General features: G+C 63.2%; 103 protein-coding genes and 2 tRNA genes (2 of these 105 cut by a window edge). 60 read left to right on the forward strand and 45 right to left on the reverse strand.

All coding sequences use genetic code 11. The annotated features are described in order from the left end of the window. Positions 1 to 862: the 5' portion of a multiple monosaccharide ABC transporter ATP-binding protein gene (gene mmsA, locus BLU39_RS11950; protein WP_092713214.1), read on the reverse strand. The gene continues 680 nt to the left of window position 1, outside the view; only the first 862 of its 1,542 coding nucleotides appear in the window; its start codon is at positions 860 to 862; its stop codon lies off the left edge, out of view. Between the two features lie 113 nt (positions 863 to 975). After that, complete coding sequence (gene chvE, locus BLU39_RS11955) at positions 976 to 2,052, reverse strand: multiple monosaccharide ABC transporter substrate-binding protein (protein ID WP_034783821.1); 1,077 nt, start codon at positions 2,050 to 2,052, stop codon at positions 976 to 978. Positions 2,053 to 2,427: 375 nt separating this feature from the next. Between chvE and BLU39_RS11960 the strand changes: the two genes are divergently transcribed. The 15 genes from BLU39_RS11960 (at position 2,428) to gabD (ending at position 19,696) form a co-directional block, all read left to right on the forward strand. Further along, complete coding sequence (locus BLU39_RS11960) at positions 2,428 to 3,588, forward strand: fumarylacetoacetate hydrolase family protein (RefSeq protein ID WP_092713216.1); 1,161 nt, start codon at positions 2,428 to 2,430, stop codon at positions 3,586 to 3,588. A 154-nt stretch (positions 3,589 to 3,742) separates the two neighbouring features. Beyond that, positions 3,743 to 4,510 carry a D-xylose 1-dehydrogenase gene (locus BLU39_RS11965; RefSeq protein WP_092713218.1) on the forward strand — a complete coding sequence of 256 codons (768 nt, stop codon included), beginning with the start codon at positions 3,743 to 3,745 and terminating at the stop codon, positions 4,508 to 4,510. After that, positions 4,507 to 6,294 (forward strand): IlvD/Edd family dehydratase, encoded by a 1,788-nt coding sequence (locus BLU39_RS11970; protein ID WP_092713220.1) that lies wholly within the window; start codon positions 4,507 to 4,509, stop codon positions 6,292 to 6,294. Before BLU39_RS11965 ends, BLU39_RS11970 begins: the two co-directional genes overlap by 4 nt. A gap of 124 nt (positions 6,295 to 6,418) precedes the next feature. Next, on the forward strand, positions 6,419 to 7,420 hold the full coding sequence (xylF, locus tag BLU39_RS11975) for a D-xylose ABC transporter substrate-binding protein (RefSeq protein WP_198511239.1): 1,002 nt from the start codon (positions 6,419 to 6,421) through the stop codon (positions 7,418 to 7,420). A gap of 197 nt (positions 7,421 to 7,617) precedes the next feature. Continuing rightward, positions 7,618 to 9,189 carry a D-xylose ABC transporter ATP-binding protein gene (gene xylG / locus BLU39_RS11980; protein ID WP_092713222.1) on the forward strand — a complete coding sequence of 524 codons (1,572 nt, stop codon included), beginning with the start codon at positions 7,618 to 7,620 and terminating at the stop codon, positions 9,187 to 9,189. Next, positions 9,186 to 10,328, forward strand: a complete 1,143-nt coding sequence (locus tag BLU39_RS11985; RefSeq protein WP_086137310.1) for a sugar ABC transporter permease — start codon at positions 9,186 to 9,188, stop codon at positions 10,326 to 10,328. The genes xylG and BLU39_RS11985 overlap by 4 nt, the downstream gene beginning before the upstream one ends. A 32-nt stretch (positions 10,329 to 10,360) precedes the next feature. After that, positions 10,361 to 11,560, forward strand: a complete 1,200-nt coding sequence (locus BLU39_RS11990) for a XylR family transcriptional regulator (protein WP_046681867.1) — start codon at positions 10,361 to 10,363, stop codon at positions 11,558 to 11,560. Further along, the gene (locus BLU39_RS11995) at positions 11,557 to 12,324 is read left to right on the forward strand and encodes an aldose epimerase family protein (protein WP_092713224.1); all 768 of its coding nucleotides are present in this window, start codon (positions 11,557 to 11,559) and stop codon (positions 12,322 to 12,324) included. Before BLU39_RS11990 ends, BLU39_RS11995 begins: the two co-directional genes overlap by 4 nt. Positions 12,325 to 12,408: 84 nt before the next feature. Next, positions 12,409 to 13,422 (forward strand): 2-dehydro-3-deoxygalactonokinase, encoded by a 1,014-nt coding sequence (locus tag BLU39_RS12000; RefSeq protein ID WP_092713226.1) that lies wholly within the window; start codon positions 12,409 to 12,411, stop codon positions 13,420 to 13,422. After that, positions 13,419 to 15,149 (forward strand): L-arabinonate dehydratase, encoded by a 1,731-nt coding sequence (gene araD / locus BLU39_RS12005; RefSeq protein WP_092713228.1) that lies wholly within the window; start codon positions 13,419 to 13,421, stop codon positions 15,147 to 15,149. The genes BLU39_RS12000 and araD overlap by 4 nt, the downstream gene beginning before the upstream one ends. Before the next feature lie 17 nt (positions 15,150 to 15,166). Beyond that, the gene (locus tag BLU39_RS12010; protein ID WP_092713634.1) at positions 15,167 to 16,060 is read left to right on the forward strand and encodes an SMP-30/gluconolactonase/LRE family protein; all 894 of its coding nucleotides are present in this window, start codon (positions 15,167 to 15,169) and stop codon (positions 16,058 to 16,060) included. Between the two features lie 13 nt (positions 16,061 to 16,073). After that, on the forward strand, positions 16,074 to 16,715 hold the full coding sequence (locus tag BLU39_RS12015) for a bifunctional 2-keto-4-hydroxyglutarate aldolase/2-keto-3-deoxy-6-phosphogluconate aldolase (RefSeq protein ID WP_092713230.1): 642 nt from the start codon (positions 16,074 to 16,076) through the stop codon (positions 16,713 to 16,715). Positions 16,716 to 16,887: 172 nt separating this feature from the next. Next, entirely contained in the window at positions 16,888 to 17,310 is a 423-nt protein-coding gene (locus BLU39_RS12020; RefSeq protein ID WP_092713232.1) for a CoA-binding protein, read from the forward strand. After that, positions 17,307 to 18,149: a PPK2 family polyphosphate kinase gene (locus BLU39_RS12025; RefSeq protein WP_092713234.1), complete on the forward strand. Its 843-nt coding sequence runs from the start codon at positions 17,307 to 17,309 to the stop codon at positions 18,147 to 18,149. The genes BLU39_RS12020 and BLU39_RS12025 overlap by 4 nt, the downstream gene beginning before the upstream one ends. Positions 18,150 to 18,241: 92 nt before the next feature. Then, the gene (gene gabD / locus BLU39_RS12030; protein ID WP_092713236.1) at positions 18,242 to 19,696 is read left to right on the forward strand and encodes an NADP-dependent succinate-semialdehyde dehydrogenase; all 1,455 of its coding nucleotides are present in this window, start codon (positions 18,242 to 18,244) and stop codon (positions 19,694 to 19,696) included. Between the two features lie 144 nt (positions 19,697 to 19,840). On the opposite strand, the gene BLU39_RS12035 is transcribed toward gabD, so the two are convergent. Next, positions 19,841 to 20,980 (reverse strand): extracellular catalytic domain type 2 short-chain-length polyhydroxyalkanoate depolymerase, encoded by a 1,140-nt coding sequence (locus BLU39_RS12035; RefSeq protein ID WP_092713238.1) that lies wholly within the window; start codon positions 20,978 to 20,980, stop codon positions 19,841 to 19,843. A 175-nt stretch (positions 20,981 to 21,155) separates the two neighbouring features. Here BLU39_RS12035 and BLU39_RS12040 point away from each other — a divergent pair, with 175 nt between their 5' ends. Next, entirely contained in the window at positions 21,156 to 21,752 is a 597-nt protein-coding gene (locus tag BLU39_RS12040) for a glutathione peroxidase (RefSeq protein ID WP_092713636.1), read from the forward strand. Positions 21,753 to 21,869: 117 nt separating this feature from the next. Further along, positions 21,870 to 22,229 (forward strand): DUF1428 domain-containing protein, encoded by a 360-nt coding sequence (locus tag BLU39_RS12045; protein ID WP_092713240.1) that lies wholly within the window; start codon positions 21,870 to 21,872, stop codon positions 22,227 to 22,229. An 84-nt stretch (positions 22,230 to 22,313) separates the two neighbouring features. Here the strand turns inward: BLU39_RS12045 and pabB are convergent, their stop codons facing one another. From pabB to BLU39_RS12060, 3 genes are all read right to left on the reverse strand, one after another. Continuing rightward, positions 22,314 to 24,152, reverse strand: a complete 1,839-nt coding sequence (gene pabB / locus BLU39_RS12050) for an aminodeoxychorismate synthase component I (RefSeq protein WP_092713242.1) — start codon at positions 24,150 to 24,152, stop codon at positions 22,314 to 22,316. Positions 24,153 to 24,173: 21 nt separating this feature from the next. Beyond that, positions 24,174 to 24,749 (reverse strand): nucleoid occlusion factor SlmA, encoded by a 576-nt coding sequence (gene slmA / locus BLU39_RS12055; protein ID WP_034752791.1) that lies wholly within the window; start codon positions 24,747 to 24,749, stop codon positions 24,174 to 24,176. 102 nt (positions 24,750 to 24,851) lie between these two features. Then, positions 24,852 to 25,586 (reverse strand): pyrimidine 5'-nucleotidase, encoded by a 735-nt coding sequence (locus BLU39_RS12060; RefSeq protein WP_092713244.1) that lies wholly within the window; start codon positions 25,584 to 25,586, stop codon positions 24,852 to 24,854. A 90-nt stretch (positions 25,587 to 25,676) separates the two neighbouring features. On the opposite strand from BLU39_RS12060, the gene BLU39_RS12065 reads away from it, so the two are divergent. After that, complete coding sequence (locus BLU39_RS12065; RefSeq protein ID WP_254788957.1) at positions 25,677 to 26,546, forward strand: TraB/GumN family protein; 870 nt, start codon at positions 25,677 to 25,679, stop codon at positions 26,544 to 26,546. 171 nt (positions 26,547 to 26,717) lie between these two features. Here BLU39_RS12065 and BLU39_RS12070 read toward each other — a convergent pair. Together BLU39_RS12070 and argB are read right to left on the reverse strand one after the other, a co-directional pair. After that, positions 26,718 to 26,792 (reverse strand) — tRNA-Thr (locus BLU39_RS12070). Between the two features lie 40 nt (positions 26,793 to 26,832). Next, positions 26,833 to 27,726, reverse strand: coding sequence for an acetylglutamate kinase (gene argB / locus BLU39_RS12075; protein ID WP_010393729.1), 894 nt, complete (start codon positions 27,724 to 27,726; stop codon positions 26,833 to 26,835). 231 nt (positions 27,727 to 27,957) lie between these two features. On the opposite strand from argB, the gene BLU39_RS12080 reads away from it, so the two are divergent. The 3 genes from BLU39_RS12080 (at position 27,958) to BLU39_RS12090 (ending at position 32,487) form a co-directional block, all read left to right on the forward strand. Continuing rightward, a complete protein-coding gene (locus BLU39_RS12080) occupies positions 27,958 to 28,161 on the forward strand; it encodes a cysteine-rich CWC family protein (protein WP_092713248.1) in 204 nt (67 codons plus the stop codon). Positions 28,162 to 28,256: 95 nt separating this feature from the next. Continuing rightward, entirely contained in the window at positions 28,257 to 31,304 is a 3,048-nt protein-coding gene (locus BLU39_RS12085; RefSeq protein ID WP_092713250.1) for a response regulator, read from the forward strand. A gap of 31 nt (positions 31,305 to 31,335) precedes the next feature. After that, positions 31,336 to 32,487, forward strand: coding sequence for a response regulator (locus BLU39_RS12090; RefSeq protein WP_092713252.1), 1,152 nt, complete (start codon positions 31,336 to 31,338; stop codon positions 32,485 to 32,487). Here the strand turns inward: BLU39_RS12090 and BLU39_RS12095 are convergent. Continuing rightward, positions 32,480 to 33,739 carry an extracellular catalytic domain type 1 short-chain-length polyhydroxyalkanoate depolymerase gene (locus tag BLU39_RS12095; protein WP_254788958.1) on the reverse strand — a complete coding sequence of 420 codons (1,260 nt, stop codon included), beginning with the start codon at positions 33,737 to 33,739 and terminating at the stop codon, positions 32,480 to 32,482. The genes BLU39_RS12090 and BLU39_RS12095 overlap by 8 nt on opposite strands. Positions 33,740 to 33,793: 54 nt before the next feature. Continuing rightward, on the reverse strand, positions 33,794 to 34,207 hold the full coding sequence (locus BLU39_RS12100; protein ID WP_034752801.1) for a CopG family transcriptional regulator: 414 nt from the start codon (positions 34,205 to 34,207) through the stop codon (positions 33,794 to 33,796). 362 nt (positions 34,208 to 34,569) lie between these two features. Between BLU39_RS12100 and BLU39_RS28930 the strand changes: the two genes are divergently transcribed. The 3 genes from BLU39_RS28930 (at position 34,570) to BLU39_RS12115 (ending at position 36,703) form a co-directional block, all read left to right on the forward strand. Continuing rightward, entirely contained in the window at positions 34,570 to 34,719 is a 150-nt protein-coding gene (locus BLU39_RS28930) for a DUF1289 domain-containing protein (protein WP_230504287.1), read from the forward strand. An 8-nt stretch (positions 34,720 to 34,727) separates the two neighbouring features. Further along, complete coding sequence (locus BLU39_RS12110; protein WP_092713256.1) at positions 34,728 to 35,651, forward strand: MBL fold metallo-hydrolase; 924 nt, start codon at positions 34,728 to 34,730, stop codon at positions 35,649 to 35,651. A gap of 98 nt (positions 35,652 to 35,749) precedes the next feature. After that, on the forward strand, positions 35,750 to 36,703 hold the full coding sequence (locus BLU39_RS12115; RefSeq protein WP_092713259.1) for an NAD(P)H-dependent flavin oxidoreductase: 954 nt from the start codon (positions 35,750 to 35,752) through the stop codon (positions 36,701 to 36,703). 144 nt (positions 36,704 to 36,847) lie between these two features. On the opposite strand, the gene BLU39_RS12120 is transcribed toward BLU39_RS12115, so the two are convergent. The 9 genes from BLU39_RS12120 to BLU39_RS12160 all read right to left on the reverse strand — a co-directional run bounded on the left by BLU39_RS12120 (position 36,848) and on the right by BLU39_RS12160 (position 46,271). Next, on the reverse strand, positions 36,848 to 37,429 hold the full coding sequence (locus BLU39_RS12120; RefSeq protein ID WP_058049341.1) for a hypoxanthine-guanine phosphoribosyltransferase: 582 nt from the start codon (positions 37,427 to 37,429) through the stop codon (positions 36,848 to 36,850). 63 nt (positions 37,430 to 37,492) lie between these two features. Next, entirely contained in the window at positions 37,493 to 38,749 is a 1,257-nt protein-coding gene (locus BLU39_RS12125; RefSeq protein WP_092713261.1) for a phenylacetate--CoA ligase family protein, read from the reverse strand. Continuing rightward, entirely contained in the window at positions 38,746 to 39,105 is a 360-nt protein-coding gene (locus BLU39_RS12130) for an MmcQ/YjbR family DNA-binding protein (protein WP_092713263.1), read from the reverse strand. Before BLU39_RS12130 ends, BLU39_RS12125 begins: the two co-directional genes overlap by 4 nt. 13 nt (positions 39,106 to 39,118) lie before the next feature. Continuing rightward, positions 39,119 to 39,955 carry an ABC transporter ATP-binding protein gene (locus BLU39_RS12135; RefSeq protein ID WP_092713265.1) on the reverse strand — a complete coding sequence of 279 codons (837 nt, stop codon included), beginning with the start codon at positions 39,953 to 39,955 and terminating at the stop codon, positions 39,119 to 39,121. Positions 39,956 to 40,078: 123 nt separating this feature from the next. Next, positions 40,079 to 41,398, reverse strand: a complete 1,320-nt coding sequence (locus tag BLU39_RS12140; protein WP_092713267.1) for an ABC transporter substrate-binding protein — start codon at positions 41,396 to 41,398, stop codon at positions 40,079 to 40,081. Positions 41,399 to 41,456: 58 nt separating this feature from the next. After that, a complete protein-coding gene (locus tag BLU39_RS12145) occupies positions 41,457 to 42,515 on the reverse strand; it encodes a branched-chain amino acid ABC transporter permease (RefSeq protein WP_092713269.1) in 1,059 nt (352 codons plus the stop codon). Between the two features lie 78 nt (positions 42,516 to 42,593). Continuing rightward, the gene (locus tag BLU39_RS12150) at positions 42,594 to 43,490 is read right to left on the reverse strand and encodes a branched-chain amino acid ABC transporter permease (protein WP_198521486.1); all 897 of its coding nucleotides are present in this window, start codon (positions 43,488 to 43,490) and stop codon (positions 42,594 to 42,596) included. A 19-nt stretch (positions 43,491 to 43,509) separates the two neighbouring features. After that, positions 43,510 to 44,325: an ABC transporter ATP-binding protein gene (locus BLU39_RS12155; protein ID WP_029496076.1), complete on the reverse strand. Its 816-nt coding sequence runs from the start codon at positions 44,323 to 44,325 to the stop codon at positions 43,510 to 43,512. Between the two features lie 14 nt (positions 44,326 to 44,339). Continuing rightward, positions 44,340 to 46,271, reverse strand: a complete 1,932-nt coding sequence (locus BLU39_RS12160) for an AMP-binding protein (protein WP_092713271.1) — start codon at positions 46,269 to 46,271, stop codon at positions 44,340 to 44,342. A gap of 180 nt (positions 46,272 to 46,451) precedes the next feature. Here BLU39_RS12160 and BLU39_RS12165 point away from each other — a divergent pair, with 180 nt between their 5' ends. From BLU39_RS12165 to BLU39_RS12190, 6 genes are all read left to right on the forward strand, one after another. After that, positions 46,452 to 47,150, forward strand: coding sequence for a Crp/Fnr family transcriptional regulator (locus BLU39_RS12165; RefSeq protein ID WP_092713273.1), 699 nt, complete (start codon positions 46,452 to 46,454; stop codon positions 47,148 to 47,150). 83 nt (positions 47,151 to 47,233) lie between these two features. Next, entirely contained in the window at positions 47,234 to 49,045 is a 1,812-nt protein-coding gene (locus BLU39_RS12170) for an aminopeptidase P family protein (protein WP_092713275.1), read from the forward strand. Continuing rightward, complete coding sequence (locus tag BLU39_RS12175; protein WP_092713277.1) at positions 49,045 to 49,293, forward strand: hypothetical protein; 249 nt, start codon at positions 49,045 to 49,047, stop codon at positions 49,291 to 49,293. Before BLU39_RS12170 ends, BLU39_RS12175 begins: the two co-directional genes overlap by 1 nt. After that, positions 49,294 to 50,034: an MgtC/SapB family protein gene (locus BLU39_RS12180; protein WP_092713279.1), complete on the forward strand. Its 741-nt coding sequence runs from the start codon at positions 49,294 to 49,296 to the stop codon at positions 50,032 to 50,034. It abuts the gene before it with no gap. Then, entirely contained in the window at positions 50,021 to 50,638 is a 618-nt protein-coding gene (locus BLU39_RS12185) for a DUF924 family protein (RefSeq protein ID WP_254788959.1), read from the forward strand. The genes BLU39_RS12180 and BLU39_RS12185 overlap by 14 nt, the downstream gene beginning before the upstream one ends. Before the next feature lie 9 nt (positions 50,639 to 50,647). Then, entirely contained in the window at positions 50,648 to 51,490 is an 843-nt protein-coding gene (locus BLU39_RS12190; RefSeq protein WP_092713283.1) for a Rossmann-like and DUF2520 domain-containing protein, read from the forward strand. Position 51,491: 1 nt separating this feature from the next. On the opposite strand, the gene BLU39_RS12195 is transcribed toward BLU39_RS12190, so the two are convergent. After that, positions 51,492 to 52,946: a sensor domain-containing diguanylate cyclase gene (locus BLU39_RS12195; protein ID WP_092713285.1), complete on the reverse strand. Its 1,455-nt coding sequence runs from the start codon at positions 52,944 to 52,946 to the stop codon at positions 51,492 to 51,494. A 265-nt stretch (positions 52,947 to 53,211) separates the two neighbouring features. On the opposite strand from BLU39_RS12195, the gene BLU39_RS12200 reads away from it, so the two are divergent. Continuing rightward, positions 53,212 to 53,574, forward strand: coding sequence for a hypothetical protein (locus BLU39_RS12200; protein ID WP_092713287.1), 363 nt, complete (start codon positions 53,212 to 53,214; stop codon positions 53,572 to 53,574). A 15-nt stretch (positions 53,575 to 53,589) separates the two neighbouring features. Here the strand turns inward: BLU39_RS12200 and BLU39_RS12205 are convergent, their stop codons facing one another. Further along, complete coding sequence (locus BLU39_RS12205) at positions 53,590 to 54,171, reverse strand: putative pterin-binding protein (RefSeq protein WP_092713289.1); 582 nt, start codon at positions 54,169 to 54,171, stop codon at positions 53,590 to 53,592. 225 nt (positions 54,172 to 54,396) lie between these two features. On the opposite strand from BLU39_RS12205, the gene BLU39_RS12210 reads away from it, so the two are divergent. Next, positions 54,397 to 54,978: a porin family protein gene (locus BLU39_RS12210; protein WP_092713291.1), complete on the forward strand. Its 582-nt coding sequence runs from the start codon at positions 54,397 to 54,399 to the stop codon at positions 54,976 to 54,978. 72 nt (positions 54,979 to 55,050) lie between these two features. On the opposite strand, the gene ettA is transcribed toward BLU39_RS12210, so the two are convergent. Both ettA and rarD read right to left on the reverse strand, forming a co-directional pair. Then, entirely contained in the window at positions 55,051 to 56,718 is a 1,668-nt protein-coding gene (ettA, locus tag BLU39_RS12215) for an energy-dependent translational throttle protein EttA (protein WP_034752850.1), read from the reverse strand. Between the two features lie 87 nt (positions 56,719 to 56,805). After that, a complete protein-coding gene (rarD, locus tag BLU39_RS12220; protein ID WP_092713293.1) occupies positions 56,806 to 57,690 on the reverse strand; it encodes an EamA family transporter RarD in 885 nt (294 codons plus the stop codon). Between the two features lie 236 nt (positions 57,691 to 57,926). Between rarD and BLU39_RS12225 the strand changes: the two genes are divergently transcribed. Together BLU39_RS12225 and BLU39_RS12230 are read left to right on the forward strand one after the other, a co-directional pair. Next, entirely contained in the window at positions 57,927 to 59,804 is a 1,878-nt protein-coding gene (locus tag BLU39_RS12225; protein ID WP_092713295.1) for a potassium transporter Kup, read from the forward strand. A gap of 168 nt (positions 59,805 to 59,972) precedes the next feature. Beyond that, on the forward strand, positions 59,973 to 60,434 hold the full coding sequence (locus BLU39_RS12230) for an FKBP-type peptidyl-prolyl cis-trans isomerase (protein WP_092713297.1): 462 nt from the start codon (positions 59,973 to 59,975) through the stop codon (positions 60,432 to 60,434). Positions 60,435 to 60,499: 65 nt separating this feature from the next. On the opposite strand, the gene BLU39_RS12235 is transcribed toward BLU39_RS12230, so the two are convergent. The 3 genes from BLU39_RS12235 to BLU39_RS12245 are packed head-to-tail and all read right to left on the reverse strand — an operon-like array spanning position 60,500 to position 62,598. Beyond that, positions 60,500 to 61,177, reverse strand: coding sequence for a Dph6-related ATP pyrophosphatase (locus tag BLU39_RS12235; RefSeq protein WP_092713299.1), 678 nt, complete (start codon positions 61,175 to 61,177; stop codon positions 60,500 to 60,502). Beyond that, a complete protein-coding gene (locus tag BLU39_RS12240; protein ID WP_092713301.1) occupies positions 61,174 to 61,650 on the reverse strand; it encodes a GNAT family N-acetyltransferase in 477 nt (158 codons plus the stop codon). Before BLU39_RS12240 ends, BLU39_RS12235 begins: the two co-directional genes overlap by 4 nt. Positions 61,651 to 61,689: 39 nt before the next feature. Then, on the reverse strand, positions 61,690 to 62,598 hold the full coding sequence (locus BLU39_RS12245) for a LysR family transcriptional regulator (RefSeq protein ID WP_092713303.1): 909 nt from the start codon (positions 62,596 to 62,598) through the stop codon (positions 61,690 to 61,692). A gap of 120 nt (positions 62,599 to 62,718) precedes the next feature. Between BLU39_RS12245 and BLU39_RS12250 the strand changes: the two genes are divergently transcribed. Continuing rightward, positions 62,719 to 63,552: a type 1 glutamine amidotransferase domain-containing protein gene (locus BLU39_RS12250; protein ID WP_092713305.1), complete on the forward strand. Its 834-nt coding sequence runs from the start codon at positions 62,719 to 62,721 to the stop codon at positions 63,550 to 63,552. A gap of 60 nt (positions 63,553 to 63,612) precedes the next feature. Here the strand turns inward: BLU39_RS12250 and BLU39_RS12255 are convergent, their stop codons facing one another. After that, positions 63,613 to 64,038, reverse strand: coding sequence for an organic hydroperoxide resistance protein (locus BLU39_RS12255; protein ID WP_034783746.1), 426 nt, complete (start codon positions 64,036 to 64,038; stop codon positions 63,613 to 63,615). A gap of 283 nt (positions 64,039 to 64,321) precedes the next feature. Here BLU39_RS12255 and BLU39_RS12260 point away from each other — a divergent pair, with 283 nt between their 5' ends. Together BLU39_RS12260 and BLU39_RS12265 are read left to right on the forward strand one after the other, a co-directional pair. Further along, entirely contained in the window at positions 64,322 to 65,587 is a 1,266-nt protein-coding gene (locus tag BLU39_RS12260) for a histidine kinase (protein ID WP_092713307.1), read from the forward strand. Continuing rightward, positions 65,574 to 66,356 (forward strand): LytR/AlgR family response regulator transcription factor, encoded by a 783-nt coding sequence (locus tag BLU39_RS12265; protein ID WP_092713309.1) that lies wholly within the window; start codon positions 65,574 to 65,576, stop codon positions 66,354 to 66,356. The genes BLU39_RS12260 and BLU39_RS12265 overlap by 14 nt, the downstream gene beginning before the upstream one ends. 81 nt (positions 66,357 to 66,437) lie before the next feature. Here the strand turns inward: BLU39_RS12265 and BLU39_RS12270 are convergent, their stop codons facing one another. From BLU39_RS12270 to BLU39_RS12300, 7 genes are all read right to left on the reverse strand, one after another. Further along, a complete protein-coding gene (locus tag BLU39_RS12270) occupies positions 66,438 to 67,481 on the reverse strand; it encodes a histone deacetylase family protein (RefSeq protein WP_058049326.1) in 1,044 nt (347 codons plus the stop codon). Positions 67,482 to 67,509: 28 nt separating this feature from the next. Next, a complete protein-coding gene (gshA, locus tag BLU39_RS12275) occupies positions 67,510 to 69,111 on the reverse strand; it encodes a glutamate--cysteine ligase (protein ID WP_092713312.1) in 1,602 nt (533 codons plus the stop codon). Positions 69,112 to 69,324: 213 nt separating this feature from the next. Further along, entirely contained in the window at positions 69,325 to 70,155 is an 831-nt protein-coding gene (gene prmC, locus BLU39_RS12280; protein ID WP_092713314.1) for a peptide chain release factor N(5)-glutamine methyltransferase, read from the reverse strand. Positions 70,156 to 70,166: 11 nt separating this feature from the next. Further along, complete coding sequence (locus BLU39_RS12285; RefSeq protein WP_092713638.1) at positions 70,167 to 70,637, reverse strand: disulfide bond formation protein B; 471 nt, start codon at positions 70,635 to 70,637, stop codon at positions 70,167 to 70,169. Positions 70,638 to 70,819: 182 nt separating this feature from the next. Then, entirely contained in the window at positions 70,820 to 71,896 is a 1,077-nt protein-coding gene (gene prfA / locus BLU39_RS12290) for a peptide chain release factor 1 (RefSeq protein WP_092713316.1), read from the reverse strand. 86 nt (positions 71,897 to 71,982) lie between these two features. Beyond that, the gene (gene hemA / locus BLU39_RS12295) at positions 71,983 to 73,257 is read right to left on the reverse strand and encodes a glutamyl-tRNA reductase (RefSeq protein WP_092713318.1); all 1,275 of its coding nucleotides are present in this window, start codon (positions 73,255 to 73,257) and stop codon (positions 71,983 to 71,985) included. An 82-nt stretch (positions 73,258 to 73,339) separates the two neighbouring features. Beyond that, positions 73,340 to 74,029 carry a response regulator transcription factor gene (locus tag BLU39_RS12300; protein ID WP_046681910.1) on the reverse strand — a complete coding sequence of 230 codons (690 nt, stop codon included), beginning with the start codon at positions 74,027 to 74,029 and terminating at the stop codon, positions 73,340 to 73,342. A 169-nt stretch (positions 74,030 to 74,198) separates the two neighbouring features. Here BLU39_RS12300 and BLU39_RS12305 point away from each other — a divergent pair, with 169 nt between their 5' ends. After that, the gene (locus tag BLU39_RS12305) at positions 74,199 to 74,702 is read left to right on the forward strand and encodes a hypothetical protein (protein ID WP_092713320.1); all 504 of its coding nucleotides are present in this window, start codon (positions 74,199 to 74,201) and stop codon (positions 74,700 to 74,702) included. 3 nt (positions 74,703 to 74,705) lie between these two features. Here BLU39_RS12305 and minE read toward each other — a convergent pair whose 3' ends face one another. From minE to metE, 4 genes are all read right to left on the reverse strand, one after another. Then, the gene (gene minE / locus BLU39_RS12310) at positions 74,706 to 74,957 is read right to left on the reverse strand and encodes a cell division topological specificity factor MinE (protein WP_034752886.1); all 252 of its coding nucleotides are present in this window, start codon (positions 74,955 to 74,957) and stop codon (positions 74,706 to 74,708) included. 1 nt (position 74,958) lies between these two features. Further along, the gene (gene minD / locus BLU39_RS12315) at positions 74,959 to 75,774 is read right to left on the reverse strand and encodes a septum site-determining protein MinD (protein WP_034752889.1); all 816 of its coding nucleotides are present in this window, start codon (positions 75,772 to 75,774) and stop codon (positions 74,959 to 74,961) included. 37 nt (positions 75,775 to 75,811) lie between these two features. Next, on the reverse strand, positions 75,812 to 76,561 hold the full coding sequence (minC, locus tag BLU39_RS12320) for a septum site-determining protein MinC (protein ID WP_092713322.1): 750 nt from the start codon (positions 76,559 to 76,561) through the stop codon (positions 75,812 to 75,814). Positions 76,562 to 76,784: 223 nt separating this feature from the next. Beyond that, the gene (metE, locus tag BLU39_RS12325) at positions 76,785 to 79,109 is read right to left on the reverse strand and encodes a 5-methyltetrahydropteroyltriglutamate--homocysteine S-methyltransferase (RefSeq protein WP_092713324.1); all 2,325 of its coding nucleotides are present in this window, start codon (positions 79,107 to 79,109) and stop codon (positions 76,785 to 76,787) included. A 118-nt stretch (positions 79,110 to 79,227) separates the two neighbouring features. On the opposite strand from metE, the gene BLU39_RS12330 reads away from it, so the two are divergent. The 5 genes from BLU39_RS12330 to BLU39_RS12350 all read left to right on the forward strand — a co-directional run bounded on the left by BLU39_RS12330 (position 79,228) and on the right by BLU39_RS12350 (position 84,638). After that, positions 79,228 to 80,136, forward strand: coding sequence for a LysR family transcriptional regulator (locus BLU39_RS12330; RefSeq protein WP_092713326.1), 909 nt, complete (start codon positions 79,228 to 79,230; stop codon positions 80,134 to 80,136). A 129-nt stretch (positions 80,137 to 80,265) separates the two neighbouring features. Then, the gene (locus BLU39_RS12335) at positions 80,266 to 80,751 is read left to right on the forward strand and encodes a phasin family protein (protein ID WP_092713328.1); all 486 of its coding nucleotides are present in this window, start codon (positions 80,266 to 80,268) and stop codon (positions 80,749 to 80,751) included. A gap of 213 nt (positions 80,752 to 80,964) precedes the next feature. Beyond that, positions 80,965 to 82,143 carry an acetyl-CoA C-acetyltransferase gene (locus BLU39_RS12340; protein ID WP_035823614.1) on the forward strand — a complete coding sequence of 393 codons (1,179 nt, stop codon included), beginning with the start codon at positions 80,965 to 80,967 and terminating at the stop codon, positions 82,141 to 82,143. Between the two features lie 211 nt (positions 82,144 to 82,354). Further along, positions 82,355 to 83,095, forward strand: a complete 741-nt coding sequence (phbB, locus tag BLU39_RS12345; RefSeq protein ID WP_092713330.1) for an acetoacetyl-CoA reductase — start codon at positions 82,355 to 82,357, stop codon at positions 83,093 to 83,095. Positions 83,096 to 83,213: 118 nt separating this feature from the next. Continuing rightward, entirely contained in the window at positions 83,214 to 84,638 is a 1,425-nt protein-coding gene (locus BLU39_RS12350; RefSeq protein WP_092713332.1) for a tetratricopeptide repeat protein, read from the forward strand. On the opposite strand, the gene BLU39_RS12355 is transcribed toward BLU39_RS12350, so the two are convergent. Next, complete coding sequence (locus BLU39_RS12355) at positions 84,575 to 85,195, reverse strand: LysE family translocator (protein ID WP_254788960.1); 621 nt, start codon at positions 85,193 to 85,195, stop codon at positions 84,575 to 84,577. The genes BLU39_RS12350 and BLU39_RS12355 overlap by 64 nt on opposite strands. Before the next feature lie 153 nt (positions 85,196 to 85,348). Between BLU39_RS12355 and BLU39_RS12360 the strand changes: the two genes are divergently transcribed. The 4 genes from BLU39_RS12360 to BLU39_RS12375 all read left to right on the forward strand — a co-directional run bounded on the left by BLU39_RS12360 (position 85,349) and on the right by BLU39_RS12375 (position 87,917). Then, on the forward strand, positions 85,349 to 85,831 hold the full coding sequence (locus BLU39_RS12360) for an Lrp/AsnC family transcriptional regulator (RefSeq protein ID WP_076564899.1): 483 nt from the start codon (positions 85,349 to 85,351) through the stop codon (positions 85,829 to 85,831). 78 nt (positions 85,832 to 85,909) lie between these two features. After that, positions 85,910 to 86,866, forward strand: coding sequence for a prolyl aminopeptidase (gene pip, locus BLU39_RS12365; RefSeq protein ID WP_092713334.1), 957 nt, complete (start codon positions 85,910 to 85,912; stop codon positions 86,864 to 86,866). 112 nt (positions 86,867 to 86,978) lie between these two features. Next, positions 86,979 to 87,419, forward strand: coding sequence for a DUF2721 domain-containing protein (locus BLU39_RS12370; protein ID WP_092713338.1), 441 nt, complete (start codon positions 86,979 to 86,981; stop codon positions 87,417 to 87,419). A 42-nt stretch (positions 87,420 to 87,461) separates the two neighbouring features. Beyond that, positions 87,462 to 87,917 carry a hypothetical protein gene (locus BLU39_RS12375; protein ID WP_092713340.1) on the forward strand — a complete coding sequence of 152 codons (456 nt, stop codon included), beginning with the start codon at positions 87,462 to 87,464 and terminating at the stop codon, positions 87,915 to 87,917. A gap of 1 nt (position 87,918) precedes the next feature. Here BLU39_RS12375 and BLU39_RS12380 read toward each other — a convergent pair whose 3' ends face one another. Beyond that, a complete protein-coding gene (locus tag BLU39_RS12380; protein ID WP_232731264.1) occupies positions 87,919 to 88,500 on the reverse strand; it encodes an SRPBCC family protein in 582 nt (193 codons plus the stop codon). 159 nt (positions 88,501 to 88,659) lie between these two features. Here BLU39_RS12380 and BLU39_RS12385 point away from each other — a divergent pair, with 159 nt between their 5' ends. Continuing rightward, entirely contained in the window at positions 88,660 to 90,705 is a 2,046-nt protein-coding gene (locus BLU39_RS12385) for an NADPH-dependent 2,4-dienoyl-CoA reductase (protein ID WP_092713342.1), read from the forward strand. An 80-nt stretch (positions 90,706 to 90,785) separates the two neighbouring features. Here the strand turns inward: BLU39_RS12385 and ybaL are convergent, their stop codons facing one another. From ybaL to BLU39_RS12400, 3 genes are all read right to left on the reverse strand, one after another. Next, the gene (gene ybaL / locus BLU39_RS12390; RefSeq protein ID WP_092713344.1) at positions 90,786 to 92,495 is read right to left on the reverse strand and encodes a cation:proton antiporter domain-containing protein; all 1,710 of its coding nucleotides are present in this window, start codon (positions 92,493 to 92,495) and stop codon (positions 90,786 to 90,788) included. Between the two features lie 211 nt (positions 92,496 to 92,706). After that, entirely contained in the window at positions 92,707 to 93,828 is a 1,122-nt protein-coding gene (locus BLU39_RS12395; protein ID WP_092713346.1) for a beta-ketoacyl-ACP synthase III, read from the reverse strand. Positions 93,829 to 94,004: 176 nt separating this feature from the next. Further along, complete coding sequence (locus tag BLU39_RS12400; protein ID WP_092713348.1) at positions 94,005 to 95,444, reverse strand: S41 family peptidase; 1,440 nt, start codon at positions 95,442 to 95,444, stop codon at positions 94,005 to 94,007. 326 nt (positions 95,445 to 95,770) lie between these two features. Here BLU39_RS12400 and BLU39_RS12405 point away from each other — a divergent pair, with 326 nt between their 5' ends. The 3 genes from BLU39_RS12405 (at position 95,771) to BLU39_RS12415 (ending at position 100,895) form a co-directional block, all read left to right on the forward strand. Beyond that, complete coding sequence (locus BLU39_RS12405) at positions 95,771 to 96,349, forward strand: hypothetical protein (RefSeq protein WP_092713350.1); 579 nt, start codon at positions 95,771 to 95,773, stop codon at positions 96,347 to 96,349. A gap of 143 nt (positions 96,350 to 96,492) precedes the next feature. Further along, positions 96,493 to 98,577 carry a M13 family metallopeptidase gene (locus tag BLU39_RS12410; protein ID WP_092713352.1) on the forward strand — a complete coding sequence of 695 codons (2,085 nt, stop codon included), beginning with the start codon at positions 96,493 to 96,495 and terminating at the stop codon, positions 98,575 to 98,577. A 242-nt stretch (positions 98,578 to 98,819) separates the two neighbouring features. Then, on the forward strand, positions 98,820 to 100,895 hold the full coding sequence (locus tag BLU39_RS12415) for a M13 family metallopeptidase (protein WP_092713354.1): 2,076 nt from the start codon (positions 98,820 to 98,822) through the stop codon (positions 100,893 to 100,895). A gap of 183 nt (positions 100,896 to 101,078) precedes the next feature. Here the strand turns inward: BLU39_RS12415 and BLU39_RS12420 are convergent, their stop codons facing one another. Next, positions 101,079 to 101,639 (reverse strand): c-type cytochrome, encoded by a 561-nt coding sequence (locus BLU39_RS12420; protein ID WP_092713356.1) that lies wholly within the window; start codon positions 101,637 to 101,639, stop codon positions 101,079 to 101,081. Positions 101,640 to 101,838: 199 nt separating this feature from the next. On the opposite strand from BLU39_RS12420, the gene BLU39_RS12425 reads away from it, so the two are divergent. After that, a tRNA-Arg gene (locus BLU39_RS12425) sits at positions 101,839 to 101,914 on the forward strand. A gap of 198 nt (positions 101,915 to 102,112) precedes the next feature. Here BLU39_RS12425 and BLU39_RS12430 read toward each other — a convergent pair. Then, positions 102,113 to 102,697: a hypothetical protein gene (locus BLU39_RS12430; protein ID WP_139178241.1), complete on the reverse strand. Its 585-nt coding sequence runs from the start codon at positions 102,695 to 102,697 to the stop codon at positions 102,113 to 102,115. A 614-nt stretch (positions 102,698 to 103,311) separates the two neighbouring features. Here BLU39_RS12430 and BLU39_RS12435 point away from each other — a divergent pair. The 8 genes from BLU39_RS12435 to BLU39_RS12470 all read left to right on the forward strand — a co-directional run. Continuing rightward, a complete protein-coding gene (locus BLU39_RS12435) occupies positions 103,312 to 105,969 on the forward strand; it encodes a TonB-dependent receptor (RefSeq protein ID WP_092713360.1) in 2,658 nt (885 codons plus the stop codon). 109 nt (positions 105,970 to 106,078) lie between these two features. Further along, the gene (locus BLU39_RS12440; protein WP_092713362.1) at positions 106,079 to 107,431 is read left to right on the forward strand and encodes an MFS transporter; all 1,353 of its coding nucleotides are present in this window, start codon (positions 106,079 to 106,081) and stop codon (positions 107,429 to 107,431) included. A gap of 24 nt (positions 107,432 to 107,455) precedes the next feature. After that, entirely contained in the window at positions 107,456 to 108,403 is a 948-nt protein-coding gene (locus tag BLU39_RS12445; RefSeq protein WP_092713364.1) for a glycoside hydrolase family 43 protein, read from the forward strand. Positions 108,404 to 108,420: 17 nt separating this feature from the next. Then, on the forward strand, positions 108,421 to 109,491 hold the full coding sequence (locus BLU39_RS12450; RefSeq protein WP_092713366.1) for an aldose epimerase family protein: 1,071 nt from the start codon (positions 108,421 to 108,423) through the stop codon (positions 109,489 to 109,491). Between the two features lie 196 nt (positions 109,492 to 109,687). Continuing rightward, positions 109,688 to 111,430 (forward strand): IlvD/Edd family dehydratase, encoded by a 1,743-nt coding sequence (locus tag BLU39_RS12455; protein WP_092713368.1) that lies wholly within the window; start codon positions 109,688 to 109,690, stop codon positions 111,428 to 111,430. 12 nt (positions 111,431 to 111,442) lie between these two features. Then, positions 111,443 to 112,435, forward strand: a complete 993-nt coding sequence (araD1, locus tag BLU39_RS12460) for an AraD1 family protein (protein WP_092713370.1) — start codon at positions 111,443 to 111,445, stop codon at positions 112,433 to 112,435. Continuing rightward, positions 112,432 to 114,009 carry an aldehyde dehydrogenase (NADP(+)) gene (locus tag BLU39_RS12465; RefSeq protein WP_092713372.1) on the forward strand — a complete coding sequence of 526 codons (1,578 nt, stop codon included), beginning with the start codon at positions 112,432 to 112,434 and terminating at the stop codon, positions 114,007 to 114,009. The genes araD1 and BLU39_RS12465 overlap by 4 nt, the downstream gene beginning before the upstream one ends. 34 nt (positions 114,010 to 114,043) lie before the next feature. Beyond that, a protein-coding gene (locus tag BLU39_RS12470; RefSeq protein WP_092713374.1) for an SDR family NAD(P)-dependent oxidoreductase crosses the window boundary here: on the forward strand, positions 114,044 to 114,304 show its beginning. The gene runs 507 nt beyond the window's last position; 261 of the gene's 768 nt are visible here — the first part of the coding sequence; the start codon lies at positions 114,044 to 114,046; the stop codon falls past the right edge of the window.

A 114,304-nucleotide genomic window follows, 5' to 3' on the forward strand; every position in this document is an offset into this window, starting at 1 on the left:
TGGCATGCATGTTGATGCCCTTGATGACGGGGCGGTCGGCATGCTCGGGATGGAAGACGCGCCAGTCGCGCACTTCGAAAATGGTCTCGCCGATGGTGGGCGTGCGCGGCGGATAGCGGTCGGCCATTTCGCGTCCGACCATTTTTTCGATGATGCGGTCTTCGCTGACGGGTTCCACGCGGCAGTCGAAACTGTCGACCGTGTTCCCGTCGCGCAGCACCGTGATGGCATCGGCGACTCTTGAAATTTCATTGAGCTTGTGCGAAATCAGGATCGAAGCGATGCCCTGCGCTTTCAGGCCCAGCAGCAGGTCGAGCAGGGCCGCGCTGTCGCTTTCGTTCAAGCTGGCCGTCGGCTCGTCGAGGATCAGCAGCTTGACGTCCTTGCACAGCGCCTTGGCGATCTCGATCAGCTGCTGCTTGCCCACGCCCAGGTTGGTGATCAGGGTGTCCGGGGACTCTTTCAGGCCGACTTTGTGCAGCAGTTCGCGCGTCTTGCTTTGCGCGTATTCCCAGTCGATGACGCCCATGCTGGACGGTTCGTTGCCGAGGAAGATATTCTCGGCGATCGACAGCTGGGGCACCAGCGCCAGTTCCTGGTGGATGATGATGATGCCGATTTCTTCGCTGTCCTTGATGCCGCGGAAGTGCCGCGTCTGGCCCAGGTAATCGATGTCGCCCGTATAGCTGCCATGGCCGTAGACGCCACTGAGCACTTTCATCAGGGTCGATTTGCCGGCGCCGTTTTCGCCGACGATGGCGTGGATCTCGCCGCTGCGTACCCGCAGGTTGACATTGTCGAGCGCAACGACGCCCGGGAATGTTTTGCGTATCCCGCGCATTTCCAGGATAGTGTTCGTCATATAACCTCTCTGGCACGGCCGCGCTGGTCGGCATCGGTCGTGCGGCAGTCTTGTTCTTGATCGTGCGTGAAGCGAAAGGCCCGGCAGCGCCGGGCCTTCAGTACCGTGGATGCTTATTTCACTTGCGCTTCCGTGTAGTAGCCGCTGCCGGTGACGAGCACCTGCTTCCAGTTCGCCTTGTCGACGGTGACCGGTTTCAACAGGTAGGACGGCACGACTTTCACGCCGTTGTTATAGGTCTTCGTATCGTTGACGGTCGGCGTCTTGCCGCTCATCATCGCGTCGACCATGTTGGCCGTGACCTTGGCCAGCTCGCGCGTGTCCTTGAACACGGTCGATGCCTGTTCGCCGCGGATGATCGATTTTACCGACGGGATTTCCGCATCCTGGCCCGTCACGACGGGGAACGGCTGCTTCGGCGTGCCGTAGCCGACGCCCTTGAGCGAGGACAGGATGCCGATGCTCAAGCCGTCATATGGCGACAGCACCGCGTCGACGCGCGCATTGCCGTAGTAGGCGCTGAGCAGGTTGTCCATGCGGGCTTGCGCCACGGCGCCATCCCAGCGCAGGGTGGCGACCTTTTCCATGCCCATCTGCTTCGAGCGCACCACCAGCTTGCCGCTGTCGATGTAGGGTTTCAGCACCGACAGCGCGCCGTTGTAGAAGAAGTGCGCATTGTTGTCGTCGGCCGAGCCGCCGAACAGTTCGATATTGAACGGGCCTTTGCCTTCTTTCAGCTTCAGCGCCGATTCGATATAGCCCGCCTGCAGCACGCCGACCTGGAAGTTGTCGAAGGTGGCGTAGTAATCGATATTTTTCGTGCCGCGGATCAAACGGTCATACGAGATGACCTTGATGCCCTTGTCGGCCGCCTTTTGCAGCACGTTCGACAAGGTGGTGCCGTCGATGGCGGCGATCACCAGCACCTTGGCGCCCTTGGTGATCATGTTTTCCACCTGCGCCAGCTGGTTCGGGATATCGTCGTCGGCAAACTGCAAGTCCGTCTTGTAGCCGCGCTCCTTGAATACCTTGACCATGTTGTCGCCGTCGGCGATCCAGCGCATGGACGATTTGGTTGGCATCGAGATGCCGATCGCGCCCTTGTCCGCAGCGCTTGCCACGGGCATTACCGCCATGCCGGAGATGGCCAGCGCCAGGCTCGCGGTCAGCATTTTCATTGTTGTTTTCATTTCAGGTCTCCACCGTCTTCGATAGTTGAATGTGCCAGGGCCGTCGTCCAGTGGGCGGGCTCCGTGCGAATGGCCGATTGCAGGCCACGGCTGATACTAGTTTGTCCATCCATCCCTCACCAATCACTTTTTTCGCATTGGTGATATCCAAAACGATATCAATGGGTCAATTGATGCAATGCGCCATGGCGCGCCTTGCCGCCTGCGCACAGAGCGGAAACGGGGGCCCGGCGGCGGCTTTTTTTGGTGCGCTGCAATACCAATAATCATCATTCAATTTGGTGATTTTCGTAATTGCGGCGATACATGGCGGCGCGCAGAATCGGTCCGAACTTGAAGACCCGCCATCCCGTCACGATCTTTTGAAAGCTTGCCATGCAGCCGATTTCCCCCGCCTCCCTGTTGCCCGCCGACCTGGCGCAGGCCCTTCTTGTCGGCCGCATCTGGCGTGACGGCCCCTGCGTCGTCGCCGTGCGCGGCGGCGAAGTGGTCGACATCACGCAGACGGTGGCGACGGTGGCCGAGCTGTTCGAACGCAGCGATGCGCTCGAGATCGTCCGCCATGCGCCCGGCATTGCGCTCGGCCCCGTGCAAACGCTGCTGGAGCAGGCGCTGGCAGCGCCGGCCGGCGAGCCGCTGCTGCTGGCGCCGTGCGACCTGCAGGCCGTCAAGGCATGCGGCGTGACCTTCGCCGTCAGCCTGCTCGAACGGGTGATCGAGGAGCAGGCGGGCGGCGACGCGGCGCGCGCGGCGAGCCTGCGCACCGCCCTGCAAATGACCCTGGGCGGCGACTTGTCGGCATTGAAGCCTGGCTCGGATGCGGCGCAGCGCCTGAAGCAACAGCTGCAACAGCGCGGCGCCTGGTCGCAATACATGGAAGTGGGCATCGGCCCCGATGCGGAAGTGTTTACCAAGGCGCAGCCGATGTCGTCGGTGGGCTGCGGCGCGCAGGTGGGCTTGCTGCCATCGTCCGCCTGGAACAACCCGGAGCCCGAGATCGTCCTGGCCGTCAACAGCCGCGGCGAGGTGCTGGGGGCGACCCTGGGCAACGACGTCAACCTGCGCGACATCGAAGGGCGCAGCGCCCTCTTGCTGGGCAAGGCCAAGGACAACAACGGCTCCTGCGCCATCGGCCCCTTCATCCGCCTGTTCGACGAGCACTTCACGCTCGACACCGTGCGCGAGGCGGAAGTGTCGTTGCTGATCGAAGGCGCGGACGACGGCTTTGTGCTCGAAGGCGCCAGCTTCATGCGCGAAATCAGCCGCGATCCGCTCGACCTGGTGCGCCAGACTGCCGGCCAGTACCACCAGTATCCGGACGGCTTCATGCTGTTCCTGGGGACCATGTTCTCACCCGTGAAGGACCGCGGCGCGCAGGGCGGCGGTTTTACGCACCACCTGGGCGACAGGGTGACGATTGCCAGCGCTTCGCTGGGCGCGCTGGTCAACGAAGTACAGCGCTGCGATGCGATTGCCCCCTGGACGTTCGGCGTGCGCGCGCTGTACCAGAACCTGGCGCAACGCGGTTTGCTTTGATTATTTATTAACTTGGAACGCTTAACAAAACCGTAGCGAGCGGATGAGAGTTGTGGCTGAGAAGCGGAGCTGTGCGCATGCACAGTGAGCATCGGAGGCCGCAAATCTCGACGCGCAGTAGGTTTGGTTATGCGTTTCTAAAAAGAGAGATACCATGCAACATGCAATCTATCCTAGCCTGGCCGGCAAGCGCGTCGTCATCACGGGCGGCGGCACCGGCATCGGCGTGGCCATCGTCGAGGCGTTCGCGCGCCAGGGCGCCCACGTCACCTTTCTCGACATCGCCCGCGAGGCGTCGCTGGCGCTGCAGGACAAGCTGGCCGACCTGCCGCAGCCGCCCGTTTTCCGCTATTGCGACCTGACGGACCTGGGCGCCCTGGCCGCCACCTTCGCCGAGATCGCACACAGCGCGGGCGCCACGGATATCCTCGTCAACAACGCGGCCAATGACGACCGTCACGAACTGCAGGACGTCACGCCCGCTTACTGGGACGAGCGCATGGCCGTCAACCTGCGCCACCAGTATTTCTGCGCCCAGGCCGTGGCGCCCGCCATGCGCGCCAAGGGCAGCGGCGTGATCCTCAACCTGGGCTCGATTTCCTGGCACCTGGCGCAAGCGCGCCTGTCGATCTACATGACGGCCAAGGCCGGCATCGAGGGCCTGACGCGCGGCCTGGCGCGCGACCTGGGCGTCGACGGCATCCGCGTCAACTGCATCATTCCCGGCGCAGTGCGCACGCCGCGCCAGGAAAAGCTGTGGCACACGCCGGAAGCGGAAGCCGTGATCCTGCAGGGCCAATGCCTGCAGCTGCGCGTGGAGCCGGAAGACGTGGCGGCGCTGGCGCTGTTCCTCGCGTCGGACAACGCGGCCAAGTGCGCGGGACGCGAATACTACGTCGACGCAGGCTGGTACGGCGCATGAGCACCGCAGGCAACCGCCAGGCGCGGCGCTTCCGTTCGCAGGACTGGTTCGACAATCCCGACCACATCGACATGACGGCGCTGTACCTCGAGCGCTTCATGAACTATGGCATCACGGCCGAGGAACTGCGTTCGGGCCGGCCCATCATCGGCATTGCGCAAAGCGGCAGCGACATCAGTCCCTGCAACCGCATCCACCTGGAGCTGGCGCAGCGCGTGCGCGACGGCATCCGCGACGCGGGCGGCATCCCGATGGAATTCCCGCTGCACCCGATTTTTGAAAATTGCCGCCGTCCCACGGCCGCGCTGGACCGCAACCTCGCGTATCTGGGCCTGGTGGAAATCCTGCATGGCTACCCGATCGACGCCGTGGTGCTGACGACGGGCTGCGACAAGACGACGCCGGCGCAATTGATGGCCGCCGCCACGGTGGACATTCCCGCCATCGTGCTGTCGGGCGGCCCCATGCTCGACGGCTGGATGGACGGCGAACTGGTGGGTTCCGGCGCGGCCATCTGGAAGGGCCGCCGCCAGCTGTCCGCCGGCTTGATCGACAATGACAAATTCCTGCAGATCGCCGCCGCCTCCGCGCCGTCGGCCGGTCATTGCAACACCATGGGCACGGCATCGACCATGAATGCGCTGGCGGAAGCCTTGGGCATGTCGCTGACGGGCTGCTCGGCGATTCCCGCGCCATACCGCGAACGGGGCCAGATCGCCTATGAAACGGGACGCCGCATCGTCGCCATGGCGCATGACGACGTGCGCCCGTCGAGCATTCTCACACGCGAGGCGTTTTTGGACGCCATCATCGTCAACGCGGCCATCGGCGGCTCCACCAACGCCCAGCCGCACCTGATGGCCATGGCGCGCCATGCGGGCGTGGAATTGAACTCGAGCGACTGGATGGAACACGGCTACGACGTGCCGCTGCTGTTGAACATGCAGCCGGCCGGGAAGTATTTGGGCGAGCGTTTCCACCGCGCCGGTGGCGTGCCGGCCGTGATGTGGGAGCTGCAGCAGGCGGGCTTGCTGCATGCGGACCGGTTGACGGTCACGGGCCAGAGCATGGCGGCGAACCTGGCCGGACGCGAAAGCGCGGACCGCGAGATGATCCGCCCGTTTGCCGCGCCGCTGAAGGAAAAGGCCGGTTTCATGGCCTTGCAGGGCAACCTGTTCGACTTCGCCATCATGAAGACCAGCGTGATTTCGCCCGCTTTCCGCGAGCGCTACCTGTCGCGTCCCGGCAGTGAGGGCGTGTTCGAGGCGCGCGCCATCGTCTTTGACGGTTCTGCCGACTACCACGCGCGCATCAACGACCCGGCGCTCAACATCGACGACAGCTGCATGCTGGTCATGCGCGGCGCAGGTCCCGTGGGCTGGCCCGGTTCGGCCGAAGTGGTCAACATGCAGCCGCCCGACGCCTTGCTCAAAGCCGGCATTCTGAACCTGCCGACCCTGGGCGACGGGCGCCAGTCGGGCACGTCGGACAGCCCTTCGATCCTGAACGCGTCGCCGGAAAGCGCCGTGGGCGGCGGCCTGGCGCTGTTGCGCACGGGCGACATCATCCGCGTGGACTTGAACGGGGGCCAGTGCGACATGCTGGTCGATGCTGGCGAACTGGCGCGCCGCGCGCAGGAGCTGCCGCCGCCCGTCAACGACAGCGCCACGCCGTGGCAGGAAATCTACCGCGCCAGCGTGGGCCAGCTGGAAACGGGCGCCTGCATGGAGCTGGCCCTGAAATACCGCGCCGTGGGCCAGACCCTGCCGCGCCATAACCATTAGCAGGCAGATCGGGGTAGGCCGGCTTAGCGCTCCGCGCGCAAGCCGACAACACCAGCATCACCAAATTTTCAGCAGTACCCGCAGTTAAAAAACGTTGTTAATAAAATCCACAAGGAGACACACAATGAACAAGATCATCAGTGCAGCCATCATGACCGCCATGCTGGCATTGAGCAGCAGCGCCGCCCTGGCCGATGCGAAAAACCCGAAAATCGGCTTCTCCATCGACGATTTGCGCGTGGAACGCTGGACGCGCGACCGCGACTTCTTCATCGCCGCCGCCGAAAAGCAGGGTGCCAAGGTCTTCGTGCAGTCGGCCGACGCCAGCGAGCAGCGCCAGATTTCGCAGATCGAAAACCTGATCTCGCGCGGCGTGGACGTGCTGGTGATCGTGCCGTTCAACGCGACGGTGCTCAACAACACCGTCAAGGAAGCGAAAAAGGCCGGCATCAAGGTGCTGTCGTATGACCGCCTGATCCTGAACGCCGATATCGATGCGTATATCTCGTTCGACAACGAGAAAGTGGGCGAGATGCAGGCCGAAGGCGTGACCAAGCTGCAACCGAAGGGCAATTACTACCTGCTGGGCGGCTCGCCGACCGACAACAACGCCAAGATGCTGCGCGAAGGCCAGATGAAGGTATTGAAACCGTTCATCGACAAGGGCGACATCAAGATCGTCGGCCAGCAATGGGTGAAGGACTGGAGTGCCACCGAAGCGCTGTCCATCGTGGAAAACGCGCTGACGGCCAACGGCAACAAGATCGACGCCATCGTCGCCTCGAACGACGGTACGGCCGGCGGCGCCATCCAGGCTTTGGCTGCGCAAAAACTGGCCGGCAAGGTGCCGGTCTCGGGCCAGGACGCCGATCTGGCGGCCGTAAAACGCGTCATCGCCGGCACGCAATCGATGACCGTCTACAAACCGTTGAAAACCATCGCATCGGAAGCGGCCAAGCTGGCCGTGCAACTGGCGCGCAATGAAAAGCCGGCCTACAACTCCAGCTATGAAAACGGCCTGAAAAAGGTCAGCACGGTGCTGCTGAAGCCAACGCCGCTGACCAAGGCGAATGTGAACATTCTCGTTGATGACGGTTTTTATACCAAGGCGCAGCTGGGTAATTGATCACCCGCTTGATGTCGGCTTGCGCGCTGCGCGCTAAGCCGACCTACGATTGCCGGCATCGGCCGGTATCCGACAATCGCCGGCTCCGGAAACGCCGGTGGTGGTGTCGGCCGTCCGCATCGGCCGTAGGTCGGATTAGCGGCGCCATGGGCGTCGCGTAATCCGACATTTCCCCCGTATCCGCAACGAGAGTGAGCATGTCCGACTATCTGCTTGAAATGAAAGGCATCGTCAAACAGTTTGGCGGTGTCCGCGCGCTTGACGGCATCGACCTGCAGGTGCGGGCCGGCGAGTGCATCGGCCTGTGCGGCGAGAATGGCGCCGGCAAGTCGACCCTGATGAAGGTGCTGTCCGGCGTGTACCCGCACGGCACCTGGGATGGCGAGATCCTGTGGGAGGGCCAGCCCCTGCGCGCGCAATCGATCCGCGACACGGAAGACGCGGGCATCATCATCATTCACCAGGAGCTGATGCTGGTGCCGCAGCTGTCCGTGGCCGAGAATATCTTCATGGGCCGCGAGCTGACCCTGCCCGGCGGGCGCATGCATTACGCGGCCATGTACAAGCGCGCCGACGAACTGCTGCGCGAACTGAAAATTCCCGAACTGAACGTGGCGCAGCCCGTGATGAATTACGGCGGCGGCCACCAGCAGCTGGTGGAAATCGCCAAGGCGCTCAACAAGAATGCGCGCCTGCTGATCCTCGACGAGCCGTCGTCGTCGCTGACGGCGTCGGAAATCGCCGTTCTGCTCGATATCCTGCGCGCGCTGAAAGCCAAGGGCGTCACCTGCATCTACATTTCGCACAAGCTCGATGAAGTGGCGGCCATCTGCGACACCATCGTCGTCATCCGCGACGGCAAGCATATCGCCACCACGCCGATGGCGCAGATGAACGTCGAGCGCATCATCGCGCAGATGGTGGGCCGCGAAATGAGCCAGCTGTATCCGCAGCGCGTGCAGCCGGCGGCCATCGGCGAAGTGCTGTTCGAGGCGCGCCACGTGACCTGCATCGACGCCGACAACCCGCAGCGCAAGCGGGTCGACGATGTGTCGTTCACCCTGCGCAAGGGCGAGATCCTCGGCATCGCCGGCCTGGTGGGGGCGGGGCGCACGGAGCTCGTCTCGGCCCTGTTCGGCGCCTACCAGGGGCCGTGCCAGGCCGAAGTGTGGCTCGATGGCCGCCGCATCGATACGGACTCGCCGCAAAAGGCCATCGCCATGGGCCTGGCCATGGTGCCGGAAGACCGCAAGCACCACGGCATCGTGCCCGACCTCGACGTGGGGCAGAACATCACGCTGGCCGTGCTGGAGGAATTCGCGCGCGCCACGCGCATCGATGGCGAGGCGGAATTGACGGCCGTGCGCGGCGAGATCGCCCAGCTGGAACTGAAGGCGGCCAGCCCGTCGCTGCCCATCACGAGCCTGTCGGGCGGCAACCAGCAAAAGGCCGTGCTGGCCAAGATGCTGCTGACGCGCCCGCGCGTGCTGATCCTCGACGAGCCCACGCGCGGCGTCGACGTGGGCGCCAAATATGAAATTTACAAACTGATGCTGGCGCTGGCCGACCGTGGCGTGGCCATCATCATGGTCTCGTCGGAACTGGCCGAAGTGCTGGGCGTGTCCGACCGCGTGCTGGTGATGGGCGAAGGCCGCCTGCGCGGCGACTTTATCAACGATGGCCTGAGCCAGGAAACCGTGCTGGCGGCCGCGCTCGACCAGCGCCCGGCACCCGCCGCCAACACCGCAAACAAGGAACCCGCAGCATGAAACCGCACAGTATCAAACAGCTGTTCACCCAATACAAGATGCTGGCCCTCCTGATCGCCGTGGCGCTGATCTGGGCCTTCTTTTCGTGGAAGACGGAGGGCAGTTTCCTCACGCCGCGCAACCTGTCGAACCTGCTGCGCCAGATGTCCGTCACCGGCATCCTCGCCTGCGGCATGGTGCTGGTGATTATCGCCGGCGAGATCGACCTGTCGATCGGCTCCCTGCTGGGGCTGCTCGGCGGCATCGCCGCCGTGCTGGACGTCACGCAGCACTGGCCGCTGGCGCTGAACCTGGCGGCCGTACTCGGCTGCGGCCTGGTGATCGGCCTCTTGAATGGCTACCTGACTGCCTACCGGGGTATCCCCTCCTTTATCGTGGGCCTGGGCGGCATGCTCGCGTATCGTGGCGTCCTGCTGGGCATCACGGGCGGCATCACGATCGCACCCGTCTCCGAGCCGATGGTTTACCTGGGGCAGGGCTATCTGCCCGCAGTGCCCGGCATCGTGCTGGGCATCGGCCTGTTCCTGCTGGCCGCCTTTTTGACGTGGCGCGCGCGCGCCAGCCGCGCGCAGCATGGCTTGCCGCAGACGGCGCCCTGGGCCGACGGCTTGCGCCTGGCCGTCATCGGCGCCGTGCTGTATGCCTTCGTGCAAACCCTGAACGGCTATGAAGGCATCCCGCTGCCCGTGCTGTTGCTGCTGGCCTTGCTGGGACTGTTCAGCTACATCACGAGCCAGACCGTGTTTGGCCGGCGCATCTACGCCGTCGGCAGCAATATGGAAGCGACGCGCCTGTCCGGCATCAACGTGAAAGCCGTCAAGCTGTGGATCTTCGGCATCATGGGCCTGATGTGCGCGCTGGCTGGCCTGATCAACACGGGCCGCCTGGCCGCCGGTTCGCCCTCGGCCGGCACCTTCAGCGAACTCGACGCGATCGCCGCCTGCTTCATCGGCGGCACCTCGATGCGCGGCGGCTCGGGCACCGTGTACGGCGCCCTGATCGGCGCGCTGGTCATGGCCAGCCTCGATAACGGCATGTCCATGCTGGACGTGGACACCTACTGGCAGATGATCGTGAAAGGCAGTATCCTCACTTTGGCCGTGTGGGTCGATGTCAGCACGCGAGCAGGGCGTCGTTAGCCGTGAAACGATCTGGCACGGGAGGAGACACCATGAAGATGCCGACCGCGCACCGGATCGCGCTGCTGTTTAACGGGAACAAGATCTACGACCGCGACATCATCGCGGGCATCGCCGCCTACCTGAACACGACGCGCGTGTCGTGGGACCTGTTCCTGGAAGAGGATTTCCGCTGCCGCCTGCCCGGCATCGAACGCTGGCAGGGCGACGGCATCATCGCCGATTTCGACGATCCCGCCGTCTGCGAAGCATTGGCCCATAGCCGCCTGCCCGTGGTGGCCGTGGGCGGCTCGTATGCGCGCGCCGAGGATTACCCGGCCGGCATCCCGTATGTGGCGACCGATAATTTCAAGATCGTCAAGCTGGCCTATGAACACCTGGTGGAAGCGGGCCTGACGCGTTTCGCCTGTTTCAGCCTGCCCGAGGCCGACGTCAACCGCTGGGCGCAGGAGCGCGAAACGGCGTTTTGCGCCTTGATGGAGCGCGACCACATGCGCGCCGACGTGTACCGGGGCGTCGCCACCAGCGCGCCCTCGTGGGACGAGGCGGTGGAGCAGCAGATCGCCTGGCTCAACAGCCTGGAAAAACCCGTCGGCATCATCGCCGTCAGCGACGCGCGCGCGCGCCAGCTGCTGCAAGCGTGCATGCATGCGGGGATCGCCGTGCCGGAGCAAGTGGCCCTGATCGGCATCGACAACGACCCGCTGGCGCGCATGCTCACGCGCATTCCCTTGAGTTCCGTAATCCAGGGCACGGAGGAAATGGGCCGCACGGCCGCGCATCTGCTGCACCAGATGTTGAATGGCGCGCGCCTGTCCGGCACGCGCATCCTCGTGCCGCCGGCCGGGCTGAACGTGCTCGCTTCCACGCGCCACCAGCCTTTCCAGCATCCGCAGGTGATGCAGGCGCGCCATTTCATCCGCCAGTACGCCTGCCAGGGCATCAAGACGGAGCAGGTGGCCGATTACGTGGGCGTGTCGCGCTCCTCGCTCGAGGCGCACTTCCGCCACGAACTGGGGCGCAGCGTGCACGACGAAATCCTGCATTTCAAGCTCGATGCGGCCAAGACCCTGCTGGCGCGGGGGCCCGGGCAGGTGGCCGAGGTGGCCGTGCGTTGCGGCTTTACCACGGTGCAATACATGCATGCCGTCTTCAAGCGCGAACTCGGCTGCACGCCGCGCGAATTCCAGCAGCGCAGCCGGCCGCCGCCAGCCCCCGGGCAGGCGCCATGATGCATCTGCTGCGCAATGCGCGCGGCATGCGCGTGGCCATCGACGCGCACGATGCCAGCGTGCGGGCCTGGTGGGCGCCCGACCGCTATGGCCGCCTGGCCGACGTGCTGGGCGCGGCGCCCCCTGCAGCGCGCTCGTCCACGGCCTGGCAGTGCGCGCCGCCGGACGACGGCCACTTGCTGCTGCACCTGGCGCACGACGGCCTATCCGTGCGCCTGGCCTACCGGCTTGACGAGGATGGCAGCTTGCACCTCGACTGTGATGCCACGGCCGAGACGGTTTCCCGTTTTGCGCTGGCCGCGCCCCTGTTCAATCTGCAGGGCCGCCGTGCCGCCGTGGGCGATCATGTGCTGCGCCTGGCCGCCGACCGCTACTGGCCCGGCGGCCGCTCGTGCAGCGCTCCGCTCGACGTGGCGGGCAGCGCGTTTGATTTTCGCCAGCCGGCGCCGCTCGCCACACGCCTGGCCTGGCCCGCGCTCGTGCACTTGCCGGGCTTCCGGCATGACTTTTACTGGACGGGCAGCGGCCAGCTGCGCGAGGCGGCGCGGGTTGCCGACCCCGCTTCGGGCCGTGTCCTGCGTTTTTCCAGCACCCAGGACAGTTGCCGTTTGTATTCCGATGCGCGCTGTTTTTCCCTGCTGGCGCAGGGCGTGCAATTGCAGCCGGGACAGGTGAGGCGCTTCAGCCTTGCCTACCGTTTGGGCGTGCAGGATATTGACGCATTTGACATATCCGAACCGGTATCAATGATGTCAAATAAGTGATTGGTCAGATATGCGGGGCAGTTCTACCATGGGGTAGTTTTTCCCTCATTCATTTTTGTCCTGACCGACGCTGCGAACCTGCCCATGAACATACTCACCATCGATGCCGGCACCACCAATACGCGTACCTTGCTGTGGCGCGCAGGCGCCGTCGTCGCCCAGGCGCAGCTGGAAACGGGCGTGCGCAATACCGCCATCGATGGCCATAACGGCGCGCTGAAACAGGCGCTGCGCGACACCATCGCCAGCGTGCTGGCCAGCGCGGGGCTCGCGCCGTCCGACGTGGACCTGGCAGTGGCCTCGGGCATGATCACTTCGCCCATGGGCGTGCGGGAAGTGCCGCACTTGCCGGCGCCCGCCGGCCTGGCCCAGCTGGCGCAAGGCATGCAGGCGGTGGACTTGCCCGACGTGCTGGCGCAGCCCCTGTGGCTGATTCCCGGCGTGCGCAACCAGCATGGCGCCGTCGGCCTGCACAACGTCGAAGCGATGGACATGATGCGCGGCGAAGAGACGGAAGTCGTCGCGCTGCTCGAGCGCCTGCAGTTGCGGGGCGCGGCGACGCTGATCATGCCCGGCTCGCATACCAAATTGATCAGCGTGGACGAGCAGCGCCGCATCCTCGGCTGCAGCACCACCATCGCGGGCGAATTGCTGCAGGCGATCACGCAGCACACCTTGATCAAGCAATCGGTCGATGGCAGTTTTGCGCAAACCCTGGTGCCGAAAATGCTGCTGGCCGGCGCGGCCGCGGCGCAAAAAACGGGGCTGGCGCGCGCCTGCTTCAGCGTGCGCACGCTGGGCCAGTTCAGCGCCATCGAATGCAATGAGCGGGCCAATTTCCTGATGGGCGCCGTCCTCAGCGGCGACCTGCTGGCGCTGCGCAACAGCACGGCCATCCAGATGCGGCCCGATAGCCCGCTCGTCATTACAGGTAAACCCATGCTGCGCCAGGCGCTCGGGCTGCTGATCGAAGAACACGGATTTTTTTATGGCAAGCGCATCATCGTCGACGACCAGCAGCAAGACTATCTGGCCGGTCACGGTGCGCTGCTGATCGCCGCCGCGCGCGGCTTGATTTCCCCGCAGGAGACAGTATGAGCAGCAACAAGAACAAGCGTCCCTTGCGTTCGCAATCGTGGTTTGGTGGCGACGACAAGGACAGTTTTATACACCGCAGCTGGATGAAGAACCAGGGCTATCCCAGCGACGCCTTCGATGGCCGCCCCGTCATCGGCATCTGCAATACCTGGTCCGAACTGACGCCCTGCAATGGCCATTTCCGCGACCTGGCCGAGATGGTCAAGCGCGGCGTGCTCGAGGCGGGCGGCTTTCCCGTCGAATTCCCCGTCATGTCGCTGGGCGAGACGAATCTGCGCCCGACGGCCATGCTGTTCCGTAACCTGGCCAGCATGGATGTCGAGGAATCGATCCGCGCCAACCCGATCGACGGCGTGGTGCTGCTGACGGGCTGCGACAAGACCACGCCGGCCCTGCTGATGGGCGCGGCCAGCGTGGATTTGCCCACCATCGTGCTGTCGGGCGGCCCCATGCTGAACGGGAATTACCGTGGCAAGCCGATCGGTTCGGGCACGGACGTGTGGAAATTTTCCGAAGACGTGCGCGCCGGGCGCATGACGTCAGCCGAATTCAAGCAGGCCGAATCGTGCATGTCGCGTTCGGCCGGCCACTGCATGACCATGGGCACGGCCTCGACCATGGCCAGCATGGTCGAAGCGCTGGGCGTGACCCTGCCCGGCAACGCGGCCATTCCCGCCGTCGATGCGCGCCGCAAGCTGCAGGCGCAGCTGACGGGCCGGCGCATCGTCGACATGGTGCATGAAGACCTGAAACTGTCGCAGATCCTCACGCGCGAAGCGTTTGAAAACGCCATCATGGTCAACGGCGCCATCGGCGGCTCGACCAATGCCGTGATCCATCTGCTGGCCATTGCCGGGCGCATCGGCGTGGACATGCGCCTGGGCGACTGGGACCGCCTGGGCCGCGACATTCCCTGCCTGCTGAACCTGATGCCGTCGGGCCAGTACCTGATGGAAGATTTTTACTATGCGGGCGGCCTGCCCGTGATCATCCGCGACCTGCTGGGCAAATTGCATGGCGAGGCGCTCACCGTCACGGGCGCCACCATGGCCGTCAACGTGGCCGAAGCGGAAAATTTCAATCCCGAGGTGATTACGCCGCTGGCGCAGCCATTCAAGGACGAGGGCGGCATCGCCGTCCTGCATGGCAACCTGGCCCCGCGCGGCGCCGTCATCAAGCCCTCGGCCGCCTCGCCCGAGCTGATGCAGCACCGTGGCCGCGCCGTTGTCTTCAACAGCATCGAGCACTATAAAAAGCGCGTCGACGATCCCGCCCTCGATATCGACGCCAGCTGCGTGATGGTGCTGCAAAATTGCGGCCCGCAGGGCTATCCGGGCATGGCCGAAGTGGGCAATATGGGCTTGCCGAAAAAGCTGCTGGAGCAGGGCGTGCGCGACATGGTGCGCATCTCGGACGCGCGCATGAGCGGCACGGCCTACGGCACGGTGGTGCTGCACGTGGCGCCGGAAGCGGCCGTGGGCGGGCCGCTGGCCCTGGTGCGCGATGGCGACATGATCGAACTGGACGTGGCGGGACGCCGCTTGCACCTGGATGTCGACGAGGCCGAGCTGGCGCGCCGGCGTGCCGAGTGGAGCGCGCCGCCGCCGGCCATGAAGGGCGGTTATCAGGCTATGTACATCAAGCACGTGACGCAGGCCGACGAAGGCGCGGATCTGGACTTCCTCGTCGGTTGCCGCGGTTCCGCAGTACCGCGCGAGTCTCATTGAAGGGAAGGAAAAAAATGATGGGGACACAGGCGCAATTACTGGTCGATGCGCAGAATTTCCTGGGCGAGGGCGTGCGCTGGTGCGAACGCAGCGGCCGCGTCTTCTGGACGAATATCGAAGGCTGCCAGCTGCATGCGCTGGTGCTGGCCACGGGCGAGCGCCAGAGCTGGGCCATGCCCGAGCGCCTGGCGTGTTTCGCGCTGACGGATAGCGACGACGTGCTGCTGCTGGGCCTGGCCTCGGGCCTGGCCTGGTTTGACGCGCGCAGCGGGGCCGTCACGCGCTTGCACACGGTGGAGGCGGACTTGCCCATGACGCGCCTGAACGATGGCCGCTGCGACCGCCAGGGACGCTTTGTCTTCGGCACGCTCGATGAGCGCCCGTGCCGCGATGCCATCGGCAGCTTTTACCGCCTCAACCTGGACTTGAGCCTGGAGCGCTTGCCGCTGCCGCAGATCGCCATCTCGAACAGCATCTGCTTCAGCGTCGATGGCACGGCCATGTATTTCTGCGACTCGATGAAAAAGGCCATCTACCGCTGGGACGATTACCTGGGGGGCGACGCCAGCCGGGTGCGCGTGTTTGCCGTGCTCGACCCGGGACCGGGCGCCGCCGATGGCGCCATCATCGATGCGGATGACCACCTGTGGAGCGCGCAGTGGGGCGCGGGCAGGGTCTTGCGCTTTGCGCCGGACGGCAGCGTCGAGCGCAAGGTCAGCCTGCCCGTCTCGCAGCCCAGCTGCGTGAGTTTGGGCGGCCCGCACTACGACGAATTGTTCGTCACGACGGCGCAGGAAAGCTTGAGCCCTGCCCAGCTGGCGGACGAACCGCTGGCCGGCGGATTGTTTCATGCGCGCCAGGTGGGCGTGCGCGGTTTGCCGGAAGTGCGCTTTGGCGCCTTGCCGGCCTGACAGGAGAAAGCATATGCAAAAACACGCGGTTTTCAATGGCATCCTCGAACGGGGCATGGTCGGCATCGTGCGCGCCGATACGCCCGATGCGGCGCTGCGGATCGCCGAGGCGTGCATCGCCGGCGGCATCACGGCGCTGGAAGTGGCATTCACCACGCCCGATACCCTGGGCGTGCTGCGTACCCTGCGCGAACGCCATGGCCATGACGTGCTGCTGGGTGCGGGCACGGTGCTCGATACGGAGACGGCGCGCGCCGCCATCCTGGCCGGCGCCCAGTTCATCATTTCGCCCAGCGTCAACGTGGACACCATCGCGCTGTGCCAGCGCTACCAGGTGCTGTCCATGCCGGGCGCGATGACGCCGACGGAAATCGTCACGGCCCTGCAGGCGGGCGCCGACATCGTCAAGGTCTTCCCCGCCGAGATGTTCGGCCCCGCCTACATCAAGGCCCTGCGCGCGCCCCTGCCGCAAGCGCCATTGATGCCGACGGGCGGCGTGACGGTGGAGAACCTCAATGAATGGTTTGCCAGCGGCGCCGTGGCCGTGGGCATCGGCAGCAGCCTTAGTGGCCCTGGCGCCACGGGTGATTACGCGGCCGTGACGGCGCGCGCGCAGGCTTTCGTGGCGAAGATGGCGGCTGTGCGTTCTCAGTAACGTCCTGTTGAGAAAACCGTAGCGAGCGGATGTGAGTTGTGGCTGAGAAGCGGAGCTGTGCGAAGCACGGGGCCGCCAAGGCAGTGAGCATCGGAGGCCGCAAATCGCGCCGCGCAGTAGGTTTTTTCTGCTACGCTAGGCGGGCAATGTCGCACGCCTCATAGACCAGAATATGTCCAACATCGCCCGCATCCTGCAAGACAGCCGCATCATCGCCATCGTCGGCATGTCCGACAAGCCCGAACGCGCCAGCCATGAAGTGGCCGACTACCTGCTGCGCCATGGCTACCGCGTGCTGCCCGTCAATCCGGCCCTGGCCGGGCGCGACGTGCTGGGGCAGCGCGCCTACGCCAATCTGACGGAGGCGGCCGCTGCCGTCGCGCCGGCGCGCATCGACATCGTCGACTGCTTCCGCAAATCCGCAGACATCGTGCCCATCGCCGAGGAGGCCATCGCCGTCAAGGCCGGCTGCCTGTGGCTGCAGCTCGAGGTCGTCAATGAGCAGGCGGCACAGCTGGCGCGGGCCGCAGGGCTGGACGTGGTGATGGATCACTGCACAAAAATCGAGCACCGCAAGCTGGCGGTGGCGGCATGAAGGCGCGCACGCAATTTCGCGCCGGCAAGGACTTCGAGCTGAACGAGGATTTCGCCGGCAAGCGCCTGCTGGGCGCCGCCACCAAGGCGGCGAACAAGAAGCTGACGCCAGCCCAATGCAAGGCCATGGACCGCGAGGAAACCGTGGCCCTGACGGCGCAGATCGCCGAGTGCCAGAGCATGCTGTACGCGCAGCACAAAAAGAAGGTGCTGCTGGTCCTGCAGGGCATGGATACGTCGGGCAAGGATGGCACGGTCAAGGCCATCTTCAGCAACATCAACCCGATGGGCATCCGCGCCATCGCGTTCAAGGGGCCGACCGATATCGAACTGGCGCACGATTATTTGTGGCGCGTGCACCAGCACGTGCCCGTGAAGGGCGAGATCGCCATCTTCAACCGCAGCCATTACGAAGATGTGCTGATCACGCGCGTGCAGGACATGATCGACAAGGCCGAATGCCAGCGCCGCTACGCGCAGATCCGCGATTTCGAACGCATGCTGAGCGAGACGGGCACCGTCATCCTGAAAATCTTCCTGCATATCTCGAAGGACGAGCAGCGGGGACGGTTGCAGGAGCGGCTTGACGATCCCGACCGCCAGTGGAAGTTCGACCCCAACGATATCGCCCAGCGCAAGAAGTGGGATGGCTACCAGCGCGCCTATGAAACGGCGATCCGCGAGACGGATGCCGACCACGCGCCGTGGTATGTGGTGCCATCGAACTCCAAGACCCAGCGCAACCTGGTGGTCGCCTCCCTGCTGCTGGAAACCCTGCAGGGCATGAAGCTGGAATACCCGGCGCCGGACCCGAAACTGTCGTCTTTCAAGGTTGAGTAGAGGTCAGCCCAATTCCGCGCCGCGCCTGCGGAATCGGCCGCGCTGTGGCATAGTATCCCTCGTCGATAATTCAAACCAGACCGGAGATCCATATGCTGCAGTTGAAAGATCCTACCTTGTTGCGTCACCAGGCTTACGTGAATGGAGCCTGGGTCGATGCCGATGGTGGCCAGACGATTAACGTGAACAATCCCGCCACGGGCGAGCATATCGGCACGGTGCCCCTGATGGGCGCAGCCGAGACGCGCCGCGCCATCGAGGCGGCCAATGCCGCCTGGCCCGCCTGGCGCAAGAAGACGGCCAAGGAGCGCGCGGCCGTGCTGCGCCGCTGGCATGACCTGATCCTGGAAAACGCCGACGACCTGGCGCTGATCATGACCACCGAGCAGGGCAAGCCCCTGCCGGAAGCGAAGGGCGAAGTGCAGTTCGGCGCTTCGTTCATCGAGTGGTTCGCCGAAGAAGGCAAGCGCGTGGCGGGCGAGACCCTGCAGTCGCCATGGCCGGACCGCCGCCTCGTCGTCACCAAGGAGCCGATCGGCGTGTGCGCCGCCATCACGCCATGGAATTTCCCCGCCGCCATGATCACGCGCAAGGTCGGCCCGGCCCTGGCCGCCGGCTGCCCGATGGTATTGAAACCGGCGGAAGCGACACCGTTTTCCGCGCTGGCGCTGGCCGTGCTGGCCGAGCGCGCGGGCGTGCCTGCGGGCGTGTTCAGCATCGTCACGGGTGCGCCGAAAGACATCGGCGGCGAAATGACGTCGAACCCCATCGTGCGCAAGCTGACGTTTACGGGCTCGACCCAGGTGGGCCGCCTGCTGGCGGAACAGTGCGCGCCGACGATCAAGAAACTGTCGCTGGAACTGGGCGGCAATGCGCCGTTCATCGTCTTCGACGACGCCGACCTGGATGCGGCAGTGGAAGGCGCCATCGCCTCGAAATACCGCAACGCGGGCCAGACCTGCGTCTGCGCCAACCGCCTGTACGTGCAGGACAGCGTGTATGACGCGTTTGCCGACAAGCTGGTGGCCGCCGTGGCCAAGCTGAAGGTGGGCAATGGCATCGAGGCCGGTGTCACGCAAGGTCCGCTGATCGACGCCAAGGCCGTGGCCAAGGTGGAAGAACACGTGGCCGACGCGCTGGGCAAGGGCGGCCGCCTGCTCGCTGGCGGCAAGCGCCATGCGCTGGGCAATGGCTTCTTCGAGCCGACCATCATCGCCGACGTGACGAACGACATGCGCGTGGCCACCGAGGAAACCTTCGGCCCGCTGGCACCGCTGTTCCGCTTCAAGACGGACGATGAAGTGATCGGCCTGGCCAACAACACGGAATTCGGCCTGGCCGCCTACTTCTATTCGCGCGACATCGGCCGCATCTGGCGTGTGGCCGAAGGCCTGGAAACGGGCATGGTCGGCGTGAACACGGGCCTGATCTCGAATGAGATCGCGCCCTTCGGCGGCGTCAAGCAATCGGGCCTGGGCCGTGAAGGGTCGACCTACGGTATCGAAGATTACCTCGTCATCAAATACATCTGCATGGGCGGTATCTAGAATGCTTGATTAAATCTACTGCGCGGCGCGCTTTCCGGCCTGCGATGCTCGCTGCCTCGGCGGCCCCGTACTCAGTACAGCTGCGCTTCTTAGCCAGAAATCGTTGCCGCTCGCTACGATTTTCTCAAGCATCCGTTACGTCCGTTATCGATGGCTGTTGCGAGCCGATCCTAACCGGTCCAGCATGCCCTTGACCGCTTCCATCTGCGTGCCGCTCTTGCGGTAGAAATCCGGATCGATCGGATTGATGCTGGTGTAGCCCCAGAAATCCCAGCAGCCTTTCGGGTTGTACGGGTAGACGGGGCTCGGTTCGGCCTGCGGATACAGCACGATGATCTTGTTGGCGTCCGCCACCTGGTTGTAGCCGGTGCTCGTATAGAAACGGTCGCCGATGGCCTGCGTCGTTTGCAGGCAGCCGTGGAACACCACGTGCACGCGGCAGCTCTCGCTGTCGCAGGCTTTCGGAATGTAGGCGTAACCCGTATTGCTCATGCTCGAGTACGAATTCTGGATGAAGCTGCGCTGGTTGAAGGCGATCAGCTTGCCCGTCAGGGTGGTCGCCGACGGTTGCAGGTCCGGGTACAGGTGCTGCAGGATGTCGCGCGCCTGCACGTAGTCGCAATCGTTGATGAATGGCGATTCCGTCACGGCGCAGGGCTTGTCGGCATTGCTGTCGGTGAGGATGGCGTGGCCCGCGCCCAGCGTGTCGACGAAGCGGATCTGCGCCGCCGGCGTGCCCGCCAGTTGATAGAATTTTCCCACCTGTTCCACCACCGGCCGCGTCACGGTCTGGTCTTTCGTTCCGCTGAACAGATACACGCGCTGGCGCTTCAGGTTGGCCGTGTCGTCGATGAGATGGTCGCGCGCAAAATCGTTCGCCGCGCGCAGCAATTCGCTGGCGACGGGCGGCGCCACCTGCGCGCTGCCGGGATTCATGCAGGTGCTCAAGGCATTCGTCAGGTAGGGAATGTAGGGGAAGCGGCCCGGCTGGCCCGAGCAGAAATACGGGCCGCCCGCGATGATGCCGGCGCCGGCCACCGTGGCCGAGTAGGCGACGGCAAACTGCGCCGCCATGAAGCCGCCCGAGGACAGGCCGGATACCGTGGTCTGGCGCAGGTTCGCCTGGTAGCCGGGCAGGGCGGGGGCGTCCTTGGTCGCGGCGGGCTTGGCGGCTTTGGCGGCCGTGGCGGCGTGCGCGCCGCCTGGCGCCAGGATGAGCAGGCTGGCGGCCAGGAGGGCGGTGGTTAGTGTGGTCAGGTGCGCGGTCAGGTGCGGGAAGGGCATGGCGGCTCCACAGGGCAAGGGCAGGAAGGCCGAGCATAGGTAAAAAAACTGTGCGCTGGGCAAGTACTGCACCGTCGTTGATGTCGCTCAAGCAATTGTCGTTGTTGTCCGTCTTGTACGCGCGCGCGGCGTTTGACATAGAATGGTTTTTTTCCGTTCAACCATGGTGCCCTTCATGTCCAAGACCCTTGCCCAGCTGTTTGCACTGACCACCCTTGCCGCCGGCGCCGGCCTGGCCATGCCGGCCCATGCGGCCGACGCTGCCCCTGCTGCCGCTGCCGCGCCAGCCGCTTGCCCCGCCATCCTCAAGCAGACCTTCAACCGCCTGCAGGATGAGGCGCCGCAAAACCTGTGCCAGTATGCGGGCAAAGTCGTGCTGGTGGTGAATACGGCCAGCTATTGCGGTTTTACCAATCAGTATGAAGGACTCGAGGCGCTGTACGCCAAGTACGGCAGCAAGGGCCTGGTGGTGCTGGGCTTCCCGTCGAACGATTTCGGCAAGCAGGAGCCCGGTAACAGCAAGGAAATCGCCGATTTCTGCTACAACACCTATGGCGTGAAGTTCCCCATGTTTTCGAAGTCCGTCGTCTCCGGCCCTGCGCCGAATCCGCTGTACGTGGACCTGATCAAGCAGACGGGCAAGACCCCGGCCTGGAATTTCCATAAATACCTGATCGACCGCCACGGCAAAGTGGTGGAAAGCTTCCCCAGCAAGGTGACGCCGGACGACAAGAAACTCGTTGGCGCGGTGGAAAAAGCGCTGGCGCTGTAAGGCGCGCAGAGACACAAGCAGGCTTGATCGCCTGCTTTTTTTTAATGCCGCGCTTGTCGTCTTGCCATCATTGTCCTAAGCTGGTTGTTCGCGTTTGTCACAACAAAGGAGAACATCATGGCGTATGTCGATGGATTTGTCGTGCCCGTACCGAAAGCCAAGCTCGATGCCTACCTGGCCATGTCGCGCAGTTGCGGCGCCGTGTGGCGAGAGTACGGCGCGCTGGAATTTCGCGAATGCGTGGGCGACGATGTCAAGCCGGGCAAGCTGACCTCGTTCCCGCAGGCGGTGGACTTGCAGGATGGCGAAGTGGTGGTGTTTTCATGGATCGTGTATGAGTCGCGCGCCAAGCGCGATGAAATCAACGACAAGGTCATGAAAGACCCGCGCCTGGCCGAGATGATGGACCCGGCCAAGCTGCCGTTCGATGGCAAGCGGATGATCTATGGCGGCTATGAAATGCAGGTGGATATCTAGCGGCTGAAACAGTCCATGGCGGCGTTGCAGTGCCTCGTCGTGCGTTCGCACTGCCTTCGGCAATGCGCCTTGCCCTGAACGGTTTCAGGCGCTAGCGATAATCTGTGCCGGTATCGCCCCGCGCAGCGCATTGCACACGACGATGGCTTCGGCCCGCGCCAGCATGGCGCGCGTGATGACGGTTTCCTGCGCATTCCAGGCGGGATCGGCCAGCATGGCCGCGCGTTGCACGCCGGGTAGCAGGCCGCAGGACAGGGGCGGCGTATGCCAGCGGCCGTCCAGCTGCACGAAGACATTGCTGCGCCCGCCCTCCGTCAGCTCGCCCCGTTCGTTAAAGAACAGCATGTCGAAGCCGCCTTGTGCCTCGGCCGCGCGCCAGGCCGCGTCATAGCGCGCGCGCACGCTGCTCTTGTGGCGCAGGAACAGGTCGCCGGCAGTCGTTGTGTCGGGCGCCAGCATGACGTTGACCGTCTCCGGCAAGGCGGTGAGAACGCCGCTTTGCACCGTGAACCGGCCGTCGTGGCGCAGCGCCAGACGCAGTCGGAAAGGGACATCGTCGGGGCGCGCCGTGCAAGCCGCCTGCAGCGCGGCGCGGGCAGTGTCGGCATCCCAGCTAAAACCGAAGTAGGCGCAGGAGGCGGCCAGGCGCGCCAGGTGGCGCTCCTGCTGGCGGCAACCGTCGGCACGGCTCGCGTGCAGGGTTTCGAACAGTTCGAATTCATTCGTGAGGCCCGTGAGGAAGCGGGCCTTGAGCTGGCATTCCGCAAATTCTTCCTGCGGGTCGCTGTCGAGCACGATGCCGGCGCCCACGCCCATTTCGCCGCGCCGGATGCCGCCAGGGCCAGCCGGCTGCAAGGCCAGGGTGCGGATCGGCACGGACATGCAAAAGTCGCCGACGGCCTGACTGGAAGATGGCGGATCGAACCAGCCGATGGCGCCCGTGTAGATGCCGCGTGGCGCCGGTTCCAGTTCGGCGATGATTTCCATGGTGCGGCGTTTCGGCGCGCCCGTGATCGAGCCGCACGGATACAAGGCCTGGAAGATGTCGGCCAGGCTGGCGTCGCCGCGCAGGCGCGCCTGCACGGTGGACGTCATTTGCAGCACGCTGCTGTAGCGCGTCACCTCGAACAGTGCGGGCACCTTGACGGAACCCGTGGCGGCGATGCGGCCGATGTCGTTGCGCAGCAGGTCGACGATCATCAGGTTTTCCGCGCGGTTTTTTGGGTCGTTGGCCAGGGCGGTGGCGCGGCGCGCGTTTTCTGCCGTTTGATCCGCAGGGGCGGCCGGCGCCGTGCCTTTCATGGGACGCGCCGTCAGCTCGCCTTGCGCATGGCGCACGAACAGCTCCGGCGACAGCGACAGCAGGGCGCCGCCATCGGGCAGCATCACCAGCGCACCATACGGCACGGGCTGGCGCGCGCGCAGCCGCGCATACAGGGCCAGGGGCGAGCCGAAGGCGTCGAAGCGCAAACGATACGTGTAGTTGACCTGGTAGGTGTCGCCGGCCACGATGTAGTCGTGGATGCGGTGCAGCGCGCGCGTAAATTCGGCCTGGTCGACATTGGCTTCGATGCCGGCCACGCCGGCAGGCGCGGCGTCCGTGTCGACGCGCGCGTCCAGCCACTGCGCCACCTCGTCCTGCGACAGCTGCGTGCAATGCTCGAAGACGAGCACCTGCGCCAGCGGCGGCGCGTCGATGCCGGCCGCGCGCGGCGGCATGGCCAGCAAGTGGGCGCCCAGTTCGTAGCTGCACACGCTGACGGCGTGCTGGCCGCGCTGCAAGGCCTCTTGCAGCCCTTCCAGCAGGGTCGGCCACCGTTGCCCCTCGCTGCACCGCAAGACCGCCGCCAGGCCCGTGTACAGGCGCGAACCGGCGCCCGGGGTGCTGGCGTCGTCGAGCAGGGCGAAACAGTCGGTATGCATGGGGACAGCCGCGGCGGTGACTTACCCCAGCAGCATGGCGATTTGCAGCGCCGCTTCCTGGGATGGATTGATCTTGAAGCCGCTCTTGGCGTAGCGGTGCCAGCGTCCGATGACGAAGCTGACGATCAGGGTGGCGCGCGCCGCCACTTCGCTTTCCTTGCCATGGCCTTCGGCGGCGGCCACGCGCAAGGCCTGCTTGAGCGCCAGTTCCACGCGGTCGTAGAACTGGTTCATGCGCACTTGCAGGCGCTCGTCCTCATTGACCAGCGCGTCGCCGATCAGCACGCGCGTCATGCCCGGATTGCTGATGGCGAAATTGAGCAGCATGCCGATGATGTCGCGCGTCTGCGTCATGCCGTCGCTGTGTTTTTCCGCGATCTGGTTGATCAGGCCGAAGACGCTAGACTCGATGAATTCGATCAGCCCCTCGAACATTTGCGCCTTGCTGGCGAAATGGCGGTACAGGGCCGCTTCCGATACGGTCAGTCTGGCCGCCAGTGCGGCGGTGGTGATCTTTTCGCCTTTCGGCTGCTCCAGCATTGCGGCGAGGGCCTGAAGAATTTGTAGCCTGCGTTGGCCCGGCGGTGTGCTTGCCATATTTTCTCTTGTCGTTAAAAAAAATGCTGCCTTGATGGGGAGGTCCGTCACCGCCGCTAGCGGTGCGGCTTCCAGTGTCAACCGGAAGCCCAGGAATCCCCTTCAACGCAGACGGTGAAGGCGGCGTGCCAAATGCCGGACAGATTTTACTTTGACATCGACGTAAGCGGGGCGATTTAACGCCTTGGGCAACTTCGCCACGCCGATCGGATCGGCCATTTTCAGGTATTGCGTGATCCAGGCCGTGCGCAGACCCAGTTTTTTCGCACCCTTGAGGTTGGCCAGGGTGTCTTCCACCAGGATGCAGCGGCCGGGGCGGATCTGGTGCTTGCGCATCAGTTTGCGCAGCATCAGGGTCGAAGGCTTGGGACGCAACTGGCGGTGCACATGCATGGCCTCGATGGAGACGTGGTGTGAAAAATGCCGGCGCAGTCCCAGGTGGCGCATCACGTCGCTCGAATAGCGCAGCGGCGCGTTGGTGAGTAAAATTTTACGGCCAGGCAAGCGTTTGAGTAAAGCCCCCAGCCCCCGCTCGGCGCGTATCATGGCGCGCAAATCGTCGAAGGCATGCGTCTCGTGCAGAAAATGCGCGGCCTGCACCTGATGGTGCTTGACCATGCCCAGCAAGGTGGCGCCATAGCGGCGCCAGTAGGCCGCGCGCGCCGCATTGACGATGGCGTCGTCGGCCGGCGTCACGCCGTCGCCCAGTACGCGGGCAATATAGGTATTCATATTGGCCGTGATGGTGGGGAAGATGGCGTGCGAGGCATTGTGCAGCGTGTTGTCGAGGTCAAACAGCCAGACCGGCGACGAGCGGTTAAGATGGGACACAGGCACAGGAGTCTTTGCTAGCGAGAGAAGATGAACAATTCAACAATCAGGAAAACCATGCGACGCCAGATTATAGTGATGTTTTGCGGATTATTCTTGCTGCCGTTGCAGTCGGCCTTGGCGGAAGCGCCGGCCGTGGCGCAAAACCGGGGCGCGCTGTTCAAGGTGCAGGACGCCAGCCACACCCTGTATCTGTTCGGTACCATCCACGTCGGCGCACCCGACTTTTATCCGCTCGAGCCGACCGTGACGCGGGCATTGGACGGCGCTGGCGCGCTGGCGCTGGAGATCGATCCCGGCGCCGATCCGCGCAAGGCCGTCAGCGCCGTGCTGAAATACGGCATGGAGGCGCCGGGCAGCAAAGTGCCTGTCGACTGCCGCCAGACCCTGGCCCCGCGCCTGGCGCCGCTGTTGCAAAAATACGGCATCGCGCCCGAAGCGGTGGCGCCGATGAAGCCGTGGATGCTGGCCAGCGTGCTGGCCATCGGCGAATTTTCCACGCTTGGCTACCGCTCGGACCTGGCGGTGGACAATTACCTGTCGCAGCAAGCCAAGGCGCGCAAGATCCCCGTGGTGGAACTCGAGTCGATGGAAGGCCAGATGGCGCTGTTCGGCGCCATGTCGCCGGTCGACCAGTGCCGCTTCCTGGAAGACGGCGTGGCCTCGATCGAGGACCAGGAACAAAGCCAGGAAGCGCGCGAGATCGCCAACGCCTGGCGCAACGCCGACGCAGCCGCCTTCGACAAGCTGGCGGCGAAGGCGGCCACAGACCCTTCGTTCGCCGCGCAGTTCGTGCAAAAGGTGTTGCTGGACGGCCGCAACCCGGCCCTGGCCGACGGCATCGCCAAGTTGCTTGCGCGCGAAAAGTCCAGCCTGGCCGCCATCGGCGTGCTGCATTTGGTTGGCGAAAAGAGCGTGCCGGATTTGCTGCGTAAACGCGGATTGAAGGTCGAGCGGGTGTATTGAGTTTTGACGACAGAAGGCAGAAGAGATAGCGCTAGCTCAGCCGCGCAAGACACGCGGCAGAGCAGATGGAAAAGTGTTCAGGGCAAGGCGGACTGACGAAGACAGTACGAATGTACGGCGAGGAAGGACAACGCCGCCATGGACAGTTTTTCAGCTGCGGGGAAAGGATACTGGTGCCCTTGACGTGGATCGAACACGTGGCCTCTCCCTTACCAAGGGAGTGCTCTACCACTGAGCTACAAGGGCATAAAAAATCGGCGCTGGGTGAATTGCGCCGAATTATTTTTTAGTGCGAACGGATCATAGTACCAAAAGCCTGCTCGGTCAACACTTCCAGCAATAATGAGTGTTCGATGCGGCCGTCGATGATGTGCACCGTGTTCACGCCGGACTTGGCGGCGTCGAGCGCGGACGAGATCTTCGGCAGCATGCCGCCCGAGATCGTGCCATCGGCGAACATCTCGTCGATTTCACGCGCCGACAGGTCGGTCACCAGGTTGCCCTGCTTGTCCTGGACGCCGGCGATGTTGGTCATCATGATCAGCTTTTCCGCTTTCAGGATTTCCGCGATCTTGCCCGCCACGACGTCGGCGTTGATGTTGTAGGCCTGGCCGTCCTGGCCGAAACCGATCGGCGAGATGATGGGGATGAAGGCGTCGTCCTGCAGCGCCTTGACGACGGCCGGGTTGATCGCGTCGATCTCGCCGACGAAGCCGATGTCGAGGAATTCGCCCGGATGTTCGCGGTCCGGCATCTGCATCTTGCGCGCGCGGATCAAGCCGCCATCCTTGCCCGTCAGACCCACGGCCTGGCCGCCGTAATGGTTGATCAGCATGACGATATCCTGCTGCACTTCGCCGCCCAGCACCCACTCCACCACTTCCATGGTTTCTTCATCGGTGATGCGCATGCCTTGCACGAAGGTGCCTTGCTTGCCGATTTTTTTCAGCGCGTTGTCGATCTGCGGTCCGCCGCCGTGCACGACGACGGGGTTCATGCCGACCAGCTTGAGCAGGATGACGTCGCGCGCGAAGCCGTGCTTCAGGCGTTCGTCCGTCATGGCGTTGCCACCGTATTTGATGACGATGGTCTTGCCGTGGAAATTGCGGATGTAGGGGAGGGCCTCGGCCAGAATCTGCGCCTTGATTTGCGGCGACACCGCCGTCAAGTCGTCATTCATGTCCAGGTTCAAGTTAGCTAGTTGATTCATGGCGAGTCCGGAAAATAGATTTGTGCGATTTTACAGGGAAGAAGAAAATCTTGGAGGCATTATAGGGCGATCTTGTTGTATTTTCCCTGATGATCCTATAGTCTGGCCCGATATGTCCCCCAGCCAGCCCTTTTACCGCCCGTTACATCTGCGTCGCCTTCCGGCGCGGCATGACACACACTTGCCAATTCAAACACAGCCATGAGCCAGTGCAGCCTGTGCGGCGCCACCTTCCAGTGCGGCCAGCTTGACCCGGACGCCAACGAACCGTGCTGGTGCCTGGCCCTGCCGCCCGCCGTTCCCTTGCCCGGCGGCGCTGCCGCGGGCTGCTGGTGCCCCGCCTGCCTGCAAACGCACATCGCTACCTTGACGCCGCCTGCAAAAGTCCCGACAGCGGCCAAATAAGCGCATCGGCACGCTTTTTCCTTTGCAAAAGACCTTGCATTTTGTAGGGGAATACGGTCAGACTTCGACTTTCAAGAATTTCTTATAGGAAAGTTATGCGCTTCAGGGATATCAGTATCGGCGTGCGCATCAATGCCGGTTATGCCATGTTGATCGTGCTGATGCTGGTCGTCATCGTGCTGTCCGGCAGCCGCATCTATGCCATCCGCGCCGAGACCGACGATATCCTGCAGCGCGACTGGGTCGCCGCCAAGGCCACCAGCAAGATCCACGGGCTGGCGCGCGAGGCGGCCACGCGCATCGGCAACCTGCCGAACCAGCACGAGCTGGCGCTACGCCAGGCGAACCAGGCGCGCCTGGAAGCGATCAAGCAAGGCATCGACGAGCAGGTGCGCATCCTCGACGGTCTCGATGCGCGGCCCGAGGAGCGGCGCCTGCTGGAACAGATGCACCTGGCACGCGCCGACTACTATGTGTCGCTCAAGGCGATGTTCGAACTGGTCGAACACGGCGAGCATGCCCGCGCCGAGCAGGCCATGCAGACGCAGACCTTGCCGGTGCTGGAAAAAGTGCTGCTGTACGTGGGCCAGCTCGATGACCTGCAGCAGCGGCAGATCCGCGACAGCGCGGCCAGGATACGCAACGACATCGATACCTCGCTGCTGCTGATGGGCGGCATCGGCCTGGCGGCCTTGCTGACGGGTCTCGCCTTTGCGTGGTCGGCGCGCTCGATCACGCGGCCGCTGGGCGAGGCGGTGGCGATCGCCACGCGCGTGGCCAATGGCGACCTCAGTTCCGTCATCGAAGTGACGTCGCGCGACGAGACGGGCGAACTGCTGCAGGCGCTCAAGGACATGAGCACCAGCCTGGCCGTCGAGCAGGACCTGCGCCACGCCGTCGAAGTGGCAGAAGATGCGACCAAGATGAAGTCGGACTTCCTGGCCAATATGTCGCACGAGATCCGTACGCCGATGAACGGCATCATCGGCATGACCCACCTGGCGCTGCAGACGGAACTGACGTCGACCCAGCGCAACTACCTGGAAAAGGTGGAATCGGCGTCGAAGAACCTGCTGGCCATCATCGACGACATCCTTGATTTCTCGAAGATCGAGGCGGGCAAGATGGCTTTTGAAAAAGTCGATTTCTTCCTCGAGGACGTGCTGGCGCAGATCGCCGACCTGTCCGTGATGCGGGCGCAGGACAAGGGACTCGAACTGCTGTTCGACGTCGCCCCCGACGTGCCGAACGCCCTGCAGGGCGATCCGCTGCGCCTGGGCCAGGTGCTGATCAACCTGACCAACAACGCCATCAAATTTACGGACAAGGGCGAGATCGTCGTCACCATCCGCCTGCAGCAGCTGGAAGAGCATGCGGCCGTCTTGCGCGTGGACGTGCGCGACACGGGCATCGGCCTCACGCCCCCCCAGCGCAGCAAATTGTTCCAGGCTTTTACCCAGGCCGACACGTCCACCACGCGCCACCATGGCGGCACGGGCTTGGGACTGACCATCAGCAAGCGGCTGGTGGAAATGATGGAAGGCGAGATCGACCTGGTCAGCGAAGCGGGCGTGGGCAGCACCTTTTTCTTCACGGCCCGCTTTGGCCTGGCCGCCGTGCCGCGCGATACTTTGCTATTGCCACAGCAATTCCATGGCCTGCGCGTGCTGGTGGTCGACGACAACCCCAGCGCGCGTGAAATCTTCGTCAGCATGCTCACGGCGCTGGGCTTCGAGGCGCGTGCCGTGTTCGGCGGCGTGCAGGCCATCGGCGCCGTGGCGCAGGCGCGCGCCGAGGGGCGGCCGTACGGGCTGGTGCTGATGGACTGGAAAATGCCGGGCATGAACGGCCTCGATACCCTGGCCGGCATCCGCGCCGATGCCGCCGGCATCGATGCGACGCCGGCCTGCATCATGGTCACGGCCTTCCATCGCGAAGCGCTGCTGGAGGCGGCGCGCCAGCGCGACTTGCCGCTCGACGGCGTATTGAACAAGCCGATCAGCGCCTCGACCCTGCTCGACCAGATTGCGTTCGTGTTTGGCGGCGTGACGGGGCAGAGCCGCAAGACGCAGCGCCAGAGCAGCTACCGCGACGACGAGCGGGCCCTGCGCGGCGCCTGGCTGCTGCTGGTCGAGGACAATGAAGTCAACCAGGAAGTGGCGCAGCATATCCTCAACGACGCCGGCATCCGCGTCGACATCGCGGGCAATGGCGCCATCGCGCTGGCAAAGATCGAGGAAAACACCTATGACGGCGTGCTGATGGATTGCCAGATGCCGGTGATGGATGGCTACCAGGCGACGCGCAAGCTGCGCCAGGATCCCCGTTATTCGAACTTGCCCGTGATCGCCATGACGGCCAACGCCATGGTGGGCGACAAGGAAAAATGCTTGGACGCCGGCATGAACGATTTCATCGCCAAGCCGATCGACGTGGCGCAGCTGTTCGGCACCCTGGCGCGCTGGATCGCGCCGGCCACGCCGCAGGCAATGATGGCGGTGGTGGCGCAGCCGGAAGCGGAGCTGCCCGTGATCGCCGGCCTGAAAATGGCGGAAGCCATGCGCCGCGTGGGCGGCAATGCCGCTTTGATGCGAAAATTGCTGGACCGCTTCGTGGAAACCCAGTTCGACGCCATGCAGCGCATCGTTGCCGCCATCGAGAACAACCAGCTGGAAACGGCGATCCGCGAAGCGCATACCCTGAAAGGCCTGGCCGGCAATATCGGCGCCGGTGGCCTGGCCGACAGCGCCGCGCGGGTCGAGCACTTGCTCAGCCTGGGCTCGCACGACGGCTTGCCGCAGGCGCTGGCCGCCTGCACCCTGGCGCTCGACGAGCTGGTGCCGAAGATCGTGCTGGCCATGCAGTCGCGCGGCCATGCGGCCGAGGCGGGCGGCGCGGCGCTGGCGCACGTGGCGCCGGTGGACCGCGCGAACCTGGAAGCGGGCTTGCGCGAACTGTCGCAACTGCTGCAGCAGGACGATGCGCAGGCCGTCAGGCACCTCGACGGCATCGGTCCCGTGCTGGTCGCGGCGGGGCAGGCGGAACATGCGCGCCAGTTGAAGCGCATGCTGGGACAATACGATTTCGAAGGTGCGCTGGCGCAGCTGGGCGAAGTGGCCGATGCGCTGGAGCTGACACTGTGAGAAGGATAATGATGCAGAACGAAGGACGGGCATGAGAGCGCCGGCAAGCAAGCCAACCATCCTGGTGGTCGACGACACGCCAGACAATATCGACCTGCTGCGCGCGGTGCTGGAAGACGATTACCGCACCAAGATCGCCGTCAATGGCGAGCGTGCCCTGAAGATCGCCGCCGGCAGCGACCAGCCCGATCTGATCCTGCTCGACATCATGATGCCGGGCATGAGCGGCTACGACGTGTGCCGCGCGCTGAAGGCCGATCCCGCCACGGCCGGCATCCCCGTGATTTTCGTCACCGCCATGAGCGAAGTGGCGGACGAGCAGCTGGGCCTGGCCCTGGGCGCCGTCGACTACATCACCAAGCCGATCTCGGCGCCCATCGTGCTGGCGCGCATCAGGACGCAGCTGGCGATGAAGCAGATGCAGGATTTCCTGCGCGACCAGAACCAGTACCTGGAAACGGAAGTGGAGCGCCGCGTGCAGGAAGTGGCGGCGCTGCAGGACGTCACCATCCACGCCATGGCCTCGCTGGCCGAGACGCGCGACAGCGAGACGGGCAACCATATCCGCCGCACCTCGCACTACCTGAAGGCGCTGGCCGAGAAGGTGCGCGACTTGCCGCGTTTCCGCGATTTTTTGACGGACAAGAATATCGAACTGCTGTTCAAGACGGCGCCGCTGCACGACATCGGCAAGGTGGGCATCCCCGACCATATCCTGCTCAAGCCGGGACGTTTCGAGCCGCACGAAATGGCCATCATGAAGACGCACACTACCCTGGGGCGCGACGCCATCCTGGCGGCCGAGCACGAGCTGGGCATCGAAGTCGATTTCCTCAAATACGCGAAAGAGATCGCCTACAGCCACCACGAGAAATGGGATGGCAGCGGCTACCCGCAAGGCCTGGCCGGCGAAGACATCCCGATTTCGGCCCGCCTGATGGCGCTGGCCGACGTGTACGACGCCCTGATCAGCCGGCGCATCTACAAGCAGGGCATGGACCATGCGCAAGCCGTGCGGATCATCGTCGAGGGGCGCGGCTCGCACTTCGACGCCGAGATCGTCGATGCCTTTTTGCAGATCCAGGACCAGTTCATCGCCATCTCCCACCGCTATGCGGACGGCGTGTGCGAGATCGCCGACAAGCAGCGGCAAATCGCGCCCTACACCGACAACGTCAGCTGACGGTCTTGAAGAAGCGCAGCATCTCGCGGCTGGCGTCCGGGCCTTTTCCATCCGTATAGCTGCCGCTGTCGCTGCCGCCGGACCACGCGTGGCCCGCGCCGTGGATGATCCAGTACTCTCCCAGCGGCGAGCCGTCGGCCTGGCTGTGCGTGGTGCGCGTGTAGCGGTGGCCATTTGGCACGCTGCCGTCGATGGATGCGGCTTTGGCCGCCTTGCCGCCCGCCTGGCTGCGCACGCCCTGGGCGATCAGTTCATCGCCATTGCGCAGGTTGACGGTGGTGTCGCGGTCGCCGTGGAAAACGATGATGGGCACGCCGCCGGCCGGCGCCTTGCGCTGGGCATTGGGCATGGCGCCGCCCTTCATGGCCGCCAGCGCGGACGGCAAGTCCTGCGCCGAGGCGAAAGGCAAGCCCGAATGCACGCCGACGGCGGCAAACAAATCCGGGTACAAGGTGCCGACGATGACGGCCATGGCGCCGCCCGCCGACAGGCCGGCGACGAACACTTCGCGTTCATTCACAGGATATTCGTCGATCACTTGCTGGGCGATGCCGGCGATCAGCGAAGGTTCGCCCTGGTCGCGTTGCTGGTCGATGGCATTGAACCAGTTCCAGCAGCGCGAACTGTTGGCGCCCTGCGTCTGCGCCGGGTAGACGACAAAACATTCCTTTTCTTCGGCCAGCGCATTCATCTGCGTGCCGGCCGCGAAATCGTCGGGATTTTGCGTACAGCCGTGCAGCATCACGATCAGCGGCATGGCCTGGCCGTGGTAGGTGCTGGGGATGTACAACTTGTACGAACGCGTGCCCGCGTGGTTGCGGTACACGCCGTCGATGAATTGGGCACCGGCCGGCACATCGACCGGCGTGGCGGCCGGCGCGTTGAAACCGGGTGGGTGGAAATTCGGCAGCTCGAAGCTGGGCATGTCGAAGCTGTGCTGGCCCAGGCCGGCCGGCACGCCCAGGCGCGCCATGAAATCCTGCGCGAAGTCCTGCGCCGCCTGTGCGGGCGTGGGCGGTACCGATGCCGCTTCCGGCTGCTCGGCTCGGGCTTGCGCAGGTGGCGGCGCAGGTGGCGGATTAATGTCGCGCATCGGCTGCGGTGGGGGCGTTTGCGTGGCGGCCGCTTGCGGCGCCAGGCCGGCGGCGGACAGCGCCTGCTGGATCGCTTCGGTGGCGGCGGCGGGACCGCTGCCCATCAGGTTGCGGGTTGCGGCGCGCATCTGCGCCAGCATGTTGAGAGGTAGTTTCATGACCATCCTTAACGGTGCAGCGTATCGGCCGGGTCATCGCCGCGAACCAATACGCTAGTGAATTCGCCCTGCGAGCGCCGTCTTGACGACGGTGCTGGCGTGCAGGGCACCTAATACGAAGATCGACTCGATGGTGGCCAGTGCCAGTTCCACGGAGACGTCGCTGGCGATGCTGGCCAGTCCCAGCACCTGTATCTGCAGGCGCTGGCCGGCTGCCTGGATCGCTTCCAGATCGGCGCGCGAGTAATGCTGCATGCCCAATACCAGGCTTTTGCGGGCGACGGTTTGTTTCACCACGTCGGCGTGGGTACCCAGCTGGTTGCGTATGGCCGTACGGATCAGATCCGTGCGGTTGGAATAAAATCCCTCCTGGACCAGCAGATCGATCTGCCCCAGGTCGATCAAGCCGAGGTTGATCGTGATTTTCTCGGATTCCCCAATTTTGGGCTTGCTGTCTTGCTTGGCCATAAGTCTCCAGAACTCCATGTGGCATCCATTTGCCATCTGTATGGATGGTAGTATAGTTGTGTAGTATCTCAAGTCAAGCAGGATCTGGCCTGATCCGGCTGTAGGACGGCCACCCGCAGAGTGAAAGCCGGGCATAAAATAAATATGCGACAGATAACTCTTTGACCATGTTTCGCGCTGAAAAATGTAGCGATAGAAACATTGCATGGCCATGCCATCGCCTCGCCGGCGCCGTTTCGCGGCATAATGAAAGCCTTCACGTTTACCGATGCCGCTCCATGATGGTCGCTCCCCCACCTCCGCCAGCCGTTCCGCTTCCCTTGCCGTCGCCGGTACCGTCGCCCTGCGTCAGCCTGTGCAAGATGAACCGCAATAGCGGCTTGTGCGAAGGCTGCTTGCGCACGCTCGACGAGATCATCGCCTGGAGCAAGGCCGACGACGACTTCAAGCGCGCCGTGTGGGCCGAATTGCCAGGACGCGAATCCCTGCTCGACTTCGAGCCCGACTACTGAGGAAGCCCATGCCGCGATCGCCAGCGCTGTTCCCCGATGCCATGCAGGTGTTCGAACGCGGCTGGCTGTCGTCGAATAACATCCTGTTCCAGGGCCGGGACGAGACGGCGCTGATCGACAGCGGCTATGTCACGCACGCGCCGCAAACCCTGGCCCTGCTGCGCCATAGCCTGGCCGGGCGTCCCCTGGACCGTCTGTTCAATACGCACCTGCATTCCGACCATTGCGGCGGCAACGCGCTGCTGCAAGAGGAATACGGCTGCCATACGGCCATTCCCGTGTCGGAAGCGGGCAAGGTGCGCGCGTGGGATGTCGATGCCCTGAGTTTTCAGGCCACGGGCCAGCAATGCCCGCGCTTCGGCTTTGACGCCACCGTCTCGCCAGGCGACTCGTTGACCTTGGCCGGCATGGGCTGGCAAGCGCTGGGCGCGCCGGGCCACGATCCGCACTCCTTGATTTTTTACTGCGCCGGCGAGGGCATCCTGATCTCCGCCGACGCCCTGTGGGAAAACGGCTTTGGCGTGATCTTTCCCGAACTCGATGGCGGCTCCGGTTTTGCCGAGGCGCGCGCCACCCTGGACCTGATCGCCGGCCTCGACGTGCGCGTGGTGGTCCCCGGCCACGGGCGGCCATTCACGGATGCCGCCGGCGCCCTGCAGCGCGCCTATTCTCGCCTCGATTACCTGTCGTCCGACCCCGTGCGCAATGCGCAGAACGCCGTGAAAGTGCTGCTGAAATTCCTGCTGCTGGAACGCCAGCGCATCGCCCTCGCCGACATACCGGCCCTGCTGCGCGGCATGCCCGTCTTTGAAGAGGCGAACCGGCGCTTTCTGCGCCAGGAAGCGGCCGCGCTGGCCGAGTGGGCCGTTTCCCAGTTGATGCGGGCCACGGCGGCACGGGTCGAGGGTGAGTACTTGCTTAACGAGGCTTGAAACGCCGGCGCGATAAATTCAGCACGATCGTACTTTTTCTGAACTATAATCAAGCTCAGTGTGTTTCTCATCCCGATCAACTTTCCAGCGAGTCCGCCATGGCATTGCCTGTTGCGTTGCAAAACCTCTCCTTACCCGTTATCGCTTCGCCGATGTTCATCGCCAGCGGCCCGGCCCTCGTCGCGGCGCAGTGCAAGGCCGGCATCGTCGGTTCCTTCCCGGCCCTGAACGCGCGTCCCGCCGAATTGCTCGACACCTGGCTCACGGAGCTGCAGGCCGAACTGGCCGCCTTCCAGGCCGCCAATCCGGGCAAGAAAGTGGGACCGATCGCCGTCAACCAGATCGTGCACCAGTCGAACGACCGCCTCGCGCACGACGTGGAAGTGTGCGTGAAACACCAGATCCCCATCATTATTTCCTCGCTGCGCGCGCCGCCCAAGGAAATGCTCGATGCCATCCATAGCTATGGCGGTATCGTGCTGCATGACGTGATCTCGATCCGCCACGCGAAAAAGGCGCTGGAGGCCGGTGTCGATGGCTTGATCCTGGTGGCCAGCGGCGCCGGCGGCCACGCGGGCACCCTGTCGCCGTTCGCCCTGGTGGGCGAGGTGCGCAAATTTTTCGACGGCCCGCTGGCGCTGTCGGGCTCCATCGCCACGGGCGACGCCGTGCTGGCCGCGCAAGCGATGGGCGCGGACTTTGCCTATATCGGCTCGCGCTGGCTGGCGACCAAGGAATCGAACGTCAGCGACGGCTACCGCGACGCCATCGTCGATTCCAGCGCGGCCGACATCGTCTACACGAACCTGTTTACTGGCGTGCACGGCAATTACCTGAAAAAATCGATTGTAGCGGCGGGACTCGATCCGGAAGCCTTGCCCGAAGCGGACAAGAGCGCGATGAATTTCGGCTCCGGCAGCGCCAAGGCCTGGCGCGACATCTGGGGCGCGGGCCAGGGGGTGGGCTTGATGGACGACGTGCCGAGCGTGGAAGAAATGGTGGCGCGCCTGAAAGCCGAATACGATGCGGCGCGCGCGCGGTTGAAGCTGTAATCGTTGTTGCGATGGTGGTGGTGTCGGATTACGCGGCGTGCCGCCGCTAATCCGACCTACGACCTATGATGACGGTGTCGGATTACGCCACCGGGCACTGGTAGGTCGGATTAGCGCGCAGCGCGTAATCCGACAACACCACAATCACTCCTGCTTCAAATCTTCAGGCTTGATGGCCCACAGCCCCGGCAGGTTGCGCCAGTAGCCATACGCATCCATGCCGAAGCCGACGACGAAGCGGTTCGGGATCACCAGGCCGACGATGTCGGCTTGCACGGGCTTCTTCTTGCCGATGGCCTTGTCGGCGAACACGGCCAGGATGACTTCCGAAGCGCCCATGTCCAGCAAGCGCTGCTTGACGTGCGCCAGGGTTTCGCCTTCGTCGAGAATATCGTCGAGTACGATGACGGTACGGCCCGCCACGTTCGAGCGGGGGATGACTTTCCATACCACTTCGCCACCCTTGTCGTCGTCGCCGTAGCGGCTTACGTGGATGTAATCGAATTCGAGCGGAAAGCTCAGTTGCGGCAGCAGGCTGCCCGTAAACACGACGGCGCCGCCCATCACGCCCAGCACCAGCGGGAACTCTTTCGAGTCCTCGGCGTTGAAGCGCGTGTTGAGCACATCGGCCATGCGCGTGATCGACGCCTGCACGGCGTCTTGGTCGAACAGCAGTTCCGCGTTCTTGATCAGGTCACGGGCACGATTGTGATGAAATTCTTGCATGGACTCTTGCATGGCGATGAATGGGGCTGATGATGAATGCGGGTATTATCCCGCAAATCGGCCTTATTTGTAATCGCGCATGTCGTCGATTATTTTTCCATCCTGCGCCAGGCTGCCCACGGCCACCAGCAGCACCTCGCCGCGCAGCTTGGTCAGTTCGCGGATCGAGCCGATGATGGCCTCGGTGCCGCTGGCGTCATGAGGATTATCGACTTCGCAATGCAAAGTCATTTCGTCATTGGCCATGCGGCCCGATACCACCAGCCGCGCCTTTTTGATCTGCGGGTGGCGGCGCGCGATTTCATGCACCTGCGACGGATGCACGAACATGGCGCGCACCTTGGTGGTTTGATCGGCGCGCCCCATCCAGCCCTTGATGCGCGTATTCGTGCGCCCGCACGGCGACTCCGGCGCGTCCATCAGCACGGCTGACAGGTCGCCCGTGGCGAAGCGGATCAGCGGATAGTCGGCATTGAAGACGGTGACGACGACTTCGCCTACTTCGCCCGGCGCGACGGGAATGCCGCTGCCCGGGTGGACGATCTCGAGCAGCACGTTTTCATCGACCACCATGCCGGGATTGAGTTTGCCATTGCTGGCCGTCTCATAGGCGATGCTGCCGATGTCGGCCGAGGCATAGGTCTGGAACACGTGCGGCACGCCGTTTTCGGCAAACCAGCTGCGCAGCGATTCGGGCAGGGCTTCCGCGCCCATCACGGCCTTGGTGACGCTGCTGATGTCGGCGCCCATTTCGCGCGCCTTCTCGATGATCAGTTTCAGGAACGACGGCGTGCCGATGTACGTGTCCGGCTTCAGGTCGACCATCGCCTGCACCTGCATTTCCGTCTGGCCGATGCCGGCCGGGATGACGGTGCAGCCCAGGCGCGCGGCGCCCCCTTCGACCATGAAGGCGGCCGGCGTGAAGTGATACGAAAAGCAGTTCTGCAGCAAGCCGCCGGCGCGCACGCCGGCAGCGTACATGGGCCGCGCGAAGCGCCACCAGTCGGGTCCGCGCCCTTCCGGGTCGAAGATGGGGCCGGGCGAGACGAACACGCGCGACAGGGCGTTTTTCGGCGTCGTGTTCAGGCCGCCGAACGGCAGCGCGCCGTGCTGCAATTGCTTGAGGTCGGACTTGCGCGTCACGGGCAGTTGCGCCAGCGCGGCGCGGCTGGTGATGTCGGCCGCGTTGACGCCATCGAGGATGCGGGCCCAGCCCGGCGCCTGCTGCGCGCGCGCGATCAGCTGCGGCAGGCCGGCCATCAATTCGCGTTCGCGCGCTTCGGGGGCGCGTGCTTCCAGACTGTCGAGCGTATCGGTCATGTTGCTGATTCTCCAATGTCACGTTGCATTTTTTTCGTCAGCCCCGCAACAATCAGGCTGTATGAGCGGTGCAGCAGGGCGGCCATTTCATCGTCGTCGAGGGCGTCGGGGCTGGCGACGAGCACCCATCTGGCCCGCGCCAGGTAGGGTACAGGGCGAAAGCCGGGGCGATCCGTCAATTCCAGGAAGCGCTCCGCATCGACCTTGAAGCTCATGCCGCGCGTGCTGTGCGCTTCCGCGCCGCACAGGGCGAACATCTTGCCGCCGACGCAAAACGCCAGCACGTTGCTCCACTTGATGTCTTCGGTCGCGCCGGGAAAGCCGCGGCACACTTGCTTCGCCCGTTCCAGGTCCATGGTGCCTCTGTCGTCAAGCCAGCCAGCGCTTGCGGCGGCGGTAGAACTTCATGTCGCGGAAGCTCTTGCGTCCGGCGCCCGACACGCCCAGGTAAAACTCCTTGACGTCTTCGTTGCTGGCCAGTTCCTGGGCTTGCCCTTCCATCACGACTCTGCCGTTTTCCAGGATGTAGCCGAAGTCGGCGTAGCGCAGCGCCACGTTGGTGTTCTGCTCGGCCAGCAGGAAAGAGACGTTTTCCTTGTGGTTCAAATCCTTGACGATGCCGAAGATCTCTTCGACGATCTGCGGCGCGATGCCCATCGAGGGCTCGTCCAGTAAAATCATCGACGGCTTGGCCATCAGCGCGCGGCCGATGGCGCACATCTGCTGTTCGCCGCCCGAGGTGTAGCCGGCCTGGCTGCTGCGCCGCGTTTTCAGGCGCGGGAAGTAGTGGTAGACCTTGTCCAGCGCGTCCTTCAATTCGCCGCGCGACAGGCTGCGCGTATAGGCACCCGTCAAGAGGTTTTCCTCGATGGTCAGGTGGCCGAAGCAGTGGCGCCCTTCCATCACTTGCGACAGGCCCCGCTTGACCAGTTCATTCGGCGTCAATTGATCCACGCGCTCGCCCTTGAACTGGACTTCGCCCTTGGTGACGTCGCCGCGTTCGCCGCGCAGCAGGGTCGAGATGGTTTTCAGGGTGGTCGACTTGCCGGCGCCGTTGGCGCCCAGCAGGGCCACGATCTTGCCCTGCGGGACTTGCAGCGACACGCCTTTCAAGACCAGGATCACGTGGTCGTAGATGACTTCGATGTTGTTGACCGACAGGTAGGGCGGCGCGGTGTCCGGTGTTTGCGTGGCAGTGGGTGTCATGGCTGCTTCGTTTTCATGTGTGTTGGTGCTTGTCGGATTACGCTACGCTAATCCGACCTACGTGGATGCGGCGTAGGTCGGATTAGGCCGCAGGCCGTAATCCGACACCACCCCGAAAGCCGCTTACTTCATGCACGCCGGCGTGATCTTTTTCTCTTCGGCGTACTTGCCCGACGATTCCTCGACCAGCTTGCGCACCAGAGCCTTGTCGCCGACGATCCACTTCGGCGTGATGGCGGTCCATTTCTTGCCATCCCACTGCTGTACCTTCACGGCGCCCGAGCCTTCATGGTCGTCGCAGCTGGTTTTCACGGTCGGGAACATGCCCAGCGCGCCGACGGCCTTCTGGCGCGCATCGTCGACGTTCAGGTTTTCCAGGCCCCAGCGCATCTGCTCGCCCGTGATCGGTTTGCCCTTGCCGAATTTTTCCTGCGCCACGCGGATCGCTTCCACCCATAGGATGCCGGCCGTCACGCCGCGCATGTGGTAGACGGAGCCGATGCGCGACTGGTCGGACAGGTTGCCCTTGCCGGCCGCGTAGAGCTTCTTGCGGATGTCGTCGAGCACGGGGTAGTTGCCTGGCGTGTTGAACGTCATCGCCGTGTAGCCCTTGGCCGCGTCGCCCGATGGAATGGTGTCTTCCTCGGAACCGGCCCACCAGACGCCCAGCATCTTGTCGCGCGGGAAGCCATTGCGCTGCGCCGTCTTGATGGCAACGGAGTTCATGACGCCCCAGCCCCACAGGATCACGTGGTCCGGCTTGGCCTGGCGGATCTGCAGCCATTGCGACTGCTGTTCGCTGCCTGGCGGCGCGACGGGGATCTTGATCAGTTCAAAGCCGTACTGTTTCGACAGCGCTTCGAGTACGGGCAGCGGCTCCTTGCCGAAGGCCGAATCGTGGTACAGGTGGACGATTTTTTTGCCTTTCAGCTTGTCCATGCCGCCATCCTTGTCGCCCAGGTACTTGATCATGGCGGCGGCCTGGCTCCAGTAGCTGGAGATCAGCGGATACACATACGGGAAGACCTTGCCGTTGGCGGCGTCCGAGCGGCCGTAGCCGATCATGGTCATGGGGATCTTGTCTTGCGCCACGCGGTCGAGGATGCCGTAGGCGACGCCCGTGGACAGGGTTTCGACCAGGGTGGCGCCGCCCTGCTTGGTTTTCAGGCGTTCATAGCATTCCACGCCGCGCGACGGGTTGTATTCGGTTTCGCATTCTTCCCAGCTGATTTTCACGCCATTGACGCCGCCGGCCTGGTTGACCAGGTTGAAGTAGTCGATGATGCCGCCGTAGAAACCGGAGCCGCCGGCCGCGTACGGACCCACGCGGTAGGACGGCAGGGCGATGTATTGTTCCTTGTCCTGCGCTTGCGCGCTGCCGGCCAAGGTGAGTGCGGCACTGGCGATGGCGGCGGCCAGCATGAGCGATTTGATGTGTTTCATTGTGTGTCTCCTCTTGTTTTATTTGGTATTCAAGTGAACCGACATCGACTGCAAAAACTTAGTGGGGGAAGGGCCAGAGTCTCAGCTTTTCCTTCGCGATCTGCCACAGCCTGGCCAGGCCGTGCGGCTCGACGATCAGGAAGAAGATGATCAGCGCGCCGAACACCATTAGTTCCAGGTTCGAAGCCACGCTGGTCGGCAATGCCAGGCCATGCGCGATGGTGTTCAGGAAGACGGGCAGCAGCACGATGAAGGCCGCGCCGAGGAAGGAGCCGAGAATCGAACCGACGCCGCCGATGATGATCATGAACAGGATGCGGAAGGACAGGTCCAGGTTGTACGCTTCCGGCTCCACCGTGCCCAGGTAGGCATATGCATACAGGGCGCCGGCCACGCCGCAATAGAAGGAGCTGACGGCAAACGCCAGCAGCTTGGTGCGCATCAGCCTGAAGCCGATCACTTCGGCCGCCATGTCCATGTCGCGCACGGCCATCCACGAGCGCCCCACGTTGGAGCGGATCATGTTCTTGGCCAGCAGCGCCATGCCGGCGACGATGGCCAGCACCAGCAGGTATTTGCTTTGCGGCGTGTCGAACTGGTAGCCGAGGATGGTCATCTTCTGCACCGTGATCACGCCCGAGGAGCTGTAGTTGGTCAGATACGGAATCTTGGTCAGGCACCAGACGACGAAGAACTGCGTCGCCAGGGTGGAGGCGGCCAGGTAAAAGCCGCGGATGCGCAAGGAGGGCAGGCCGAAGGCGATGCCCACCATGGCCGCGCACAGGCCGCCGAGGATGAAGGACACGAGCAGCGGCAAGCCAGGCAGGCGGGCCATGAAGTTATACGAGGCAAAGGCGCCCACGGCCATGAAGGCGGCCGTGCCCAGCGACAGCTGGCCCGCGTAACCGGTCAGGATGTTCAGGCCCAGCGCCGCCAGCGCGAAGATCAGGAAGGGGATCAGGATCGCCGACAGCATGTAGGGCGAGGCGACATACGGCAGGAGCAAGACGGCAACGAGCAGCGTGGCCGTCAGCGCCAGGCGGTCTTGCCGGATCGGGAAAATCTGGTTGTCAGCCTGGTAGCTGGTCTTGAATTGTCCTGCTTCACGGTAAATCATGGCGTGTCCTTTACTGGCTGTTGGGGTGTTTGTCGGATTACGCCTTCGGCTAATCCGACCTACGATGCGCTTTGGGCCTTATATTCGCCGGATGATCTTCTCGCCGAACAGGCCTTCCGGGCGCACCAGCAGGAACAGCAGGGCCAGCACATACGGGAACCAGCCTTCGATGCCGCCACCCACCATGGGGCCGAGGTAGACCTCCGCCAGTTTTTCCGACGCGCCGATGATCAGGCCGCCGACGATAGCGCCCGGTACCGACGTAAAGCCGCCAAGGATCAGCACGGGCAGCGCTTTCAGGGCGATGAAGGTGAGGGCGAACTGCACCCCATTGCGCGCGCCCCACAGCAAGCCGGCCACCATCGCGACTAGGCCCGCCACGCCCCACACGACGGCCCAGATGCGCTGCAGCGGAATGCCCACGGCCAGCGCCGCCTGGTGGTCGTCGGCGACGGCGCGCAGGGCGCGGCCCACCTTGGTTTTCGAGAACAGCAGGGCCAGGCAGATCACCAGCAAGGCGCAGATGCCGGCCGCCATCAGGTCGAACTGCGAGATGTTGATGTCGAAGCGGTCCATCAAAAACTGCATCGGCACGTCTTCGATGGGCAGGTCCAGCTTGTGCACCTGCGAACCCCACATCAGCTGCGCCAGGCCTTCGATGAAGAAGGTCAGGCCGATGGTGGCCATGAACAGCGTGATTTCGGGCTGGTTGACGAGGGGCCGCAGCACGACCCTTTCGATGGCCATGCCGAGCACGATCATCGTGAGCATCGTCAGCGGGATGGCCAGCCACAGCGACAGGCCGAACTTGTCCATGATGCCGACGCAGGTGAGGGCGGCGAAAAACACCATCGCTCCCTGCGCGAAGTTGAACACGCCCGACGCCTTGTAGATCAGCACGAAGCCGATCGCCACCAGCGCGTACATGACGCCCGACAGCAGGCCGCCGATCAGCACTTCAAAGAAAAAATTGATATTCATTGCTATTCCTCGTCTAGTGCGCCACGCCGAGATAGGCGTTGATGACATCCTGGTTGCTGCGCACCTCGTCTGGCGTGCCGTCGCCGATCTTCTTGCCGTAATCGAGCACCACCACGCGGTCCGAGATATCCATCACCACGCCCATGTCGTGCTCGATCAGCACGATGGTCGTGCCCAGCTGGTCGTTGACGTCGAGGATGAAGCGGCACATGTCCTGCTTTTCTTCCACGTTCATGCCGGCCATCGGTTCATCCAGCAGCAGGATTTCCGGTTCTGCCACCAGCGCGCGGCCCAGTTCCACCCGCTTTTGCAGGCCGTAGGGCAAACGTCCCACGGGCGTCTTGCGGATGGCCTGGATTTCCAGGAAGTCGATGATCTCTTCTGCCTTCTTGCGGTGTTCGATTTCCTCGCGCCGCGCCGGCCCCCAGTACAGGGCTTGCAGCAGGAAATTCGACTTCATCTTGAGGTTACGCCCCGTCATGATGTTATCTAACACCGTCATGCCCTTGAACAGGGCGATGTTCTGGAAGGTGCGGGCGATGCCGGACTTGGCCGCCGCATAGCAATCCATGCCGCGCCGGTGCTCGCCCCGGTAGATGATTTCGCCCTGCTGCGGGCGGTACACGCCATTGATCACGTTGAGCATCGAGCTTTTGCCCGCGCCGTTCGGGCCGATGATGGCGCGGATTTCATGCTGCTTCACGTCGAACGAGATGTCGGTCAGCGCTTTCACGCCGCCGAACGACAGCGAGATGTTCTTCAGGTCGAGGATCACGGGGCCCGTCTTGCGGGCCGTGCCGAAATGGGCGTCGGGTTCGTTCATTTGCATCGTGCTGTGCTCCATCATGCGGCCAGGCCCTGGGGCCGGTACGTTTTGCTGTCCCAGATCTGCAGGTCGGCGCTGGTCGAACCGGTGCGGCCATCCTCGAATTTCACCTGGGTCTCGATGTATTGCGTTGCCTTGCCTTCATACAGGGCGGAGATCAGCACCGCGTATTTTTCGGCGATGAATTTGCGGCGCACCTTGCGCGTGCGCGTCAGCTCGTCGTCGTCCGGATCGAGTTCCTTGTGCAGCACGAGGAAGCGGTGCACCTGCGTGCGGTCCATCAGCGGATCGGCCGCCAGTTCCGCGTTGACTTGCTCGATGCAGTCGCGGATCAGGCCATAGGTCTCGGCGCGCGCCGCCAGGTCCGTGTAGCCGGAGTAGGCGATGCCGCGCCGCTCTGACCAGTTGCCCACCGCTTCGATGTCGATGTTAATGAAGGCGCACACATGGTCGCGCGCATGGCCGAAGGCCACCACTTCCTTGATGAAGGGGAAGAACTTGAGCTTGTTTTCAATGTAGTTGGGGGCGAACATGGCACCGCAATTCATCTTGCCCACGTCGGCCGCGCGGTCGATGATCTTCAGATGGCCTTCGCTGTCGAACACGCCCGCGTCGCCCGTATGGAAGTAGCCGTGGTCGTCGATCACTTCGGCCGTGGCGTCGGGGCGCTTGAAGTAGCCGCTCATGGTGGCGGGCGACCTGACCAGCACTTCGCCATTGGCCGCCAGCTTGACTTCCACGCCCGGCGCCGGCAATCCCACGCTGTCGAACTTGATATTGCCGTCCGGTTGCAGACACACATAGGCGCAGGTTTCGGTCGAGCCGTACAGCTGCTTGAGGTTGACGCCGATGGAGCGGTAGAAGCGGAACAGGTCGGGGCCGATGGCGGCGCCGGCCGTGTAGGCGACGCGCACGCGCGACAGTCCCAGCACGTTTTTCAGCGGGCCGTAGACGAGCAGTTCGCCCAGCTTGTAGCTGATGCGGTCCGCCAGCGAGACGGGCTTGCCGTCGAGGATCTGCGCGCCGCAGCGCTTGGCCACGTCCATGAAATGGCTGAACATGTGGCGCTTGATGCTGCTCGCGTCTTCCATGCGTATCATCACGCTGGTGAGCATGTTCTCGAACACGCGCGGCGGCGCGAAGTAGCAGGTGGGGCCGATTTCGCGCATGTCGATCATCACCGTGTCGCCCGATTCGGGGCAGTTGACGGTGAAACCTGCCACCATGGCTTGCGCCAGCGAGAACAGGCAGTCGCCGACCCACGCCATGGGCAGGTAGGACAGGATGTCTTCATTGTCGGTGAGCTTGTCGAAGGCGACGCCGCCTTCGCCGGCCGCCAGCAGCGCCGCGTGGCTCTGGCACACGCCCTTCGGTTTGCCCGTGGTCCCCGAGGTGTACAGCATGACGGCGGAATCCTGGGCCTTGCCCTGTTCCACGGCAGCGTCGAAAAAGCCCGGATGCTCGCGGTCGTAGGTGCGGCCCAGCGCCTGCAGGCCGGCGAAGGAAATCAGCTCCGGCTGGCGGTAGTGCCGCATGCCCCGTTCATCGTCGTAGGCGATGTGGGCGATGTGCGGATAGAGGGCCTTGAGTTCGAGCAGCTTGTCGACCTGCTCCTGGTCTTCGACGATGGCGTAATGGACTTCCGCGTCCTGCAGCACGTAGGCCATGTCGGCGGCCGGCGCATCCTGGTACAGCGGCACGGGCACGCCGCCCAGGCTTTGCGCGGCCAGCATGGCCCAGTACAGGCGGGGACGGTTGTCGCCGATGATGGCCAGATTCATGCCGCGCTGGAAGCCGATGGCGGCCAGGCCGCAGGCCAGCGCGCGCACCTCGTCGTTGACCTGGGACCAGGTCCAGGTTTGCCAGATGCCCAGGTGTTTTTCACGAAAGGCGGGCTTGTCGGATCGTACTGTCCCGTGTTGCAATAAGCGCCGCGGAAAAGTCGGCATTGCTGCTGTGGTATTCGTTTGCACCAGTGTCTCCCTGTTGCTTGTCTCAGGCCCCACCTCGTTGGATGGCGCTCCGTGTTTTTTATGTGTAAGGCGTTTGTGCAATGATAGTAGCTTGCGTTAGTTTGCCAAGTTGTCTTTTCGGGGACATTTACCCACTTTTCGATGGTGCATCGCACAATGACCTACCCTGATATCACCCTCAAGGATGCCGTGCGCGCGGCCCACTGGGCGCAACTGCTCGACCCCGTGCAAATGGCCCGGGTCGAGGCCGATGTGTTCGAGACTTTCGTGCCGAAAGGCGGCTTTGTCTGCCGCAAGGGCGAGCCGGTGGACTACTGGATTGGCGTCATCAGCGGCATGGTCAAGATGAATAATTTTTCCGCTTCCGGCAAGGCCATGACGTTTACGGGCTTGTCACCGGGCAGCTGGTTTGGCGAAGGGTCGCTGCTCAAGCGCGAGATACGCAAATACGACACCATCGCCGTGCGCGATACGCGCGTGGCGCGCCTGCCCGCCGCCACCTTCCACTGGCTGCTGGAAACGAGCCTGCCATTCACGCGCTTCCTGCTGATGCAGCTCAACGAGCGCCTGGGCCAGTTCATCGGCATGATGGAAAACGAACGCCTGCTCGACCTGAACACGCGCGTGGCGCGCTGCCTGGCCTCGATGTTCCACTCGCACCTGTACCCGAGCGTGGACACCCTGGTGCAGCTGTCGCAGGAAGAAATCGGCCTGCTGTCCGGTTCCTCGCGCCAGCGCGCCAACCAGGCCTTGCAGGTGCTGGAAAAAAAGGGTTTGTTGCGCCTCGATTACGGCGGCATCCGCGTGCTGGACCTGGAAGGCTTGCGCCGCTACGAGGCCGATGACGGCGAATGAGGCTGCGCTGCCAGAACGCTCTGCAAGTGCCCGGCTAATCGCGGTATCATAGGTACTTCCCAGCACCGCACTTTTTCGCCGCCATGCAGACATCCGTTCAGAGTCACCCCGCCTCCCGTTTATCGCAACTGCGCGCCGCCATGCGCGCGCAGCAGATCGATGCGCTGATCGTGCCATCGGCCGACCCGCATTTGTCCGAGTACCTGCCGGCCCGCTGGCAGGGCCGCGAATGGCTGTCGGGCTTTACGGGTTCCGTCGGCACCCTGGTCGTCACGCAGGATGTTGCCGGCGTGTGGACCGATGGCCGCTACTGGGAGCAGGCGGAAGACGAACTGGCCGGCAGCGGCATCGTCCTGAAAAAAATCCCGTCCGGCGCCAGCGTGCTGTATATCGACTGGCTGGGCGAGACCATGCGCCCCGGGCAGACGGTAGCCGTCGATGGCGCCGTGCTGGGCCTGGCCAATGCGCGATTGCTGCAGCAGGCGCTGGGCGCGCAAGTGAACCTGCGCACGGACACCGACGTGCTGCAAGCCGTGTGGCCCGATCGCCCGGCCATGCCGGCCGCGCCCGTGGTTGAACATGCGGCCGCGTATCCATCGCTGTCGCGCACGCAGAAGCTGGCGGCCCTGCGCGTCGGCATGGCGGCGCACGGCGCCAGCCACCACGTCATTTCCACGCTCGACGATATCGCCTACCTGTTCAACCTGCGCGGCGCCGACGTCAATTACAACCCCGTTTTCCTCGCCCATGCGCTGGTAGGACCGGAGCGCACCACCCTGTTCGTCGCCGACGGCAAGGTAGCCTCCGCCCTGCGCGCCACCCTGGAAAGCGAGGGCGTGGACGTGGCCGCATACGACCGCACGGCGGCCGCGCTGGCCGCCTTGCCGGCCGATGCCAGCTTGCTGCTGGACCCGCGCCGCATCACCTTTGGCACGCGCCAGGCCGTGGCCGACGGCGTGCGCGTGGTGGAAGCCATCAATCCCACCACGCTTGCCAAGTCGCGCAAGACGGACAGCGAAGCGGCGCACGTGCGCGCCGCCATGGAACAGGACGGCGCCGCCCTGTGCGAGTTTTTCAGCTGGCTGGATGCCACCCTGGCCGACCCGCAGCGCGCGCCGCTGACGGAAATCGGCGTCGACGAACACCTGACGGCCGCGCGCGCCCGCCGCGCCGGTTTTGTCAGCCCCAGTTTCGGCACCATCGCCGGCTTCAATGCGCATGGCGCCATCATGCATTACCACGCGCACGCGGATACGGCGGCGACCATCGAAGGCGATGGCTTGCTGCTGATCGACTCGGGCGGCCAGTATTGGGGCGGCACGACGGACATCACGCGCGTCGTTCCCGTCGGCACGATCACGGCCGGGCACAAGCGCGATTTCACCCTCGTCTTGCGCAGCATGATGGCCCTGTCGCGCGCGCAGTTCCCGCGCGGCGTGAAGTCGCCCATGCTGGACTCCATCGCCCGCGCGCCGCTGTGGGCCGAAGGCCTTGACTTTGGCCACGGCACGGGCCACGGCGTGGGCTTTTTCCTCAACGTCCATGAAGGACCGCAATCGATTTCCCAGTCCGCCATGCCGGAGCCGCAGACGGCCATGGAGCCGGGCATGATCACCTCCATCGAACCGGGCATTTATCGTCCCGGCCAGTGGGGCATCCGCATCGAGAACCTGGTACTCAACGTTCCTGCGGAAACGACGCAGTTCGGCGAATTCCTGCGCTTCGAGACCCTGACCCTGTGCCCGATCGACACGCGCTGCGTGGAACGCTCGCTGTTGCGCGACGACGAGGCGGCCTGGCTCAACGACTATCACGCCACCGTGCGCGCGCGCCTCGCGCCGCTGTTGTCCGGCGATGCGCTGGCGTGGCTGGAACAGCGCACGGGAGCCATCTGATGCGCTCGACCCGCGCCACGTCCGCCATCGAGCGGCTCAAGGAACGCACCGGCAACCGCCTTTACACGATGGCGCGCACGGGTGACGAACTGTTTTTCCTGACCGAAGGCCCCGGCTTGCCGCCTCTGTGCCCGCCGCTGGAACTCGATGCCTTTGTCGCCTTCGTGAATAGCCTGGGACCGCAAAAGGCGCGCCGCGTCAGCAAGCTCGATGTGGCGTTTGAAAAGCAGCTGACGAAAAAGCCCTAGATGCCGACCATCGACTTCCTGCGCGCCTACTGGTCGCCGGCCGAGCTGGCGACGAATGGCGTGATCCTGCTGAACCTGCTGGGCGCGCTCTTGCTGGGCTTGCTGGTGGGTTACGAGCGTTCGTATCACGGGCGTGCGGCGGGCATGCGCACCTACAGCCTCGTCTGCATGGCCTCGGCCGCGCTGACGGTGCTGGGCGGTTACCCGGAATTCTGGTACGGCGGCCATGGCGCCATCGTCGGCAGCGACCCCACGCGCGTGATCCAGGGCATCGTCACGGGCGTGGGTTTTCTCGGCGCCGGCGTCATCATGCGCGAGGGTTTCAATATCAGCGGCCTGACGACGGCCGCCTCGATCTGGGCCTCGTCCGTGATCGGCATCATGGTCGGCATCGGCTTTTATCTGTCGGCCATGGGCCTGGCTTTCCTGTGCGCGATGGCGATGATTTTTCTGTCAAAATTGGAGAACTGGCTGCCGTCGCGCCACGCGGTGGCCATCACCATGCGCTTCAAGCAGGGCTTTATTCCGCGCGAAGATGCGCTGCGGCGCATGGCTGCCAAGCGCGGCTACGACATCGCCGGCGGCTCGCTGACCATCGGCAGCAACGACGGCATGCAGGAATGGCGCTTTGTCGCCATCGCGCATGGCAAGAACACGGGCGCCAGCCTGTCGGCCATGTCGGCCGAACTGGCCGCCTTCGAAGGCATCGCCGGCTTCCAGCTGTCGCATGCCCGCAATTGATACGGATGCCGAGAGGATGGACATGGATGCACAGGCGCAAGCGGTACTCGACTTCTGGTTTTTGCCGCCGGATCACCCTGGCCATGGCCAGTCGCGCATGGAATGGTTCCGCAAGGATGACGCTTTCGACGCGCAGATACGCGCGCGTTTCGGCGTGCTGATCGATGCCGCCATCGATGGCGGCTTGCGCGCATGGGATGCGGCGCCGCACGGCGCGCTGGCGCGCCTCATCGTGCTCGACCAGTTTACGCGCAATGTCTATCGGGGCACGCCGCGCGCCTTTGCCGGCGACGCTCAGGCGCTGGCGCTGGCCGTCGCCTTGACGCAAGCGGGGCAGGACCGCCAGCTGCCACCGATGCTGCGCGCTTTTGCCTACCTGCCGTTCGAACACGCGGAAGACCTGGCCATGCAGGCGCGCGCCGTCGAGCTGTTCCAGCTGCTGTCGCAGGCGCAGCCCGGCTTTGACGGCATGCTCGACTACGCCGAGCGCCACCAGGAAGTGATCGCCCGCTTTGGCCGCTTTCCGCACCGCAACGCCATCCTCGGCCGCACTTCCACGCCGCAAGAGCTGGAATTTTTGCGCCAGCCGGGATCGAGCTTTTAGAAAATCATCATGAACGTCACACTCAATATCATCGGTGCCGGCCACGTGGGCCGCGTGCTGGGCAGGCTGTTTGCGCAAACCGAGGGGGCGCATGGTGGAAAAATCCTGGTGCAGGATGTGCTGACACGGTCGATGACGTCCGCGCAAGCGGCCGTCGCTTTCATCGGCGCCGGCACGCCCGTCGACAGCTATGCGGCCTTGCGCCACGCCGACGTCACCATGCTGGCCGTCTCGGACGACCAGATCGGCCCGGCCTGCGCGGCCCTGGTGGCCGAAGGGCGCCAGGCGGGCGCCATCGTGTTTCACTGCAGCGGCGCGCTGGCCTCGAACGTGCTGCTGGCCGCCACGCAGGCGGGCGCCTTTGTCGCCAGCGCGCACCCGATCCGCAGCTTTGCCGACCCCGCACAAGTGGCCGCCACCTTCGACGGCACGTTTTGCGGCGTGGAAGGCGATCCGCTGGCGCTGGCCTTTTTGACGCCGGCCTTGATTGCCATCGGCGCGCGCCCCGTGCCCATCGATCCGGCCGCCAAGACCCTGTATCACGCCGCCGCCGTCTTCGCCAGCAATTACCTGGTGACGGTGCTCGACGCGGCCCTGCGCGCCTACCAGGCGGCCGGCATTCCCGAGCCGGTGGCGCGCGAACTGGCCCAGCCCCTGGTGACGGAAGCGGTGGCCAATGTATTCCGCCTGGGCGCCGCGCCCGCGCTCTCCGGCCCCATCGCACGAGGCGACTCGGCCACCGTGCAACGCCAGCAGCAGGCGGTGCAGCAATGGGATGCCGCCACGGGCGAGTTGTACCGTGCGCTGGTGGCGCCCACGCAGGAGCTGGCCCGGCGCAAGCGCGGCGGGTGACTCAGGCGGCGTGCACGCCGTTGCGGCCGTGATGCTTGGCTTGATACAGCGCGCTGTCGGCGCGCGAAAAGAAGGCCGATTCGCTTTCCTCTGGCCGGTATTCGGCCACACCCAGGCTGATCGTCACCGGTACGCGCGGCGCGGGCAGGCCGAAATCGTGGCCTTCGATGGCGGCGCGCAGGTTTTCCGCGACTTCCATCGCTTGGGCCAGGCTGCAGTTATTCAGCAGTACCAGATATTCCTCGCCGCCCCAGCGCGTGATGACGTCGCTTTCGCGCACGGTGGCGCGCGCCACGTCGGCCACGCCACGGATGACCTTGTCTCCCCACAGGTGGCCGTGCGTATCGTTGACGCGCTTGAAGAAGTCGATGTCGAACAGGATGGCCGACATCGGTTGCTCGTTGCGTCTGGACAGGAGCATGGCGCGCTGGAACAGCAATTCCAGCGATTGGCGGTTCAATAGCCCCGTCAGCGCATCCGTCGAGGCGATGCGCTCGATGCGGCGCTGGTAGCGGTTTACCGTCAGCAGGGTCAAGCCCAGGACCAGCACGGTCACGCCAAAGCTGATGGCCAGGTTGAAGATGAACACGCGCTGCAGCGACTGCACTTCGTCGCTGACGTTCTGCTCGACCACCAGGTACCAGCCCAGTTCGGGAATGAAGCGCGAGTTGACGAGGATTTGCGCGCTGCCCAGCTGGTACGACAGATGCGTTGGCTGGCTCTCGTGGTTGATGATTTTATCGGCAATGGCGTTCACGCCGGACAGGCTGCGGATATTGCCGTGCCCGTTGCGCATGGTCTTGCCCGTCAACACCAGGGTGCCGGCGGCATCGACAAAATAGATGTTGCGGTGGAAGCGCGCCTGGTAGCGGTCGATGATGTGGTTCATGGTGGCCAGGGTCAGGCCAATGCCGGTGGCGCCGATGAACTGGCCGTCGTAGTCATAGACGCGGTGGTTGATGAAGATGGTCATGCTGTCGCGGTTGGCCATGTCCACGTCGACATTTGTTTCATAGTCGGTCTTGTCCATGGCCCGCACGCGGTAGTACCAGATGTCGCGCGTTTCCTGCGGGCTGACGGATTTCAAGGTGCCTTCCGCGTAATAATATTTGCTGCTCTTGTCCGAGACGAGAAAGCTGGTGATGGCGCCGTACTTCTTCTTCACCTCGGCCAGGTAGCGCACGATCTGTTCCGGCTTGTTTTCGCCCGCCAGTATCCAGTCGCGCACGAAGGTGTCATGCGCCATCAGCGACGAGATGAACACGGGGCGCAGCATGTCCTTCTGGATTTCCGAGTAAATATTGTCGCCCGTCAGGGGCAGGGTCTGGTCGGCGATGCCGTGCTCGATGGCTTTGCGCGAAGCCAGGTAACTGGCCAGGCTGGTGGCCATGAAGCCCGCGCCCAGGATCAGGGTGAGAAGAATGAGCAGGCGGTATTTGATCGACAGAAGACGCATGGAGACGGGGAATGGCCGGCGGGAAGGCTATCGTGACGCAAGCCAAAAGTATGCAGCAGGGCGGATATTAGCGCAATGATAACTGGCTTTATTGATAATTTACGCTGGCGAACACGACAAGATAACCACGACTTACCAAATAAAAGTGCCGATTTGTCGACAAAGATTCCAATTAGCAATAAGATTTGACGAGGGGAATCATTGCGCACCGCCCCTGTCTTGTTGCCCGTTTTCGGCACGGGACATTACGCGCAGGGAGTGTTGCATGTTATTTTTAAAGAGTACGTCCGTCAGCAAGGCCCCCGGTATTTACGAGGTCGACATCGCCGCCAAACCACCGGGCAAGACCTTCGGCATTTTTCTTGCCACCGATCCCGACCACCCGCCACTGGCCTTGCTGGGGCAATTGAAGGCGCTTGGATTCGAGAACACCTATAGTTCGCCCTACCTGCACAAGGATGGGGGCAAAGTGCTGGACCTGCATTTCCAGAAGGATGGCACGGACATCTTCAAGGGCTGGAAGACCGAGGAGTGCACGCAGAACGTGGCGGCCATCACGGCCTTGTTCGAGGAGCATGGCATTACCATCGCTCCACGCGTCATGTCGATGGCCGAAGCCTACGCTTAATCTGCCTCAACCGCTTCAACCCGCCTCGACGCCGATGTGATACAGCGCCCACGGGCAGCTGGAAAAACGTTCGGCCAGGGGCATGGCCGCCACGGCCGCGATGCGGTCCGCATCGTGGATCGCCCAGAGCGGTCCCAGGCCGCCCAGCGCCATCGCCTGGCCATCCAGGTGGGTGGCGACAATGAAACGCTGTGTGCGCGCCTGCGCCATGGTCAGCGCCGCCGCGTAGCCATCGACGGCGCGCAGCAACAGCCGCACGGCATCTTCCTCGGGCGCGCCCGCCGCCTTCAATACATCGACCAGCAATGGCCCGCGCAGGGCATGGACCTTGCCGTCGTATTCCAGGGTGGGGTGGATGGTGCGTGCCGGCAAATTCGCCAGCGCCGCAAAGTCGAAAGCCCGCGCCCGTTCAAAACTGATCTTTTGCTTGTGCATCATCTGGTCGCGCACGGCGTCGAAGGGACCCCGGTTGGGCTTGTCGATGCTGCCCGTGACGGTCAGCAGTGCCGGCCCGCGCAAGCCTGTGGGCGCCGCGCGGCCTATGGCGGGCAGGGCGGTGGCGGCCATGGCGGCGGCAAGAAACTGGCGTTTATGCATGCATTTCTCCTGGTGACTGAAAATCGATAATGTTCTTAAGTCTATCTTAAGTTCGCTCAACGGTGCGCATTTTACGGTTATTGTCAGTTTGCAATGTCGACTTACATCTTGTCACAGTTCTTACGGAATGATGAAAGACGTAGCTTTTTTCGGCTGTTATTGTGTCTTCATCGCACTTCGCTGAACTGCGAATCCAGGCACCATTCACTAATTGAGAGAGAGAACATGATGAAGAAGAAAATCCTGTTTGCAATGATCGCTTCCGTTACCGCACTGACCGGCATGAGCGCAGCACACGCCGAAGGCGCCTATGTGGGTGCTGGCGTCACGGGCAACCGTTATAACTTCGATATTCCTGGCGCCACCAGCGCCGACAATCACAGCGGCTACAAGGCTGGCGCCAAGATCTTCGCCGGTTACGATTTCGACAAAACCTGGGCAATCGAAGGTGGCTATGCCGATTTCGGCAGCAAGGATTACAGCTATGTCACGGGTGCAGGCAACGGTTCCGTGAAAAGCGATTCGCATGGCTACTACCTGGCCGGCAAGGCCACCATGCCTGTGAGCGATAAAGTCGGCGTGTTCGGCAAGCTCGGCGTGGCCAAGGTCAAGAACAGCCTGAGCGGCACGGGCCTGTCGACCGGCATCAGCGGCAACGACAAGACGGGCGTGTACGCTTCCGTCGGCGCCCAGTACGCGATCAACGAGAAAGTCTCGCTGACGGCGGAAGTGGAACACTTCGGCAAGAGCGCCGACCAGGGCCGCAAGGCTACGGGCCTCGCTCTGGGCGCACGCTACAACTTCTAAGTCACCGGAAGTTTGCTGAAAAAAAAGGCAGTTACCGCGAGGTAACTGCCTTTTTACATGGCCGGACCGAAATTACGTGGTCAGCGGCTTGTAGCGGATACGTTTTGGCTTCGCGCCTTCTTCACCCAGGCGTTTCTTCTTGTCGGCTTCGTACTCTTGATAGTTGCCGTCGAAGAAGGTGACTTGCGAATTGCCTTCGAAGGCCAGGATGTGCGTGGCGATACGGTCGAGGAACCAGCGGTCATGGGAAATGACCATGACGCTGCCGGCAAATTCCAGCAGGGCGTCTTCCAGCGCGCGCAAGGTTTCCACATCCAGATCGTTCGACGGTTCATCGAGCAGCAGGACGTTGCCGCCCATCAGCAGAGTTTTTGCCAGGTGCAGACGGCCGCGTTCACCGCCGGACAGGTTGCCCACTTGCTTTTGCTGGTCCGAGCCCTTGAAGTTGAAGCGGCCCAGGTAGGCGCGCGACGGCATTTCGAAGCGGCCGACCGTCAGCATGTCGGCGCCGCCGGACACGTCTTCGAACACGGATTTGTTGTCAGCGAGACTATCACGGTTCTGGTCGACGATGGACACGCGCGCCGTCTGGCCGATGGCCACTTCGCCGCTGTCCGGCGTTTCCTTGCCGGTGATCATCTTGAACAGGGTCGACTTGCCAGCGCCGTTGGGACCGATGATGCCGACGATGGCGCCTGGCGGCACGGTAAAACTCAGGTTGTCGATCAGCAAACGGTCGCCGAACGCTTTCGACACGTTCTTGAACTCGATGACTTCATTGCCCAGGCGCTCTGCCACGGGAATGAAGATCTCCTGCGTCTCGTTGCGCTTCTGGTATTCGTGCTCGGACAGTTCGTTGAAGCGGGCCAGGCGGGCTTTCGACTTGGCCTGGCGCGCTTTCGGGTTCTGGCGCGACCATTCCAATTCCTTCTGCAGCGCTTTCTGGCGCGCCGATTCCGTCGCTTCTTCCTGCTTCAAACGGGCTTGCTTCTGGTCCAGCCAGGTCGAGTAGTTGCCCTTCCATGGAATGCCGTGGCCGCGGTCCAGCTCCAGGATCCACTCTGCCGCGTTGTCGAGGAAGTAGCGGTCATGGGTGATGGCCACGACGGTGCCGGGGAAGCGCAGCAGGAATTGTTCCAGCCAGTCGACCGATTCCGCATCCAGATGGTTGGTCGGCTCGTCGAGCAGCAGCATGTCGGGCTTGGACAGCAGCAGCTTGCACAGCGCCACGCGGCGCTTTTCACCGCCGGACAGCACGCCGATGGTGGCGTCCCATGGCGGCAGGCGCAGCGCGTCGGCGGCCATTTCCAGCTGCAGATTCAGATTGCCGCCGTCGGAAGTCGAGATGATCGCTTCCAGGCGTGCCTGTTCCGTGGCCAGGGCGTCGAAATCGGCGTCTTCCTCGGCATAGGCGGCGTACACGGCTTCCAGCTTGGCTTGCGCTTCAAACACTTCGCCCAGGCCGGATTCCACTTCCTGGCGCACGGTTTTTGCCGGATCGAGCTGCGGTTCCTGCGGCAGGTAGCCGATGTTCAGGCCCGGCATCGGCACGGCTTCGCCCTGGATGTCGGTGTCGATGCCTGCCATGATTTTCAGCAGGGTCGATTTGCCGGAGCCGTTCAGGCCCAGCACGCCGATCTTCGCGCCTGGGAAGAAGGAGAGGGAAATATCTTTCAGAATCTGGCGCTTGGGCGGGACGATTTTGCCCACGCGATTCATGGTGTAGACGTAATTTGCCATTAGAAATCTCGGGTGATATACAAAGACGGACAGGATACGGTAAACGCCCGCTTCCGGCCAGCGCTGTGCGCTGCCGGAACGGGCCGGTCAGGCGGCCAGACGCGCGCGGCGGCTGCTCCACAGGCCCTCGGCCGCATACAGGCCCAGCGCCGTCCAGATGACGAGGAAGCCCAGCATGCGCTCGGGCGTGAACGATTCGTGGAAGACCCATACGCCGATCAGGAGCTGGCCCGTGGGCGCGATGTATTGCAACAGTCCCAGCACGGCCAGCGGCAGGCGGCGCGCGCCAGCGGCGAACAGCAGCAGGGGAATGGCCGTGATGGGGCCGGACGCCAGCAGCAGCGCGCGCGTGGCGGTGGAGTCGGTATTGACGAAGCCGCTCTGGCCATGCCAGGCCAGCCACAGCATGTAGGCCAGCGCCAGGGGAAAAAGAATCAATGTTTCAAACGACAAGCCTTCCAGCGCGCCCAGCGCGGCCGTCTTGCGCAGCAGGCCATAGCCGCCGAAGGTGGCCGCCAGCAGCAGGGCGATCCACGGTATCTGCCCCGCCTGCCAGGTGAGCCAGGCCACGCCGCAGCCGGCCAGGCCGATGGCCAGCCACTGCAGGCGGCGCAAGCGCTCGTGCAGCAGCAAAAAGCCCAGCATGACATTGATCAGGGGCGTAATGAAGTAGCCGAGGCTGGCGTCGACCACGTGGCCGTTGTTGACGGCCCAGATATAGATGAACCAGTTGGCGGACAGCAAAAACGCGCTGGCCACGAAGCTGGCCACCACTTTCGGCTGGCTGCGCAAGGCGCCCAGCCAGCTCCACTGGCGGCGCACGGTCAGCACGATACCGAGGAACAATAGCGACCAGACCATGCGGTTGGCCAGGATTTCCTGCGGCGCGATGGCGTCGATGGCATGGAAATACAGGGGGAACAGGCCCCAGCACAGGAAGGCGAGGGAGGCGTAGAGCATGCCTGGATTCATGATGGGGGCACTGGAGAGTAGACAGTCTGTCATTATCGCTGAAAACACACGGGGCTGCCCGGCGCCGCTGGCGAGGCGTAGAATGGCAACAAATCAACGGCCGCCCGTTCGCGCAAGCGGGCGCGGCGGCATAAAACAACGACCTTGGGGCAGCCCGGAACCATGCAAAAATACTCTTGCTATTTGCTAATACCTATCATATTGTGCGATGCAACAAAACAAAAACGGGTGCAATCTTGACGTCGGAACATAAAAAAAGCAGCCTGGTCGGCTTGACGCTGGCTGCCGTCGGCATCGTCTATGGCGATATCGGCACCAGTCCGCTGTACACCCTGAAAACGGTCTTCGACCCGACCCATGGCCTGTCCGTCACGCATAACAACCTGCTGGGCATCGTCTCGCTGATCTTCTGGGGCCTGACCCTGATCGTCTCGCTCAAGTACGTGACCCTGGTGCTGCGCGCCGACAACCGCGGCGAGGGCGGCATCATGGCCCTGATGGCGCTGGTGCTGTCGTCCGTCAGCAAGTCGTCGCGCTGGCACGTGCCGCTGATGGTGATCGGCGTCTTCGGCGCCACCCTGTTCTACGGCGACAGCGTGATCACGCCGGCCATTTCCGTGCTGTCGGCCATCGAAGGCCTGGAAGTGGCCACGCCCGCCTTCAGCCCGTACGTGGTGTGGCTGACGATCGCCGTGCTGGTGGGCCTGTATTCCGTGCAGTCGCACGGCACGGCCGGCATCGGCCGCTTCTTCGCTCCCATCATGCTGATCTGGTTTGTCGCGCTGGCCTGCATGGGCGTGGTCAACATCATCAAGTCGCCGGCCATCCTGGCCGCCGTCAACCCGCTGCATGCGGTGGCTTTCTTGCTGGAAAATGGCCGCATCGCCTTCCTGTCGCTGGGCGCCGTGGTGCTGGCGCTGACGGGTGCCGAGGCGCTGTACGCCGACATGGGCCACTTCGGCAAGAAGCCGATCCGCATGGCCTGGTTTCTGATCGCCTTCCCCGCGCTGGCATTGAATTACCTGGGCCAGGGCGGCCTGCTGCTCGCGCACCCTGAAGCCATTTCCAATCCCTTCTACCAGCAGCTGGGCGCCTGGAGCGTGTATCCGCTGGTGATCCTGTCGACCATGGCCACCGTGATCGCTTCGCAGGCAACCATTTCCGGCACCTTCTCGATGACCAAGCAAGCCATCGCGCTGGGCTTTTTGCCGCGCATGCGCGTGCGCCACACGTCGGAAAGCGAAATCGGCCAGATTTACATCCCGGCCGTCAACTGGCTGCAACTGGCCGTGGTGCTGCTGGCCGTAGTCGGCTTCGGCTCCTCGGAAAAGCTGGCCGCCGCCTACGGCATCGCCGTCACGGCCACCATGCTGGCCACCACCATCCTGACCTTCTTCGTCATCCGCTACCGCTGGAAGATGAATTTGCTGCTGTGCTGGGCCGCCACGGGTTTCTTCCTGATCATCGACGTCAACCTGTTCTCGGCCAGCGCCCTGAAACTGTTCCACGGCGGCTGGTTCCCGCTGCTGCTGGGCGCCATCCTGTTCATCGTCATGCTGACCTGGAAGCGGGGCCGCCAGCTGGTGTTCGAGAACCTGGAAAAGCATGCGATCCCGCTCGACGATTTCCTCTCGTCGCTGTTCATCGCCCCGCCGCTGCGCGTGCCCGGCACGGCCATTTTCCTGCGCGGCGAAACGGATGGCGTGCCGCATGCGCTGCTGCATAACTTGCTGCACAACAAGGTGTTGCATGAAAGAGTCATTTTCCTTACCGTTTTCATGCATGAAGAACCGTGGGTGGCGCCGTCCGAGCGCGTGCGCGTGGTGGACCTGGGCCACCAGTGCTACCAGGTCAATGTGCATTACGGCTTCAAGGATGAGCCGGACATTCCCGATGCGCTGGCGCAATGCGCGCAGCAGGGACTGGATTTCGAGATGATGGAAACATCGTTCTTCATCGCGCGCCAGACCATCATTTCGACGCCGGGCGCCGGCATGATGCCGTGGCGCGAGCACCTGTTCGTCACCATGTCGCGCAACGCGCGCACGGCGGCCGACTACTATCAGATCCCGAGCAACCGGGTGATCGAACTGGGTACGCAGGTGGAAATCTAGACGTGGCAGTGCGGCGGAATGGTTGTTGTGACAATGTTGTATTGTTGCGCAATCTTCCGCCGTGCTTACGTCTGCTTACAAATTGGCCGCGCGACTCCTGTTAAACTGCTGCTCGCACCGGCCCGCACCGTACGGGCTGAGCCACACACCAATATTTAAAGGGAAACCATGAAATCGGTATTTCAAATGATCGCCACCCTCGCTTGCGCCGTGGCCCTGACCGCCTGCGGTGCTGCTGCCAACACCGAGAAGCCGGTCGTGCTCGACCCGAATACGCAAGTGAAAGAACTGACCATTACCGATACGGTGGTCGGCACCGGCACGGCAGCGGCGGCGGGCGACACCCTGCTGGTGACCTACACGGGCTGGCTGTATGACGCGAGCAAACCGGGCAACAAGGGCACGCAGTTCGATGCGAGCCCGGCCGGCTCCGGTTTTACTTTCCCGCTGGGTATCGGCCGTGTCATCCTGGGCTGGGACCGCGGCCTGGTCGGCATGCAGGTCGGCGGCACGCGCACCCTGGCCATTCCGTATGACCTGGGCTACGGCAAGGCAGGCAGCGCGCCGAAGATTCCCGGCTACGCCGGCTTGCTGTTCGAGATCAAGCTGGTGAGCGTGACGAAAAAGTAAGCACGCGCAAGGCAGCGGACAAAGGGCGATTCCACGGAATCGCCCTTTTTGCTTGGGCGGCCCCTTTACGCCTCGGGCGGGGCCAGTTCCTGGAAGTAATAGGTGGCGCCGCCCAGGTTGGCAGGCGCGTCATATTGCAGCACTTGCGTGCGGCGCAGCGCCACCGGTGTGCTGAAGGCGGGACCGTCGTAGACGAAGGTGTGGAATTCGCCGTTTTCGCCGCAGGCGTCGACGCCGGGCGGCAGGTCGGCCAGGAAGGCGGCATCGAATTCGCGCCCGCAAAATGTCCGTGGCAAGTGCTGGCCATTGATGCACACGACGATGGCCTTGAAGCCGGCGGCGAGAAATTCGTCGACCAGCGCGCGGCGGTTCCCGCCCCACAGGGGCAGGTGGGCCGTCAGGCCGGCCGCGGCGCAGACTTTTTCTTCCCAGTCGCGGTGCGGCTGCAGGTCGATGTCGCCAAACAGCGCATGATCGATGCCCTCGGCCTTGGCCGCGCGCAGCATGGCGATGAATTGCTCTTCATAGCTGGCCCAGCTGGCGTGATAGCGCTGCAGGCGCGCGCCCAGGCTGGCCGCCTGCGCCGCGAGCAGCTCGGGCGGCACGCCGTGCGAGCGCGACTTGCGGCCATCTTCATCCATGGCCGTGATCAGCAGCGGCACGTCCATGCCCGCGTTGCGCGCGCGCCACAGGGCCAGGCAGGAATCCTTGCCGCCGCTCCAGGAAATCAGGGCCGTCGTCATGCCGCAGCTTCCGGCGCCACCGCGCGCAGCATGTCGACGTGCTGTATGCCGTCTTCGTCGTACGGCGCGCTGACGGTGACAAAGCCGAACGACTGGTAGAAGCGCTCCAGGTAGTGCTGCGCGCCGATGCGGATGGCGTGGCCAGGATGCTGGCGTTCGGCGCGGGCGATACCTTCCGTTAATAGCTGCTTGCCGGCGCCCGTGGTGCGCGCCTCGGGCGCCGTCAGCACGCGGCCCAGCGACATTTCCACATACTTGGCGCCCGGTGCCAGCACGCGCAGGTAGGCGGACAGACGGCGCTGGCCATCCACCGTTTGCCAGCCCAGCAAATGCATGGCTTGCTGGTCATGGCCGTCCAGGTCCGGGTAAATGCACTGCTGTTCGATGACGAACACGCGCTGGCGCAAGGCCAGCACCTGGTACAAATCGTGGGGGCCGAGTTCGTCGAACGTGTTCCATTGCCAGCTGATCATGGGTCATCCTTGCTTGAGAGTGGCGTGATTTTACCGGCTTCAGGCCGCCGGAGTGGGATAGCGCTGCGCATACCACTGCTTCAGGTGCTCGATGCAGCGCGTCACGCGGGGCGCCACCAGCTGGCGCGACGGATAGATGGCGAACAGCGCCAGGCTGGGCCGCTCGATGTCCGGAAACAGCTCGACCAGGGCGCCGCTGGCCAGTTCCTCGCGGCAGACAAAGGTGGGCAGGATGCCGATGCCCAGGCCGCGCAGGATCAGGCTGCGCATGAACAGCGTGTTGTTCGTGCGAACCCAGTTCGGTACTTCGATGTCGCTGTACGGCCCCGCATGGCGCAGCGGCCAGCGGCTGCCGAACAGCGCGTGGCTGTAGATGAAGCAGCGCTGGCGCGTCAAGTCCGTGGCTTCCCGCAGGGGACCGTGGCGTTCCAGGTAGGCGGGCGCGCAGCAGATGTGCAGGCGGTAGTCGTGGATGTGGCGCGCCACGTAGCTCGAATCGTTGAGCGCGGTGGTGACGCGAAATCCCAGGTCGTAGTTGGCGGCCGCCAGGTCGACATATTCATCCTTCAGGTCGACGTCCAGGCGCAGCGCGGGCCAGTCGGCCATGAAATCGGCCAGGCCTTCGGCCAGCTCGCCCACGCCCAAGGTCAGCGGCGCGTTGATGCGCAGGCGGCCCGTCACGTGCGCGGTGGAGTGTGCCACCATGTCTTCCGCCTGCACCAGCTCGTCGAGCAGCTTGCGGCAGTGCTCGAGGTAGGCGGCGCCCGTTTCCGTCAGGGCCAGCTGGCGCGTGGTGCGCGTCATCAGGCGCCCGCCCAGTTCCTGCTCCAGCTGGCCGACGCGCCGGCTTACGTACGAAGCCGACAAGTCCAGTTCATCGGCGGCGCGGCGAAAGCTGCCCAGCTCGGCCACGCGGCGAAACAGCTGCATCGCCTGCAATTTATCCATTTCATTCCTATTCGGCGCTTCTATTCGGTCTTATTCTGCATCAGTGCTGTGCATTATTCATCATTTTTCCGCATTTTGATTCGGAATATGCTGGTGACCTCTCTACAGAAAGGCCACACCATGAAAAAATTACTGATCAGCAGCCTGTTGCTCGCCGCCTTTTCCACCGCCCAGGCGGCCGACGTCCTCGTCGTGTTGTCGGACGCCAATCACCTTGACTTGCGCGACGGCAAGGTCTTTTCGACGGGTTTTTATCTGAATGAATTGATGCAGCCCGTGAAAAAGCTGCTCGACGCGGGCCACACGGTGACGTTCGCCACGCCGCAGGGCCAGGCGCCCACCCTGGATGCCAGCTCGGATACGGTCGATTACTTTGGCGGCGACGCGGCCGCGCACGCGGCGCACAAGGCGCTGCTGGACCAACTGGCGCTGACGGTACCGGGCCGCTCGCCCGTGATCAGCCTGAAGCGCGTGGAACAGATCGGTTATGGCCACTACGCGGCCGTGCTGGTGCCGGGCGGCCACGCGCCGATGCAGGATCTGTTGAAGGATGCCGGCCTGGGCGCCTTGCTGCGCCAGTTCCATGCGGATGGCAAGCCGACGGCGCTGCTGTGCCATGGCCCCATCGCCCTGCTGTCGGCCTTGCCGCAGGCTGCAGCGTTTGCGGCCGCGCTGGAAGCGGGCCGTACGCCGCCCAAGCCGGCGGACTGGATCTACAGCGGCTACCGCATGACGGTGATCAGCAATCAGGAAGAGCTGGCGGCACAGGGTGCGCTGAAGGGCGGGACGATGAAGTTCTACCCGCAGTCGGGCTTGCAGGCGGCTGGCGCGCAGTATGTGCAGAACCAGACGCCGTGGACCAGCAACGTCGTGGTCGACCGCGAACTGATCACGGGACAGAATCCCGCTTCGGCACCGGCCCTGGCGGACAGGCTGCTGCAGGCGCTGCGCTAAAGCAAAAATCCCCGGCGGCGCCAGGGCGCATCCGGGGAGGTAGAGTGCACGCAGCGGGGATTAGACGATCGTCAGGGTGACGTCGATGTTGCCGCGCGTGGCGTTCGAGTACGGGCAGACGATGTGGGCGGCGGCGACCAGTGCTTCGGCGGCGGCGCGTTCCATGCCTGGCAGCGAGATTTTCAGTTCCACTTCGATGCCGAAGCCTGTTTCGATGGCGCCGATGCCGACGTTGCCTTCGATGGACAGGTCCGCTGGCAGGGCGATCTTGTCGCGGCCGCCAACGAATTTCATGGCGCCGATGAAGCAGGCCGAGTAGCCGGCGGCGAACAGTTGTTCCGGATTGGTGCCGACGGCGCCATTGCCGCCCAGTTCTTTTGGCGTGGTCAGCTTGACGTCCAGCACATTGTCGGACGACACGGCACGGCCTTCGCGGCCTCCGGTGGCGGTGGCTTGAGCGCGGTACAGGACTTGTTTGATCGACATGATGGTTTCCTTTAGGTAGATAAATAGGTGGCTACTAAATAGTGTGCTACTTGCTTCATGGACTGTCGCCCCAGGATCTCCGTCTGCAGAAGCACTTGCCGGCGTCCATGTACACAATATATATCGTGCACTATTTAATTGCAAGCGATTTTATTTCGGGCGGCGCGGATTGATGCTTTATTTTGCAGCCTTTGTCGCCACTACGGGCCTTCCATCGCATAATGGCCACCGCCGCGCGCACCGATGGTTATGCTTGGCCCACTTCACACCCCAAGGAAAAATCATGACTAGCCTCTTCTTTATCCTGCGCGTCACCTTGGCCACGATGGTCACGTACATCATCGCCACGGCGATCCTGGTGGAGAATTTCCTGCGCCATATCTTCGGGCATACGGAAGGCTTCTTTGTCATCGTCGGCGCGCTGCTGGCCAGCGCCGTCATCACGAATGCGTTTTCGCACGTGCGGCGCGTGCGCCTGATCGCCGGCGCCGTCAATGCCGGCACCCTATCGAGCCGTCAGCGGCGCCAGATCGAGATTCCGTTCGAGGCGGGCGAGGCGTTCGACATGATCGACGCGGCCATCCGCGAATTGCCGGGCAGCGAAGTAGTCGAAAGCGCGCGTGACAGCCTGCAGGTGCAGGCTAGAGTGCGCCGTGCCGCGCCGTACACGCACACGGGCTTGCCCCGCATGCGCGTGCTCGGTTTCCTCGAGCCGCGGCCGAACCAGATCCTCGCCACCGTCACGCCGAATGGCGAGGCGGGCAGCGTGACCCTCATCTGCGAGCCGGCGCGCAATGCCTGGACCGACTGGTTCCTCGTCGACCATGGCAGCAACCTGGAAAACGCGGAAGCGGTGACGCGGGCGATGACGCGCCGCGTGGCGCAGCGCCGGCGCGGCGAGCAGGCCGAGGCGCGCCAGACGGTGACGGAAAAGGAACTCACGGTGGCCAAACTGAGCCTGCTGCATGCGCAGGTCGAGCCGCACTTCCTGTACAACACCCTGGCCAGCGCGCAGCTGCTCACGCGCAGCGACCCCGTGCGCGCCGATGAAATGCTGGGCAACCTGATTTTGTACCTGCGCCACTCGCTGCCGCGCACGGAGCAAGCCATGTCGACCCTGGGCACGGAACTGGAACGGGCGCGCGCCTACCTCGACATCCTGAAAATTCGCATGGGCGGGCGTTTGAACCTGCAGATCGAAGTGCCGCAATACCTGCGCCAGGTGGAACTGCCGCCGATGATGCTGCAAACCCTGGTGGAAAACGCCATCAAGCATGGCCTGGAGCCGAAAAGCGGCGGCGGCACCATCTGGATCATGGCGCGCAGCGGCGACGGCACGGTGATCGTCACGGTGGCCGACGATGGCAAGGGTTTCAGCGACGATGGTGCCGGCACGGGCATCGGCCTGCGCAATGTGCGCGAACGCCTGCGCCTGACCTACGGCAACGCCGCCGCGTTTGCCATCGTCGCCAATTTCCCCGATGGCGTGACAGCCACCATCACGGTACCGGACAGCACGGCGCAAGGAGTATCGTATGCATCAGCCTGAGATGACTTGCGTCATCGCCGAAGATGAAACCCTGCTGCGCAATGCGCTCGTGGCCCTGCTGGCCGAAGAGTGGCCCTACTTGCGCATCGTCGCCGCCTGCGACGACGGCGGCACGGCGCTCGAGGCCATCGCCACGCACAAGCCCGACGTCGCCTTCCTCGACATCCGCATGCCGGGCCTGACGGGGCTGGAAGTGGCGGCCGGCGCGCTCGAAGCGAGTCCCGCCACGCAGGTGGTGTTCGTCACGGCCTACGACCAGTACGCGATCGATGCCTTCGACAAGGGCGCCGTCGATTATGTATTGAAACCGATCGCCCGCGAGCGCCTGCAAGCGACCCTGCAGCGCGTGCAGGCGCGGGCCGGCAAGGCCCGGGCGGGCGACGGCGCGCTGGCCGGCTTGCTGCAGCAATTGAGCAGCGCCTTGCCGGCGGCGGCCAAGTCGCCGCCGCTGGTGTGGCTGACGGCCAGCAGCGGCAAGGATACGCGGCTGATCATGGTGGAAGACATCGCCTATTTTCAATCCGACACCAAGTACACGGCCGTCATGACGGCGGACGGCGAGGCGCTGCTGCGCAAGCCGATCCGCGAACTGCTCGACGTGCTCGACCCGGCCATCTTCAAGCAGATCCACCGCTCCACCATCGTCAACATGAAGATGGTGGCGTCCGTGACGCGCGACGAGGTGGGACGCGGCAGCCTGCGCCTGAAGACGCGGCCGGAAACCCTGGCCGTGAGCCAGCCGTTCATGGCCTTGTTCCGGAATATGTAGCGCTGCTAAAGCCGGGGTCAGACCCTCAACACTGTTAACGCCAAGCTCACCGTCAACGTGGACGGGGGGCTGACCCCAGAATTATTCCGCCGTCTCGAAGCCTTCCAGCACATTGACGACATTGATGCCGATTTCCTTTACCGCATAGCCGCCTTCGAGGATGAAGGCGGTGGGCAGGTTCAGGTGCGCGAGGCGTTCGCCCACGCGCAGGTAGTCGCCGCTTTGCAGGGCGAAGTGCGACAGCGGGTCGCCGGCGAAGGTGTCGACACCGAGCGAGACCACCAGCGCGTCGGGCGCATACATATTGATGCGCAGGCAGGCCGTTTCCAGCGCCGCGAACCAGCTGGCCGTGGTGCTGCCGGCCGGCAGCGGCAGGTTGACGTTGTAGCCGAGTCCCGCGCCGCTGCCCGTTTCATCCGCGTGGCCCAGATAAAACGGATATTCATTGCGCGGGTCGGCGTGGATCGAGGCAAACAGCACGTCGTCGCGCTGGTAAAAGATGCTTTGCGTGCCGTTGCCGTGGTGGTAGTCGATATCGAGGATGGCGACCTTGCGGGCGCCGTCGTCGAGCAGGTGCTGTGCGGCCAGGGCCGCGTTGTTCAGAAAACAGTAGCCGCCAAAGAAATCGCTGCCCGCGTGGTGGCCCGGCGGGCGCGTGAGGGCAAACGTGGCCCGCTCGCCAAGGCGCAGCGCGTGGGCCGCGTTGACGGCGCAGTCGGCGCCCGTCTTGGCCGCCGTCCACGTGCCGGCCGTCAGCGGCGTGCCGTTGTCCATCGAGTACAGGCCCAGCTTGGCCGTGAAGTCGTCCGGTTCGATATCGCTGCGCAGGGTGCGCACGGGCCACACGGAGGGCAGCGCGTCCTTGCCCGCATTATCCGGATCGAGCGCCAGCCAGTCGTGCCAGGCGTGGCGCAGGAAATGCAGGTAGCGGGGCGTGTGGATGCGCTCCAATGACGTCAGCGGCACGCCGTGCGGCGTGACGATGCGGCCCAGGTTGCGCCGCCCCAGCTCGGCCACCACCATGTCGGCCCGCTCGGGCGTTTCGAAGCAGGGCACCATGGTGCCGCGAAACATCTCGAAGCGGCCCCGGTGCTGGCCGTGCAATTCATTGTAGAAGGTCAGCATGGGGCGCCAGGCGGAAAGTCGGGCAGGATCAGGTGTGCGAGCACAGGGTGCTGGCGCGGTAGGCGGCGACGAAATCGTCGAAGCTGCCGGCCGGTGCCGCTTCCATGGCGCGCTGCTCGGCCAGCGAGCTGGCCGCCATCGCGTCGAAATACGCGCTTTGCTCGGGTGTGGGCGGATGCGCGCGGAAAAACGCCGCATGGCGTTCGCTTTGCCGCAGGCCGAAGGCGGCAAACGAGCCGCCGTTGGCGCGCAGCTCGGCCAATACCTTTGCCGACGGCGTCGCGTCCGGGTTGGCCAGTTTGACGGCTTGGGCCGCCAGGCTGTCCGCGTGCTGCGTGCCGCCATGGCGAGAGTCGAGCAGGGTTGCCACGGGGGCGATGCGCGCGAGCAGTTCCTCGCCCCACGCCTGCAAGCCGATGTCTTCGCCATCGCGGCGCAGGGTTAGGCCCGGCTTGCGGCCTTCCTTCACGGTGCGCGCGAAATTGTTCGTGTAGCAGGCGCTTTGCTCGGCCGAGATGGGACCGCTGTCGTCGAGCGCGCAGAACAGCAAAAATGCGTCGAGGAAGCGGCCCGTTTCCAGGCTGATGCCGACCGGTTCGAACGGGTCGACATCCATGCAGCGCACTTCGATATATTGCACGCCGCGCAGGCACAGGGCTTGTATCGGACGCTCGCCCGTGCGGATCACGCGCTTCGGGCGGATGGTCGAATAGTATTCATTTTCGATCTGCAACACGTTGGTGGACAATTGTATCCACTCGCCATCCTTCTTCGTGCCCAGCGCCGCATATGGCGGATACGGGTCGTTGACGGCGTGCGTGAGCGCGTTGACGTAATCTTCCAGGCTGTTTTCGTGCGGGCGCAGGCCCGACTGGGCGTCGTTCTGGTAGCCGAGGTCGCTCATGCGCAGGCTGGTGGCGTAAGGCAGGAAGAGGGTGTCGTCGGACAAGGTGTCGAGCTTGTGCGCGCGGCCGCGCAGGAAACCGGCGGACAGGGCCGGCGAGGCGCCAAACAGGTACATCAAGAGCCAGCTGTAGCGGCGGAAATTGCGGATCGTCGCCAGATAGCTTTCCGACTGCACGTCTTTCGGCGTGGCTGCCGCCTGCGTGGCGCTGGCGCTGGTGTCCGGATTGCTGGCCAGCACTTGCCACAACCGCTCGTCGAGCGAATAGTTGTAATGGATGCCGGCGATGCATTGCATGGCTTTGCCGTAGCGCAAGGCCAGGCCGCGCCGGTAGACGTGCTTGAGCATGCCCATATTCGAGCTGCCGTAGTTGGCGATCTCGATTTCCGCTTCGGGCGGCAGCTGGCACGGCATCGACTGGCTCCACAGCAACTCGTCGCCGAGGCGGCTGTAGGCGTGGCGGTGCACGGTGTCGAGCTTGTCGAGCGTGACGCCGATGTCGGCTTCGGCCGGCGTGATGAATTCGAGCAGCGCTTCGGCGTAGTCGGTGGTGATTTCAGGGTGCGTCAGCGCCGAGCCCAGGGCGGCGGGGTGGGGCGTGGAAGCCAGATGGCCGGCGTGGTCGACGCGCAGGGTTTCACGCTCGATGCCGCGCAAGCCGCCCAGCAGCGCGCGGTTGGCATCTTCGGTCAGCAATGCCAGGCGGCGAGTCAACAGGTTGGGCAATTTGAGCTTCCTTTCATGTGCAGCATATAAATAATTTGTGCTGAGATTAACCGAATTTTGGCAAATGCGTCGGCGCCGGCCCAAAAAACGCCGCGTCGCCAGCGTCCGCCCCGGGGAACGGAGACGGCGCTTCGGTCAGGAATTCGCTTGATAGTTTAACAAACTGCGGGGGGATCTGGCGCGCCGCCGGGTCAAGCTTTGCGCAGATGGCGGTCAGCCCAGGCGGGCGCCGCTGACCCGTTCGATGCCGGCCAGGTCGCGCCAGCTTTGCACTTTGTTGTAGCCGGCGTCGGCCAGCAAGCCGCGCACGGATGCCGCCTGGTCGTAGCCGTGCTCCATCAGCAGCCAGGCGCCTGAGGCCAGGTGGCGAGCGGCGCCGGAGACGATGGTGCGCAGGGCCGACAAGCCGTCCGCGTGGTCGGTCAGCGCGCCCGTCGGTTCGAAGCGCAGATCGCCTTCGGCCAGGTGGCGGTCGCCGCTGGCGATGTAGGGGGGATTGGAGACGATCAGGTCGAACTTTTCCGTGCCCAGCGCTTCGAACCAGTCGCTGGCCATGAAGGTGATGTTGACGCCGTTGGCGCTGGCGTTGCGGCGCGCAACGGCCAGCGCCGCGCTGCTCACGTCCAGGGCCGTGACGACGGCGTCGGGCCGCGTGTGCGCCAGCGCAACGGCGATGGCGCCGCTGCCCGTGCCCATGTCGAGCACCCGTCCGCCGGGCGGCAGGCGCTCGAGCGCCAGTTCCACCAGCACTTCCGTGTCGGGGCGGGGGATCAGCACGGCGTCGTTCACTTCGAACGGCAGGCCGAAAAATTCGCGCTGGCCGACGATGTAGGCGACCGGTTCGCCCTGCAGGCGACGCGCCAGCAAGCCCGACAGGCGTTCGGCTTCATCGGCAGTGAGCACACGCTCCGATTGCGTGATCAGGCTCACGCGCGACAGGCCCAGCGCGTGGCCCAGCAGGATGCGGTTATCGAGCGGATCGAGCAGCGGACGGATTTGCAGGGCGCCGACAGTGCTGCCGGCGGGAATCAAGGTTTCTGGCATGGTGCTTTCAATTATTTCTGACGGCGCAGCAAGGTCCACAGCAGGCCGATGGCGAAGATGGCGAACCAGGCGAATGCCCATTGCGGGATCGACAGGCCGAAAAACGGCTCGCCAGCACTTTCGCAGGCGCCGTACGATTCAAACATGAAGGGCATGAGTTGGGCCGTGAAGACCTTGTTCAGCGCCGTTTCCACCGGGTCGATGCCGCACGAGAAGCCGGGGTTGGCCAGCACGTACAAATGCTTGGCGCCCACGCCCAGGCCGCCCAAGGCCGCCAACAAGCCGACGCCCGCGCCGATCTTTGGACGGTTGGCTGCCGCGCCAGCCAGGCAGGCGATGCCGATGGCGAGGAACAGGTAGCGCTGGATCACGCACAGCGGGCACGGCGCCATGTTCATGGCATGCTGCAAATACATGGCCACGCCCAGCATCAGGAAACACAGGGCGGCGATCGACAGGAGGACGGTGCGTGAATTTTTCATGGGCGACACGGTGAGGTGGATGGAATCGAGCTGGTCATTTTCGCACAAGGCTAGATTTTTATTGCTTAGCCGCTACTTAAAGCTGTCGGCTTACGCGCTGCGCGCCAAGCCGACCTACAACTGCGGGGTGGTCGGCGTAGGTCGGCTTAGCGCAGCGTAAGTCGACGCAACGGCCTCAGCGTTTAGTCACCGAGCGCCGCTAAAAGCTCAGCCTGGTGCTCCGCCGCCAGCGCATTCGTCAACTCCGTCAAATCCCCATCCATGATGAAGTCGAGCTTGTACAAGGTCAGATTGATGCGGTGGTCCGTCAGGCGTCCCTGCGGGAAATTGTAAGTGCGGATGCGCTCGCTGCGGTCGCCCGAACCGATCAGGCTCTTGCGCGTGGCCGCTTCCTTTGACTGCTGTTCGCGCAGCTGCACGTCCTTGATGCGCGCGGCCAGCACTTTCATCGCCTGCGCCTTGTTCTTGTGCTGGCTGCGGTCATCCTGGCATTCGACCACGATGCCGGTCGGCAAGTGGGTGATGCGCACGGCGGAATCCGTCTTGTTGATGTGCTGGCCACCGGCGCCCGAGGCGCGGTAGGTATCGATGCGCAGGTCGGCCGGGTTGATGTTGACGTCTTCGACCTCGTCCGCTTCCGGCATCACGGCCACCGTGCAGGCGGACGTGTGGATGCGCCCTTGCGTTTCCGTGGCCGGCACGCGCTGCACGCGGTGGCCGCCCGATTCGAATTTCAGCTTCGAATACGCGCCATTGCCCACCACGCGCACGATCACTTCGCGGTAGCCGCCCAGGTCGGAATCGGACGAGGACACGAGTTCCACCTGCCAGCGGTTGCGCTCGGCAAAGCGCGTGTACATGCGCAGCAGGTCGCCGGCGAACAGGGCCGATTCGTCGCCGCCCGTGCCGGCGCGAATTTCCAGGAAGATGTTGCGCTCGTCGTTGACGTCCTTCGGCAGCAGCATGGTCTGCAGTTCGCGTTCCAGCCGCGTCATGGTGGCTTTCGCCGCCTCGATTTCTTCCTGGGCGAATTCCTTCATGTCCGGGTCGCCCAGCATCTCTTGCGCCGTGGCGATGTCGTTGCCCGCTTCCTGGTAGGAACGGTACAGGGCCACGAGCGGGCCCAGTTCGGCGTGCTCGCGCGTCATCTTGCGGTAGCTGTCCATGTTCGACGTGGCGTCCGGGTGCATCAGCAGTTCGTCGAGTTCGACCAGGCGGTTCGCCAGTTGATCGAGTTTGGCCAGCATGGATGGTTTCATAGCGATTCGCGGTAAAAGAGTGTGGGGATGATGCGGGCCCGGCAGGCGGGCAGGGGGCGGCCGCGCGGGCGGCCAGCGGGGCTGCGCTAACGGCGGGGGCGGAACAGTTTTGGCAGCAGGGTGACCAGCTGCTTGCGCTCGTCGCCTTGTGCATGGTGCAGCGCCTGCTGCGGGCCGTGCAGGAACTTGGCCGTCAAGCCTTTCGACAGCGCTTCGAGGACGGCGTCGATGTCGGCGCCCTTGGCCAGCATCTTGCGTGCCCGTTCCACTTCCATCAGGCGCAACGATTCGCTGTTTTCATGCAAATGCTGGATGACGGGCACCATGGCGCGGTCGTCGACCCAGCTCATGAACGATTGCACGCGCGTCTCGATGATGGATTCGGCTTGCGCCACGGCCGCTTGCCGGCTTTCCAGGCCCGTCTGCACGACCTTGCCCAGGTCGTCGACCGTGTACAGGAAGACGTCGTTCAAACGGCCCACTTCGGCCTCGATGTCGCGCGGTACGGCCAGGTCGACCATGAACATGGGCTTGTGGCGGCGTGCCTTGATGGCGCGCTCGACCAGGCCCAGGCCCAGCAGCGGCAACGATGACGCCGTGCACGAGATGACGATGTCGAACCGGTGCAACTGCTCCGGCAAGTCGGCCAGGCGGATGGCCTTGCCGTTGAAGCGGTGCGCCAGTTCCTCGCCCCGCTCCATGGTGCGGTTGGCAATGGTGATGCTTTTCGGGTTTTGCGCCGCGAAGTGCGTGGCGCACAATTCAATCATTTCGCCGGCGCCGATGAACAGCACGTTCTGCTCGGCGATCTTGTCGAAGATGCGCTGCGACAGGCGCACGGCGGCGGCCGCCATGGACACGCTGTGGGCGCCGATTTCCGTGCTGCTGCGCACTTCCTTGGCGACGGAAAAGCTGCGCTGGAACAACTGGTGCAGATACGTGCCCAGGCCGCCCGCCTCGTCGGCCGTGCGGATCGCGTCCTTGATCTGCCCCAGGATCTGCGTTTCGCCCAGCACCATCGAGTCGAGCCCGGAGGCGACGCGGAAGGTGTGGCGCACGGCATCGTGCTGCGGCAGCATATACAAGTGCGGGCGTAGCTCGCTGTAATTGAGCTGGTGGTAGTCGGCCAGGAAATGCGCGCCCGCGTCGAGCGGATTGGGCACGTGGCTGGCCGCATACAGCTCGGTGCGGTTGCACGTCGACAGGATGGCCGCTTCGTCGTTGTCGCGCAAGTCGATGCGCTGGAACCAGGTGCGCGCCGCCATCACCGCCGAACCCAAGTGCTCAGGCGCAAACGCCAGCTGTTCGCGGAGCGACACTGGGGCGGTGGTATGGTTGAGGCCGACGGCGAGCAGTTGCATTTCAGGGCAGTTGGGATGACTTATGCCGACATTATAACGCTTTGTGCCCGCGCTTTGAGCAGGTCAGCCTTTTTGCCGCCGTTCAGCCGCCCAGTTTTTCCAGGCGATAACCGTAGCTGTAGACGGGCACGAGCCTGTAGCCATGTTCCGGTTTCAGCTGCAACTTGTTGCGCACGCGCGAGACGTGGGTATCCATGGTGCGCGAGGGCAGGGCCGTGTCGCGCTGCCACACGGCTTCGTGGATGTAGGCACGCGACAGGGGCCGGCCCAGGTTGCGGAAAAACAGCAGCGCCAGGGCGAATTCCTTGTGCGTCACGTCCAGCACTTCGCCATCGCGCAGCAGGCGGCCGGGGCGGGTTTCAAATGTGTAATGACCAAATTGCAAGTATTCGGCGCCATTCTGGGCAGGATACGCCACGCGCAGCAGCGCCTGGGTGCGCAAGGTCAGTTCGCTGCGCCGCAATGGCTTGATCATGTAGTCGTCGGCACCGGCCGTCATGCCCGCCACCACGTCGTCTTCGCCGGAACTGTTGGTCATAAACAACACGGGCGCCTTCGGCGCCAGTTTTTCGCGGGCACGGCGCAAGACTTCCGCACCGTCCAGATCACTCACATGCCAGTCGAGGATGAGCATGTCGCAACTGTCCTTGCGCAGTTGCCCCAGCATTTCCTTACCACTCTGAAACTCGTGGCAAGCGTGGCCGGCGGCGGTGAGCACCTGGCAGATCAGCTCTGCCTGGCTATGGTCGCTATCGAGTACGGCAATTCGCATAATTGGCTGGAGTGTGTAGCAACAAACAGACGGTCTGCTCTGCTTATCGTAATGTTAAGGAATGCTCAAGTGAAATATAACAGAGATTGCAACTGTGTCCAGTGAAATCGGAGGGCAGAGCCTTTACGTTACACTTGTTCATCTACCCCCCTACTGTGGAGAAGCGGCCATGTCAGACAAGAGCACTACCGATTGGACACTGATACCGGCCAGTCGTGCGGAAATCGAGCAAGTGCGCGAGCGTTGCCGGCGCCTGGTGCAGCGGCGCGCCATGATGTCGGCGGGCGCCTCGGCCATTCCCATTCCCGGCGTCGACCTGATGTCCGACGTGGGCCTGTTTTCCATGCTGATCAACGATATCAACCACGAATTCGGCCTCACGCCCGAGCAGATCGAGCGTCTGAACCCGCAGTTCAAGATGATGGCCTACCGCGCGGCGGTGGGCATGGGGGGCATGCTGGTTGGGAAGCTGGTGTCGCGCGAACTGATCCTCCACCTGCTCAAGCGCAGTGGGGTCAAGATAGCCACCAAGCAGGTGGCGCGCTTCGTGCCGTTTGCCGGCCAGGCGGTGGCGGCAGCCATCGGCTACGCCGTTTTCCGCCAGATCGGCAACCAGCACGTGAACGCCTGCGCCGCGGTGGCGCAGGAATTGCTCACGGTGAGGCCGGATTAACTATTACGCGTCCGGCAGCACCACGTTGACGTCGAGCACCTCCAGGTTGCCCTGGCGGTCCAGCGAAATCTTGATGTCGTCGGCATTGACCTTGGTGTACTTGGAAATGACGGCGATCAATTCCTTGTGCAGGGCAGGCAGGAAGTCCGGACCATCGCGTCCGCTGCGTTCGCGGGCGATGATGATCTGCAGGCGTTCCTTGGCCGCGGTGGCCGTCTTCGGCTTTGGGGGGAAGAGGAAAGAAAGCAAGGCCATATCACTTCGCCCCAAAAATGCGCTGGAGTAATCCAGGCTTTTCATAGTTGGTAAAGCGCAGCTCGACTTCTTCGCCGAGGAAACGCGAGACCACGTCTTCATAGGCTTGCGCCACGTCCGTGCCCGTGAAATGGATGGCCGGGTTGCCCTGGTTCGAGGCGGCCAGCACTTGCTCCGATTCCGGAATGATGCCCACCAGCGGGATGCGCAGGATTTCCTGCACGTCCTGGTAGGACAGCATTTCATCCGATTCCACGCGTTTCGGCGAGTAGCGGGTAATCAAGAGATGTTCCTTGACCGGCTCGCCGCCCGTCTGCGCGCGGCGCGACTTGGCTTGCAGGATGCCGAGGATGCGGTCCGAATCGCGCACCGACGACACTTCCGGGTTGGTGACGATGATGGCTTCGTCGGCGAACGTCAGCGCCATCAGCGCGCCATGCTCGATGCCGGCCGGCGAATCGCAGATGATGAACTCGAAACCCATGTTGATCAGGTCGTTCAACACGCGTTCCACGCCTTCTTCCGACAAGGCATCCTTGTCGCGCGTCTGCGACGCGGGCAGGATGAACAGGTTGTCGCAGTGCTTGTCCTTGATCAGGGCCTGGTTCAGGGTGGCCTCTTTATTGATCACATTGATCAGGTCGTAGACGACGCGGCGCTCGCAACCCATGATCAGGTCGAGGTTACGCAGGCCCACGTCGAAGTCGAGCACGGCTGTCTTGTGACCGCGCATGGCCAGGCCAGTGGAAAAACTGGCGCTAGAGGTCGTCTTGCCGACACCGCCCTTGCCGGACGTCACAACAATAATTCTTGCCACAAATAATCCTTTTCAGATATCTCTTGAATTGTGCAGCTTAAGAGCGGTTCACGGGAGTGACCGGATTGACAGAGTGTATATCGATTCTGTCTCCAGCCAAACGAATTTGCGCGGGTCCGCGCGCCATTTCTGCGGGGAAACCATCCTCGAACGTGCGGTACACGCCGGCGATCGAGACCAGTTCCGGTTCCATGGCCAGCGCGAAGATGCGCGCCTGGGGATTGCCCGAGGCGCCGGCCAGCGCGCGGCCGTACAGCGAGGAATACACGTGGATGCTGCCATCGGCGATGATTTCGGCGCCATTGTTGACGACAGCGGTAATGATCAGGTCGCAGCCGCGCGCGTAAATGCGCTGGCCGGCCCGCACGGGCGTGTCGATCACCATCACCTGGGCGTCGGCGCCGGCCTGGGCCGCCGCCGTGGGCGTATCCTTGGGGCCATCCTTGGGCGGCGCATCGTCGCGCGTCTTGCCGCTGTCGAGGCTCAAGCCCTGGGCCAGGATGGCGTCATGCATGTCGGCCGGCGCATTGCGCACGGCCACGGCATTCAAACGGTATTTTTTCAGCAGGGCGACCAAAGCGGCCCAGTCGATGGGCACGCTGCCGGGCGGCAAGGCTGCCACGTCCAGCACGGCCAGGTCGTCCTCGAAAAAGTCGGCCACGCCTCCCGTCATGTCGCGCAAGGCGGCATCGAGGGCCTGCGTATCGGCGCTATGCATGATGGCGGAGACAGCAACGACGGTGGAAATCTTGATTTCGATAGGCTTCTGCGACGGGCTTTTGGACATAAACATTTATCAAAGTGAAACTGCGGCAGGCCAGATGTTCCGTACGGCAACAATGGGAGCAGTAAATTTCTTGCATTCTACTGCAAAAAAATCGGCGTCAGGGGCCTGGCGCATGCTATTCCGCAGGGCAACACCTACTTCATGTCAAAAAAACGGGCGGCGCCCCGGAAAACCGGTGCGCCGCCCTGAAAGCAGCCTTGCATGCGGCCCGGGTCAGCTTATGTCATGCGGCCGCACGCATCTGCCGCGCCGCCGCGACCATATTCTTTAACGCCGCTTCCGTTTCCACCCAGCCCCGCGTCTTGAGGCCGCAGTCGGGGTTGACCCATAAATGGGCCGGCGGAATCACGGCGCTGGCTTTTTGCAGCAATGTCACCATGTCGACGGTCGAGGGGATGCGCGGCGAGTGGATGTCGTACACGCCGGGGCCGATTTCGTTCGGATACCGGAACTGCCCAAAGCCCGTCAGCAACTCCATGCCGGAGCGGCTCGTCTCTATCGTGATGACGTCCGCGTCCATGGCGGCGATCTGCGGCAGGATGTCGTTGAACTCCGCATAACACATGTGCGTATGGATCTGCGTCGCGTCATGGACCACGGACGCGGCGATGCGGAAGGCGCGCGTGGCCCAGTCCAGGTAAGTATTCCATTGGCCGCAGCGCAGCGGCAAGCCTTCGCGGATGGCCGGCTCGTCGATCTGGATGATGCCGATGCCGGCCGTTTCCAGGTCTGCCACTTCGTCGCGGATGGCCAGGGCCAGCTGCAGTGTTGTTGTGGCGCGCGGCTGGTCGTCGCGCACGAACGACCATTGCAAGATGGTCACCGGCCCCGTCAGCATACCCTTCATCGGTTTGTTCGTCAGGCTTTGCGCATGGACCGTCCATTTGACGGTCATGGCGGCCGGGCGCTGCACGTCGCCGTAGATGATGGGCGGCTTGACGCAGCGCGAGCCGTACGATTGCACCCAGCCGTAGCGCGTGAAGACAAAACCGTCCAGCTGCTCGCCGAAATATTCGACCATGTCGTTGCGTTCCGCTTCGCCATGGACGAGCACGTCCAGGCCCAGCGCTTCCTGGCGGCCCACGGCGTGGGCGATTTCGGCGCGCATCTGCCGTTCGTAATCGGCGATGGCCAGTTCGCCCCGTTTATGGCTGGCGCGCGCGGCGCGGATGGCCGTCGTCTGCGGGAAGGAACCGATGGTCGTCGTGGGGAAATCGGGCAGCTGGAAACGCGCGCGCTGCACGGCCTGGCGCAGCGGGAAGCTGGAATCGCGGCGGTCCACGGTGGGCGTCAGCGCCTGCACGCGCTGCGCCACTTGCGGCCGGTGCACGCGGGCGCTGGCGCGGCGGCCGGCGATGGCCAGGCGAGACGCGGCCAATGCGGCCAGCGCTGTGTCATCAGGATGGCCTGCCAGCGCGTCCTTGAGCAGCGCAATTTCCGTCAGTTTTTCCGTGGCAAACGCCAGCCAGGTCCGGATTTCACCGTCGAGTTCCGTTTCCGCTTCCAGGCTGAACGGCACGTGCAGCAGTGAACACGACGGCGCCAGCCACAGCTGGCCGTTGCGCTTGGCCGCCAGCGGCTGCAGTACGGCCAGGGCCGCGTCAAGGTCGGTGCGCCAGATGTTGCGGCCATCGACGATGCCGATCGACAAGGTTTTATGTGCGGGCAACCAGTCCGCCACGCCGGTCAATTCATGCGGCGCGCGGATGCCGTCCACGTGCAGGCCGGCCACGGGCAGGCGGCACGTCAGGCTGAGGTTTTCTTCCAGCGGCGAGAAATACGTGGCCAGCAGGATGTTCACGCCTACCTGGTTCAGCTGCCAGTAGGCGCTCTCGAAAGCGCTGCGCCACGCGCCGGGCAAGTCCAGGCCCAGGATCGGTTCGTCGACCTGCACCCACGTCACGCCTTGCTGCTTGAGGCGGTCGAGCAGGGCGCCGTACACGGGCAGCAATTGTTCCAGCAGGGCCAGGCGGTCGAAGCCTGGTGTCTTTTCCTTGCCCAGCCAGAGGAAGGTGAGGGGGCCGATCAGGGCCGCCTTGACCTGGTGGCCCAGCGCCTGCGCCTCGGCCACTTCCGCCAGCAGGCGCTCGCAAGCGAGGGAAAACTGGGTCTGCGGCGACAATTCGGGCACCAGATAATGGTAATTGGTGTCAAACCACTTGGTCATTTCCAGCGCGTGCTGACCGGCCTCGTGTTCCGCGTGACCGTGGCAGCAGCCCGCGTGCTCCGCGTGCGTTTCCTCACCGCGCGCCATCGTGAAATAGCGCGACAGGGGCGATTGCTCCGGCGTGAAGTTGAAACGGGACGGTTCGCAGCCGAGCAGCTGGATATGGCTGGCGACCTGGTCATAAAAGGCGAAGTCGCCCACGGTGACGTAGTCGAGTCCGGCGTCCCTTTGCAGTGCCCAGTGGCGTGCGCGCAATTGCCGGCCCGTCGCTTCCAGGGCCGCCTCGGACAGCTCGCCGCGCCAGTGGCTTTCCAGCGCCAATTTCAGTTCGCGCGCGGCGCCGATACGGGGAAAGCCAAGGATGTGGGTACGAATGGTCATGATGTCATCGAGATTTAATGTGAATGCGCTAGAGTGTGCGGCAACTTGGTCTATAATCAAAACGAAACATTTTGACGAATAACATGAAAATAATTCACGTACATCATTCCCTTTCCCGATGCTAGAAATTCGCCACCTGCGCACCTTGAGTGCCCTGCGTTCGTCCGGCAGCCTGGTGCGCGCCGCGCAGTTGCTCAACCTGACCCAGTCGGCCCTGTCGCACCAGATCCGTTTGCTCGAAGAGCGCTACAAGGCGCCCCTGTTCGAGCGCAAGTCGATGCCGATCGCGTTTACGGCCACGGGCAGCCGGCTGCTGGAGCTGGCCGACAAGCTGTTGCCCGAGATCGAACTGGCCGAGCGCGACGTGGCGCGCCTGTCGCAGGGCGACCAAGGGCAGTTGCGCGTGGCGCTCGAATGCCATACCTGCTTCGACTGGCTCATGCCCGTGATGGATGCGTTCCGCCAGCGCTGGCCGGAAGTGGAGATCGATCTTGTCTCCGGCTTTCATAGCGAACCGGCGGACTTGCTGCGTTCGGGCGAGGCGGATCTCGTGATCGGCTCGCCGTATGGCCCCGATTTCACCGTATTCCCCCTGTTCCGCTTTGAAATGCTGGTGGTGATGGCGCAGAAGCACCGTCTGCAGGCGCAGCGCCGGCTCATGGCGGCCGACTTTGCGGGCGAGACCCTGATCACCTATCCCGTGCCGGAAGAGCGCATCGACCTGATCCGCGAAGTGCTCAAGCCCGCCGGCATCCAGTTTGAGCGCCGCACGGCCGAATTGACGGTGGCCGTGCTGCAGCTGGTGGCGAGCCGGCGCGGCATCGCCGCCTTGCCGAACTGGGCCATCAAGAATTACGTCGATTACGATTATGTGGTGGCGCGCCCGGTGGGCGAGCACGGCCTGTGGAGCGATTTGTACGTGTCCGTGCCCGAGCATCTGCAGGACAAGGCGTACGTGCGCGATTTCGTCAGCGTGATACGCGAGCAGTGCGCGGCCTCGCTCGACGGTATCAAGTTGTTGTCCTGATCAACGTTGAGTTGGAAACAAACCAACAGGAAAGCTTGATAAATATCAAGGTTCAGCAATGAACCACCGCTTACAGTTGAGTACTGTGCGGCGCAACATGGCGCTGCCTACTCTTTGGGGAGGAACGACATGTTTTCATTTTCCGAACAATGGGCACTGGCCGGCAAGGCCGTGATGGAAGCGCAATTGATCAGCGCACAAGCGTATGCTCAGGCCGCCGTCGACAGCGGCGCCAGCGTGCTGGACTTGCAACTCGACGCGGCCCGCACGGCGCTGGCCGCCGCTACGGTGGCGGGCAATCAGCTGCTGTCCGTGAAGGACCCGCAAGCGCTGCTGCAACTGTCGCGCACGCAGTCGCAACTGGCCATCGAACGCATCGGTGCATATGGCCGCCAGGCAAAGGATGTTGCTCAAGAAACCCAGGAGAAATTCGACACTGTGACAAAGGGTGAGTTTGCTGCATCGCGTCAAAAATTTGGCGAGCTGTTGCAAGTGGTAAAGCAAACCCCCGTGCCCCTGATTATTCCCTTCAATAATTTTCTAAAAACCACTTTCGGCGGCGCCGATGAAGGGTATGATAAAAATAAAAACACGCGCCCTGCTCGCCAGGCGTAAGCGTGTTGCGGCCCGGCAGCGGCTATCCGCCGCGCCAGGCTGCCCGCCAGTACCGCAAGCAGGCTGTCATCGCCGCCGCCTGCGGTGCGGCGCTGGAACTGCGGCGCATGCCGCGCTAGAATGAAACGCAGCTTGCTGTGTCTTCCCGGATTCTCATTGGATTCTATTAACACCTTGACCTTGGCCCTCGTGGCCTGCATATCGGAGAAATAAATGGATGATGTCGTAATCGTGGCCGCTGGCCGTACCGCAGTCGGCAAATTCGGTGGCAGCCTGGCTAAGATTCCTGCGTCCGAACTGGGTGCGCATGTAATCAAGGGCTTGCTGGCACAAACCGGCATCGACCCGAACCTGATCGGCGAAGCGATCCTGGGCCAGGTGCTGACGGCCGCCGTCGGCCAGAACGCCGCGCGCCAGGCCGTCATCAAGGCTGGCCTGCCGAGCAGCATTCCCGCTTTCACCATCAATAAAGTCTGCGGCAGCGGCCTGAAGGCCACGCACCTGGCGGCGCAAGCGATCAAGTGCGGCGACGCCAACATCATCATCGCCGGCGGCCAGGAAAACATGAGCGCTTCGCCGCACGCGATGAACGGCTCGCGCGACGGTTTCCGCATGGGCGACTTCAAGATGATCGATACCATGATCGTCGACGGCCTGTGGGACGTGTACAACCAGTACCACATGGGCATCACTGCGGAAAACGTCGCCAAGAAATACGAAGTGACGCGCGCCGAGCAGGATGAATTCGCGCTGCAGTCGCAACTGAAGGCCGAAGCGGCGCAAAAAGCGGGCAAGTTCAAGGATGAAATCCTGCCGCTGGAAATCGCCAACAAAAAAGGCACCGTCGTCTTCGACAGCGACGAATACATCAAGCCCGGTTCGACCCTGGAATCGCTGTCCGGCCTGCGCCCCGCGTTCGCCAAGGACGGTACTGTTACCGCCGGCAATGCATCGGGCCTGAACGACGGCGCCGCCGCCGTCATCATGATGTCCGCTTCGCAAGCGAAAGAACTGGGCTTGAAGCCGCTGGCGCGCATCAAGGCTTATGCGTCGTCGGGCCTGGACCCGGCCGTCATGGGCATGGGCCCCGTCTCCGCATCGCGCCTGTGCCTGAAAAAAGCCGGCTGGACGCATGAAGAGCTGGACCTGATGGAAATCAACGAAGCGTTTGCCGCGCAAGCGATTGCCGTCAACAAGGAAATGGGCTGGGATACCAGCAAGATCAACGTGAACGGCGGCGCGATCGCCATCGGCCACCCGATCGGCGCGTCCGGCGCGCGCATCCTGGTCACCCTGATCCACGAAATGATACGCCGCGACGCCAAGAAAGGTTTGGCAGCACTGTGCATCGGCGGCGGCATGGGTGTAGCTCTCGCAATCGAGCGCGATTAAGTAGCTGGCACCGCACCCAAGCTACTGCGCGGCGCGCTTTGCGGCCTGCGATGCTCACCGTGCTAGAGCACGGTTGCGCTTCTTAGCCACAAATCATCGCCGCTCGCTACGCTTGGCTGCGATGCTGTACGCCGCCGTCATGTAGCGATTTTGGACTGCTATATTTAAATAATTAACTTTTTAGCAATAGAACGACACTGAGGGGATGAAAATGGCAAGAGTTGCATTGGTAACTGGTGGCATGGGCGGTCTGGGCGAAGCGGTGTGTTTCAAGCTGGCGGCCCTCGGCTATCGCGTGGTGACCACATATTCCCCAGGCAATCCGAAAGTCGCTGACTGGCTGGCGACGACGAAGGACATGGGTTACGACTTCAAGGCCTATCCTTGCGACGTGGCCGACTACGATTCGGCGGCTGCCTGCGTGGCGGCCGTGGAAAAGGACATCGGTCCCGTCGACGTGCTGGTGAATAATGCCGGCATCACGCGCGACATGACGTTCAAGAAGATGGACAAGCCGAACTGGGACGCCGTGATGAGCACCAACCTCGATTCCGTGTTCAACATGACCAAGCCCGTCTGCGATGGCATGGTGGAACGCGGCTGGGGCCGTATCATCAATATCTCGTCCGTGAACGGCCAGAAGGGCGCTTTCGGCCAGACCAACTATTCGGCCGCGAAAGCCGGCATGCATGGTTTCACCAAGTCGCTGGCGCTGGAAGTGGCGCGCAAGAACGTCACCGTCAACACCATCTCGCCAGGCTACATCGGCACCAAGATGGTCATGGCGATCCCACAGGAAGTGCTCGACAGCAAAATCATCCCGCAAATTCCGATGGCGCGCCTGGGCAAGCCGGAAGAAGTGGCCGGCCTGGTGGCCTACCTGGCTTCCGATGAAGCGGCGTTCGTCACGGGCGCCAACATCTCCATCAACGGCGGCCAGCACATGTCGTAATCGTTGTTGAGGTAAAACAAAAAAGACAGCTGCGGCTGTCTTTTTTTATGCTTGCCAGCAAAACAAGGGGATGGCCGGATTTGCCTTAGAATCAGCATTTCTCCACTGCATCATCTCCATGATCCTCGTTCCCGCCTTGCGCCGCGCCAGCGTGGCCGCCATTCTTTTCCTGGGCGCCGGCGCGGCCCAGGCCAGCGTCGCGTTCCACGTCACGGTCACGACCGAGCGCGTCAACCAGCCCGGCGTGAAAACCAGCCTGCCCGCGCACACTACGCAGGAAAGCGATGTCGTGCTGGGCGAACATTACCTGAGCGTGCGCGATGGCAAGGCCTTGGCCGTGCTGGACTTTGCCACGCGCCGCCGCTACGTGATCGATACGGCGGCGTCCACCTACGACACGTATTCGCTGTTCGACGTGGCGGGTTTTCGCCGCATCGAGATAGCGCACCGTCAGGGTATGGCCGGCGCGCTCAAGGCTGGCGGCTTGCAAGCCCACGTCACGCCGCCCGTGTATGAAGAGCAAGCGCTGTCCTTGCCGGCGGCAAGGCGGCGCAATGCGCTCGTGCCCCATATACTCGATGGCGCCGTGCTGTGGTCGCTCGATGAGCAGCCCCTGCTGCGCCTGGGCATTGCCGGCAGCCCCGTCAGTAACGACGATGCGACGGCGTTTGCCCAGTATTTGCGCTACACATGGGGCGGCCATCCGCTGGTGCTGAAGATGCTGGCCGACGGCAAGCGCATTCCCGCCGCATTCACCTTGCACTACGAGGAGGTGGGCGGCAAGGTCGCGCGCCATTTCCGCATCAGCGCCATGACGGCGGGGGCGCCCGCCACGTATACCCTGGCCGCCTACCGGCCGCGCCCGCTGGGGGCCGATGCACCGCCGCTCGAAAGCGTGCTGGCGCAGGCGGCGTCGCTGCCACCGCCGGGACCGCAGGTGCATCCGGCGCTGCGGGCCGAAGCGGAAAAGCTCTTTGCCGAAGAAAAGCCCTTCGAAGCTTTCTTGACCATGCTGGAAGACCATTTTTCCACGGGCGCGCTGGTCGAAAAACTCTCGCCGGAGCAACGGCAGGCCATGCAGGAATGCCAGCCCATCCATGACTTGACGCGGGGATTGCTGGCCAAGGACAAGGAGGGCATCGCGGCCGCGCTGGCCGGCGTGCAGGAATTGAGGAAGCAAATGGGGGCGGATCAGGCCGTACTGGCGCTGTTCGAGGGGAATTTGCGCGCCAAGCTGGGGCAATGGCCGCAAGCGACGGCCTTGTATCTGCAAGTGCTGCAGGCAAAGCCGCAGATGGCGGCCGTATACCAGGATCTGGGCGACGCCTTGTTGGCGCAGTTCGATGCGCCGAACGCCTGGCGCAGCTGGGATGCGGGCCGGGCCATGGCGCCGTCGCTGCGGCAATTTCGCAAGGTCAACGATCGTGAGCGCGGCTTGTTGAACGACTACCCCGCCTTCTTTGCCGACGCTAAAGCAGGTCAGCCCAGCACCAGCCGCCCGGCCAGCAAGACGAATACGGTGGGCAGCACGAACTTGCCGTAAGGCGAGGGTTTGCCGCGCAGGCGGCGCGCCAGGCGCGCGGCCAGCACGGCGTACAGGGCGTCGAACAGCAGGCCCATCAGCACCAGGACGGCGCCCAGGCGCAGGTATTGCATGCCGACCTGCTCGCTGCCGGCGACGAATTGCGGCAGGAACATGCTGCAAAACAGCAGTGCCTTCGGATTGAGCAGATTCGTCAGGAAGCCGCGCACCAGGCTGGCGCGGGCGCCATGCGCCGTGGCGGGTGCCGCTTCTTCCTGCGCCGTTTTGGTGGACAGGGCCGATTGCAGCAGGCGCAGCGCCAGGTACAGCAGGTAGGCGGCGCCGGCCCATTTGACCCACTGCAAGGCTTGCGGATGCGTCACCATCAGCGCCGCCAGGCCCGCGCCAGACAGCGCCACGTGGACGGCGCGCGCGCCGGCGATGCCCACGGCCGTCACCAGTGCCGTGGCCACGCCGCGCGCGGCGCCCGTCGCCAGCACCAGCGCCATGTCGGGGCCCGGTAATAAAAACGCGCCGGCCAGTGCCAGCAGGTACATCAGGAAGGTAGAATCGGACATGGGCCAGTCGAAAAGAAAAGCGGGAGCATGCGCACGGTGCAGCCTGCTCGCCGGGTCCCATTATGTTCCCGCTGCGATGAAATGTGCTTGCTTTTCCTTCCCTGCATGCCCTAGTATTCGGGTAGATTCCACTCGTATAAAAACAAAAATTAGATGAAAATTTCAGAAGTTAGCCTCGACGCCACCGATTTGCAGATACTCAGGCTGTTGCAGGATGAAGGAAGGCTGTCGAATGCGCGCCTGGCCGAGCGCTTGAAACTCAGTGAAACCCCCGTCTGGCGCCGCTTGCGCCGCCTGGAAGACGAAGGTTTTATCACGGGCTACCAGGCTTTGCTCAACCGTAAGAAGCTGGGCATCGGCCTCGTCGCGTTCGTGCGGGTCGTGTTTGCCAACCACGGCGGCGAGCAGCCGTCGCAGTTCGAGCAGGCCATCGCGACGATTCCGGAAATTTTGTCGTGCCACAACGTGGCGGGCGAAGCCGATTATTTCCTGCAAGTGGTGGCGCGCGACCTGGAAGCGTATGGCGAATTTGTCTCGACCGTGCTGCGCCGCCTGCCTGGCGTGGCGGAAATCCAGTCCAGCCTGTCGATGCGTGAAATCAAGTCGTCGAACCGCCTGCCTTTGCTGCTGGCCTGAGGCACCGGGCGCGCACTATAATTGGAACAGTTGCCAGGACTCGCGCCTGGCGCCCTGATCGCCATTCCAAGGACCGCCATGCCCGATTCCCTGACACCTTTGTTTCCCGTCCTGTCGCCGAACCGGCACGGCATGCTGACGGTCGATGACATCCACACCATTTACTGGGAAGAGTGCGGCAACCCCGACGGCATCCCCGTGCTGTTCCTGCATGGCGGCCCCGGCGCGGGCCTGTCGCCGCAGCACCGCCGCTTCTTCGATCCGCAGCGCTACCGCGTGATCCTGTTCGACCAGCGCGGCGCCGGCAAGTCCACGCCGCTGGGCGAATGGCGCAACAACACGACGCAGCTGCTGATCGAAGACATCGAACGCCTGCGCGCCCAGTTCGGCATTGCCCAATGGCTGGTGTTTGGCGGCTCCTGGGGCTCGACCCTGGCGCTGGCGTATGGCCAGGCGCATCCAGAAGCCTGCCTCGGTTTCGTGCTGCGCGGCATTTTCCTGTGCACGCAGGCGGAAATCGACTGGTTCATCGAAGGCGTGCGCTGGTTCTATCCGGAACTGTACGCGGAATTCGCCGCGCCGATTCCACCGGAAGAACGGGGCGACTTGCTGGCGGCCTACGTGCAACGCATCCTCAGCAGCGATCCCGCCGTGTACTGGCCGGCCGCGCGTGCCTGGAGCCGCTTCGAAGGCCGCCGCGTCTACCTGATGCCGCAGCCCGAGGACGTGCCGAACGATGCGCTGGACCTGGGCGTGGGCCGGCTCGAATCGCATTACATGGCCAATCTCGGTTTCTTCGAGGAAGACCAGCTGATCCGCAACATGGGACGCATCGCGCATTTGCCGGCGGTCATCGTGCAGGGCCGTTACGACGCCATCTGCCCGCCGCTGTCGGCTTACCGGCTGCAGCAGGCCTGGCCCGGCGCGCAACTGGAAATGATACCGGATGCGGGCCATGGCGCGCTCGAGCACGGCATCGCTTCGGCGCTGGTGCGCGCCACCGAGCGCTTCGTGCCGGGACGCGGCTTCGCATGACCATGCGACACGCCGGTTGGCAAAGCGGCCAGCCGGCGTGCGCCACCTGCTACACTATGGCCTGTGCTGGCGCCACGGTCGGGCGCCGGTGTGAACCCACGACTTTTTATCCATGAACATACAGATCGGCGACATCGGCCATATCATCCAGCTGGCGATTGCGCCGGTTTTCCTGTTGACCGGTATTGGCACCATGCTGGTGGTGCTGACCAACCGCCTGGGCCGCATCATCGACCGCACGCGCGTGCTGGAAGACCGGCTCGATATCGGCTACAACGATTTCTATATGGATGAGCTAGATACCCTGTATCGGCGTACCCATCTGATCAATTACTCGATTTCGCTGAGCACGGCGTGCGGTTTCTTCGTCTGCGTCATCATCGCCATGCTGTTTTTGGGCGATATTCTGAACCTGACCCTGGACAAATACATCGCGGCCTTCTTTGTGCTGGCCGTGCTTTGCCTGATCGGCTGTTTTATTTATTTACTGCGCGAAATTTACCTGGCCGCGACGGCCCAGCGCATCCGGCGCCATATCCGCCCGCCACGTTAAGCGGCGCGCCGGTTTACCCTACTATTGAAGAACGAGTCCAGCATGCACGATTACAAACGTCCCCCCACCCTGCACCGCTACGGCCAGCGCAGCGAACTCGAGCAGGCGCTGAGCCTGGGCCAGTTCCGCCTGACCCCTGCGGGCAATTGTCTGACCCTGAGTTTTTCGCAAGTGTGGGACAAGCAATTGTTCGACCTGTTCGCCCCGGCCGACGCTTGCCTGATCATCCACAATACGGAAGAATTCGGCGAACGCCTGCACCGCGCCGTACAGCGCACCTTGCCCAGCTGGGCAGGCATCGATGGCCTGGTCGAATATGGCCAGCGCGCGGCCCTGGGCGCTGCCTTCACCAAGACGCGCGCCGAGGCCGTTGAGCAGGAATGGCTGTTCGCCTGGCGTTCGATGCAGCCACAAGCCAGCCTGAACCCCGTTACGGTCAAATTGGGCAGCCTGGAAAACTTCGCGGAAATCCGCGACCGCGATACCTATCTGGCGTAATTCAGCCTGACTTTTCCATGTGCTGGCTGTCGATGCGGGCCAGCACGGCCGCCATCATGCGCTCGATATCGCCGCGTATCATGGTCGTGCCCAGCATGCCGGGCACATAGAAGCCCGGCATCAGCCGGCTGGAAAAGACGATGCGCGTGCCGCCCGTCTCGGGCACGGGATACAGATTCCAGCGCGATTCATAATGCCGCATGTCGCCGGAGATCAGGGCGATGTCGATGGACGTGAACGGCGTTTCCGTGGCCCGCACCACCAGGTGGATGGCGTGGTTCATGAACAGGAAGCGCGCCATGCCCTGCTGCTCGATGATGACTTCATTGCCGTTGCGCGACAGCACGCGGCAGGAACTGAGGTCGGGCACGAATTCATTCATGCGCTCGTAGGTGGTCAGGGTTTTCCACACGGACGCCGACGGCGCCTGCACGCTGGCGCTGGCATCGACTTCATACATGCGCTGCCCGTCGACCTCGATGCGCTTGACCTCGACCTTGAGCTTGTCCAGGCGTATCGCCTGCGCCAGCGCGGTAGCGGGGACGGCGCACAGCATCAGCAGGCAAAGGAAGAATCGCGTCATGCACCTAGCCTACGGGAAAGTACCGGCCGGCACAAGCCGTAAGCGTCGCCGGCCGCTGCGCCGGGCGATTTAGAACTCCCGGTCTAGAGAAAGTCGCTGCGGCGATCGGCAATGCTTGCTACCGTACGGCCTGCAACCACTATTACCGGACCGATCACCATGACTGCCTATCCCCATCTGCTGGCCCCGCTCGACCTGGGTTTTACCACCTTGCGCAACCGAGTCATCATGGGGTCCATGCACACGGGCCTGGAAGACCGCTTTTATCATTATGGCAAGCTCGCCGCGTTTTACCGCGAACGGGCGCGCGGCGGCGTGGGGCTGATCGTCACGGGCGGCATTTCGCCGAACCGCCAGGGCTGGCTGCTGCCGTTCGGCGGGACCTTGAATTTCCTCGGCGACGTGCCCAACCACCGCAAGGTGACGCGCGCCGTGCACGAGGAGGGCGGCAAGATCGTCATGCAGATCCTGCATGCTGGCCGCTATGGCTATCAGCCGTTCGTCGTCTCGGCGTCGGCCAGGAAATCGCCGATTTCCCCCTTCCGCCCCCGCCCCTTGAGCGAACGCGGCATCGAACGCACGATCTGCGACTACGTGCGCTGCGCGCGCCTAGCGCAAAAGGCGGGATACGACGGCATCGAAGTGATGGGCAGCGAGGGCTATCTGTTGAACCAGTTCCTGTGTGCGCGCACGAATCTGCGCCAGGACCGCTGGGGCGGCAGCATCGAGAACCGCATGCGCCTGCCCGTGGACATCGTGCGCCGCATCCGCGCCGCCGTCGGCCCCAACTTCATCATCATGTACCGCCATTCCCTGCTCGACCTGGTCGAGGGCGGCAATACCTGGGATGACGTGGTGGCGGTGGCCAAGGCCCTGGAGCAGGCGGGCGTGACGATTTTGAATACCGGCTTCGGCTGGCATGAGGCGCGGGTGCCCACCATCGTCACCTCGGTGCCGCGCGCGGCCTTCGCTTCCGTGGCGGGCCGGCTGCGCCGCGAAGTGGCGATCCCCGTGGTGGCCTCGAACCGCATCAACATGCCGCATGAGGCCAATGCCATCCTCGAGCGGGGCGACTGCGACCTCGTGTCGATGGCGCGCCCCTTCCTGGCCGATCCTGACTTTGTCGCCAAGGCCGCCTCGGGCCGCGCCGACGAGATCAACACCTGCATCGGCTGCAACCAGGCCTGCCTTGATCACACGTTTGCCAACAAGCGCGCCAGCTGCCTCGTCAATCCGCGCGCCTGCCATGAAACGGAACTCGTGTACGCGAAAAAGGCCGTGCCGCGCCGGGTGGCCGTCGTCGGCGCCGGGCCGGCCGGACTGTCCGCCGCCTGCGTGGCCGCCGAATGCGGACATCACGTGACCCTGTTCGACAGCAGCGACAGCGTGGGAGGCCAGTTCAAGGTAGCCATGCAAATTCCCGGCAAGGAAGAATTCACGGAAACCATCCGCTACTTTAGCCGTCGGCTGGCGCTGCTGGACGTCAAGCTGCGCCTGGGCCAGCGCGTCACGCGCGAGCAATTGCTGGCCGGCGGCTATGACGACGTCATCGTCGCCACCGGCATCAAGGTGCGCCTGCCGGCCATTCCCGGCATCGACCATCCGAAGGTGCTGTCCTACCTCGATGTATTGCAAGCCAAGAAACCCGTGGGTGCGCGCGTGGCCATCATCGGCGCGGGCGGCATCGGCTTCGACGTGGGAGAGTATTTGCTGCACGACCCGGCGCATCCGCTGCCGCAAACCGTGGCCACCTGGGCGGGCGAGTGGGGCGTGGACCTGAACGCGGCGACCGGCGGCGGCCTGGTGCCGCCCGCGGCGCCCCATCCCGTGCGGCAAATCTTCCTGTTGCAGCGCAAGACGTCGAAAGTGGGCGCCGGATTGGGCAAGACGTCGGGCTGGGTGCACCGCGCGGCGCTGGCGAGAAACGGCGTGGCCATGCTGGCCGGCGTGGCGTATGACAAGATCGACGAGCAGGGCTTGCACATCACCGTGGGCGGCGAGCAGCGCCTGCTGGCCGTGGACAACGTGGTCATCTGCGCGGGCCAGGACAGCTTGACGGAACTCATGCCGCCCGTCGACAAGGATGGCAAGCCCTTGCAGGCTGGCGGCCCCCGTTTCCACAAGATCGGCGGCGCCGCGCTGGCGGCGGAACTCGATGCCAAGCGGGCGATACGCGAAGGGGCGGAGCTGGCGGCGAGTTTATAACCCGGAAAAAAAACTGGGGTCGGACCCTCAGGATCCGACCCCGGCATTTGCATGGGCTAGAGGTTCGGCATCAAAGAACCTTAATGGCCATGCCCCTTCTTCGCTGTCTCAAAACTTTGCAGCACGTGCTCGGCCATGCCATTGGCCAGCTCGTGCTCGCCTATGAAGACCTTGCCCGCGTTTTCCGCGCGCAGCAATTCCGCCTCTTCTTCGCTGTGCGTGCGCACCACCGTCAGGATGGCGGGGTTCAGCGCGCGCGCCGTCTCGATCATGGCGCGCACGTGGAAGGTGTCCGGCGTGGCGATGACGAGCATGGTGGCATGCGTGATGTGCGCCTGGATCAGCACGGCCGGTTCGCCCGCGTTGCCGGCCACGGCGGGAATGCCCTGCTTGCGCAGCTGGTCGACGATTTCGCGGTTTTCCTCTGCCACGACGAAGTGGATGCCCCGCTCCATCAGGGCGGCGGCGATGCGCCGGCCCACGCGGCCATAGCCGACGAGGACGATCTGGCCCGACAGTTTTTCCTGCGGCACCGTCATCGGCAGCTCGGCCAGCGGATCCGTCGTGCGTTCGAACTTGCGGGCGAAATCGCTGTTGCCGATCACGCGCAGCAGCGGCTTGGCCATGCTGAAGACGAGCGGGTTGAGTGCGATCGACAGGATGGCGCCGGCCAGGATCAGGCTTTGGCCTTCCTGCGGCATCAGGCCCAGGGACAGGCCCAGCGCGGCCAGGATGAACGAGAACTCGCCGATCTGCGCCAGGCTGGCCGAGACGATGATGGCCGTTTTCGGCGGATAGCGCAGCGCCATCACGAGCAGGAAGGCGGCGATCGACTTGCCGAAGATAATGATGGCGCACACGGCCAGCACTTGCAAAGGCTTGTCGACGAGGATGTTCGGCTCGAACAGCATGCCGACGGAAACGAAGAACAGCACGGCGAACGCATCGCGCAGGGGCAGGGATTCTTCCGCGGCGCGGTGACTGAGTTCGGACTCGCGCAGCACCATGCCGGCGAAGAAGGCGCCCAGCGCGAAGGACACGCCGAACAGCTTGGTGGAAGCGTAGGCGATGCCGACGGCGGCGGCGATCACGCACAGGGTGAACAGCTCGCGCGAACCGGTGCGCGCCACTTGCCACAGTATCCACGGGAACAGCTTGCGGCCGACGACCAGCATGAAGAGAATGAAGCCGGCCACTTGCCCCAGGGTCATGGCCAGGGTTTGCCACAGGCTGACGGCTTCGGCGCCAGGGGCGACCTTGCCGCCCAGCGCGCCGGCAAACGCCGGCAGCAGCACGAGGACCAGCACGGTGACGAGGTCTTCCACTACCAGCCAGCCGACGGCGATGCGGCCATTGAGGGAATCGAGGATGCCCCGTTCTTCCAGCGCGCGCAGCAGCACCACGGTACTGGCCACGGACAGGGCCAGGCCGAAGATCAGCCCGCCACCGAGGGTCCAGCCCCACCAGTGGGCCAGGCCCATGCCCATCGCCGTGGCGACGCCGATCTGCAGGATGGCGCCGGGCAGCGCGATCTTGCGCACGTCCCATAAATCTTCGATGGAAAAGTGCAGGCCGACACCGAACATCATCAGCATCACCCCGATTTCCGCCAATTGTCCCGCTATTTCCGCATCCGCCACGAAACCGGGCGTGGCCGGTCCGATGATGATGCCGGCGGCCAGATAGCCGACCAGTGCCGGCAGTTTCAGACGCGCGGCAATGAAGCCGAAGATGAGGCCGAACCCGAGGGCGGCGGCGATGGTGGTGATCAGGCTGATGTCATGGGGCATGCGTGTGGGGTTCCTTATGGCGGATGTGCGGATGGAAAAGATGTTGCTCAGCGGCTAAGTATAAACGCATCAAAGCCGCTGCCGGAAAATTTCCTGCGGCTTTATCGCAAAAAACCAGTGCTATATCTTCGTCCAGGTGGCCGCGAACGCATGCCTATCCACCCCGAACATCGCCTAATTCAAGGAATCAAGCGATGTTACACCCATGCGCTCAGACCTTGCGCACGACCACGCAGCCGATGGAATAGCCGGCGCCGAACGAGCAGATGACGCCGGTGCTGCCCGCCGCCATGTCATCCTGATATTTATGGAAGGCGATGATGGAACCGGCCGACGAGGTGTTGGCGTAGGTGTCGAGGATCACGGGCGCTTCGTTCTCTTGCGCGTCGCGGCCCAGGATCAGGCGCGCGATCAGCAAGTTCATGTTCAGGTTGGCCTGGTGCAGCCAGTAGCGGGAGACTTGCGCCACTTCCACGCCGGCCTTGGCCAGGGTCGCCTTGATCATCTCGGCGGCCATCGGGCACACTTCCTTGAAGACCTTGCGGCCTTGCTGGCGGAACAGTTTATCGGCCTGGCCCACGCCTGACTCGTCAAAACGGTTGAGGAAGCCGAAATTGTTGCGGATGGCATTCGAGAAGCGCGTTTTGAGTTCCGTGCCGATGATCTCGAACTGGTGCCGGGACACGGCCGTGTCTTTCGCTTCGACGATGATGGCGGTGCAGGCGTCGCCGAAAATGAAATGGCTGTCGCGGTCGCGCCAGTTCAGGTGGCCGCTGGTGATTTCGGGATTCAAGACCAGCACGGCGCGCGCCTGGCCGCTTTGCACGGCGGCCACGGCTTGCTGGATGCCGAAGGTGGCCGACGAGCACGCCACGTTCATGTCAAAACCATAACCATCGATGCCCAGCGCATCCTGCACTTCCACGGCCATGGCCGGGTAGGCGCGTTGCATGTTGCTGCAGGCCACCAGCACCATGTCGATGTCGGCCGGCGTGCGGCCGGCGCGGGCCAGCGCGTCGCGCGCGGCGGCGACCGCCATTTCCGCCTGCAGGGACAGTTCGTCATCGCCCCGTTCCGGGATGCGCGAGACCATGCGCGCCGGGTCGAGGATGCCTTCCTTTTCCATCACGAAGCGCGACTTGATGCCGGACGCCTTTTCGATGAAGGCCACGCTCGACAGGTCCAGCGCCGTCACCGTGCCCGCGGTGATCGCGTCGGCGTTATCGGCATTGAACTTTTCCGCGTAGGCATTGAAGCAGGTGACCAGTTCTTCGTTGGAGATCGAAAATGGCGGCGTGTACAGTCCGGTACCGCTGATGACGACTTGTTTCATGGTTAAACTTTCAAATTTGGCAATCGACGTGGCGCCGATAAGTGAAGCAAATTTTACACAAACGTGCTCGACTGTAGAGAGTTTCGTGTTGCGGGGCAGGGCGATGTGTGGCGGAAGATTGATTTTTGTCGCGTGGACGGCTTACCGGGGGGCATTGCGCCCCCTGGCTGTGCTGCTTACTTCTTCTGTTCTTTCTTGACGTCGGCCTGCACCACCACCGGTTCGGCCTTGGCCAGTTGCACCGGCAAGCCCTTCAGGTGATTGAGCGCCTGGTGCAATTGGAAATCGTCCTTGCTGCCAAATTCCAGCGGCTTGCGGGTCTTTTCCAGGGCGATGATGCGCAATTGCTCTTCCATCTCGTCGTTGACGGGGGCCGCTTTGGCGCTTTCTTGGTCGCGGTCGTTGCTCAGGTGCTTGGTCAGGTCCGCTTCGCGGATGCGCAAGCCGTTCAAGCCGTCGCCGTCCGCATTTTCATCGACCAGCAGGTCGGGCACGATGCCCTTGGCCTGGATCGAGCGGCCGTTCGGCGTGTAGTAGCGGGCCGTCGTCAGCTTGACGGCCGTGTCGGCCGTCAATTGACGGATGGTTTGCACGGAACCCTTGCCGAAGGTTTGCGTGCCGATGATGGTGGCGCGCTTGTAATCCTGCAGGGCGCCGGCGACGATTTCCGAGGCCGAGGCCGAACCCGTGTTGACGAGCACTACCAGCGGTACTTTCTTGATGGCGGGCGGCAATTTCGCCAGCGCGTCGCCTTCCGAGCGGAAGTTATAGTATTCGGCGCGGCCATAAAATACCTGTTTCGAGTCCGGTAATTGGCCGTTGGTCGAGACGATGGGCGCGTCCTTCGGCAGGAAGGCGGCCGAGACGCCGATGGCGCCCTGCAGCACGCCGCCCGGATCGTTGCGCAGGTCCAGCACCATGCCCTTGATGTTCGGATCCTGTTGATATAGCGCTGTGATCTGCGCGGCCATGTCGTCGACGGTCGGTTCCTGGAATTGCGACACGCGCAGCCAGGCGTAGCCCGGCTCGACCATCTTCGCCTTCACGCTTTTTTGATGGATTTCCTCGCGCGTGATGGTGAAGGCCAGCGGCTGCGGTTCATCCTTGCGGGCAATGGTCAGCGACACCTTGGTGCCCGGTTCACCGCGCATGCGCTTGACGTTATCGTCGAGGCTGACGCCTTTCACGGGCTGGCCGTCGAGGCGGGTGATCAAGTCGCCGGCCTTGATGCCGGCGCGGTAGGCGGGCGAATCCTCGATGGGCGAGACGATCTTGATGTAGCCGTCTTCGCTGAGGCCGATTTCAATGCCCAGGCCGACGAACTTGCCTTCGGAGCCTTCGCGCAGCTCGGCGTAGGCTTTCTTGTCCAGGTAGGCGGAATGGGGGTCGAGCGAGGCGACCATGCCGGAAATGGCGTCTTCCAGCAGTTTCTTGTCTTCCACCGGTTCGACGTAATCGGACTTGATCAGGCCAAACACGTCGGCCAGCTGGCGCAGCTCTTCCAGCGGCAGGGGCGGTTCGACGGTCTTTTGCGCCATGGCGGAAAATTGCAGCGACACGGCGACGCCGGCCACCACGCCCAGGCCGATCAAGCCGGTATTTTTGAGTTTGCCCATCTTTGCACCTTTGCAGCTAGCGTGTCTTGCACAAGCGCCAGTCCCCGTGGAGCGGCGCTTTGTTGAAAGTATAGACCTGAATCTCTGCCGGCGTGGGCCGGCCGTGGAAAAAGCGTGCCTGGAGCCAGTCTACGCGCGAAAACGGGGCTGCCAGCTTGCCATATGTTGCGGTTTTGTATGCGATGTATAGTGAGTCTTGAGGGGAGTAAGCATTTGTAAGAGTCGAAAAAAAGCGTGTGCGGCGGCCCTATAGTGGATTCGCATTCTCGACCCGAAGTGGTTTTGCCTGCGTCCGCGGACGCAGGCTTTTTTTTATCCGGAGCCCCATGATCTCGCTGACCTTTCCCAACGCCGTGCGCCGTCTCGGCCTGGCCTTGCTGCTGGGCACAACCGCCTTGACCGCCTCGGCCGTGCCGATTGCCGAGATGCGCCTGGAAGACTTGTTGCCGATGGCGCCCGATTTCAAGGCGGAATTGAAACTCAATGCGAATCAAAGCACCTTGTGGCAACAGGTGGAAGGGAAATCCCGCCAACTCTTGCGCGAACGCAAGGCGCGCCGCGAACGCCTGCAAGCAGGCGTGACGCAGGGCTTGCAGGCGCCCCGGCTGGAGCTGCGCGACTTGCTCGCCGGCCTGGACACGGAAAGCACACAGAGCCTGGCCGAAGAAAAGCAGCTGCGCGAATGGTGGCTGAGCGTCAACGATGCCCTGGACGAGAACCAGCGCCAGATGGTGGCCCAGTTCATCGCCGGCCAGATGGCGCGCGTGATGGACGCCGCCATGCCCCGCAGCGAATCGCGTGGCGTTCCCGGTGGCGAGCACGGTGGCCGCAAGGGCGGCAAGGGCGGAATGGGGGGCGTGACTATGGGCAGTGGAGGCGCCGGCATGACGATACCGGACAACTAAGGGCAAGCAAGGAGGCAGTCCCGGGGGGCAAGGATGGTCAAATGGCATGCTCGCGTGCTACATTCCTGCAGCGCCTGGCGCGGCAGGCTATCCGCCCTAAGCCATCCGCCCGGTCTTTTTGACATGCCCCATAAGGACAATCCGTGAATCGCTATCTCTTGAGCAGTCTGACCCTGACCCTGTTGGCTGCGTTTGCCCATGCCGCCGAACCCGTATCCGCCGTTGCCGCTCCGACCGTGGCCCCAAGTGTCGCACCTGCCGCACCTGCCGCCGCTGGCGTCGTTTCCGGCATCGATGTGCAGTACATCGACCCTGCCGTGCGCGTGCAGGACGATTTCTTTACCCATTTGAACGGCAAGTGGCTGGCCACGGCCGAGATTCCCGCCGACAAGTCGAGCTGGGGTTCATTCGCCAAGCTGCGCGACGATACGACGCCGCAATTGCGCGGCATCATCGTCGCTACGCAGCAGGACAAAACCAAGAAAGCCGGTTCCGAAGCGCAGAAAATCGCCGACCTGTACGCGAGCTACATGGATGAAGCCAAGCTCGAAGCGCTGGGCACGAAGCCGCTGGCCGGCGAACTGAACCGTATCCGCTCGCTGCGCGACAAGAAGGGCGTGCCGGCCCTGATCGCCCACCTGAGCCAGACGGGCGTGTCGACCCCGTACGCCGTCTACGTGGGCCAGGATGCGCGCGCCTCGACGAAATATGCGGCTTACGTGAGTCAAAGCGGCCTGGGCATGCCCGACCGCGACTATTACCTGGAAGCCAAGCAGGCTGGCGTGAAGGAAAAATACCAGGCGCACGTGGAAAAAATGCTGGCCATGGCTGGCGACAAGAACGCCGCCGCGCGCGCCAAGGCTGTCGTTGCGCTGGAAACGGCCCTGGCTGAAGTGCAATGGACCAAGGTCGAGAACCGCGACCCCGTCAAACGCTACAACAAGACCGACATCAATCAACTCAACGACCTGACCCCGGGCTACGACCTGAAGTCGGGCCTGGCCGCCCTCGGTATCGCCAACAAGGTCGATTACGTCATCGTCAACCAGCCAAGCTACCTGGCCGGCTACAACAAGGTGCTCGCGTCCGCCGACCTGGACACCGTGAAAGCGTATTTCGAATGGCAGTTGCTGCGCAGCTATGCCAGCTACCTGTCGAAAAACTTCGTCGATGAAAGCTTTGCCTTCTACGGCACGGTACTGAGCGGCGTGAAGGAAAACCAGCCGCGCTGGAAGCGTGGCGTGGGCGCCGTCGAAGGCGTGCTGGGCGAAGCCGTCGGCAAACTGTATGTCGCGCAATATTTCCCGGCAGAGCGCAAGGCGCACATGCAGGAACTGGTGAAAAACGTGCTGGCCGCCTACAAGGACAGCATCGACACCTTGGACTGGATGAGCCCGGAGACCAAGAAGGAAGCGCAAGCCAAGCTGGCCAAGTTTACGCCGAAGATCGCATATCCGAACAAATGGCGCGATTACACGAAGCTGCAAATCGTCCAGGGTGATCTGGTGGGCAACATGATGCGCGCCGCCAACTTCGGCTCCGCCCGTCAGGTGGCCAAACTGGGCAAACCGATCGACCGCGAAGAGTGGGGCATGACGCCGCAAACGGTGAACGCCTATTACAGCTCGACGATGAATGAAATCGTCTTCCCGGCGTCCATCCTGCAGCCGCCGTTCTTTGACGCCAACGCGGACGACGCCGTCAACTATGGCGCCATCGGCGCCGTCATCGGCCATGAAATCAGCCACGGCTTCGACGACAAGGGCAGCCAGTCCGATGGCGACGGCAACCTGCGCGACTGGTGGACCCCGGCCGACCGCAAGAACTTCGCGGCCAAGGCCGACGCGCTGACCAGGCAATATGACGGCTACAGCCCATTGCCGGGCTACCACGTCAACGGCGCGCTGACCCTGGGCGAGAACATCGCCGACAACTCGGGCGTGGCGATCGCCTATAAAGCCTATAAAATCTCGCTGGGCGGCAAGCCGGCGCCCGTGCTTGATGGCTTGACGGGCGACCAGCGCTTCTACATGGGCTTTGGCCAGGTGTGGCGCAGCAAGATGCGCGAAGCGCAGCAGATCGTGCAGATCAAGACCGATCCCCATTCGCCGGGCCAGTACCGCGCCAATGGCACCATGGTCAACCAGCCTGGCTTCTATGAAGCGTTTGGCGTGAAACCGGGCGACAAGATGTATGTTGCTCCGGAAAACCGCGTGATCATCTGGTAAACGTCATCCGACACACCGATGGCGCTCACAATGTTGTCGGCTTACGCCCTCTGGGCTAAGCCGACCTACGCCATGTAAACGTTATCTTGTCACAACAAAAAAGACCACGTGCGTGGTCTTTTTTGCATTCTGGCCAAAGTTCTTTCTGTCATTTCAGCCGGTATGCTACAGTCAAAAACCGGGCCAGAAGCCCTGGGCCTTCTGACCCTTATATTCCACACAATACAATATAGAGGACAACCGTGAATCGTTATTTGTTAAGTGCATTGACCCTGAGTTTGCTGGCCGGCGTGTCCGGCATGGCTGGCGCCGCTGATAGCGCCAAGAAAGCCGCCGCCGCTCCCGCCACGGCCGTCGCCGCCGCGGCGCTGACGTCCGGCATCGCCGTCGAATACGTCGACCCTGCCGTGCGCGCGCAGGACGATCTGTTCCAGCACCTGAATGGCAAATGGCTGGCGGAAACCGTGATTCCTGCCGACAAGTCGAGCTGGGGCAGCTTTGCCAAGCTGGCCGACGATACGCAAACCCAGCTGCGCGGCATCGTCGAAGGCGCTGCCGCCGACAAGGCCCGCGCGGCCGGTTCGAATGCCCAGAAGATCGGTGATTTTTATAACAGCTTCATGGACGAAGCCAAGCTGGAAAGCCTGGGCCTGACCCCCTTGAATGCGGAGCTGGCGAAGATCGCCGCGCTGCAGGACAAGGCGGAATTGCCGGCCGTGATCGCCCACTTCAGCAAGCTGGGCGTGACTTCGCCTTACGACTTCGGCATCCACCAGGACGCCAAGGACTCCACCAAATACGTGGCCGACATCGTGCAAAGCGGCCTGGGCTTGCCTGACCGCGATTACTACCTGGAAGAAGGCAAGGCCGATACGCGCGCCAAATACCTGGCCCACGTGGAAAAAATGCTGAGCCTGGCTGGCGACGCGAACGCTGCCGCCAATGCCAAGGCCATCCTGGCGCTGGAAACGGAACTGGCCAAGGCGCAATGGAGCAATGTGCAGAACCGCGACCCCGTCAAAACCTACAACAAGGTGGAACTGGCGAAACTGGCTGCCGTGGCGCCAGGTTACGACTGGGCCCGCTACCTGACGGACACGGGCATCGCCGGCAAGGTCAATTATGTGATCGTCAGCCAGCCCAGCTACCTGAAAGGCTTTGCCGAGATCGCCAACAAGACGCCACTGGAAACGTGGAAAGCATATTTCCAGTGGCACTTGCTGCACGCCAACGCCGGTTACCTGCCGAAAGCGTATGTCGATGAAAACTTCGCGTTTTATGGCACCACCCTGACGGGCGTGACGGAAATGCGTCCGCGCTGGAAACGCGGCGTGGGCGCCGTCGAAGGCGCGCTGGGCGAAGCCGTGGGCCAGCTGTACGTCGAGCAATATTTCCCGGCCGAGCGCAAGGTGCGCATGGAAGCGCTGGTGAAAAACCTGATGACGGCCTACAAGCAAAGCATCGACAAGCTCGACTGGATGAGTCCTGTCACCAAGAAACAGGCGCAAATCAAGCTGGCCAAATTTACCACCAAGATCGGTTATCCGAACAAATGGCGCGACTACTCGGGCCTGGAAGTGAAGCCGGACGACCTGGTCGGTAACATCCAGCGTTCGCACTTGCTGAACTACAACCGCGAGCTGAACAAGCTGGGCCAGCCGATCGACCGCGACGAGTGGGGCATGACGCCGCAGACCGTGAACGCTTATTACAATCCTGAGCTGAACGAAATCGTCTTCCCGGCCGCCATCCTGCAAGCGCCGTTCTTCGACGCCAACGCGGACGACGCCGTCAATTATGGCGCCATCGGCGGCGTCATCGGCCATGAAATCAGCCACGGCTTCGACGACCAGGGCGCCCAGTACGACGGCGACGGCAATCTGCGCGACTGGTGGACCAAGGCCGACCATAAAAACTTCGCCAAGAAAACCAAGCAGCTGGTGGCGCAGTACAACGGCTTCAGCCCGGTGAAAGGCCATTTCGTCAATGGCGAACTGACCCTGGGCGAGAACATCGCCGACAATTCCGGCGTGGCGATCGCGTATAAAGCATACAAATTGTCGCTCAATGGCAAGAAGGCCCCCGTCATCGACGGTTTCACGGGCGAGCAGCGCTTCTACGCGGGCTTTGCCCAAGTCTGGCGCATGAAGATGCGTGAAGCGCAGCAACTGGTCTTGCTGAAAACGGACCCGCATTCGCCAGGCCAGTTCCGCGCCAACGGCACCATGCGCAACCAGCCCGGCTTCTATCAAGCTTTCGACGTGAAACCGGGCGACAAGATGTATCTGCCACCGAAAGACCGCGTCATCATGTGGTAACAGCAGTGCTGACGCGCTAGTATCGAGCCGCCCCGCTATCAAGCCGGGCGGCTTTTTCATGTCCGTCGCGAACGTCGCATAAGTCGGATTAGCGGCACGCGTAATCCGACAAATCGCTTGCTTATGCGCAGGCGAAAAAAAACCGCCCATCTGGGCGGTTCCTGGTTCAGCGCGCTGGCTGAATTATTTGGCAGGCTCGGCTGCAGGAGCAGCGCCATCGGCGGCAGCGGCCGGTGCCGGCACTTCCGGTTCCTTGAACTTGCCGCCCGACGCATTGGCCATGTAGACGACGGCGCGCGCCACTTCCACATCGTCGAGGTCGGGATTGCCGCCCTTGGCCGGCATCGCGCGCAAGCCTTCGACGGCGTGTTTCAGGACCGTATCGTAGCCTTGGGCCAGGCGGGCCGACCAGCTGCCCGCGTCGCCAAATTTCGGTGCACCGGCCACGCCGGCGCCATGGCAAGCCACGCAGGTGGCCGTGTAGACGGCTTCGCCGCTTTGCAGCACTTTCGGACCGCTGGCATCCTTGAAGGTAAAGCCGGCGTTGGCAACCGGACTCAAGCGCTCGGCAATGGCTTCCGGCGACTGGCTGTCCGTACCGGCGCCCGTCAGTTTTTGCGACGTGACGAACTGCACCAGCAGGATGATGCCGATGACGGTGATGAGGAAGAAGCCAGCTACGGCGGCAAGCAATTGTTTAGGCGTTTTGATCGCTGATTGTTGTTCGTTATGTGCGTCGCTCATGATGTCCTTAGTCCAGATTTGAAACTGATGGCCGTGTAAGGTAGCATTTTTACATGCTTGGATGTAAACCTTTATGAAACCCACAATTATAAGCACAAAAATTGAGCAGTGACATGCAATTGCCAGCGATACGACAGTTTCCGTAGACGTAGGTAAAGAAAAACGGTATCCTTCGCATCACTTCAGAAATTCCCCCTACGCGGCTGTAGCTCAGTGGATAGAGTATTGGCCTCCGAAGCCAAGGGTCGTGGGTTCGATCCCCGCCAGCCGCACCAAGATTTTCAATAGACTTCCACTGTTATTGCGGATTTCGCGTTGTTTATCTTCATTTGATTATCTCAATTCAATTCCACGCAAGCGATACGTAAGCACTTTTCAAACGAACAGTCTTACCTATACCAATGCTTGTTGAGCAGAAGCATGCCTGTGTAGACGCCTAGTCCTCCAGTCATTCTTGTTATACGCTCTAATGTTTATGGCACGGTGTAATGTGTTTCCTCAAATCCTGCGGTGTGCATCCGAATCTCATCGCCAGATGCAAATTGGATGCCTTCAAGGTAGCCAATTTCTAACTTTGCTCCTGGGGCTATCTGTATTGACTTCCTGGAGACGGCTTTTGTGGTTGGATTAAGTGTTCCCATCACAACCGACAGTTGCAAGGCTGACGTGTTCGTGAATATAGCGACAAGTCCACGGCCCATCGCGGAACGTCGCATCTCGATACGCACTGGGAGGACGGGGAGGCGCGATTTTTCTTGGTCGAGCGCCATTTGCGCGGACTCGGCTTTAGATTTCTCCGCTTCGACATTTTCTCTTTCCACTGCAAGAGCCTGTTCCTTACTATTCACTTCCGACGATAGCTGAGCTGACTTCGCAGCTAAGGTCTGAGCATCGGTACGGGAAGAATTGAGATCTGACTTCAATTCCGCCGAGCGTGCGACTTCCTTCGCAATCTCCAACTGCAAAGCAGCGACGGTGATTTTCTGCGCTTCAAGGTCGCGAGTCGCTTGGTAGTACAGGGCTGCAAGAATGATTGAAGCGATGGCTAGCGCAGCCAAGATGCCCCACAATACGACAGAAGTTCGCTGGGCTGTTGGTGATGACTCAGAATGCATAGATTCTTTCGGGAGGTGAGGGGGACCAAAGCTAGTGTAACGGTTGGTACTTGGAGTGTCCAATTGACAATATAGAGGTATGCGGGTCATTGACTTGGCGCATGTGTCACTTTTCCCCCATTTGGTTGAGATTGCCGTGTCAAGAAATCCTGGGCGCCGCATTGCCACGCGATGCTGTCGGCATCTCCCCTTCCGCTTCAACAATCCCAGCAAAACCTGCGCTGCCGCCTTTGAGAAGGTAGGATGCTGGCCTTTAGTCAACATCCCATCCGTCAATGTCATCCGGTCAGCGCCTTGCGCGCTGGCCTGCCCCGCTTTTCATGCTGTACGCCAACGCTGCCACTTTTTTGTGCAGTCACTTCTGGGGAGCATCCCCGACGCCCCTGCCGTTGTCTGTTTGCAACCTCCAAAGTCCTCCAGCCGCTGATATCAATATTGATATCGAAACAGTGGAAAAATTGATTGGAGAGATTATCGCCCAGCCCCTAAGATAAACGCCGAGCATGCGAACGACATGCAAGCGATACAAAAAATATCAATACAATATCTGGAGATTCATGATGCGCAACGCCACCGGCCCGCTCGCGGCCACTTCCCCTCGTCCATTCACCTTGAAGGCAGCCGTTGCGGCACTGGCCGGTATCGGTCTGCTGAGCACGGCTTCGGTGTGGGCGCAGGATGCGGTGGTGGCCGATGCCGGTGCCGAGCCGGCGGCGGAAGTGTCCGTCGTGACCGTCAGCGGCGTGCGCCGTTCGGCGCAAAATTCGCAGCAGATCAAGATGCGCTCGGACCAGGTCATCGACTCCATCGTGGCCGACGACATCGGCAAATTCCCTGACAACAACGTGGCCGAAACCCTGGCGCGCATTTCCGGCATCCAGATCCGCCGCGATTCGGGCGAAGCGAGCGCCGTCATGATCCGCGGCTTGCGCGATGTCACGACCCTGCTCAACGGCCGCGAACTGTTCACCACCACGGGCCGCTACGTCAACCTGGCCGACATTCCCGCCACCATGCTGCAGCGCGTCGATGTCTATAAATCGCAGGGCGCGGACCAGGTCGAGGGCGGCGTGGCCGGCATCATCGACGTGCGCACCAACCGCCCGTTCGATTTCAAGGACTTCACGGCCAGCGTGAATACGCGCGCCGTCTACAGCGACAAATCCAAGGCCACCGACCCGAACATCAGCGGCATGGTGGCTAACCGCTGGAAAACGGGCATCGGCGAAGTGGGCGCGCTGCTGGGCTTGTCGCAGCAGCAGCACCGTTATCACGAGGAACGCGCTTTCAGTACCGCTCCCGTGGATAAAAGCTTCCTGTCGCCCGGTTTGACGGGGCCGGACCAGGTGGGCTTGCTGCCAATCAAGGGCGACCGCCGCCGCACGACGGCCAATGCCGTGCTGCAATGGCGCCCGAACGCCGACGTCGAACTGTACGCGGAAGGCATGGCCACGCGCTTCCTGCTCGATGCCGAGTCCGATTACTTTGTCGGCTTGCCATGGTGGGGCACGCCTGTTTCGGCCACCAAAATTCCCGGCACCGACCAGCTGCAAACGCTCACGTCCACCAACGTCAACACCATCATGTCGACGCAGGCGAACAAGAACCAGACGAAGACGCATCAATTTGCCGTCGGCGGCTTGTGGGATATCAATCCTGAATGGCGTTTCACGTCGGAAGTGGCCAGCACCCGGAGCACGTATGACTGGCGCAACCCGATCCTTGATGCGATTACCGTCGTGCCGAATGCCCGTATCAATACCAACCAGAACGGCACCTTGCACGTGGACTACACGGGCAGCGATTTGCAAGACCCGTCGAACTACTATCTGAAGGGCTTTTTCGACCGCTACGGCCGTGACCAGGGCAGCTCGAACGACGTGCGTGCCGACCTGGCGTACACGCCGAGCGCGGGCGGCATCTTCAAGGAAATCAGCGTCGGCCTGCGCGGCGTCAAGCGCGAAGCCGAATCGATCAAGAGTTTCGAGGGCAATGCGGAAGCACCGGACGTGTCCGGCGCCGCGTTCCCGTTCAGCCGCCAGAGCGTGACGTCGATTCCCGGTTTGAATTGCCTGTCGGAACCGATGTCCAGCGGCGGCCCCGACTATGGCTTGAAGCAGTGGTACACGCCATGCGCCAATTTCCTGCTCAATAACACGGGCACCATCCGCCAAGCCGTCACGGGCAGCGGCGCGGCGCGCGCCATGGACCCGGGCTCGTTCTTCAAGGATACGGAAAAAACGTACTCGATCTATACCAAGGCCAAGGTCGCCTTCAAGCTGGGCGCCTACCCCGTCGATGGCACCCTGGGCGTGCGCGTCGTGCGTACCGAACAAAGCTTGCAAGGCAACAGTTCGCAAGATGGCGTCTACACGCCCGTCATCAGCGACACGGCCAGCACCGACGTGCTGCCGAGCGTGGCCCTGAAAATCAAGCTGCGCTCGGACCTGGTCGGCCGCTTCGCTGCGGGCCGCACCATCAGCCGCCCGGGCTTTTCCCAGCTGAACCCGGGCGTGGCCCTCGTCAACTCGACGGAAACGGTGAAGGCCACGGGCGCGGGTGGCAATCCGAATTTGAAACCAGTCACGGGCGACAATGTCGATGCCGCGCTGGAATGGTATTTCGCGCCAGCCGGTTCCGTCACGGCCACCGTCTTCCACCACAAGTTCGACGGCTATATCCAGCAACGTATTTCCAGCGAAACCATCGCCGGCAAGACCTATGACGTGGACCGCCCGTACAACACGGCCGCCGGCAAGCTGCAAGGCCTGGAAATTGGCTACCAGCAGTTTTATGACGGCTTGCCTGGCCTGTTGAGCGGCCTGGGCTTGCAAGCGAACGGCACCTACATGAGCGGCACCACGGACGACGAGACGGGCAGCCATGCCATCACGGGCGTGTCGCGCTATGCCTACAACCTGGTCGTGCTGTACGAAAAAGACGCGTGGTCGGGCCGCCTGGCCTACAACTGGCGCTCGAAATTCATCGACACCTACAACCAGGGCGGCCCCGGCCTGGACTTGAAAGTGGCGCCGACGGCCCAGCTCGACGGTTCGCTGTCGTACAAGATCAACGACCAGTTCACCGTGACCCTCGACGGGAATAACTTGCTCGACACCAAGTTCAAGGATTATTGGAACACTGCGGGCGTGTATCCGCGCGATACGCGCCGTTATGACCGGACAGTCGGTTTATCTCTGCGCTGGAAAATGTAACTTGGTCGCACAGTAAAAAATCAAGGGCGTTGCCATGGTTTCGGCCGGCAACGCCCCTGTCAGTTGAGCAGTCACGCACGATTCATCATAAAAAGAATGGACGGAAAGCATGGAGACGCAAAAATTATCTACCGTTGAAAAGGTCGGCTTCGGCGCCGGCGACATGGCGCTCAATGTCGTCATCTCGTCGATGATGTTGATCATCACCTTTTTCTATACCGATATCTATGGCTTGAAAACCACCGACCTGGCGCTGCTGTTCGTGGCCGTGAAAGTCATCGGCGCCATCGCCGACCTGGTCATGGGCCAGATCACCGACCGCTACAGCTTTGCTTCGGGACGTTACCGCCCATACCTGCTGTGGCTGGCCGTGCCGTATGGCGTCAGCGTCTTTTTTGTCTTCAGCACGCCCGAGTGGCAATATGACGCCAAGCTGATCTGGGCATATTCGACGTATATCCTGATGACCATCATGACGGCCGGCGTGGGCATCCCGTATATCTCCTTGATCAGCGGCCTGACGAGCGACCCGCAGGATCGCCTGTCGGCCAACGGCTACCGCCTGTTCTTCGCCAAGATCGGCGCCTTCATGGTGACCATCGTCGTGCCGATCCTGTCGCAGCGCTGGGGCGGCGGCAACCCGGCCGTCGGCTACCAGGCGGCCATGGCCGTGATGGCCGTCATGGGCGTGGCCCTGTTCCTGTTCTGCTATTTCTCCACCACCGAGCGTGTCGTGCACGTGGTGGAAAAGCAGTCGTTGCTCGCGCAATTGAAAGTGCTGCTGCAAAACGACCAGTGGCTGGTGTTGTGCGGCGTATGCGTCACGGGCACCATCGGCTATGTGGTGCGCGGCTCGGTCGCCATTTATTACGCGAAATACTATCTGGGTGGCAGCACGGAAACCGTGGCCGCCTTCCTCACGACGGGCGTGGTGGCCGCCATCCTGGCCATGATCGCCTCGACTTGGATCACCAAGTTCTATTGCAAGGTAAAACTGTTCCGCTACACGCAGATCGGCGTCGCCCTGATCAGCCTGGCGATCTATTTCTTTGTAAAGCCGAGCGATACCGTGCTGGCCTTCGCCCTGTATTTCCTGCTGTCCTTTGTCGTGGACTTGCACGCGCCCGTGTTCTGGTCGGCCATCGCGGAAACCATCGATTATGGTCAAGTGAAAACGGGCAAGCGCGTCTCCGGCTTCGCCTTTGGCGGCATTTCCGTTTGCCAGAAGGCGGGCATGGCGGTGGCGGGCGGTCTGGTCGGCGTGCTGCTCGCGTATTTCGACTACCAGCCCAACCATGAGCAAACGCAATTCGCCCTGAACGGCATCGCCCTGATGCTGTCGATCATCCCCGGCTTCTTCCACTTGCTGATGGGCTTGCTGATGTTCAAGTACCGCATCAGCGATGACTATTACCGTGGCGTCAAGGTAGAGATGCACAAGCGCGGTTTTGTCGCCGCGTAAGAATAACTGAATGGAGCAAGCAACATGACAGAAGTCCTGACCCCGCTGATCGAACAGCGTGCCGACCCGCATATCTACCGTCACAGCGACGGCTATTATTACTTTACGGCCTCCGTGCCCCAGTACGACCGCATCGAGCTGCGCCGTGCCGACAGCATCGCGGGCCTGGCCGACGCGCAAACGGTCGACGTGTGGCACAAGCCGGAAACAGGGCCGTACAGCGAGCTGGTATGGGCGCCCGAGCTGCACTTCAACCAGGGTGCGTGGTATGTGTATTTCGCCGCCGCGCCGAGCCGCGAGATCAAACATAAGTTGTTCCAGCACCGCATGTACGCGATCCGCAACACGGACGCCAATCCGCTTGAGGGCGAATGGGAATTCATGGGCCAGGTCGACACGGGCATCGACACCTTCTGCCTGGACGCCACCACCTTTACGCACGACGGCGTGCTGTACTACCTGTGGGCACAGAAAGACGTCGCCATCGAGGGTAATTCGAACCTGTACATCGCGCCGATGGCCACGCCGTGGCAGCTGGCCGGGCCGCCCGTGATGCTGAGCAAACCGGAATTCGACTGGGAAATCCGCGGCTTCTGGGTCAACGAGGGGCCGTCCGTGTTGAAGCGCAACGGCAAGATTTTCATCAGCTATTCGGCCAGCGCCACCGATGAAAACTATGCGATGGGCTTGCTGTGGGCCGATGATACGTCCGACTTGCTCGATCCGTTCTCGTGGAGCAAGTCGCCCGAGCCCGTGTTTGCCACCTGCTACGAGCACGGCATCTACGGTCCCGGCCACAACAGCTTCACGACGGCCGCCGATGGCGACGGTGTGTTGCTGGTGTACCATGCCCGCACCTACACGGAAATTGTCGGCGACCCGCTGTGGAACCCGGACCGCCATACCTTTGTCAAACCGCTGCGCTGGGATGCGCAGGGCATGCCCGTGTTTGGCCGTTCATCGACCCTGTAAACCCCGGACCCGACGCCATGACCCCAGTTGATTCTGTTTCAGTGACGCAAGCGCCATTCGGCGTCTTGCCAGACGGCGACCACGTTAGTGTCTTTACCCTGACGAACCGCCACGGCATGCAAGTCAAGGTGCTCGACTTTGGCGCCATCATCAGTGAAATCCACGTGCCGGACCGCAATGGCAGTTTTGCCGACGTGGTGCTCGGATTCGAGCGCATCGAACCGTATCTGCACAACAGCGCCTTCCTGGGCGCCTTGATCGGGCGCTTCGGCAACCGCATCGCCGGGGGACGTTTCAGTCTGGATGGCAAGGATTACCAGCTGGCCGTCAACAATGCACCGAATCATTTGCATGGCGGCAACCAGGGTTTTCACCAGGTCATGTGGCAAGCCGAGCCGTTCACGAAAGACGACGCCGTCGGCGTCACCTTCACGCGCAGCAGCCCGGATGGGGAAGATGGCTATCCGGGCAAGCTCGACGTTACCGTCGTGTACGAACTGGACAACGACAATGCGCTGCACCTGCGCTACCACGCCGTGACGGACCAGGCCACACCGATCAACTTGACCAACCACAGCTATTTTAATCTGGCGGGGCAGGGCAATATCCTCGGTCATGAGCTGTCCATCAACGCAGACCGCTACTTGCCCGTCGACGCGGGGTCGATACCCACGGGTGAACTGGCGGACGTTGCCGGCACGCCGTTCGACTTGCGCCAGGCCACCGTCATCGGCAACAGCATCGACCTGCCGCATGAGCAGATCCGCATCGGCCGCGGCTACGATCACAATTTCGTGCTGAATCAAAAAACAGGTCAGGGGCTGAACCTGGCAGCCACCGTGCGCGATCCGCAATCGGGCCGGGCGATGCAGGTGTACACGCAGGAGCCGGGCATTCAGTTCTATTCCGGCAATTTCCTCGACAGCAGCCAATATGGCAAGCTGCGCGCCATCAGCTACCGCAGCGCGCTATGCCTGGAAACCCAGCATTTCCCGGATTCGCCGAACCAGCCTCACTTCCCCGGCACCATCTTGCGCCCGGGTGAAGAATACCGGACGGAAACTGTGTACCGCTTTTCCACCGAGTAAGCACCGCAGCCAAAACAGCCCACGCCCTGCCGCCACGCGCCCGCAGGGCGTTTTCATTGGTGCCGATGGATATCGTTTTCGATATCGGAACGCATTAAAAATTGATTGGAAAGGCATGGCAGGATTCTTTAGTATTCCAACATCGCTGCCCGGGCCGACCACCTTAGATCCGGCATGGCACAACCAGGAGAATGGCATGTCTGAGACAAAAAAGAAGGTAGCCCTGCGCTCGGCCGAGTGGTTCGGCTCGCAGGACAAGAACGGCTTCATGTACCGCAGCTGGATGAAAAACCAGGGCATACCTGACCACGAATTTCACGGCAAGCCCATCATCGGCATCTGCAATACCTGGTCCGAACTGACCCCTTGCAACGCGCATTTCCGCCAGCTGGCCGAACACGTCAAGCGCGGCATCCTTGAAGCGGGCGGTTTCCCAGTTGAATTCCCCGTGTTTTCGAATGGCGAATCGAATTTGCGCCCGACCGCCATGCTGACGCGCAACCTGGCGTCGATGGACGTGGAAGAATCGATTCGCGGCAACCCGATGGACGCCGTCGTGCTGCTGGTCGGCTGCGACAAGACGACACCGGCACTGCTGATGGGCGCGGCCAGCGTCGACATTCCCACCATCGTCGTCAGCGGCGGCCCCATGCTGAACGGCAAGCTCAATGGCAAGGACATCGGTTCCGGCACGGCCGTATGGCAGTTGCACGAGCAGATGAAAGCCGGTTCCATCACTCTGCACCAGTTCATGTCGGCCGAATCGGGCATGTCGCGCTCGGCTGGTACCTGCAACACCATGGGCACGGCCTCGACGATGGCCAGCATGGCGGAAGCGCTGGGCACGTCCCTGCCGCACAACGCGGCCATTCCCGCCGTCGATTCGCGCCGCTACGTGCTGGCCCACATGTCGGGCATCCGCATCGTCGAAATGGTGCACGAAGACCTGCGCCTGTCGAAAGTGCTGACGCGCGAAGCATTTGAAAACGCCATCAAGGTCAACGCCGCCATCGGCGGCTCGACCAATGCCGTGATCCACCTGAAAGCGATTGCCGGGCGCATCGGCGTGCCGCTGGAGCTGGAAGACTGGACCAAGGTAGGCCGCGGCACGCCGACCATCGTCGACTTGCTGCCGTCGGGTCGTTTCCTGATGGAAGAGTTTTATTATGCGGGCGGCTTGCCGGCCGTGATACGCCGCCTGGGCGAGGGCGATCTGCTGCCGCACAAGAATGCGCTGACCGTCAACGGCAAGTCGCTGTGGGACAACTGCGTCGAAGCGCCGATCTACAACGATGAAGTGGTGCGCACCTTGGACAACCCTTTGCTGGCCGATGGCGGCATTTGCGTGTTGCGCGGCAACCTGGCGCCACGCGGCGCCGTGCTGAAACCGTCGGCCGCCTCGCCGCACCTGATGCAACACCGTGGCAAGGCCGTTGTGTTCGAGGATTTTGAACATTACAAGGCGCGCATCGTTGATCCTGATCTGGATGTGGACGCGAACTCCGTGCTGGTCATGAAGAACTGCGGCCCGAAAGGCTATCCTGGCATGGCCGAAGTGGGCAACATGGGCTTGCCGCCGAAACTGCTGGCGCAAGGCATCACCGACATGGTGCGCATCTCGGATGCGCGCATGAGCGGCACGGCCTACGGCACCGTCGTCTTGCACGTGGCGCCGGAAGCGATGGCCGGCGGCCCGCTGGGCATCGTCAGGGATGGCGACATGATCGCCCTCGACTGCCATAACGGCAGCCTGAACATCGACATCAGCGCTGCGGAAATCGCCGAGCGCCTGGCGGCCCGCGAACTGGGCAGCGCGCCCGGACCGAAGAGCGGCTACCAGCAGCTGTACATCGAACACGTGTTGCAGGCCGATGAAGGCTGCGATTTCGACTTCCTGGTCGGCAATCGCGGTTCCGCCGTGCCGCGCCACTCACACTAAGCGGAGAATCCCATGCTGTTGCTGCAATTTACGAATGAACACGGCGGCCGCCTCGTCGGCCTGCTGCAAGACGACGTCATCCGCGTCATCGAAGGCTACAACACGACGTATGCGCTGGCGCAAGACGCCATCCGCAAAAAGGTGAGTCTGACGGACCTGGTCAACGCCACGGTCGGCAACACCACGCATTCCTATGCGGACGTGGCCGCTGCCGGACGTGTGCTGCCGCCGCTCGACCACGCCGATGAAGCGCATTGCTACGTGACGGGCACGGGTCTGACCCATTTGGGCAGCGCCGGCGCGCGCGACGCCATGCACAAGAAGATCGGCGGCGACGCGGAATCCTTGAGCGACTCCATGAAAATGTTCCGCCTGGGCGTGGAAGGCGGCAAGCCCGCTGACGGCACGGCTGGCGCCCAGCCCGAATGGTTCTATAAAGGCGACGGCTCCATCGTGCGCGCTGGCGGCCAGCCGCTGCGCATGCCGGACTTTGCCCTCGATGGCGGCGAAGAGCCGGAAATCGCCGGCCTGTACGTGATCGGCGACGATGGCCAGCCCTACCGGGTCGGCTACGCCATCGGCAATGAATTCTCGGACCACATCACGGAGCGCCAGAACTATCTGTACCTGGCCCACTCGAAACTGCGAGCCTGCAGCGTGGGCCCGGCCCTGCTGGTGGGCGAATTGCCCGCGCATATCGCCGGCGCCTCGCGCGTGCTCGACGCGGCTGGCAACGTGCGCTGGGAAAAAGCGTTCGTCAGCGGCGAAGAGAATATGTCGCACACGATTGCCAACCTGGAACACCATCACTTCAAGTATCCGCTGTTCAAACGCCCTGGCGACGTGCACGTGCACTTCTTTGGCACGGCAACGTTAAGCTTTGCCGATGGCGTGAGCGTGGCGCCGGGTGAAACCTTTGAAATCGAAGCGCCGGCCTTTGGCCCTGCCTTGCGCAACCGCCTCGACGTCTTCCCAACCGAATTTGCGAAAGTGAGCACATTATGAGTTTCAATATCACCGGTGATGCATTGATCGGCGGCGTCGCCGTCAAGGGCAATGGCGGCTCCTTCGAAGCGTGGGACCCGGCCGCGCGCGCCCACATCGCGCCCGCCTTCCACATGGTCGACGCCGCGCAAATCGACGCGGCGTGCCGCCTGGCGCAAGCCGCGTTCGATCCGTACCGTGCCACCAGCGATGCGCAACGCGCCGATTTTTTAGAGACCATCGCCGCGCAAATCCTCGAGCTGGGCGACGAGCTGATCGTGCGCGCCATGACGGAAAGCGGCTTGCCGCGCGCGCGCCTGGAAGGCGAACGTGGCCGCACGGTGGGGCAATTGAAACTGTTCGCCGGCTTGCTGCGCGAAGGGTCGTGGACCGATGCGCGCATCGATTCGGCTTTGCCGGAACGCACGCCGCCGCGTCCTGACCTGCGCTTGCGCATGATCGGCCTGGGTCCCGTCGCCGTGTTTGCGGCCAGTAACTTCCCGCTGGCCTTCTCGGTGGCCGGCGGCGATACGGCCTCGGCCCTGGCAGCCGGCTGTCCTGTCGTGCTGAAAGCCCACTCGGCCCATCCGGGCACGTCGGAACTGGTGGCGCGCGCCATCGTGAAAGCGATTGCCCTGTGCAAGCTGCCGGCCGGCGTGTTCGCCTTGCTGACGGGCACGGGCAATGGCATCGGCCAGACCCTGGTGGCCCATCCCGCCATCCAGGCCGTCGGCTTTACGGGTTCGCGTTCGGGCGGCATCGCCCTGATGAAGGTGGCGGCCGAACGTCCACAGCCGATCCCCGTGTATGCGGAAATGAGCAGCATCAACCCCGTCTTCGTGTTGCCGCAAGCGCTGGCCGCCCGCGGCGCGGCGATTGCCAGCGGCTTTGCCGCCTCGCTGACGATGGGCGTGGGCCAGTTCTGTACCAATCCGGGCCTCGTGCTGGGCCTGGAAGGCCCTGACTTTACGGCGTTTGCCGCCGCTGCCGCCGAAGCGCTGGCGCCGGCGCCAGCTGCCACCATGTTGACGGCTGGCATAGCCAGCAGCTATGCCAAGGGCGTGGCCGCGCTGGCACAGCACGCCGACGTGACGCCGCTAGTGCAAAACACGGGCGACGAAGGCAAGGGTGCCGCCGCCCTGTTCGTGACTTCGGGCGAAGCGTTTTTGGCCAAGCACGATCTGCGCGACGAAGTCTTCGGCCCCGCTTCCCTGTTGGTCGCTTGCCGCGACATCGAGCAATTGCTGGCGATCACGGAAAGCCTGGAAGGCCAGCTGACGGCCACCCTGCAAATGGATGCCGGCGACGTGGCAGACGCGCGCCGCCTGTTGCCCGTGCTGGAACGCCGCGTGGGCCGCATCCTGGCCAACGGTTTCCCGACGGGCGTGGAAGTGTCGACGGCCATGGTGCACGGCGGCCCGTTCCCGGCCACGTCGGATGGCCGCAGCACCTCGGTCGGCACGGCGGCCATCAACCGTTTCCTGCGTCCCGTGTCGTACCAGAATCTGCCACAGGACTTGCTGCCGGAGTCGCTGCGCGACGATAATCCGCTGGGCATCTGGCGCCGTCACGATGGCGTGCTGGGCAAACTTTAATCATAAAAAATAAAAATACACAGGCGGAGACAAGATGAAGCAATTGGCGAAATATGGCAGCTTGCAGGGCAAGCGCGTGTTCATCACGGGTGGCGGCAGCGGCATCGGCGAATCCCTGGTGGCGGAATTTGCCGCCCAGGGCGCGCTGGTGGCGTTTGTCGATATCGCCGTGGCAGCGAGCGAGGCCTTGTGCCGCCGCCTGGCCGAAGCGGGCCTGACGGCGCCCATTTTTCGCCATTGCGACATCACGGATATTCCGTCGCTGCAAGCCGTCATGGCCGAACTGGCCGACAAG

This window comes from Janthinobacterium sp. OK676 (assembly GCF_900103595.1).
GTDB lineage: Bacteria > Pseudomonadota > Gammaproteobacteria > Burkholderiales > Burkholderiaceae_D > Janthinobacterium.

Bases quoted from the DNA above. Each gene is read 5' to 3' on its own strand.
- chvE (WP_034783821.1), bottom strand. From the start codon at position 2,052: ATGAAAACAACAATGAAAATGCTGACCGCGAGCCTGGCGCTGGCCATC.
- BLU39_RS11960 (WP_092713216.1), top strand. From the start codon at position 2,428: ATGCAGCCGATTTCCCCCGCCTCCCTGTTGCCCGCCGACCTGGCGCAG.
- BLU39_RS11965 (WP_092713218.1), top strand. From the start codon at position 3,743: ATGCAACATGCAATCTATCCTAGCCTGGCCGGCAAGCGCGTCGTCATC.
- BLU39_RS11970 (WP_092713220.1), top strand. From the start codon at position 4,507: ATGAGCACCGCAGGCAACCGCCAGGCGCGGCGCTTCCGTTCGCAGGAC.
- xylF (WP_198511239.1), top strand. From the start codon at position 6,419: ATGAACAAGATCATCAGTGCAGCCATCATGACCGCCATGCTGGCATTG.
- xylG (WP_092713222.1), top strand. From the start codon at position 7,618: ATGTCCGACTATCTGCTTGAAATGAAAGGCATCGTCAAACAGTTTGGC.
- BLU39_RS11985 (WP_086137310.1), top strand. From the start codon at position 9,186: ATGAAACCGCACAGTATCAAACAGCTGTTCACCCAATACAAGATGCTG.
- BLU39_RS11990 (WP_046681867.1), top strand. From the start codon at position 10,361: ATGAAGATGCCGACCGCGCACCGGATCGCGCTGCTGTTTAACGGGAAC.
- BLU39_RS11995 (WP_092713224.1), top strand. From the start codon at position 11,557: ATGATGCATCTGCTGCGCAATGCGCGCGGCATGCGCGTGGCCATCGAC.
- BLU39_RS12000 (WP_092713226.1), top strand. From the start codon at position 12,409: ATGAACATACTCACCATCGATGCCGGCACCACCAATACGCGTACCTTG.
- araD (WP_092713228.1), top strand. From the start codon at position 13,419: ATGAGCAGCAACAAGAACAAGCGTCCCTTGCGTTCGCAATCGTGGTTT.
- BLU39_RS12010 (WP_092713634.1), top strand. From the start codon at position 15,167: ATGGGGACACAGGCGCAATTACTGGTCGATGCGCAGAATTTCCTGGGC.
- BLU39_RS12015 (WP_092713230.1), top strand. From the start codon at position 16,074: ATGCAAAAACACGCGGTTTTCAATGGCATCCTCGAACGGGGCATGGTC.
- BLU39_RS12020 (WP_092713232.1), top strand. From the start codon at position 16,888: ATGTCCAACATCGCCCGCATCCTGCAAGACAGCCGCATCATCGCCATC.
- BLU39_RS12025 (WP_092713234.1), top strand. From the start codon at position 17,307: ATGAAGGCGCGCACGCAATTTCGCGCCGGCAAGGACTTCGAGCTGAAC.
- gabD (WP_092713236.1), top strand. From the start codon at position 18,242: ATGCTGCAGTTGAAAGATCCTACCTTGTTGCGTCACCAGGCTTACGTG.
- BLU39_RS12035 (WP_092713238.1), bottom strand. From the start codon at position 20,980: ATGCCCTTCCCGCACCTGACCGCGCACCTGACCACACTAACCACCGCC.
- BLU39_RS12040 (WP_092713636.1), top strand. From the start codon at position 21,156: ATGTCCAAGACCCTTGCCCAGCTGTTTGCACTGACCACCCTTGCCGCC.
- BLU39_RS12045 (WP_092713240.1), top strand. From the start codon at position 21,870: ATGGCGTATGTCGATGGATTTGTCGTGCCCGTACCGAAAGCCAAGCTC.
- pabB (WP_092713242.1), bottom strand. From the start codon at position 24,152: ATGCATACCGACTGTTTCGCCCTGCTCGACGACGCCAGCACCCCGGGC.
- slmA (WP_034752791.1), bottom strand. From the start codon at position 24,749: ATGGCAAGCACACCGCCGGGCCAACGCAGGCTACAAATTCTTCAGGCC.
- argB (WP_010393729.1), bottom strand. From the start codon at position 27,726: ATGAATGACGACTTGACGGCGGTGTCGCCGCAAATCAAGGCGCAGATT.
- BLU39_RS12080 (WP_092713248.1), top strand. From the start codon at position 27,958: ATGAGCCAGTGCAGCCTGTGCGGCGCCACCTTCCAGTGCGGCCAGCTT.
- BLU39_RS12085 (WP_092713250.1), top strand. From the start codon at position 28,257: ATGCGCTTCAGGGATATCAGTATCGGCGTGCGCATCAATGCCGGTTAT.
- BLU39_RS12090 (WP_092713252.1), top strand. From the start codon at position 31,336: ATGAGAGCGCCGGCAAGCAAGCCAACCATCCTGGTGGTCGACGACACG.
- BLU39_RS12095 (WP_254788958.1), bottom strand. From the start codon at position 33,739: ATGAAACTACCTCTCAACATGCTGGCGCAGATGCGCGCCGCAACCCGC.
- BLU39_RS12100 (WP_034752801.1), bottom strand. From the start codon at position 34,207: ATGGCCAAGCAAGACAGCAAGCCCAAAATTGGGGAATCCGAGAAAATC.
- BLU39_RS28930 (WP_230504287.1), top strand. From the start codon at position 34,570: ATGAACCGCAATAGCGGCTTGTGCGAAGGCTGCTTGCGCACGCTCGAC.
- BLU39_RS12110 (WP_092713256.1), top strand. From the start codon at position 34,728: ATGCCGCGATCGCCAGCGCTGTTCCCCGATGCCATGCAGGTGTTCGAA.
- BLU39_RS12115 (WP_092713259.1), top strand. From the start codon at position 35,750: ATGGCATTGCCTGTTGCGTTGCAAAACCTCTCCTTACCCGTTATCGCT.
- BLU39_RS12120 (WP_058049341.1), bottom strand. From the start codon at position 37,429: ATGCAAGAATTTCATCACAATCGTGCCCGTGACCTGATCAAGAACGCG.
- BLU39_RS12125 (WP_092713261.1), bottom strand. From the start codon at position 38,749: ATGACCGATACGCTCGACAGTCTGGAAGCACGCGCCCCCGAAGCGCGC.
- BLU39_RS12130 (WP_092713263.1), bottom strand. From the start codon at position 39,105: ATGGACCTGGAACGGGCGAAGCAAGTGTGCCGCGGCTTTCCCGGCGCG.
- BLU39_RS12135 (WP_092713265.1), bottom strand. From the start codon at position 39,955: ATGACACCCACTGCCACGCAAACACCGGACACCGCGCCGCCCTACCTG.
- BLU39_RS12140 (WP_092713267.1), bottom strand. From the start codon at position 41,398: ATGAAACACATCAAATCGCTCATGCTGGCCGCCGCCATCGCCAGTGCC.
- BLU39_RS12145 (WP_092713269.1), bottom strand. From the start codon at position 42,515: ATGATTTACCGTGAAGCAGGACAATTCAAGACCAGCTACCAGGCTGAC.
- BLU39_RS12155 (WP_029496076.1), bottom strand. From the start codon at position 44,325: ATGCAAATGAACGAACCCGACGCCCATTTCGGCACGGCCCGCAAGACG.
- BLU39_RS12160 (WP_092713271.1), bottom strand. From the start codon at position 46,271: ATGCCGACTTTTCCGCGGCGCTTATTGCAACACGGGACAGTACGATCC.
- BLU39_RS12165 (WP_092713273.1), top strand. From the start codon at position 46,452: ATGACCTACCCTGATATCACCCTCAAGGATGCCGTGCGCGCGGCCCAC.
- BLU39_RS12170 (WP_092713275.1), top strand. From the start codon at position 47,234: ATGCAGACATCCGTTCAGAGTCACCCCGCCTCCCGTTTATCGCAACTG.
- BLU39_RS12175 (WP_092713277.1), top strand. From the start codon at position 49,045: ATGCGCTCGACCCGCGCCACGTCCGCCATCGAGCGGCTCAAGGAACGC.
- BLU39_RS12180 (WP_092713279.1), top strand. From the start codon at position 49,294: ATGCCGACCATCGACTTCCTGCGCGCCTACTGGTCGCCGGCCGAGCTG.
- BLU39_RS12185 (WP_254788959.1), top strand. From the start codon at position 50,021: ATGCCCGCAATTGATACGGATGCCGAGAGGATGGACATGGATGCACAG.
- BLU39_RS12190 (WP_092713283.1), top strand. From the start codon at position 50,648: ATGAACGTCACACTCAATATCATCGGTGCCGGCCACGTGGGCCGCGTG.
- BLU39_RS12195 (WP_092713285.1), bottom strand. From the start codon at position 52,946: ATGCGTCTTCTGTCGATCAAATACCGCCTGCTCATTCTTCTCACCCTG.
- BLU39_RS12200 (WP_092713287.1), top strand. From the start codon at position 53,212: ATGTTATTTTTAAAGAGTACGTCCGTCAGCAAGGCCCCCGGTATTTAC.
- BLU39_RS12205 (WP_092713289.1), bottom strand. From the start codon at position 54,171: ATGCATAAACGCCAGTTTCTTGCCGCCGCCATGGCCGCCACCGCCCTG.
- BLU39_RS12210 (WP_092713291.1), top strand. From the start codon at position 54,397: ATGATGAAGAAGAAAATCCTGTTTGCAATGATCGCTTCCGTTACCGCA.
- ettA (WP_034752850.1), bottom strand. From the start codon at position 56,718: ATGGCAAATTACGTCTACACCATGAATCGCGTGGGCAAAATCGTCCCG.
- rarD (WP_092713293.1), bottom strand. From the start codon at position 57,690: ATGAATCCAGGCATGCTCTACGCCTCCCTCGCCTTCCTGTGCTGGGGC.
- BLU39_RS12230 (WP_092713297.1), top strand. From the start codon at position 59,973: ATGAAATCGGTATTTCAAATGATCGCCACCCTCGCTTGCGCCGTGGCC.
- BLU39_RS12235 (WP_092713299.1), bottom strand. From the start codon at position 61,177: ATGACGACGGCCCTGATTTCCTGGAGCGGCGGCAAGGATTCCTGCCTG.
- BLU39_RS12240 (WP_092713301.1), bottom strand. From the start codon at position 61,650: ATGATCAGCTGGCAATGGAACACGTTCGACGAACTCGGCCCCCACGAT.
- BLU39_RS12245 (WP_092713303.1), bottom strand. From the start codon at position 62,598: ATGGATAAATTGCAGGCGATGCAGCTGTTTCGCCGCGTGGCCGAGCTG.
- BLU39_RS12250 (WP_092713305.1), top strand. From the start codon at position 62,719: ATGAAAAAATTACTGATCAGCAGCCTGTTGCTCGCCGCCTTTTCCACC.
- BLU39_RS12255 (WP_034783746.1), bottom strand. From the start codon at position 64,038: ATGTCGATCAAACAAGTCCTGTACCGCGCTCAAGCCACCGCCACCGGA.
- BLU39_RS12260 (WP_092713307.1), top strand. From the start codon at position 64,322: ATGACTAGCCTCTTCTTTATCCTGCGCGTCACCTTGGCCACGATGGTC.
- BLU39_RS12265 (WP_092713309.1), top strand. From the start codon at position 65,574: ATGCATCAGCCTGAGATGACTTGCGTCATCGCCGAAGATGAAACCCTG.
- BLU39_RS12270 (WP_058049326.1), bottom strand. From the start codon at position 67,481: ATGCTGACCTTCTACAATGAATTGCACGGCCAGCACCGGGGCCGCTTC.
- prmC (WP_092713314.1), bottom strand. From the start codon at position 70,155: ATGCCAGAAACCTTGATTCCCGCCGGCAGCACTGTCGGCGCCCTGCAA.
- BLU39_RS12285 (WP_092713638.1), bottom strand. From the start codon at position 70,637: ATGAAAAATTCACGCACCGTCCTCCTGTCGATCGCCGCCCTGTGTTTC.
- prfA (WP_092713316.1), bottom strand. From the start codon at position 71,896: ATGAAACCATCCATGCTGGCCAAACTCGATCAACTGGCGAACCGCCTG.
- hemA (WP_092713318.1), bottom strand. From the start codon at position 73,257: ATGCAACTGCTCGCCGTCGGCCTCAACCATACCACCGCCCCAGTGTCG.
- BLU39_RS12300 (WP_046681910.1), bottom strand. From the start codon at position 74,029: ATGCGAATTGCCGTACTCGATAGCGACCATAGCCAGGCAGAGCTGATC.
- BLU39_RS12305 (WP_092713320.1), top strand. From the start codon at position 74,199: ATGTCAGACAAGAGCACTACCGATTGGACACTGATACCGGCCAGTCGT.
- minE (WP_034752886.1), bottom strand. From the start codon at position 74,957: ATGGCCTTGCTTTCTTTCCTCTTCCCCCCAAAGCCGAAGACGGCCACC.
- minC (WP_092713322.1), bottom strand. From the start codon at position 76,561: ATGTCCAAAAGCCCGTCGCAGAAGCCTATCGAAATCAAGATTTCCACC.
- metE (WP_092713324.1), bottom strand. From the start codon at position 79,109: ATGACCATTCGTACCCACATCCTTGGCTTTCCCCGTATCGGCGCCGCG.
- BLU39_RS12330 (WP_092713326.1), top strand. From the start codon at position 79,228: ATGCTAGAAATTCGCCACCTGCGCACCTTGAGTGCCCTGCGTTCGTCC.
- BLU39_RS12335 (WP_092713328.1), top strand. From the start codon at position 80,266: ATGTTTTCATTTTCCGAACAATGGGCACTGGCCGGCAAGGCCGTGATG.
- BLU39_RS12340 (WP_035823614.1), top strand. From the start codon at position 80,965: ATGGATGATGTCGTAATCGTGGCCGCTGGCCGTACCGCAGTCGGCAAA.
- phbB (WP_092713330.1), top strand. From the start codon at position 82,355: ATGGCAAGAGTTGCATTGGTAACTGGTGGCATGGGCGGTCTGGGCGAA.
- BLU39_RS12350 (WP_092713332.1), top strand. From the start codon at position 83,214: ATGATCCTCGTTCCCGCCTTGCGCCGCGCCAGCGTGGCCGCCATTCTT.
- BLU39_RS12355 (WP_254788960.1), bottom strand. From the start codon at position 85,195: ATGTCCGATTCTACCTTCCTGATGTACCTGCTGGCACTGGCCGGCGCG.
- BLU39_RS12360 (WP_076564899.1), top strand. From the start codon at position 85,349: ATGAAAATTTCAGAAGTTAGCCTCGACGCCACCGATTTGCAGATACTC.
- pip (WP_092713334.1), top strand. From the start codon at position 85,910: ATGCCCGATTCCCTGACACCTTTGTTTCCCGTCCTGTCGCCGAACCGG.
- BLU39_RS12370 (WP_092713338.1), top strand. From the start codon at position 86,979: ATGAACATACAGATCGGCGACATCGGCCATATCATCCAGCTGGCGATT.
- BLU39_RS12375 (WP_092713340.1), top strand. From the start codon at position 87,462: ATGCACGATTACAAACGTCCCCCCACCCTGCACCGCTACGGCCAGCGC.
- BLU39_RS12380 (WP_232731264.1), bottom strand. From the start codon at position 88,500: ATGACGCGATTCTTCCTTTGCCTGCTGATGCTGTGCGCCGTCCCCGCT.
- BLU39_RS12385 (WP_092713342.1), top strand. From the start codon at position 88,660: ATGACTGCCTATCCCCATCTGCTGGCCCCGCTCGACCTGGGTTTTACC.
- ybaL (WP_092713344.1), bottom strand. From the start codon at position 92,495: ATGCCCCATGACATCAGCCTGATCACCACCATCGCCGCCGCCCTCGGG.
- BLU39_RS12395 (WP_092713346.1), bottom strand. From the start codon at position 93,828: ATGAAACAAGTCGTCATCAGCGGTACCGGACTGTACACGCCGCCATTT.
- BLU39_RS12400 (WP_092713348.1), bottom strand. From the start codon at position 95,444: ATGGGCAAACTCAAAAATACCGGCTTGATCGGCCTGGGCGTGGTGGCC.
- BLU39_RS12405 (WP_092713350.1), top strand. From the start codon at position 95,771: ATGATCTCGCTGACCTTTCCCAACGCCGTGCGCCGTCTCGGCCTGGCC.
- BLU39_RS12420 (WP_092713356.1), bottom strand. From the start codon at position 101,639: ATGAGCGACGCACATAACGAACAACAATCAGCGATCAAAACGCCTAAA.
- BLU39_RS12435 (WP_092713360.1), top strand. From the start codon at position 103,312: ATGATGCGCAACGCCACCGGCCCGCTCGCGGCCACTTCCCCTCGTCCA.
- BLU39_RS12440 (WP_092713362.1), top strand. From the start codon at position 106,079: ATGGAGACGCAAAAATTATCTACCGTTGAAAAGGTCGGCTTCGGCGCC.
- BLU39_RS12445 (WP_092713364.1), top strand. From the start codon at position 107,456: ATGACAGAAGTCCTGACCCCGCTGATCGAACAGCGTGCCGACCCGCAT.
- BLU39_RS12450 (WP_092713366.1), top strand. From the start codon at position 108,421: ATGACCCCAGTTGATTCTGTTTCAGTGACGCAAGCGCCATTCGGCGTC.
- BLU39_RS12455 (WP_092713368.1), top strand. From the start codon at position 109,688: ATGTCTGAGACAAAAAAGAAGGTAGCCCTGCGCTCGGCCGAGTGGTTC.
- araD1 (WP_092713370.1), top strand. From the start codon at position 111,443: ATGCTGTTGCTGCAATTTACGAATGAACACGGCGGCCGCCTCGTCGGC.
- BLU39_RS12465 (WP_092713372.1), top strand. From the start codon at position 112,432: ATGAGTTTCAATATCACCGGTGATGCATTGATCGGCGGCGTCGCCGTC.